Source organism: Cellvibrio polysaccharolyticus, assembly GCF_015182315.1.
Taxonomy (GTDB): domain Bacteria; phylum Pseudomonadota; class Gammaproteobacteria; order Pseudomonadales; family Cellvibrionaceae; genus Cellvibrio; species Cellvibrio polysaccharolyticus.
The window spans coordinates 4,146,201-4,258,256 of sequence record NZ_PRDL01000001.1; the positions used below are offsets into that span (position 1 = coordinate 4,146,201).

A 112,056-nucleotide genomic window follows, 5' to 3' on the forward strand; every position below is an offset into this window, starting at 1 on the left:
CCAAATGTATGATGGCCAGCCAGAGGAAAATGCGTTCCTGCCGCCACATCGAATAAAAAGGCCATAAAAATTACCGACTCTCACTTTGAGCCATGCCTCGGTTTCAGGATTTTTGCCGCTCATCAGTGATGAGTGACGCAAAAGCTACATTTAAACCGGCACGCATTATTAAGCGATGACACACTACATCAGTCTGCTAACACTGGACGCATGGGGTACTCAGCGCCGCTGTGATACTGACATGTAATTCTTTGTAATGGTCAAACACATCGTTTCGCCATAGATTGCCACAGGACGGCTTCCGTTTCATCCGTTAAGCGTTGCCGCCAGTATCTTTGATGAGAATTACTTCGATGATTTCTGCATTTGCGTCTCAGGCGAGCTCATCCTCTGCAACTTTTCTGCCACCGCACGTCCGTCCGGTAGCAAAAGCGATTCATACGCCTGATCGATCACTGACTGCGCGCTGGGTGCCAATTAACCGCAGCTTTATTGCGCTGACCAAAATTATTTTGCGCTCCGCCCAGGAAAAATTCGGCCTGGCCAATCTGGCGATCACCCTGCGCTGTGTTACCCAGCAGGGTTACAAACATTTGATCCTGGTGAATGACGATCAGGATGTGCAAATTACAGCAGCCGGATGCATCGAAGAAATCATTATATCAACCGACATGCCCATGTCGCCTGCTTGCGAACGTCTGGATGCGCGTAATGCCATTACCCTGCCGGTGGATCTCAATCAGCAACGCCTCGGTTATCTGGTAGCAACACTTTCGCCGGCCTCGGAAAACGGTGTGGAAGCCGGCGAGCTGGCGCAACAGCTGGCAGCGGTGACCGAGGAATTTATTGGCGTCATTAAACGTTACCAAACCCGTTACCGCGCCATCTATGTGTACGGCGACCAGTGCTACTGGATTGGCAACAGCCAGGCGTTGCGGCAACTGGATCAGCAAATCACCCGTCTGGCCGGCTATAGCAAACCGGTGCTGGTGAACGGCAATAAAGGCAGCGGCAAAATTATTGCCGCCCGGGCGTTACACTGCGAACGCCATAGCGACATGGTACCGTTTATCGAGTCCAATTGTGCTGAATGGCAAGCCGGGGCGGCGACCAGCATTCTGCAATCGCTGTATTACTACGCCAACAAAGGCACGCTGTTTTTACGCAATATTGATAAGTTACCCGAGTCGGAATATCCCGCTCTGCAAGCTTTTATCAACCATGCGGTTAATCAGGCGCTGGCCAATTTGCGTCGCCCTCCGGTTGACCTGATCATGAGCACCAGCGGGCGTGATACCAGTTTAACAATTCCGCACCAGCAATGGTTGAGCGAAATCAGCACACCATTGGATTTACCGGATCTGAACGACAGAACCGCTGATATCCGTGACCTGATCAACTTTTTTGCCCGCGTTCAGTCGCGCCAACAGGAAGTTCAGCTGTCAGAAAATATCTGGCAGTTATTGGAAAAAACCACCTGGCAGCAAAATGTTTACGACCTGAGACGCTTGATTGAACAGGCCGCCAGCACGACCGGCGGCAAATTGATTAACGATCCGGTTATTGAGCAATGTCTGGCGCAACATCACCACATTTGATTAACGCGCCACGGCTTTTCTGATTCGTGCCCTTCCCCTCTTTTCACCCCTCCCAGCTTCATGCGCCAAAAGTTATCCATGGCGCTATTTCACCATTGCAAACGCAAATAATTATCATTAATATCTCATCCACGCCAACCGTCAGCGGTTCAGGCATGGATACTCTGGATATAACAGCAAATCAGGGAATGAACTACTGCAGCCGTTTGAAGTGTTCCGACACCGGGCAACCGGTCCTGCGAATATTTTTAAACAGGACGACTCACTATGGATATTTCTTTACTCGACACCACTGATTGGTCACTCATCACGCTCGGATCAACCCTCTCCTTCGTAGCGCTGGGGGTTTTCTATTGTGGATTGAAGCGGCCGGAATACCGTTTCCGCCTGCTGATGGTAGCAGGTGCCCTGATGGCATTAGCCTACTGGCCGTGGATTTTATCTACCGAGGCTGACCGGGGTATTGCCTCGGCCATTGCTTTACTGATGATTGCGGTGCTGGCTTGCATTGGCTTTGCCAGCCAAATGCAGATTCGCACCCGGGTGATGAACAGCGCAATCAACTGGCCGGATCGCAGCCGCAGCGAAGCCATTCGTCAATACCGCTATTTGACCTCCATGCGCTGGATTATTGCCGGACCGGTGGCGCTGACAGCGGCCTGGGTGCTCAGTGCTACGTTATTTGAACTGCGCTACGCCAACGGCCCGTTTCCGGAAATGCCGTTGTTGTGGCTAACACCAATTTGCTGGATTCCGTTACTGATCTGGAGTTTGCGCAGTAATAATCCTGCCGGCACTGGCATTGTGTTCGCCAGCGCGGCCGTGTCAGGGTTACTCATGTCGGCGCTTTAAGCAGGCCTGCGTTTATTGCGGCAACAGGCTTTCTACTTGTTGACGGTATTTATCTTCATCGCCGGGGCGATAACCGCGGTTGGTAAAACGCAGCTCGCCCCCGGTATCAATCACCAGCGTCGTGGGCATGGCGTTAACGCCTGACAATTTCACCACCGCGCCATCCTTGTCCCACAAGATCGGGAACGTCAGGTTCATCTCCTGCAACAAGGCTTCGGCATCTGCAACATCGGTTTCGGTGTTGATCGCCAGCAACACAAAATCCCGGTCTTTCAAATCCTGATAGAGGGTTTCCAGCAGCGGCATTTCCTTACGACAGGGCGCACACCAGGCCGCCCAGAAATTCAGCATCACCACCTTGCCTCGCAACGCATCCAGCTGCCAGGTTTTTCCGTCAGTGTCGGTCAATGAAAAATCCGGCAAGGTGTCAGCACGGGAAACGTGCGCAGTTACGAGGGCAAGAACCAGCAGCAGAGGGCGAATAACAGACAAACGAAGCATGGTGCACTTTCTCCTGAACAAATCAGCAGCTGAACAAAATCATGGGTTATCAGAAGTAAATCCTGATGCTGCAGCCAATGTAACAGATCGCAGCGCCTGAAAAAGTGTCCGACTCCTGCCAGTACACTTTGTGCCATACCGCTGACAGAAGAAAATACCCCCGAGGTATTATCCCGCCCGTGCCAGGCTCCAGGCGCGCTGCCGGCTGAACTGGGGGCGTAAATACTCCATCTGATCTTCGCGGATGCGGTCGCTGTTTAACAGCGCCAGGTACTCCGCCGCATTAGGCGAGAAAGGCAGCGCCAGCAGCTCCATATCCAACTCACTGAGCAGGCGATCGCCTTTGTATTGGTTGCAGCGGCGACAAGCCGTCACCACATTGGCCCAGCAGTCACGCCCACCCCGACTCAGCGGATGAACATGGTCGCGGGAGAGCAGGCCGAAAGAAAGGTATTTACCGCAGTACAAACATTGGTAACTGTCGCGGGCAAATAATGTGCGGTTGGTTAGCGGTTGGATTTTTCGCAGCGGCCCGAGGCGCGAGCCGCCGCAGGCGATAATGGCCGGCAGCCCGGTCATGCTTTGTTTGCCGGTCATTCTGGAATAGCCGCCGTAGACTTCGCGCACCTGACCACCCAGACTCCATAACACCAGATCGCGGGAAAACAGACAAACAGCCGTTTGCCAGTGCAGCCATTCCAGCGGATGGCCCGCAGCGTTCAAACGCAGAATTCTTGCTTCCATCAACAGCCCTCGTTAAGGCATTTACCGGTTAACAGCCAGGATGTGCAGGAAAAACGTTCGTTAAACAGGATGTTCGGATTACGTACAAGCGGTATGATTTTTATACGACTTAACTATGACGCCAATATGTCAGCTTTACCATAGACCGGGAAACTTTTTATGCAGAAAAGAAGGACAAGGTCATAACAAAAACCCGTCATCGATCATTCGATAACACGGCAATTGGATAAATAAACAGGCGGGAGAGGTCAGAGAGCGGAGCCAAAACGTAAAAGCCCCGCTGCAGGGGGGTGCAGCAGGGCTCGCTTTACAGGATGGTAACTCAACCATGAGTCGGTATCAGCTTAATCCATTTCCTTGCTTCACATATCCTTGTGATGCGTCCGTAACAGGCGCCATTATTGTGGATAAGTGCGTCAGCCTCTAGTGGCTGTTGGCGGAAACACGTGTAGGATATGTCTCACAAGCGTGTGAGACATTGACCTTTTGCCGACGCTATTAACTGGTGAAGTAACGATCCGCATAAATACCCAAGCCTTTCGCTACGCTACCGAAGTAATCGCCGTCAATCAAGGGGAGTGAATCACCGACACGTTGTTGAATGGCGGCCCGAATCAGCGGAGAACGAGCGCTGCCCCCGGTCAAATAGACGCAGTCAGGCAAACTGCCGGCCTGATCAATGGCATCCTCCACCAGCGCGGCAATTTTTACACACAAAGGCTCGGTAACCCGGGCATAGACTTCACTCTCACAGGCAATGGTCAGATCCGGCTCAATAAAACCAAGATCCGCCTGATACAGCGGTTGCGACGACAAGCCGATTTTCCCTTGCTCCGCCTCACGCACCACCGCAAAATTTTGCCGGTGATGCCGCATGCCCACAAAGCGGTTTAACAGCGCCGGCTCGGTCGTATCGAGCAGCAGGCGATCCAGCAGCAGCGCTGTTTTTTGATCGTAGAAATCCGCTTGCGCACCCAGATCATTGATGGCCATGGCATTTACGAAAGGACTGACCGGCATCGGCAAGCCGGATTTCAAAAACGAGGACATACCAAACGACGGCATCAACAAACGGCTTGCCAGCGCAATATCAAAATCGTTACCACCAATACGTTCACCGCTGTGACCGAGAAAATCGCCGCTCCGGTCGCGATTGGGCAGGCGCTTTGGCCCCATGAGCACCATCGAGCAGTCGGTGGTACCACCGCCAACGTCAACCACCAGCACGCGGCGCTCTTCCGTCAAACGGGTTTCAAAATCAAACCCCGCCGCCAGCGGCTCATATAAAAAACCGATATCAGTAAAGCCACAGCGCTTGCCGGCGGCATCAAGAATAGCTTGCGCCTGGCGGTTGCTGGTTTCGGTATCAATACCCTGAAAATTAACCGGTCGGCCAATCATGACCTGGCGGATAGACTGCCCGAGAAACTGCTCGGCACGTTGCCTGACGTTGAGCATCATCGCCGCCACAACGTCTTCAAAAAAATCAATGGAGTTTTGCCGCAAGCCGCTGGCACCGAGGAAGGATTTGGGCGATTTAATAAAATACCCCTCGTCCGGTGCCGCAGTGTATTGGGCAATGGCGTCTTCGCCAAAGAACAAGCCCTGAGCCGCGTGGTCGAGGTCGTATTCGCGCATATCCTCGCGGGCTTTGGCGAGCAAGGTGCTGCGAGTACGCAAGAAATCCGCCTTGCCTGCATCATCGGGCAGCTGTTGCGCCAGCGCCGCCATGATCAGACTGCGCTGATAGGCATACAAGGTGGAAGGCACCAAAGTTTGCTCTGCATACAATGGCACCACTGTCACGCCATCGGCAGTAACTGCCGTAATGGCACAATTGGACGTACCGTAATCAAATCCCGCTATCATTCGCTAACACACCACAGTTAATGACTGCGTATGTTAGCAGCAGGACCCCGAATAGATAAAACCCATTGTGCAACAGCCCACCTCAAGGTTTGATTTTGTAACCGGTTTTAAAAATAAAACTGATGATCGCCAGGCACACCACCATAAAGACGGCGATCATCATCAGGCTGGTATAAATGGTGACATCCGCCGCGCCGTAAAAGCTCCAGCGAAAACCACTGATCAAATAAACCACCGGATTGAACAAGGCAATTTTTTGCCAGATTTCCGGCAACATGGTGATGGAATAAAAACTGCCTCCCAAAAATGCCAGCGGCGTTACGATCATCAGCGGGACGATTTGCAATTTTTCAAAACCATCGGCCCAGATGCCGATAATAAATCCGAACAAACTGAAGGTCAGCGCGGTTAACACCAGGAACAGCAACATCAATAACGGATGTTCAATCGAGAAATCTACAAACAGCCTGGCGGTAGCGAGAATAATCAACCCCAGCACCACCGACTTGGTTGCCGCAGCGCCCACATACCCAATGACAATTTCCATTGGTGATACCGGTGCTGAAAATAACTCATAAATCGTACCGGAGAATTTCGGCATATAAATGCCGAAAGACGCGTTGGAAATACTCTCGGTCATCAACGCCATCATGATTAAGCCCGGCACAATAAACGCCGCATAATGAACACCGTCGATGTCGGCCATGCGCGAGCCAATCGCCGCGCCGAACACGACAAAATACAGTGATGTAGAGATAACCGGGGAAGCAATGCTTTGCAACAGAGTGCGCAATGTGCGGCCGATTTCTGCGGCGTAAATTGCGCGAATAGCATAAAAATTCATGATTGTTGCTCCAGTAACTCGACAAAAATTTCTTCCAGCGAACTCTGACGGCTGTCGATATCCACAATGGTAATGCCGGCCTCGTGCAAGGCTTTCAATACGCGGGCAACGGTATCGGAAGGCTCAGCGGTACCCACACTCAGCAGCAAGCGTGAACCGCCATCCAATAACTCCAGAGATTCCCCGGCAAGCGAAGCGGGTAAGGTCGCGATGGGCAGGGCAAGATTCAGGGTTAATTGTTTTTTACCCAGTTTCTGCATCAGGCGGCTTTTTTCTTCCACCAGCATAATCTCGCCTTTATTGATCACACCAACCCGATCAGCCATATCTTCAGCTTCTTCGATGTAATGGGTGGTCAGAATAATGGTCACACCCTGCTCGCGGAGCAGACGAATTTGCTCCCACATATCGCGACGCAACTCCACATCCACACCGGCGGTAGGCTCATCAAGAAATAAAATTTCCGGATCGTGCGCCAGCGCTTTGGCGATCAATACCCGGCGCTTCATGCCGCCAGAAAGCGCCATAATTTTCTGATCGCGCTTTTCCCATAGCGAGAGGGATTTAAGAATGGATTCTACCCGCGCCTCATCGGGAGCTTTGCCAAATAACCCGCGACTGAAACGCACGGTATCAATCACTTTTTCAAAAATATTAAGTGACAGCTCCTGCGGCACCAGACCGATCAATTTACGGGCTTCGCGAAAATCCCGCACATGATCCAGCCCATTCACCAGCACCTGCCCGGACGAAGCGTTGACCATGCCACAGATGATGCTGATCAGCGTGGTCTTGCCAGCACCGTTCGGCCCCAGCAACGCAAAAATTTCCCCACGGCGAATGTCGAGATCAATATGATTGAGGGCTTTGAGGCCGGATGGCCAGGTTTTGGAAACCCCTTGCAACGTCAAGACCGGTTGCATTGATGATTCTCCTGTTAACAGTAATTTCAAAGAAATGCGATCAGCAAGGGTGCTGATCGCCTGAAAGACAAAGTGCGGCAAGCATAGCAGTCAACCCTGACAAGTGATGTCAGTGCATTCCACCTCGCGGAAATGAAAAAACACGGCTGACAAACCCTCTGCCGGCACAATACGAGCCTGGCGCCGGATGTTTGTTGCAAAACCGTCGAGTCACTCACCACGTTGCTGTGGCTCACCCTACGGACAGCTGCGCTGCCAACGAATCAGGAGCGTCCGGCTAGGCATCATTTGAGAAGAGATCAAGGGTTCATTGTCGGAGCCAGTATTTCACGCGCATGCGCCAGTGACTGTTCGGTGATATTTAAACCGCCAAGCATTCGGGCGATTTCTTCGATGCGCGCTTGCGAGGTTAAAGGAGTGAGTGTGGATTGCGCACGCTGTTTATTGGCGGTTTTGACGACCTGCAAATGATGATGGCCTTTGCTGGCAACCTGCGCCAGGTGGGTTACACAAATAACCTGACCCTTTTCGCCCAGCTGCCGCAACAAATTACCCACCACATCGCCGGTGGCACCGCCGATACCCACATCGACCTCATCAAACACCAGTGTCGGCGTCGCCGAGGTTTGTGCGGTGATGACCTGAATGGCGAGGCTGATACGGGACAATTCGCCGCCGGAGGCAACCTTACCCAGCGACCGGGGCGGTTGGCCGGGGTTGGTGCTGATCAGGAATTCGATATCTTCAAAACCATGGGCAGTGATTTTGTCTTTTTGTTCACTGAGACTGACGGTAAAGGCAGCGTTTTCCATGGCCAGCTGCTTGAGCTGGGCATTCACCGCTTTCGCCAGCTTGAGGGCTGTTTTCTGCCGCTTGGCCGACAGCTCGGTGGCTTGCTGGCGACAGACCTGCAAAGCGGCATCGCACTGCTCTTCCATCAGAGCAATATTGCCCTCGCCCTGCTGCAACTCGCTCAGTTCCGCCGCCAGGCGCTCCGCCAGCGCCGGTAATTCATTGGCATCAATACGGTGTTTGCGGGCCATGTCATAGAGTGCCGACAAGCGTTGTTCCACCTCAAACAAACGCTCCGGATCGGCATTGAAATGATCCAGATGATGATCAATTTCGTGTTGGGCTTCTTCTACCTGGATACGCGCGCTGGTCAGCAATTGCTCGGCTTCCTGCAACGCGTGGCTTTTTTCCGGCATATCGCGAAAGAGCTGCAGAGCGCGGTGCAGTGCCGTTAACAGCCCCTGCTCCTCATCGTTACACAAGGCCTGCAACTGATGGCTGTTGCGCAAAATATCATCGGCATTGGCGAGGCTGCGCTGTTCGCTTTCAAGGCGCTCTACCTCACCGGCCTGAATATCCAGCTGCTCCAGTTCATTGACCTGATAACTGAGTAACTGAAACTGCGCATCGCTCTCGGCGGTGCGCTGGCGCAAGCTGTCGAGCCGCTCCTGCAACTGATGCCACGCCCGCCAGGCCTGGCGTACCTGGCGCGCCAGGGGTTCATGGCCGCCAAATTCGTCCAGCAAACGGCGGTGAGTGTCCCGCTGTAGCAAGGATTGATGCTCATGCTGGCTGTGGATATCGATCAGCATGTCACCGAGGGCGCGCAGTTGTTGCAAGGTGGCGGGGCGGCCATTGATGTAACCGCGCGATTTGCCATCGCGACCCAGCACCCGGCGCAGCAAGCACTCGTCGGGATCTTCGGCTTGCAAGTCATGCTCGGCCAGCCACTGTCTGGCCGTTGGCTGGGCGGTGACATCAAAGCTGGCAGTGATATCGGCACGCTCGCTACCGGCGCGAATCCGGTCGGGGTCGGCGCGATCACCCAGGGTTTGGGCAAGCGCATCGAGCACGATGGATTTACCCGCACCTGTCTCGCCGGTAATGACCGTCATCCCGGTCTGCAAGTCCAGATCAAGATGCTCTACCAGCGTGAAGTTTTGGATCGTCAGATGCGTCAGCATAGCGGCCTCGGTGGCAAAATTTCTGTGTATTTATACAGTATTCATTTTCATCAGCAAAGTGGCCTGACACACGGAAAGAGAAAAAACTGCCGCTGCCTTGAATCACCATAAACCATCCCCATATAACCGGCACATTCTGTTTTCAGATGGGGTATGGCTCCGGCGCCTGCGCAACCCGCAAGGTGTCTGTCAGACCGGAGCGGTATTCCGCCAACTTATTAACTGACCCTTTATGACCGATTCAATGGAGGCCAACGTGGCAAACGAAGAATTTCAGGAAGCTTCCGCACAGGAAGCGGCAGAAAACGCAGCAACCGCGAACAACAGTTCCGATGTTGAAATCTCTATCGAGGCACTACAAGCCCAGCTGGCTGCACTGGCCGGTGAGCTGGTTTCCGCTAAAGAACAAGCCCTGCGCTCCCAGGCCGAGGCGCAAAATGCCCGTCGCCGTGCCGAGCAGGACGTAGAAAAAGCCCACAAATACAGCCTGGAAAAGATCATTAATGATCTGTTGCCGATCGTCGACAACCTGGAGCGTGCACTGGGCTCCATCGACACCGACAATGAAGCGCTGACCGCCACCGCCGAAGGTATCCAGCTCACCCTGAAATCCTTCACTGACGCGCTGGCGCGCCATCAGGTATTGGTAGTGAATCCGCAAGGTGAAGCCTTTGATCCGCAGTTCCACGAAGCGGTTTCTGCGGTGCCAAGCCCGGACGTAGCACCCAATACCGTTATCAATGTTTTCCAAAAAGGTTACACCCTGCACGGCCGTCTGGTGCGTCCGGCCATGGTGGTGGTCGCCAAAGGCGCCTGAGCCAGGCAAATTTTCGGCAGATGCCCTTGAAATCGCCGACATTGCGCCAATATAGCTATCAACTGTCGTAACCGGCCACTTGCCGCTGAACAGCAAACATTATTGATCAAGACTCGCCGAGGGCGAGTACAGAACATCTGGAGACATCAAATGGGTAAAATTATCGGTATCGACCTCGGCACCACCAACTCTTGCGTATCGGTGCTGGAAGGCGGCAAGCCACGTGTGATTGAAAATGCCGAGGGTGATCGCACTACCCCGTCTATTATCGCCTTCACCAACGATGACGAGATTCTGGTTGGCCAGAGCGCCAAGCGTCAGTCAGTCACCAACCCGCACAACACTCTGTATGCGGTCAAGCGTCTGATCGGCCGTAAGTTCAAAGACGATGTGGTACAAAAAGACATCTCCATGGTGCCTTACAAAATCGTTGCCGCCGATAACGGCGATGCATGGGTTGAAGTGAAAGGCGATAAAAAAGCACCGCCGCAAATTTCTGCCGAAGTGCTGAAAAAAATGAAGAAAACCGCCGAGGATTACCTGGGCGAGCCGGTTACCGAAGCGGTGATTACCGTTCCGGCCTACTTCAATGACTCCCAGCGTCAGGCCACCAAAGACGCCGGCCGCATTGCCGGTCTTGAAGTAAAACGTATCATCAACGAACCCACTGCTGCTGCGCTGGCCTACGGCCTCGACAAAGGCAAGGGCGACCACACCATCGCGGTATACGACCTGGGTGGCGGTACTTTCGATATCTCCATCATCGAAATTGCGGACGTCGATGGCGAGCACCAGTTTGAAGTACTGTCTACCAACGGTGACACCTTCCTCGGTGGTGAAGACTTTGACATGCGTCTGATCGAATTCCTGGCAGAGACCTTCAAGAAAGACAACGGCATTGACCTGCACAACGATCCGCTGGCCCTGCAGCGCCTGAAAGAAGCCGCTGAAAAAGCCAAGATTGAATTGTCTTCCAGCCAGCAAACCGAAGTGAATCTGCCGTACATCACGGCTGATGCGACCGGTCCAAAGCACCTTGTGGTAAAACTGACCCGCGCCAAGCTCGAGTCACTGGTTGAAGAACTGGTTACCCGTTCACTGGAGCCGCTCAGACAAGCACTGAAAGATTCCGGCAAATCACTGAGCGAAATCGATGACGTGATTCTGGTAGGCGGTCAAACCCGTATGCCGCTGGTACAAAAAGCGGTTGCCGATTTCTTCGGTAAAGAGCCACGTAAAGACGTTAACCCGGACGAAGCCGTAGCCATTGGTGCAGCAATTCAGGGCGCGGTACTGGCCGGTGACGTGAAAGACGTACTTTTGCTGGACGTAACCCCGCTGACCCTGGGTATCGAAACCATGGGTGGCGTGGCGACGCCGCTGATTGAGAAAAACACCACGATTCCAACCAAAAAATCGCAAGTGTTCTCAACCGCTGAAGACAACCAGACTGCAGTAACCATTCACGTGGTACAGGGCGAGCGCAAGCAAGCGGCACAGAACAAATCACTGGGTCGTTTTGACCTGGCTGATATTCCGCCGTCACAACGCGGTATGCCACAAATTGAAGTGACTTTCGACATCGACGCCAACGGTATTCTTAACGTAAGCGCGAAAGACAAAGCCACCGGTAAAGAGCAGTCCATCGTGATCAAGGCCTCCTCCGGTCTGTCTGACGATGAAATTGAAAAAATGGTAAAAGATGCGGAAGCCAACGCCGAAGCAGACCGCAAGTTTGCTGAAACCGTTGCCGCACGCAACACCCTGGAAGGGCTGATTCACGCCACGCAAAAAACCGTGAAAGAAGCGGGTGATAAAGCGACTGACGCCGAAAAAGCCGCCATCGACGCAGCGATTAAAGAAGCTGAAGACGTGGTGAAAGGCGAGGATCTGGAAAAAATCGAAGCAGCCACTACCAAGCTGACCGAAGCTTCCAGCTCACTGGCGCAAAAACTCTACGCCGAGCAGCAACAAGCTGGCGCAGCTGGAAATGCAGGCGGCAACGCCGGTGCTGACAGCAAGCCTGCCGATGACGGCGTGGTTGATGCCGAGTTTGAAGAAGTGAAAGACGACAAAAAATAAGGGCGAACCGCTGGCGATCAACCGGCGTTCTACCTTGAGCTGCACGATGAACACAATCCGGTAAGAGCGTTGGCTCCACGGGATTATGTCTTTCAGGTGGCTCCACTCAAATGCGGGCTGGTCCCGCATTTGTTGTGTTAAAACCCAACCCGTTCTGATCCTGTGCGGTGCAGGATAAACGCGGCGCCGACCAGGCGACGCAAACCCGACAGAAAGCGAAGACAGTATGGCAAAGCGTGACTACTACGAAATTCTCGGCGTCTCCAAAGACGTCTCGGCCGCCGACCTGAAAAAGGCCTACCGGCGTGTTGCGATGAAGTTTCACCCGGACCGCAACCCGGATGACAAATCTGCCGAAGAAAAATTCAAAGAGGCTAACGAAGCCTACGAAATTCTGTCTGACGAACAAAAACGTGCAGCTTACGATCAATACGGCCACGCCGGTGTCGATCAGCAAGCGGGCATGGGCGGCGGTGCCGGCTTCGGCAACTTCAGCGATATTTTCGGCGATGTGTTCGGTGATATTTTTGGCGGTGGCGGCGGTGGCGGCCGGGGTCGCGGCGGCCCAAGTCGCGGTGCCGATCTGCGTTACACCCTGGAAATGAGCCTTGAAGATGCGGTTAAAGGCAGCACCGTGCAAATCAAAGTACCCACACTGGTCTCCTGTAAAGTGTGCGACGGCTCCGGCGCCAAAGCAGGCAGCAAGCCGGTCACCTGTACCACGTGTGGCGGGCATGGCCAGGTGCGTATGCAACAGGGCTTTTTCTCGGTGCAGCAAACCTGCCCGACCTGTCGCGGTCGTGGCACCATTATTTCTGACCCGTGCAAATCCTGTCATGGCCAGGGTCGCGTAGAAGAAACCAAAACCCTGTCGGTTAAAGTACCGGCTGGCGTTGATACCGGTGATCGCATTCGTCTTAGCGGCGAAGGTGAAGGCGGTCTGGATGGCGGACCTTCGGGCGATCTGTATGTGCAGGTCAGCGTGCGCAAACACGACTTCTTCGAGCGTGATGGCGCCAATTTATATTGCGAAGTGCCCATTGATTTTGTCGATGCTGCACTCGGTGGCGAACTGGAAGTGCCGACGCTGGATGGCCGCGTCAAACTGAAAGTACCCTCGGAAACGCAAACCGGAAAATTGTTCAAGCTGCGCGGTAAAGGTGTTGCACCGGTACGCGGCGGCGGCGCTGGCGATCTGCTGGTGCGCGTGGTGGTGGAAACCCCGGTTAATCTTTCCAACAAACAGAAAGAATTGCTGCGCGAATTCCAAACGTCTACCAAGGGCGGAAAATATTCCCCCAAGCAATCCAACTGGTTTGAAGGGATGAAAAAATTCTTTAACGAGTAATGGATTGCTTTGCTACAAACCTTTGCTAAAAACAAATGGGCCGCTGCGTTGCAGCTGGCCCATTTTTTATAGGATCAAATCGACGGTGACAGAAGGGAAGGTTCAGTGACCAGTTCGTATACGCTGCCAAGCCTGGCTGTCGCCCCCCTGATACTGCTGGCGATCGCCCTCTGCGCAATAATTTTTGCCTTACCGCCGGGCATCACTGCCGCGCTGACAGCATTAACCGGCCTCACGCTGTTATATCGCAAGCCGTTGATAGCGCCCTGGCAAAAAACAATACTGTGGCTTTTGCTGGTGCCGCTAACGTTTTGGGTTGCCACCTGGCGGCCCGCCGGTTTTTCCTATCCGCTATTGTTGCAACTTCGTGATACGGCGGGCGATATGGTATTTTCGCTACACGCCAATATTGCCAAAGGGTTGGCCGGTTTTATTTTGCTGCTGTTGCTTTGGCCAAAAACCTACCCGTCTGATAACCGCACACCCGCCCGCTATTATTGGTTGTTATTCATTGTTGCGCCGCCCGCCATTCTCGCCGCGGGTGTGGCGCTATTGGATTTGCAATGGCAACCCAAACTGCTGCAACACATTGTCATTTTTGCCTTTGCCAATTTGTTTCTGACTTGCGTTGCCGAAGAGGTTTTTTTACGCCTATTGTTACAACAGCCTTTACTAAGAGTGGTGGCACAATGGACCGGCAAGCCCTGGCTGGGTGAAGCTCTGGCGGTGCTGTTACTCACCTTCATTTTTGTAGCAATTCATACCGGGCTATCCGGTGCTGCAATCCAGGTGTATGCGCTGGCCGGGTTTTGTTACGCATTAAGTTATAGTCTCAGCAAAAATATTTTAATGCCTGTTGCGCTGCATTTTTCTGTCAACCTCGGGCACTTTGCGCTGCTGACCTACCCTCTTTAATATTTTCACTTTATTGACAATTGAGCTCAGGAAATAACCTATGCGGATTCACGGAATATTGACCTCATGGAACGATGACAAAGGTTTTGGTTTTATTGAACACGCGCAGGGGAAATTTTTTGCGCATATCAGTCAGTTCCCCAAACACAGCCGCCGACCTGTTGCGGGCGATAAAGTCAGTTTTATTGCCGGAAAAGATCAGCAAGGCCGACCACAGGCACAACAGATTCAATTATCCGGTCAATGGTTACCTGCCAATAAATCCGGCAGAGCCTTATTGGCTGCGCTTGCTTTCATCACGTTGCTGGGTGCATTGGCGCTGGCTGGCTACATTCCCTGGCTGGTTCTCTATTGGTACGCGGGTATGAGCGCGCTGACTTACGGTGATTATGCGCTGGATAAAAGCGCCGCCCGACAAGGCCGCCGCCGCACACCGGAAAACCGTTTGCATCTGCTCGCTATCTCGGGTGGTTGGCCCGGAGCACTTTATGCACGGCAGGCGCTGCGCCATAAATCGGCGAAGACATCCTTCAGCGCTGTCTTTTATATAACCGTCATCGTTAATCTTGCCGCACTCGGTTACTGGCTCTACAGCAAGGACGCGCGACTTATGGAATGGCTAAGCCTTTTTATCAACCGCTGATAATTGCCAAATGCCGGGCGCATACTGCCTGGATGACTAAAAATGTGACGGGCAGCCCGGCTGCCCCTTGGCGGCTGCGGCCGGTTATGGCACATTGCCGCCTTGCCTGTCACTTTCCGCCTTTATCGGGTTGAAAGGGCGACTTTTATTAACGTCAGTCAAAACGATACCGATTATGTTAAGACCCCTTCTGCTCAGCGTTACCCTGTTATTTACTGCCCCGGCTTTTGCCAGCCTGGAAACCATGGGCACTGACTTCCGCACCATGCTGACCAATATCTACATTTTCGACGAGATGAAAAAGAAGTGTCCGGATGTAGCCATTCCCAAGCACGCGACGCGTCCGGTTATTGAGCAGCAGCTGCAACGGAAGCTGGGGATTGACAATTATCTGAATGCGATGCGCACTATCATGACTTCTGATCTCAAGAACAACGCGGTGGCCAGCTTTGAAAAGTTGTGGGCCTCGCTGGAGGGCTGCGAAGACCCGGGGCTTGATAGAGCCATTACTCGCATCATCAATGTGCACGAACAATCTTTCACCCGCTTTGAAAAAGAGCCGGGTTTGAAAGAAGTGCCGGTGCCCTTGCGCCGTTGATTGAGTCAGGCCGGCAGCGCAACTGCCGGCTTTTTTGTATCTGCCGCTATTAATGCTGTCGCAATAATTGCCGCGGTTGTTTTTTGAGCATTCCCGGCCACCATTCAGGCCTTTGATTTTCTTTGCGCAAGCTTACTGTTAACTTGTGTAAAACCGATGCAAAAGTCTGTAATCGATAACAATAAGATCGTCGCCCGTTAAAATTCTGCGTTAAGATTGCCGGCACTATGCACTGGCGACCGTGCAATTTCACAGATAAAAACACCACTCGGCAAACAATAACATTGATCCAAATCGGAGAATAACGATGAAGACCCTGAAAGGCCCTGCGCTGTTTCTGGCGCAATTTTGCAGTGACGAAGCACCCTTTAATTCTCTCGATTCCATCGCTGGATGGGCTGCCGGTCTCGGCTTCAAAGGCGTGCAAATCCCAACCTGGGACAGCCGCGTATTTGATCTTGAGCAGGCGGCCAACAGTGCAGAGTATTGCCAACAAATTACCGACACCCTGGCCAAACACGGCCTGGTGGTTACCGAACTGTCTACCCACCTGCAAGGTCAGCTGGTAGCCGTACACCCGGCTTACGACGAGATGTTCGACGGCTTTGCACCCGCCTCTGTGCATAAAAACCCCGAAGCCCGGCAGAAGTGGGCAGTAAACCAATTGTTGCTGGCCGCCAAGGCCAGTAAAAACCTCGGACTGAAAGCGCACGCGACCTTTTCCGGCTCGCTGTTGTGGCCTTTCCTTTACCCCTGGCCACAGCGCCCGGCTGGTCTGGTAGAAGCCGGTTTCCGCGAATTGGCCAGCCGCTGGTTGCCCATTCTCGATGCCTTTGACGCCGTTGGCGTTGACCTGTGCTACGAAATTCACCCGGGTGAAGACCTGCACGATGGCGCTACCTTTGAGCGCTTCCTGAAAGAGGTGAACAACCACCCGCGCTGTAACATCCTGTTTGACCCCAGCCACTTTGTGCTGCAACAACTCGACTACCTCGGCTTTATTGACCGTTACCGCGATCGCATCAAGATGTTCCACGTTAAAGACGCCGAGTTCAATTCCTCCCCGACTCAGGGCGTGTATGGCGGTTTTGAAAACTGGGTTGATCGCGCCGGTCGCTTCCGCTCGCTGGGTGATGGTCAGGTCGATTTCAAACAAATCTTCTCCAAACTCACCGCCTACGATTTTGACGGCTGGGCGGTTATCGAGTGGGAATGCTGCCTGAAACACCCGGAAGCCGGTGCTGCTGAAGGTGCCAAATTCGTTAAAGAGCACATCATCCGTGTTACCGAGAAAGCCTTCGATGACTTTGCCTCCGGTGGCACCGACGACGCTGCCAACCGCCGTATTCTCGGCCTGAAATAATTACCGTTAAGGAATGGATATGACTGCAGAAAGAATTCGTTACGGCATGGTGGGCGGTGGACGCGGTGCGTTTATCGGCGCCGTGCACCGCATCGCCGCACGTCTGGATGATCGCTACCAGCTGGTTGCTGGCGCCCTGTCTTCCAAGCCGGAACTGGCCAAGGCCTCGGCCGCTGACCTGCATATCGCCGAAGACCGCGCCTACGGTTCGTTTGAAGAAATGATCGCCGCTGAAAAACAGCGTCCCGATGGCATTCAGGCCATTGTGATTGTTACCCCCAACCATATGCATTTCCCGGTGGCCAAAGCCGCGCTGGAAGCCGGTCTCAACGTCATTTGTGACAAGCCGGTTACCCGCACCCTGGAAGAAGCACTGGAGCTGGAGCAGCTGGTGAAATCCAGCGGTTCTTTCTTTGGTCTGACCCATAACTACAGCGGCTACCCGCTGGTGCGTTTTGCCCGTGAACTGGTTGAGCAAGGCAAACTGGGCAAGATCCGCGTGGTTCAGGTGGAATACCCCCAGGAGTGGCTGACCGAAGCCGCTGATGCGGATAACAAGCAAGCCTCCTGGCGTACCGACCCGGCGCGCTCCGGCCTTGCCGGTTGTCTCGGTGACATTGGCACCCATGCTTATCAACTGGCCCGCTTTATCACCCAACTGCCGCTGGATGCGGTCAGCGCTGACCTCGCCAGTTTTGTGGAAGGTCGCCCGGTCGATGACAACGTGCACGTATTACTGCGTTTTGAAGGCGGTGCCAAAGGTATGTTGTGGAGCAGCCAGGTAGCACCGGGTTGTGAGAATGGTTTGCGCATTCGCGTGTTCGGCGAAAAGGCCAGCATCGAATGGGCGCAGGAAACCCCCAACGAATTGTGGTTCGGTGAGTTGAATCAGCCCCGTCAGCGCTTTACCCGTCGCGCTGACTGGCTGGGTGCTGCGGCTTCCGGTGTACGTACACCGGGCGGACACCCGGAAGGTTACCTCGAAGGTTTCGCCAATATCTATAAAGATATTGCCGACATCCTGGTAGCCCGTCAGCAAGGCGAAACCCACCAACTGACCAAATTGGTACCGGGTATTGAAACCGGCGTGGAAGGTATGAAATTTATTCAGGCGGTATTGAATTCGTCCAAAGCCGACAGCGCCTGGACCAAACTCTGATACCGGCTTGCCACTGATCAGCCAACCTGTCGCTGGTAATGTAGCGTTACCGGCGACAGGTTTGTTATGAGCAGTGAAATTTTCAACCTGTCAGACATTTCAATGCTACGCATTTCTGCGCGGCGACTTACGATCGGCAACAGGCAAGATTACCGCTGGCTGCTTTGACCCTTTGGTGTCAGCCACGGCTGACGTTTTACATAATGGGAAAACTCTATGAATCTCAATGTTCGATTGAAACTCTCTACGATGATGTTTCTCGAATTTTTTATCTGGGGCGCCTGGTTTGTCACCATGGGCACCTTTCTCGCCCAGGCATTCAGCGCTACCGGTGTGCAAACCGGCATGGCTTATAACACCCAGGCTTTCGGTGCGATTGTTGCGCCGTTTATTATTGGTTTGATTGCCGACCGTTATTTTGCCGCGCAAAAAATTCTCGGCGTACTGCATATTCTGGGCGGTGCGCTCTTGTGGTTTGCCGCCACCTCGGCCAGCTTTGAAGCGTTCTATCCCTATATTCTTATTTACATGCTGTTGTACATGCCGACGCTGGCGCTGGTTAATTCGGTAGCCTTCCGTCACCTGCCCGACCCGGCCGGTCAATTTGCGCAGATTCGCGTACTGGGTACTATCGGCTGGATTGTGGCCGGTCTGGTGATTGGTAACCTCGGCTGGGAATCGAAAAATACTCTGGCCTACACCTTCCAGATGGCCGCCGTTGCATCCATTTTGCTCGGCGTATTCAGTTTCTTTCTGCCGCACACCCCGCCGGTGGTGGACAGATCAGCCAAAGTCAGTGTGCGTGACATTCTCGGGCTGGACGCGCTGGCGCTGTTAAAAGACCGCCGCTATCTGATCTTTTTCATTGCCTCGATTCTGATTTGTATCCCGCTGGCGTTTTACTACCAGAATGCCAATCTGTTTATGAATGATGTTGGCGTTGCCAATGCCGCCACAAAAATGTCTTACGGCCAGGTGTCCGAGACATTGTTTATGCTGTTGCTGCCCATTTTTATTGTGCGCTTCGGTATCAAAGCAGCGTTGATTGCCGGTATGGCCGCCTGGGTGTTACGTTACGTTCTGTTTGCTTACGGCGATGCCGGTGACAAGGCGTGGATGTTGATTCTCGGTATTGTGCTGCACGGTATTTGCTATGACTTCTTTTTCGTTACCGGGCAAATCTATACCAATTACAAAGCCGGCGAAAAAATCAAAAGTTCTGCTCAGGGGCTGATCACACTCGCCACTTATGGTGTGGGTATGTTGATCGGTTTCAGCCTCGCCGGTGTTATTAGTGACGCCTACACTGTTGAAGGTGCTCGTAACTGGTTTACTATCTGGATTATTCCGGCAGGTATCGCACTGGCCGTATTGGTATTGTTTACGCTGACCTTCAAAAATGAAAAAGTCAGCCGTGAGAATCTCAAGCACTGACGTTTAACCGTTTTTAAAAAAGAAGGGCCACCGAAACATTCGGTCCGGTGGCCCGGTTTTATCGCCCGACTGTCTCATATTAAAAATAAACAGGACAACAACGTATGAACGCTTTAAACCTGCAACATCTTTTTAGTAATCTCGGCATTACCCTGAAAAAACAACCGGTACATGCCCGCTCTCCCTGAGACAGCCAGATTTTCGTTACCCCCGCAATTTCAATTGTTATAAAAATAAGTATGAGGTATTAACATGGCATCCAGCTCTATCAATATTGGCCCTGATGGCATCAACCGCAAAAAGTTATTTGCGGGCGCCTGTATGGCTTTGCTGCCTACAGCATTTGCTTTTGTAATCATCAGTAATATTCTCGGGCAACTCAAAGCCGAGTTCATTTTAACCAACGCCGACGTAGGTTATATCGGCGGCGCGGCGCTCTGGGGGATGGCCTTATCGCTGCTTTTCCTCGGCCCGTTGCTCGAACGTTTCGGTCTTAAAGTTGCGGCAGTTGGCGCGTTCATTTTCCACCTGATCGGCGTTACGCTATTTTTGGCCGCCGCCCCTTTTGCCGGCGAACCGATCGGTTTCTGGGTACTTCTCGCCGGTGCCATCGGCATGGGTATTGGTAACGGCCTGATTGAAGTGGCCGGTAACCCGCTCACTGCAGCGCTCTTCCCGGAAAACAAAACCACCAAGCTGAACCATTTCCACGCCTTCTTCCCGGGCGGTATGGTGCTGGGTGGTTTGCTGGGTTGGAGCATGGTGCAACTGGGCACACTCGGCCCGATTGCCATCGGCCACTGGACCATTCAGGTGGGTATGATTTATATCCCGATCCTGATTTACGGTGCCATGTTGCTGCCGGAAAAATTCCCCAAAACCGAACTGGCCGAAGCCGGCATTCCGATCCGTGAAATGTTCATTTACACCTTCACGCATCCGCTGGTGATCGCGCTGATTATCCTGAAGATGATCACCCTGTCATTGGAACTGGGCCCAATGCGCTGGATTTCTCCAGTGCTGGAATCAGCCGGTTTGCACGGTATGCTGGTGTTTGTCTGGATCACCGGTTTGATGTCGGTACTGCGCCTGTTTGCCGGCCCGGTGGTTGAGCGCCTGGCGCCTACCGGCATGCTGTTCTTCTCGGCCATCCTCACCGCTGCCGGTTTGATGATGTTCTCCATTTTTGAATCCGGTCTGGTGCCATTGATGTTTGCCGCTACCGTGTTTGCCTTTGGTGTGGCTTTCTTCTTCCCGACCATGGTGGGTTTGATGAGCGAACGTTTCCCGCGCTCCGGCTCGCTGGGCATCGTGTTGATGATTGGCGCCGGCATGGGTGCATCGGGCACGATTCAGGGCGTGATGGGCGGCATTGCCGACCGTAACTTGCCAGATGCGATGAATACCCAGCAAGTGGTTGTGGTACTTGAGCAGGTTGAGAACCGCTATCCGGGCTACATCAGCCAGGCAGCAGCTTTACCGGGTGAAGAAGCGCTCACCAATCTGGGTTATCAGGCACCGGATGCTACCAACGTGCTGAATCACACCGAAGCGGCACTGGCCTTCTACCGCAGTAACGGCACACTGGATGGCGGCCTGACCGGTAACGCTCTGCGTTCCATCTCTGCCGGTATTGTGCCGCAGGAATCTGCCCTGTCTGCTGAAGCCGCTGCGATTATTGCACCGGCCGATAACTACGGTGGCCGGGCGGCGTTCAAATGGATTGCCCCGATTGCCCTGATCGTGGCGCTGTTCTTTGCGCTGATGTACCTCTACGACCGCAAACGCGGTGGTTATCGCGCCGTGAAACTGACGGACAAAGCGCACTGATTACAGCTGACAAGCTGATATCCCTCTGCAAAAAAACCTTCGGTGGCTATGCCACCGAAGGTTTTTTTATACCACTTCCTTTCTCGCCCACAAGAAAACCTCTATCCGCACGTTGCGGTACACATCAATCCCCTTTCTCCGGCAACAACTACCAGGTTGGGCGACTCCACCAAACCCGATGCCGATCATTTGGAATGATGTGAAAATTTGATGACCAATTGGACACTGCCGCGTTAACGATCCGGCGATCTTGCCGCTTGTTCAAACCAGTCCGCGAGAAAGTCGATAAGCGCCCGCAACACCGGGCTCATTTGCCGCCGGGATTGGAAAACCGCGTGTATGCCCATGCGCTGTGGCTGGTGATCCGCCAGTAAGGCCACCAGTTTGCCTGCCGCCAGTAAATGCCGCACCGCATATAAAGGCTGCTGGGTTACACCGCCACCTTGCACCGCTGCAGCCAGTAAAACATGTGATTCGTTGGCGCTGAGGTTTCCTGTTACCGGCACGCTGAAGGGTTCACCCGCAACATGGGTAAAGGTCCATAAACTGCTACCAAACCAGGAATAGGTCAGGCAATTGTGCTCGGCCAGATCTTCAGGGCGCAGCGGTGTTCCTCGCCGGGCAAGATACGCCGGTGCGGCACAAACCACCGAGGGGCACTCGCCCAGTTGGCGGGCAATAAGATTGGGGTCGAGGTTGTTGCTGATGCGCACCGCAAGGTCGATACGCTCCTCCACCAGATTGACCGCGCGGGAATCGATGTGCAGGTCAATCCCGGCCAAAGGGTGCTGTCGTAAAAACTCCACCACTGCGGGCGCAAGTACTTCCTGGGCGAGGGATTGCGCACAAGCCAGCCGCACCAGCCCCTGCACGGGGGCGGTGTGCGGGCTGACCACCTCGGGTACCTCTTCAGCCACCGCCAGCAATTGGCGACACCGTGTCAGGGTTTGTTCACCCGCATGGGTGAGACTGAGTCGTCGGGTAGTCCGGTGTAACAAACGGGCACCGGCCCATTGTTCCATCTCGGCGAGGTAGCGGGTCACCATCGCCCGCGACATACCCAGCGACCCGGCAGCCGCGGCCAGGCTACCGCCCTCAACAATCCGGATGAAAACAGCAGCAGCGGTAATGCGGTCCATATTCGCTCGATTCATGCAATAAATCATTGCATTTTAGGTGGTTTTTCGACCGATTCAAGCAATATACCATGGCGTTTTCACTGACAAAGGTTATCGCAACATGGTCAAATCCTTCATTCGCCGTTTATTGATAGCGGGCGCCAGTCTGGTTTCTGTGACCTCGCTGGCGGCCGAGCCGCTAACACTCGACACTTACAACCCCGGTGCTGCAGCAATTTTTCCGGTGTCTTCTACGCTGGTGATTGGCACCAGTGAAGTGCTGTTAATTGATGCGCAATTCCAACGCAATGATGCCCGGGCACTGGTAGAAAAAATTCGCGCTACCGGTAAACCCTTAACCACGGTTTACATCAGCCACAGCGATCCGGATTTCTATTTCGGGCTTGATGTAGTGCAAGCCGCTTTCCCGGATGCCCGCATTCTGGCAACCGCCGAAACCGTGGCGGCCATCAAGGCCAAACGGGATAGAAAACTGGCACATTGGGGCCCGATTCTGCAAGACAACGCCCCCCAATCATTGGTATTGCCAGAGGCGCTGACAGAACCCCGCTTGCATATCGATGGCCATGTGCTGGAGATCACCGGCCCTGAAGCACAACGCAGCTTTGTCTGGATCCCGGCCTTGAAAACCGTTGTCGGTGGCATTCCGGTAATGGCCAATATTCATGTGTGGGTCGCCGATACCGCCACGGCAGACAAACGTCAACAGTGGTATAAAACCCTCGATGCCATTGAATCACTGGCGCCACAGCGGGTTATTCCCGGTCATTTTCTGTTGAACAAAGACGGCTCAACACCGGACAACCTGCAAGCGGTCGCCTTTACTCGCCAGTACCTGCAGCTTTTTGATAAAGAAGCGGCAGCGGCCGAAAACGCCGAAGCACTGATTAAGGCGATGCAAAAACATTACCCTGAACTCGGGGAAGAAGCGTCGCTGGAGCTAAGCGCAAAAGTTATTAAAGGGGAATTGCAATGGCACTAACCCCTACGCCGGCAATACTGCATTACATTTTTGACCCGCTGTGCGGCTGGTGCTATGCCGCCGCACCGCTGGTCACGGCAGCAAGTGCAATACCGCAGCTCAGTTTGCAGTTACACGCCGGTGGTATGTTAACCGGGCAGAATCGCAAAGCGATTACGCCCGCCTGGCGCGACTACGTGATCCCCCATGACCAGCGCATTCGCGAGCTGAGCGGCCAACCATTCGGCACTGCCTATTTTGACGGATTGCTGCGGGATAACAGCGCGGTGATGGATTCCGAGCCGCCGACTATTGCCATATTGGCCGCTGAAACGTTGGCGCAGCGTGGTGTGGAAATGTTACACCGGGTACAACAGGCACACTATGTTGAGGGGCAACGCGTCGCCGATCAGGCGGTGTTGTGGCAACTCGCTGGCGAAATCGGGCTGGATGTCAGCACCTTTACGCATCATTATCAGCAGCTGGCCGGCAATGCCGTTCAGTTGCATATCAAGGCGAGTCGCGACCTGCTCGGCAAAGTGGGCGGACGCGGCTTTCCAACGTTTGTATTGCAGATCAATGACAGGCTGAGGATACTCGATAGCAGCCGGTTTACCGGCAAGCCGGATGCCTGGCGAGAACACCTGCAGGCATGGCTGACAACAGAAATAGCCTCGACGGATCAGATACTTAACGCAACCGCCGAGAAGAGGAGCTAATATTGTTGCTGATCACCAGCTGGACGGAGTGCCCAACGCAGAAGTTATGAAGACGCTGATTCGCTATTTGTTGATGGCCTTCGCGGGTTTGTGTGTAATGCTGGGAGTCATCGGTATTTTTGTACCGGGGCTGCCCACCACGGTGTTTATTTTAATGGCCGGTTGGGCTGCCGCGCGCAGCTCGCCGCGTTTTCTTGCCTGGCTGGAAAACCATCGTTTGTTCGGCCCCATGTTACGCAATTGGCGGGAAACCCGCAGCGTCAGCCGCAAAGCCAAATGGTGTGCCGCCATCACAATGACGATCAGCGCCGTCATTCTTTTTATCGTACAACCCTTTCCCTGGCTGGCAGAAGGCGTAACGCTTTTTATGGCGCTGGTGCTTATCTGGTTGTGGCGCCGTCCCGAACCGACAGCCCCCTCCCCCGCTCCGCAAAGACAAGCCTGAAGAAAACTCATATGCATAAAGCCGGAAATTTCTCTCCGGCCAAGTTGAGAATAAAGCGTCTTATTTCCCAAGGCGAGACGTCAACCCCAGTCTGTCAGTTTGGCATTAGAGTGTTTGTTCCAAAAACGCATAAATACACTCCCTGTAGCTCTGACGAGTCATCCCTGACTCGACAGTTTTGGAACAAACACTCTAATGCCAAACTTGCATTGTGCCACTCCGAAGTCTGTAAGCTGCCTGACAGGAGATGTCCCTCCCGCTTTGTAAGCTCAGGATAAATACTGGGAATTAATGCCTGGTTCTCGACATCACTCGCTGCAAGGCGATAAAAGCAAACAACAACAAACCGATAACAATTTTTGTCCACCAACTGCTCAGCGTGCCTTCAAATGAAATATAAGTTTGTACAACGCCCATAATCAGCACGCCGATCAAAGTTCCTGCAACATAACCGTAACCACCGGTCAGCAAGGTTCCGCCAATTACCACCGCCGCAATCGCATCCAGCTCAACACCCACTGCCGCCAGGGAATAGCCAGAGAAGGTGTAAAAGGAATAAACGATACCGGCAAGTGCAGCGAGAAACGAACTCAATGCATAAATACGAATGGTGGTTTGTGCCTGGGGGATGCCCATCAAACCGGCCGAGTTGGGGTCGCCGCCCATAGCGTACACACGCACCCCAAAACGGGTGAAGTGAGCCAGCACAATTGCCGCGATCAATACCGCGATACAAATTAACGTTGATGACCCCACCCAGGCATCACCCGGCAACATAAAACCGAAACTGGCAACCTCGTTATAAAACTCATGATCAATCGGCAAAGACTCTTCACTGATAACACTCGCCAGACCGCGCGCCAGAAACATACCGGCAAGCGTAACGATGAACGGCTGCAATCGGTAGTAATGAATCAGTGCTCCCATGGTGGCACCGAACAAGGTGCCCAAGAGCAATACCACCGGGAACACCAGCAGTGGATGCCATCCGTATTGTGTAATCAGCACGCTGGCGATAACACCGGTTAACGCAATTACCGCGCCCACCGACAAGTCAATGCCGCCGGAAATAATCACGAAGGTCATACCGATAGCGGCAATAATCAAAAAGGCATTGTCACTGAGCAGGTTGAAAAAAACCCGAGAAGAACCAAAACCTTCAAATTGCGCGGCACCGATACCAAACAATAAAAAGAATAAACAGCAGGTAACAATGAGCGGAATAAATTTACGATTAACCATGACGCTTTCTCCAGAACATTAACCCGGAAAGCTGCTGCTGGAAGCGCGGGGATTGCAGTAACAAAATAATAATGATGGCCGAAGCTTTGATGAGCAAATTGTACTTGGGCGGAATGCCGCTCATGATAATCGTCACCAGCAGCGATTGAATAATTAGCGCGCCAATCACCGACAGGAATAGCGAGAAACGCCCGCCCATCAACGATGCACCGCCAATCACTACCGCGAGAATTGCATCCAGCTCCAGCCACAAGCCGGCGTTGTTGGCATCGGAACCTTTAATATCAGCGGCGGCAATCATACCCGCCAGCGCCGCACATAAACCGGCAATCGCATAAACACTGAATTTAATCGCACGGGCATTGATACCCAGGTAATGACTGGCAGACGCGTTGGCACCCACCGATTCAATATATAAACCCAGCGCGGTGCGACGCATCAATAATTGCACGGCAATAAAAGTGATGATGACCAGAATAATGGGAAACGGCAAACCGAGAAAATAACCGCTGCCGAGAAAGGCAAAGCTGTCGTGATTAAAGGTTACAATTTGTCCGGAGTTGATCAGCTGTGCAATACCGCGGCCGGCCACCATAAGAATAAGCGTCGCGACGATCGGCTGAATACCGAGGTAGCCTACCAGCGCGCCGTTAATCATACCGCCGATCAAACCGGCCAATAAACCACCACCAATAATCAACGGCAAACTTTCAACACCGGCAGCAATTAAACCGGCGGCAACGGCGCCGGCAATGGCCATAATGGAGCCCACCGACAAATCCACCCCACCGGTTGCTATCACCAGCGTCATACCAATCGCCAACAAGGCCACCGGTGCCGCACGCAGCATCACATCAATCAAACTGCCGTATACGCGGCCATCTTTGATTTCCAGATGAAAAAATTCCGGCGAAATAATCAGGTTGATGGAAAGCAGTAACAATAAACCGACAATGGGCCACACATAGCGCCAGCTTGCCGGATTGGATAATAGTGTTTTCATAATCTGTCTCGTCACAAAACCGGTCAGGCGGAAGCGATTGCTTGCATGATGCGCTGCGGATGAATATCGTCGCCGTGCAATTCGGCCACTTTGCGGTGATCACGCAGCACCACCACTTTATTACTGAAAGCAACCAACTCTTCCAGCTCGGAAGAAGCCACCACCAGCGATAAGCCTTGCGCGCATAGTTGGCGAATCAAACGGATAATTTCCGCGTGCGCACCAATGTCGATGCCACGCGTCGGCTCGTCGAGAATAAGCAGGGAAGGATTGGCGGCCAGCCAGCGGCCGAGAATAACTTTTTGCTGATTGCCACCGCTGAGTTGCTCAATCGGTTTTTCGATATCCGAGGTGGCGATCGATAAATCTTTCACCGCTTTTTCAGCCATGGCGACCTGCTGCGCATGGGGAATATATCGCCACCAGCCCTGCTTGATTTGCTGCGCCAGCATAATATTTTCACGAATCGACAAGGGGCCAAGAATGCCATCGTGTTTGCGGTCTTCCGGGCATAAACCAATGCCGAGCAACATCGCATCTTTGGGGGATTTCAAATGAACCACTTTGCCGTTGAAGGTGATGGTGCCGCTTTGCGCTTTATCAACGCCGAAAATCAACCGGCATAATTCGGTGCGACCCGAGCCGAGCAAACCGGCCAGCCCCACGACCTCGCCTTTCGCCACGCTAAGATGAACCGGTTCCAGCGAGCCGGGTTTGCCAACGCCATCCAGCGTCAAGGCAATGTCGCGCTGCTGACGATCCAATTCGGCCGGTTTATGCTGGCCCAATGCTGCCAGTTCCTTGCCAAGCATATGCCCGACCAGTTGCTGGCGCGTCAGCGTTGCGGCTTCAAATTCACCCACCAGTTCGGCATTGCGCAAGATCGTAATGCGATCGCAAACCGCGTACACCTGGTCGAGAAAATGGGTAACAAATACAATGCCGATACCACGCTCGCGCAAACTGCGCATAATGCGAAAAAGGGATTGCACTTCATCAGCATCCAGGCTGGCGGTAGGCTCGTCGAGAATTAATACTTTAGCGGAGATGTCCACGCCACGGGCAATTGCAATCAGCTGCTGCACAGCGATGGAGTAGCTCGACAGCGGCTGGGTGACATCAATATCCAGCTCGTAATCACGCAACAGGTCTTCGGCTTTCCGGTTGGCCGTGGCCCAATCAATAAAGCCCCAGCGTTTGGGTTCACGGCCCAAATAAATATTTTGCGCAACCGTCAGATTCGGCAGCAGGTTAACTTCCTGATACACAGTGCTGATGCCCAGCGCCTGGGCATCACCGGTGTTGGTCGGAAAAATTTCCTGACCGTCGAGGCGAATACTGCCGCCATCGCGACGATAAACACCGGTCATTACTTTAATCAGGGTGGATTTTCCGGCACCATTTTCTCCCAGCAGCGCGTGAATTTCTCCGGCGCGCAAACTGAAATCAACACCTTTGAGCGCATGCACGCCCGGGAATTTTTTGTGGATGCCCTGCAATTGCAAAACAGGATTGGAATGGGACATAAGTTCGTCTTTTTATGTAATTGCCCGGCGTACCAGGCACAGCCCTACCGCGTTATTACGCGAGCGGTGAGTGACGAAATCACCGCCCGCGCAACAACATGACGTTAAACATGCAATCAAATTATTTGGCCTGACGGGCAGCCAATTCCTGCGCAGCGTTTTCGCTGGTGTAAACCGCACCACCCATACGAATCCATTTATCAAATTCTTTTTTACCCTTGCGGTGTTCTTCAATCACGTCAAACGCCGGGCCACCAAGGTGCGGACTTAATTCAACGGATACGTTGATGCTGCCATCGGCAATGGCTTTCAAGGCATCGTCTACCGCATCGACAGAAACCACCAGAATATCTTCCCCGGGTTTTAAACCGGCTTCGCGAATGGCCTGAATAGCACCGAGCGCCATTTCATCGTTGTGCGACCAGAGTGCACACACATTTTTGCCACCGCCTTCGGCTTTCAACAAACTTTCCATCACTTCCTTGCCTTTGGCACGGGTGAATTCAGCGGTCTGGCTGCGCACAATTTTTACGCCGGGGTTTTGTTTCAGTACATCGTTAAAGCCTTTCATACGGCCAATCGCGGCGCTGGAACCTACGGTGCCCTGCAACTCCAGGACATTGCACTGCCCTTCGGTTTTTTCGACCAGCCAGTTAGCGGCTTTTTGACCTTCCAGTTCAAAGTCGGGCGCGATGCGGGTGAGGTATAAGGATTGGTCGGAAACCGACACATTGCGATCAACAATGACCACCGGAATACGAGCGCGTTTGGCTTCCATCAATACCGGCTGCCAACCGGTTTCTACCACCGGGGCAATCACAATGGCATCAACACGCTGGGCAATAAAACTGCGCACCGCTTTAATCTGGTTTTCCTGCTTTTGCTGCGCGTCGGAAAATTTCAGGGTGATGCCGCGTTTTTCTGCCTCGGCTTTTACCGATTCGGAAAAGCTGGTACGCCAGCCACTTTCGGAACCCACCTGGGAAAAGCCGACGGTGATAGCCTGTGCGCTGAGACTGCCGGCCAGTAACGTAGTAGCAACCAGTGTGCTGAGAATTTTTTTCATCGTTATGTCCTCGTTGATAGCATGATCGAAATTTTTTATTCGCTATTCTGATCCGCACAGCAACCGGCGTTGCTATACGTTGAAAATACTATGACTGCCCACGCTTAAATCCAGCCGCCGTCCACAATAAAATGTTGCGCGGTACAAAGACGGCTGTCATCCGATGCCAGAAACAAGGCCATTGCGCTGATGTCTTCCGGCATCACGGATTTTTTCAGACACTGATTATCAAGAATCGTGGCTGCACTTTTATCATTGGCCAGCATCGCCAGCTGTCGTTCGGTCATGACCCAGCCTGGCACCAGCGTATTAACGCGAATATTATCGCCGCCCATGTCACGCGCCAGACCGCGCGTCAGCCCTTCAATGGCTGCCTTGGAGCTGGTGTAGCCCGGCATGCCGCCCTGGGTTGCGTACCAGCTCATGGAGCCCAAATTAATGATTGAGCCACCACCCAAATGTTGCATGTGCGGATAAACCGCCTGCGCCGCAAAAAAATGATGGCGCAAATTGACCGCCAGTCGCTCGTCCCAATAATCCACCGTGACGGTGCGAAAATCGTGGCGGGTATCGTTAGCGGCGTTGTTGATCAACACACTGACAGGCCCGGAAGTTTTACGCACTTTTTCAATGGTTTCCTGCAACAGCGGAATATTCAGCAGGTTGCAATGATAAAAAACCGGAGCGGTACAATTTTCTATTTGGCTTAGCGATCTCACCAGTTTTTCGGCGGCAGCATCGCGGATATCAATAAACGAAACCCTGGCCTGCTGCCGGCAAAACGCTTCTACCAGATTGGCACCTATTCCGGACGCGCCGCCGGTAATCAACACGGTTTTTCCCAACAAACTGGGATAGCGGTTACTAATGTTCATAGCAAGGTGGCTCTTATATTTATAAGTTTCTTAATCGCAGCCGACCATGAAAGTGTGATTAATGAGAGTGCGCCGGTACCTCGGCACCGCGACAACCTTTCAGAAATTCAAAATCACATCCTTCATCAGCCTGGAGTACATGATCAATGTACAGCTGCAGATAACCACCCGTTTTTTTTGTTACCTGTACGGCTTTCAGTTGTGCCAATCTTGCTTGCAATACCTCGTCTGCAACGTCCAGTTGCAGCACACCGGCGTGAGCGTCCAGAAAGATCAGGTCTCCGTTCTGCACCGCCGCCAGCGGGCCCAATTCCATGGCCTCCGGAGCAACATGTAAAACAACCGTACCGAAAGCGGTGCCACTCATGCGCGCATCGGAAATACGCACCATGTCAGTAACGCCCTGCTTCAGTAATTTGGGTGGCAGCCCCATATTGCCCACTTCGGCCATCCCGGGATAGCCTTTCGGTCCACAATTTTTCATAACCAGAACCGAAGTAGCATCTACCTCCAGGTCCGGGTCCATAATGCGCGTCTTATAGTCGTCAAAACTTTCAAACACTACCGCTTTGCCACGGTGTTGCATCAACGCCGGTGTTGCCGCCGAAGGCTTGAGTACGGCACCGCGTGGCGCGAGGTTACCGCGCAAAATACAAATGCCCCCGTTGTGACACAGCGGCTGCGCCAAGGGACAAATAACCTCGTCGTTATGGCAAGGCGCATCGCGGTTGTTTTGCCACAGGCTTTGGCCGTTGGCGGTCAGGGTTTCTTTAAATAACAAACCCGCTTCGCCCAAGCGGCGTAACACCGCTGGCAAACCGCCGGCGTAATAAAAATCTTCCATTAAATACTGGCCGGATGGCTGCAAGTTCACCAGCGTGGGTACGGCCTGCCCATAGCGCTGCCAGTCATCCAACGATAGCTCCACCCCGATGCGCCCGGCAATTGCCTTCAGGTGAATTACCGCATTGGTTGAACCACCAATGGCAGCATTTACGCGAATGGCATTCAAAAAAGCCTCACGCGTGAGCAGTTCCGATAACTTCAGGTTTTCCCGCACCATGTCGACAATGCGCATACCGGACAGATACGCCAGCGCGTTTCGCCGCGAATCCACCGCCGGAATTGCCGCGTTGTGCGGTAGCGACACGCCCAATGCCTCAGCCATACAGGCCATGGTGGATGCCGTGCCCATGGTGTTGCAGGTACCTGTTGAGCGTGACATGTCAGACTCGGCATCCATAAATTCATGGATGGAAATCAGCCCGGCTTTGTATTCCTCGCTCAAACGCCACACCAGGGTGCCGGAGCCAACATCGCGGCCTTTATGTTTGCCATTCAACATCGGCCCGCCACTGACCAGCAGCGTTGGCAAATTACAACTCGCCGCCCCCATCAATAGCGCCGGCGTGGTTTTGTCACAACCCGTCAGCAGCACCACACCGTCAATCGGATTACCACGGATGGACTCTTCAACATCCATGGAGACCAGGTTGCGCGTTAACATCGCGGTGGGGCGCAAATTCGATTCACCACTGGAAAACACCGGAAACTCTACCGGCACACCGCCCGCCTCCAGCACACCGCGCCGGACCCGTTCGGCCAGTTCGCGAAAATGCCCGTTGCAAGGCGTTAACTCTGACCAGGTGTTGCAGATGCCGATAACCGGCCTGCCATCAAAATGGTGATCCGGGATGCCCTGGTTCTTCATCCAGCTGCGATACATGAAGCCATTCTTATCCTGGCTGCCAAACCACATGGCGGATCGCAGTGGCTTTTTTTCATTGTTATTGTCAGACATCGGGTCTCACTTAAATTGACCGCTGAGCGATGCCCGCACGCCTTATCCGGGATTGCGCGCCTGAACCACGGCGCGGCAAGGCCTTGTATCGGTACCGGATGGCATCATGACGACCAATTAATCATATAATATAATCTTTGCCAAAGATTACCGCAAAAGAGCGGAGCCGGGCAAGCACGCCACCGGCGCTTTGCCAGGAAATACCGTAAAGAATGGGTAAACTTGCCGGCAATGTTGACTCAAAGGTTTCCTCTGCCCACCAAACCCCTGCCGCCTGCGGGATAACCGAGCGAACGAAAACCGCAGCGCGCCAAACTGTAACCGTTTACATGTTTTGACCGATTAACTTTTCCCGCGCTGGATCAGCATCGCCAATTAATATCAGACAATTCGCTATCTTCTTCAAAATGCACACTAAATTATCCCCCATGCGGCAACTTATGCTGTAACTTGTCGCCCTGGCTTTTTTGCAAACGTTTTCATAAGGCCTTGCACAAGGGAAGGCTGGCCTGAATCCTGCTTAAAAACTCCTTTTCGGGGCTTGCAGGCTTTTTTTTATTCGTCATACACTGCTGTCTTTGCCGATGACAGCACTCACCTGCCGACGCCCCTTCTGCCGACTGCCATCTGACGCACATCGTTCCGTTTACCCACTTGCTGCCGCCTCACACCACGGGTCAGTGATGTACAACCTGGAGGAAATCTATGCCGCATGATATTTCCCTGATTACCACCATTGCCGCCGGCCTTGGTTTGTCACTGATTTTCGGCTTTATCGCCGCCCGTCTTAAACTTCCGGTATTGCTGGGCTATTTGTTGGCGGGTATCGTCATCGGGCCATCCACCCCCGGCTTCGTCGCTGACCTGGAACTGGCAGGTCAGCTGGCAGAAATCGGCGTTATGCTGCTGATGTTCGGGGTCGGCCTGCACTTCTCATTGAACGATCTGCTATCCGTAAAACGCATCGCCCTGCCCGGCGCGGTGGTGCAAATCACCGTCGCCACCCTGCTCGGCGCCGCCGTTGCACACCTGTGGGGCTGGAGTCTTGGTTCCGGCCTGGTATTTGGCCTCGCCTTGTCGTGCGCCAGTACCGTGGTACTGCTCAAAGCCCTGGAATCACGCGGCATTCTCGACACGGTTAACGGCCGCATCGCGGTAGGCTGGCTGGTGGTGGAAGATCTGGTGATGGTACTGGTGCTGGTGTTACTACCGCCCATGGCTGGCCTGCTAAAAGACGATGGCACCGGCGTATCCGGCAACCTGTGGATGACGCTGGTGTATACCCTCGCCCAGGTTTCCATTTTCATCGCGCTGATGCTGGTGGTAGGCCGTCGCTTTTTCCCCTGGCTGTTGTGGCAGGTTGCCCGCACCGGTTCCCGCGAACTCTTTACGCTTTGCGTTATCGCCGCGGCGGTAGGTATTGCTTACGGCTCTACCTCGTTGTTCGGCGTTTCATTTGCACTGGGCGCCTTCTTCGCCGGCATGGTGTTGCGCGAATCCAAACTCAGCCATCGTGCCGCCGAGGAATCGCTGCCATTACGCGACGCCTTCGCGGTGCTGTTCTTTGTTTCCGTGGGAATGCTGTTTGACCCGCAAGTGCTGGTAGAAGAGCCGCTGCATGTGTTGGCGGTGGTTGGCATTATTGTGTTCGGTAAATCCATCGCCGCCTTTGGCCTGGTGTTGCTGTTCCGCTACCCGCTTAATACTGCCATTACCGTTTCCGTGAGTCTGGCGCAGATCGGCGAATTCTCTTTTATTCTGGCCAGCCTTGGCGCCTCGCTGGGGTTGTTACCCATGGAAGGACAAAGCCTGATTCTCGCCGGTGCGATTATTTCCATCGCGCTCAATCCGTTAATGTTCAAGCTGTCTGACCCGGCACAAAAATGGATTCGCTCACGCTCGCGCCTTGCCCGTATGCTGGAGCGCCCGGATGACCCGCTCGCCGAGCTGCCCAATAACGTGCAAACCCATCACGTAACCCACCACATTGTGCTGGCCGGTTACGGTCGTGTTGGCCGTCGCATTGGTCAGATTCTGTTGGATAAAGGTATTCCGTTTGTCGTTGCTGATCAGAATCGTGAGATTGTGGAGAGCTTGCGAGCCAAAGGCATTCACGCGGTGGTGGGCGATTGCTCCGATCCGGCTACGCTGATTCAGGCGCATATCGCCCGCGCCGAGATGTTGATTATCGGTTTGGCTGATACCTTTGCCGCGCGCAAGATGCTGGAGTTTTCCTACACACTCAACCCGCATATTCGCTCGGTGGCACGCTGTTACAGTGAAGAAGAGGGGCAGTTGTTGCTGAAGGAAAAAGCCGGCCAGGTATTTATCGGCGAGCTTGAGCTGGCTCATAGCATGGCGAATCATGTTATTGCAGTGCACGATGAATTGCAGGAGTTGCATAAAACACCTGCTTGATTGTTCGGTAATTAACGATTGATAAAAGCCGCGATAGGAGAGGTTCTATCGCGGCTTTTTGTTTTCGGTTCTGGCAAAAAGAATGGAGTTAGTCTGTCCGTTTGGCATCCACCTGACCATTTCGAAAACGCATAAATCCTTCCCTGGAGCTCCCGCAAGCCATCCCTGGCTTGCAAGGTTTCGAAATGGTCAGGCGGACACCAAACTTGCATGGTGCCAAATTAAAGATTGAAAACAAAAAGTGCTAAAGCAGAAAGCAGAAAGCAGAAAGCAGAAAGCAGAAAGCAGAAAGCAGAAAGCAGAAAGCAGAAAGCAGAAAGCAGAAAGCAGAAAGCAGAAAGCAGAAAGCAGAAAGCAGAAAGCAGAAAGCAGAAAAGTATTGCCGAAATAACGATACAAAAACGTCGGCGAAAAAACTCTACTGCTGTGTTTTATTCAGTAGGTTTTAAAGCCTGGCCAGAGGATCATTGCGAGTTTGGTGTCCGTTTAACTGCTTCGAAACCTTGCAAGCCATGGACGACCTCCAGGGATGGAGGGAGTTAGAGCAACGTAGGAACAGTTGCCGTTGGCTTGCGGGAGCTCCAGGGAAGGATTTATGCGTTTTCGAAGCAGTTAAACGGGCACCAAACGGATGGCGGAGTACTATCTCTCCGGAGGCATGCCAAAAAAACCTTAAACCTTAAACCTTAAACCTTAAACCTTAAACCTTAAACCTTAAACCTTAAACCTTAAACCTTAAACAAATGCTCCGCGTGATAACGCAAATGCTCTTCGATAAAAGTCGCAATAAAATAATAACTGTGGTCATAACCCGGCTGACGGCGCAATGTCAGCGGGTAATTATGCTCACGGCATACCTGCTCCAGCAACTCCGGTTTTAATTGCTCAACCAGAAAATTATCCGCCTCGCCCTGGTCAACCAGCAGCGGTTGTTTGGCGGTGTCTTTGGCAATCAGTTCGCAAGCGTCATAAGCCTTCCAACTTTCACGATCATCACCGAGATACCCGCTAAACGCTTTTTCGCCCCATGGACATTGGCCGGGATGAACAATCGGTGCAAACGCCGACACAGAGGCAAACCGACCGGGGTTGCGCAACGCCAACACCAGCGCGCCGTGCCCGCCCATGGAATGGCCACTGATAGATTCGCGACCATTCAATGGAAAATGCGCGCGTACCAGCTGCGGCAATTCTTCATTGATGTAGTCGTACATGCGGTAATGTTTGCTCCATGGCTCGCGGGTGGCGTTTACATAAAACCCGGCGCCGCTACCAAAATCGTAACTGTCATGTTCACCTGGAAAGTCCGAACCGCGCGGGCTGGTGTCCGGGCAAATAATCGCCATGCCCAGCTCTGCCGCAACGCGATGCGCGCCGGCTTTTTGCGAAAAATTTTCATCGTTACAGGTAAGGCCGGACAACCACCACAATAAAGGTACGCTGGCAGTTTCTGCCTGCGGCGGCAAATAGATGGCAAAGATCATCTCGCAGTTGAGCGTGCGCGATTGATGTTTGTAACGTTTCAGCCAGCCACCAAAGGTGCGCACAGCAGAAATTAAAGTCAGAGAACTGTCTGTGGACATATCGCTGTCTCCTTAAATAAAAAGGGCGGGTCAATTACGAGCCCGCCAAAGGTACAAATCAAATTAACAAGCGTACACCGGCATCAGAAGTGCAATACGGTGCGGATACTTTTACCTTCGTGCAACAAATCAAAAGCATGATTGATTTGGTCAAACGGCATATCGTGGGTAATGAATTCATCAATTTTGATTTCACCACGCATGTATTGCTCCACATAACCTGGCAATTGGCTGCGGCCTTTTACACCACCGAATGCAGAACCTTTCCATACGCGACCGGTGACCAGCTGGAACGGACGGGTAGAAATTTCCTGGCCGGCACCGGCAACGCCGATGATGATCGACTCGCCCCAACCTTTATGGCAGCACTCAAGCGCCGAGCGCATAACGTTTACGTTGCCAATACATTCAAAGGAGTAATCCACACCGCCATCGGTCATGTCCACAATCACTTGTTGAATCGGTGCGCCGTGGTCTTTCGGGTTTACAAAATCGGTAGCGCCAAACTGGCGAGCCAATTCAAACTTATCCGGGTTTACATCAATGGCGATGATGCGCGCCGCTTTCGCCATCAACGCGCCCTGAATGACTGCCAGACCAATGGCGCCCAGACCAAACACGGCAACGGTAGAACCGGGGGTGACTTTGGCGGTGTTCAACACCGCACCAATGCCGGTGGTAACACCACAACCCAGCAGGCAGATTTTATCCAGCGGGGCTTCTTTGGAAACTTTGGCCAGCGATACTTCCGGCAAGACGGTGTATTCAGAAAACGTCGAGGTGCCCATGTAATGGAACAGTGGCTTGCCTTCCAGCGAGAAGCGGCTGGTAGAGTCCGGCATCAGGCCTTTGCCCTGGGTGGCGCGCACCGAACCGCAAAGGTTGGTTTTGCCCGACAGACAGAATTTACATTTGCCACACTCGGCGGTGTAAAGCGGAATAACATGATCGCCCGGCTTCAGGCTGGTAACGCCCGGGCCGACTTCTTCCACAATACCGGCACCTTCGTGGCCGAGTACCGCCGGGAATACGCCTTCCGGGTCAGCACCGGACAAGGTGTAAGCATCGGTATGACAAACGCTGGTAGCAACAATGCGCACCAGCACTTCGCCGGCTTTGGGGCCTTGCACGTCAATTTCAGCAAGTTCGAGGGGTTTTCCTGCGGCCAGGGCCACGGCGGCGCGTGATTTCATAGCGCATCTCTCCAAAGTTTGTGGTTAACGGGCAAGCACCAGGCCTGCAGCGATTACATGCTGAGCAGTGTAGACTATTCCATAATGATGAATAAATAGGCTTTCAGGAACAAGATTATTGCTGAGGAGCAACAATGAAGCGCTGGGAACGAATTGAAGCGTTTGTCGAGGTGGTGCGTCTGGGTGGCTTTACCGCTGCCGCGCAACATTTACAGGTATCCGCCTCGCATATTAGCCGCCTGGTCAGCCAACTGGAACAACAGCTCGGCAGCCAGTTGCTGTATCGCACTACGCGGCAGATTCGCCTGACCGATAGCGGCACCTTGTATTACGAACGCTGCCGCCAGCTATTTGAAGGTTTTCGCGAGGCTGAACAATTACTGGATCACCAGCAAAGCAGCCCTACCGGCCTGCTGCGCATCACCGCGGCCACTACCTTTGGTGAACGTTATATCGCCCCGCTGGTGAATGATTTCCACACCCGTTATCCGCGGCTGCGCGTCAGTATGAATTTTACCAACCGCCAGGTGGAATTGATTGAGGAAGGATTTGACGTAGCCATTCGTATGGGCGTTCTGAAAGAATCAACGCTGGTGGCACGCCGCCTCTGTGACCGGCGCGAATATGTGGTGGGTTCACCGGCCTACTTCGCCCGCAAACCGCAACCGCACACGCTGGCAGAATTACAGCAACATAATTGCCTGATAGGTTCTCGGGAGCATTGGCTATTTCAGGATAAAGGCCAGCGTCGTGAACTGGTGGTTGCCGGCAACTGGCAAGCCAACGCCGGCCCGGCCATTCTCGATGCGGCACTGAAAGGCATTGGCCTTGCACAGTTGCCGGACTATTACGTGAATGAATATCTCGCCACCGGGCAACTGCAATCGGTGCTGGATCACTACCAATTACCGGATACCGGTGTCTGGGCGGTTTACCCGCAACAGCGTTACCTCGCAGCGAAGGTGCGGCTGTTTATTGATTTTTTAGTAGAACGTTTTTCCGAAAGGCCGAATTAAAAAATCTTCCTGCAAGTCAGGCGGCAATGGATAAACGCAACGCCAGCGCAACCAGTGTGACGAGCAATACCGGCAGGGTTAACACGATACCAACACGGAAATAATACCCCCAGCCGACCAGAATATTTTTACGGGCCAGCACATGCAGCCATATCAAGGTAGCAAGACTGCCGATGGGGGTTATTTTCGGGCCGAGGTCGCAACCGATAACGTTGGCATAGACCATGGCGTCGCGCACCAGCCCGGTTGCCTGGCTGGAGTCAATCGCCAGAGCGCCGGTCAGCACCGCCGGTAAATTATTCATGATGGAAGACAGGAAGGCTGCCATAAAACCGGTCACCAGGGCAGCGCCCCAAATACCGCCCTGCGCTGACCAATCCAGCACACGGGTTACATAATCCGTTACACCCACGTTGCGTAAACCGTAAACCACCAGATACATGCCCAGCGAAAAAATAATAATTTGCCAGGGCGTGTGCGCAATAATTTTTCGCGGCGAGATGATGCGATTTTTTGCAGCAATCGCCAGCAATACCAATGCGCCAATGGCGGCAACGGCACTGACCGGAATACCGGTTGGCTCCACCAGAAAAAAACCTGCCAGCAGCAAAGCAAGCACGTACCAGCCGGCAATAAAAGTACCGCGATCACGAATCACGCTGGACGCCTGCGGCACCCGCTCCAGTTGGTAAACCGCCGGTAAATCCTTGCGAAAAAACCAGTAGAGCATGCCCCAGCTTGCCAGCACACTGACCAGATTGACCGGCACCATAACCGCGGCGTATTCACTGAAGCTGATGGCAAAAAAGTCTGCAGAAATAATATTAACGAGGTTGGAAATAATCAGCGGCAAGCTACCGGTATCCGCCACAAACCCGGCCGCCATCACAAAAGCCAGCGTGGTTGCCGCTGAAAAGCGCAAAGCGATAAGCACCGCAATAACAATAGGCGTGAGAATCAAAGCCGCACCGTCATTATTAAAAAAGGCAGAAACCACCGCGCCCAGTAAAATAACAAAGGTAAATAATTTGCGGCCGCCACCGCCTGCCCAGCGCACAACATGCAGCGCAATCCATTCAAAAAAACCGGCTTCGTCGAGCAGTAAACTGATGATGATAATGGCAATAAAGGTGGCGGTCGCATTCCACACAATGTGCCACACCGCCGGAATATCCTGCCAGGAAACCACCCCGGCCAACATCGCCAGCGCCGCCCCCAAACCGGCACTCCAGCCAATACCGAGCCCTTTGGGTTGCCAGATCACCAGCGTTAAAGTAAGAACAAAAATGGCTAGCGCAAGGATCATGCAGGCGAACTCGGCAATAATAAAAAATTACAACGTTACAAAATCTGGCAGCGATTGCGGCCGGCATTTTTCGCCTGATAAAGCGCAACGTCGGCACGGCCCATCGCGGTTTCGGTGCGGTCGCCTTCAATCAGCTGGGTGATGCCAATTGACAGGGTGATCGGCATGGGTTCGTTCTTGTAGTTGAATTCGGTTGCGGCAATGGATGAGCGTATTTTTTCAAGCACCACAAAGGCCTGATCGCGGGTGGTGTCCGGCATAATAAAAACAAATTCCTCGCCGCCAATCCGGCCAAAGAAATCAATTTCGCGCAACCGCTTTGAAATGGAACGGCTGATAAATCGCAACACCCGGTCACCGGCCTGATGGCCAAAATTATCGTTAATTTTTTTGAAATGATCGAGGTCGCAAATCGCTACGGTTAACGGGTGGCGATAACGCAACCAGCGCTGATATTCGTTGCTGATACGTTCGTTATAAGCTTCGCGGTTGGGCAAACCGGTTAACGGATCATGTAACGCTTTGTGGCGATGCTTTTCCAATGCGGTGCGATTTTTTTCTGCCTCTACTTCCATGGCGCGAATGCGCTTGGCCAGTTCCTGTAACTGGCCGGACATTTTTTTCTGCTGCTGTTCACTTTGCTGATAATTTTTCAAGGCCTGACGGATGTTGCCCAGACGGGAATTCACCAACGATTTCAATTGGTTTAAATCCGAAGCATCCTGGCTGTTTTTTTCCAGATCCGACATGTCATTCAGCATGGATTCCTGCCACTGCTGCGCGGCGGCTTCGAGCGATTGTTGCCGTTCTGCTTCACCGCCAATCACCGCATAAATATCTGTCAGTTCCTGGTTAACCGAGGTGAGGTAGGTGGTAAAGGCTTCGTTGGCCGCCAGCGAGGCCTCACTGATCAACTGGCCGGTGGTTTCAATCGTGGCCAGCAAAGCTTCTTCGGATTCGCCACCCGTCAAGCGCAAGCGCAATTCCTGCGAGCGGGGTTGCAGGTTGTCCGGCACATACAAGGTGTCGAGTAGCCGGGTCAGAATGCGGTGGATTTTTTCGGCCAGTACAGTCAGCGTGGGCGCCGGTACCGCGATCACCGGCGCGTCGGCAGGTTCATCAATGGAAACGGTTGCTATCTCAACGGAAGGTTCATCTTTCTCAACCAAAGACTCATCTTTGCTGGCGCTGGCAGCCGATGCCGGGCGTCCGAATATTTTCCCGATCAAGCCGGTATCCGGCGTGCGCAACTGCTCAACCACTTCGTCATAAATTAATGACAGGGCTTTGAGTAATGCCGGGTAGGCATGAAATTGTTTAACGTCTTCAGGAATGCGGGCGGAGAACTGTTGAATGCGGTCGTTGATCGAGCGCGACAGTGACAGGGTTTGCAGCGGTTTAATGGTGTCATTCAAACCGGCGGCAATCGCTGTCCAGTGCTGGTTGCGCTGTTCTTCAAATCCCAGCAAGGCATTATCGACACGCTCCAGCAATGCCGGTAAATCGGCAAGGTCGCCGCGGCGCAAGTTATCCCGCAGGCGCTCCAGCGCGGCATCCAGATCCTGATCCTGGCCATCGGCAGAAATACTGACGCGCACCAATGCACGGGTGAGCAAATACAGCTGCTCGCTGCTGCGGTGCTCCAGCACTTCGTGCTCGTCCAGCAAGTCGAGGTATTTTTCCCGCCAACCGCCGGTGCCTTCGTCCGATACTCTGTCAACCATGGTGCTACCTATCCCTTTTACAGATGGCCAAACCCGGGTGGCCAACACAGGCGTGTATCTTGCCAGTTATTGCCAGGACCTTGAACAAATCCTGAAAAAAAAGCCGCCGTGCCCTCGCCTCGACCAGGCTATTTTTCTCCCCCGGTCAGCGGGCCTTGAGATTGATGGCCGCGCCCTTTTCCGCACTTTTAAAGTTGACACATATGCCACAGCGTAAGCGATTGCATAGCGGCGTTAAGATAGATGAGGCGGGGGTAAAGTTTCGTCTTTTTATGCCGGGAGTGACGCGGTGAAAGCGCTATCATCAGCCCCGGTCCGAGCTGTATAAAAACATAACGCGTCCAATAAAGAGGGAGTATTCAACGGCTTACACTTTGACGTGGGCAATAATCCTGCGTGAGTGGAATATAAAAACAGCCGTTTTGAAGAGGCGCCTCGTGGCACCGCCCGCGAGAATTTACAGTCAGCTCAAGCCGCACTGGTGTTTACGGCAGGGAAACCCGGCGCCAGTATTTGAATCGGCCAGCTCGTTAACAGCGTTGGCCTGAACGCCACTGCAAACCTGTTTCAGGGTGCACCTATAATCATTAGAAAGGCCTTGTTATGAATTTAGTTCGTTCTGCATTTACCTCTGCCTGCATCGCCGGTTTATTACTGGGTTGCACGGCACCTGCTTCTGACAAGTCGACATCATCTGCCAACCCGGCGGCAAGCGGAGATCGCTTCGTGCTTAACGAGCGCGACTATTTCCAACAGCGCGGCGTTGGCGTGATGGCATTTTCCGACACTTACCCCGAGAGCCGGCAAAGCGGCCTGATCATGGTCAGCCATGGCACCCGTATTGCCAGCAACGGTGATTTGCGTCTTGAGCCGTCGCCCGGCCAGTGGTCGCCAACCCCGGCATTGATTTCCCGCGAGGTGGATCACGAGCGCGGTGAAATTCGCGCACGCCTGGCCTACCCGGATGAAAAACAAAATCAGGTCGGCTTTAACCCGATTCTTTATCCCGACCTGAAACTCACCTACACCATGCGCGTGAATACCGATGGCGAACAGATCCATGTGTATATCGATCTGGACCAGCCGCTGCCGGATGCCTTTGTTGGCGATGTCGGTTTTAACCTTGAGCTTTACCCGGCCGATCTGTTTGGCAAAAGCTGGTATATGGATAACAGCAACGGCATCTTCCCGCGCCAGCCTTACGGCGTTGCCGTCGATAGCCGTAAACCGCTGGATCCGCAAATAGTACAAACCGGTGATGCCAAAGGTCTGGTGCCGCTGGACAATCACCGCACCTTGCCAGCGCCTATCGCCCAGGGCAAACGCCTGGCGGTGGCGCCGGAGTCGGAAGAACTGCGGGTCGTTATTGAAAGCCACACCGGCGATTTGCAATTGCTCGATGGCCGTGTGCAACATCAGAACGGCTGGTTTGTGGTGCGCAGCCAGGTGGCTGCCGGTGCTACTAAAAATGCCATCCATTGGACGATCAAACCCAACGTCATTAAAAACTGGGTCGCACCACCGGTGATCCAGCATTCCATGGTGGGTTATCACCCGAGCCAGCAAAAAGTCGCGGTGATTGAAACCGACCCGCTGGACAAGGTGCCAACCAGAATGCAATTGCAACGCCTGGATAGCAGCGGCAAGCATCAAACCGTGCTCGACAAACCGCTCGCCAGCTACGGCGATTTTTTACGTTTTCACTATTACCATTTTGATTTTTCTGAAATCAACAACGAAGGGCTGTACCAACTGGTGCTGGGTGACACCCGCAGCAAACCTTTCCGCATCGCCGCCAATGTTTACGATCAGAATGTCTGGCAACCCACACTGGAATATTTCCTGCCGGTGCAGATGGGACACATGCGGGTGAAAGAAAAGTACAAGCTCTGGCACGACGACAGCCACCGCGATGATGCCTTGATGGCGCCGGTTAACATCAATCATTTTGATGGTTATGTGCAAGGCCCATCTACGTTAACCCGATTCAAATCCGGTGAGCATGTGCCCGGCCTGACCCGTGGCGGCTGGTACGATGCCGGTGATGAAGATTTCCGGATTGAGTCGCAGGCGGGTGAAATTTTTATCCTCAGTGCCGTCTATGATGAATTCGGTATTCAGCATGACAACACTCTGATTGACCAGAATATGCGTCTGGTGGAATTGCGCGAGCCGGACGGCAAGCCGGACGTGCTGCAACAAATCGAACACGGTTTGCTGACCGTGGTTGGCGGTTATCAGGCGCTGGGGCGTTTGTATCGCGGCATTATCGTACCCACGCTGAGCCAGTATGTAATGGGCGGTGATTTTTCCGGCCAGACCGACAACCTGATTTATGACGCAACGCTGCAACCGAATGAACGCACCGCAACCCATTCCGGCGTACCGGATGACCGCTGGCTATTTACCGAAAATAACCCCACCCGGGAATACCGCGTGATTGGCGACATCGCCGCGAGCGTTGGCCCAATGCGTAACTTCAACCCCAAAATGGCTGATGATGCCCTCAAGGCGGCCACCGAACTCTGGCGTGTTGAGCGCACTGTGGATAACAACAACGCGCGCAGCAACCGCATTCGTGCCGCAGTAGAGTTGTACCGCACCACCAATCAGCAGGAGTACAAGGATTTTCTGCTATCAGAGCGCGCCTATATCGAACAGGAGTTCCGCACGGTCGGGTGGGTGGTAGCGCGGATTGTACATCAGCTGAACGACACTGACTTTACCGCCACCATGCGCACCCAGGCGGCCAGTTTTTATAACGACATTGAAACCGGCATGAAAGACACGCCTTACGGCTTGTCGTTTGAGATGCAGCTGTGGGGTCGTGGCTGGACATTGCAACATCAGGGCGTGGCTCACTACTTCCTGCACAAAGCCTTCCCGGAAGAGTTCGGCAAGGAATACCTGCTGAATATTGTCCATTACGTATTGGGCACCAACCCGGGCAATAACAACCAGTCTTATGCATCCGGCGTGGGGGCCAAATCCAAAACCTCTGCCTACGGTATCAACCGGATGGATTATGGTTACATACCGGGCGGTGTGGTGGTGGGTACGGCGCTTATCTCACCGGACTTTCCGGAACTGAAAGACTTCCCGTTCCTCTGGCAGCAGTCTGAATATGTATTGGGCGGAGGAGCGAGCAACTTTATGTTCCTGGCCCTGGCTGCCGACAGATTGCTTAACGAGTAATAAAAAAACCCGCCGATCTTTTCAGATGGGCGGGTTTTGATCGACGATTACGCAGCGATTATTTTTTGGCAGCGCGTTCTTTTTCTACCAGGAAGTCGACCACTTTCAGCATTTCTGTCTGACCGCCAGACTGACGGGCACTGACGCGGTACTTGCCGTTTACCACCATTTCCGGCGTACCGGTAATGCCGTAACCACGGGCGCGTGCATCAGCCTGGGATACCTGGCTGGAAACACCGAAGGAATTGTAAGTCTTCAGAATAGTTTCCTTGTCCGAACCGAAGGTCGCCAGAAACTCGGCCCACTCTTCCGGATTTTTGAAAACCTTACGCTCCATTTGAATGGCATTGAAAATGCCCATGTGCGCCTTATCTTCCAGCTTCAGGGTTTTCACGGTGTAAAACGCTTGCGCCATGGATTTCATACCGGCATTCCAGATGGCGTGCATTTGCACAAAGGCCACATCTTCCGGTAACTGCTTTTTCCAGGCTTGCAACATCGGCTCAAAACTCAGGCAATGGTTACAGTGGTAAGAAAACACTTCAGTAACTTCGATCTTTGAGGGATCGGCCGTTCTGACCGGCTGCTCAATCTCGGTGTAATGCGTACCTGCCACAAAGGCGGGCTTGTCGTTCGCCTGCGCAACCAGCGCAGACACGGAAACTAACAGGGCGCACAAGGCGAGCATTAAACGCATAAACAACTCCATTATTAATAAAATCGGGCTATAGATCGCAAAACTGTCACCGGGTTCCTCAATAGCCAACAACAAACCCGTTTTTTACACACAAATAACAAAGGCGACCGAAGTCGCCTTTTATATACGTCCCAGCACCTTAACTCAAACTGAATATCAGTTTAAACCGGCGATGAAATTTGCAACGGCCTTGATCTCGGCATCACTCATTTTTTCAGCAACCAGACGCATGGTCATTTGCTCGCCGTCGTTAACACGGTTTCCGGCGCGGAAGGCCAGCAATTGCTTTTCAATGTATTCCGGGTATTGGCCGCTCAAACGCGGATAACCTGCCGGCGCATTGCCGTGAGCATCCGGCGCGTGACAACCGGAACAAGCCGGGACACCGGTGCCGAGGTTACCAGCACGGAAAATCTTTTCACCCAATTCCAGCGCATCAACATCCAGACCGGCGTTAACACGAACTTTCAGCTCTTTGGAACCGGATAACTGAATAGACTGGGAGGCAAAATAAGCAGCGATATCTTGCAGATCCTGGTCGTTATAACCGGCCAACATGCCAGTCATTTCCAATACTACACGACCCGCCTGTTCTTTCAGGGCAGGATCGGTTTCGAGATCCCATGCCTGAATGTCACGCAATTGCTTCAACAGATAACGCTCACCCAAACCTGCAATTTTGGGGAAGTTAGGTGCCGGGCTATTACCATCGGTGCTATGGCAAGCGGCACACACCGCAACTTTTTCCGCCCCCGCCGTCGCATCTCCGGCTGCCATGGCCATAGGAGCCACTCCAACAATACCGAGCAAAAAAAGCGCATACTTAACTGGATTTTTCATTGGCTAACCTGTTTTCGATTCTATTTCGATTGTCGTTGTGAGTGCCACCCGAATACCTGGACAGATGAATTTCGACAGCTTCATTAGCCTGGCCTGCAATGCTCAGGCTACAATCACCTCCCTGGCGCAGGTATTGCCTCCTTAAAGGCAGGCCGCATTATATACCAACAGTGGAATAACACACCATTTTGAAGGGCTTTATGTACAGCGAGATTAATTTTAATAAGGCGCACTTCACTCAAAGCGCGCCCAGCATCCGCGAATGCCCCCCGGAATACGGCGTGGAAGTCGCTTTTGCCGGACGCTCCAATGCTGGAAAATCCAGTGCAATCAATGCCTTGACCAACAACGGCAAATTGGCGCGCACCAGTAAAACGCCTGGCCGCACCCAGCTGATCAACTTTTTCAGTTTGTCCGATACCCAACGTTTGGTCGATCTACCTGGTTATGGGTACGCCAAAGTTTCCAGAGACATGAAGGAGCTGTGGCAACGTCATTTGTCAGAATACCTGCAAAATCGCCAATCCCTGTATGGTCTGGTGCTGCTGATGGATATCCGCCATCCCTTGCAGGAATTTGATACCACCATGCTGCGCTGGGCGCGCAAAGCCGATATGCCGGTGCATATTTTGTTAACCAAGGCCGATAAACTGAGCCGTGGCGCAGCAGCAAGCACCCTGGCGCAGGTATTAAAAGAAATACGTCAGGCCGGGGTTGGCCAACAGGTCACCGCACAGTGCTTTTCGTCACTGAAACGCCAGGGAATTGATGAGCTGAAAACGGTTTTACAACAATGGCTGAATCCGGTGACCCAGGAAGAAGCGGCAGCAGTGCCACCCGTCGCCGAGTAATCCCAAATACTCCCGGCGACCAACGCCTTTTTCGGAAGTGCGCCGTATAGCGAAAAGCTGACAAGGTAAGTAATGTTGAAGGGCTCGTACGGGAAGGTATTGGTCAGAAAAAAATAACCGCACAAAATAAAAGACCCGGTGATCAAGAGGGTAATCACCGGGCCAAAATCTGGCACTCTTGGGGTAATGCCAGTAAGCGGTCGCACACACATCAGGGAATAACTGATACTGTGAGTCGGCCGCCAGAAAAAAGTTCACATCGTCTGCAAAAATCGCCAATTTCCTGAAAAAAAGACAAAAAAAACCCCGATCTCTGGATCGGGGTGCTTTGCGTCTATCTTGTGCTCAGCTGGCAAAAAGCCATCAGGGGAGAGGAGTTAGCTCATGAAGTAAAACACACATAACTGGGACTCCCCTGGTTATCAATTAGTTCAACGGGATTGCAAATTATTTTTTAATGGGCCTCATCCCAGTTAGCGCCGACGCCTGCTTCAACCAGCAAAGGCACTTTTAATTCGCCAGCGGCCGACATTCTGGCAATAACTTCCTTACGCGTTGCTTCAAGATCTTTTTCCGCCACTTCAAACACCAGCTCATCGTGCACCTGCATAATAATGCGGGCATCCAACCCTGAACCGGGCAACCAGGCATCGACGTTAATCATCGCCTTTTTAATAATATCTGCCGCGGTGCCCTGCATGGGCGCATTGATGGCGGTGCGCTCGGCGCCCATCTGCAAGTTTTTATTACGGGCATTGATCTCCGGCAAATACAAGCGGCGGCCAGACAGGGTTTCTACATAACCCTGCTCGTGCGCCAGCGCGCGGATGCGGTTCATATAATTTTGAACGCCAGGGTAGCGCTCAAAATAACGGTCAATATATTGCTGCGCCTCATTGCGCCCCACGCGTAATTGCTTTGCCAGACCAAACGCCGACATGCCGTAAATAAGGCCGAAGTTAATGGCCTTGGCGCTACGACGCATCTCGCCGGTCACCGACTCCAGATCCACTCCGAAAACCTCGGCGGCGGTCGCCTTGTGCACATCAAGCCCTTTTTCAAAGGCATTGAGCAGGCCTTCATCGTCAGAGAGGTGCGCCATGATGCGCAGCTCGATCTGGGAATAGTCCGCTGCCAGAATGCGATAACCCTCGGGCGCAATAAACGCCTGACGAATGCGCCGTCCTTCTTCGGTGCGAATAGGAATATTCTGCAAATTGGGATCGGAAGATGACAAGCGCCCGGTGGCGGTAACCGCCTGATGATAGGAGGTGTGAATACGGCCGGTGGCCGGGTTGATCATCTGCGGCAGCTTGTCGGTGTAGGTAGACTTCAACTTCGCCAGGCCGCGATACTCCATTAATACTTTGGGCAGCGGATAATCCAGCGCCAGCTCCTGCAAGACTTCTTCGGCGGTTGACGGCGTGCCGGTCGGGGTCTTTTTGATCACCGGCAATTTTTGCTGCTCAAACAAAATCACCCCCAGCTGCTTTGGCGAGCTGAGGTTAAATTCCTGGCCGGCCAACTCAAAGGCTTTGCGCTGCAACGCTTCCAACCGCTCACCCAACTCCAGACTTTGCTGCCCCAGCAAATTGGCACTGACCAGCGCACCCGTGCGCTCGATGCGCGACAGCACGGGTAATAAAGGCATTTCCAGCGTTTCAAACACCGACTGCAACGAAGGCGTTTGCTCCAGGCCGGGCCATAAATGCTGGTGCAAACGCAAGGTGATGTCTGCGTCTTCTGCGGCGTAAGGCCCGGCCTGCTCGATACTGATTTGATTGAAAGTCAGCTGCTTGGCACCTTTGCCGGCGATATCCTCGAAGCGGATGGTGGTGTGATCAAGATGCCGCTGCGCCAGATCGTCCATATTATGGCGACTGGCGACCGAGTTCAGCACGTAGGATTCCAGCATGGTATCAAAGCGAATACCTTTTAATTCCACGCCGTGATTCAACAACACACTGCGATCGTATTTGAGATTTTGCCCCACCTTGTAACGCTGTTCGTCTTCCAGCCAGGGCTTGAGCACCTGCAACACCTCGTCCAGCGGCAGCTGATCCGGCACGCCCATATAGTCATGGCCACAGGGGATATAAACCGCCTGACCAGCAACAAAAGAGAAGGAAAGACCGACGATACGCGCCTGCATGGCATCAAGATGGGTAGTCTCGGTATCAAACGCCACCAAATCGGCGGCCAGCAAGGAGGGCAACCAGGCATCAAAACTTTGACGATCCAGCAGCACCTGGTAGTCCACGTCAATGGCCGGGCGAGCAACAACCGGAGCCACGGGAGCATCAGCTGCGGCCTCACTACTGGCGGCAAAAGGTGCTGATGGCGCAGGCTGCCCTTCCAGCTCATTAACCCAACCTTTAAATTCCAGATCTTCAAACAAGACACGCAAGGCGGCCAGATCCGCCGCTTCATTGGTGAGATCTTTCGGGCCTACCTCCAAAGGCACATCGGTTTTAATGGTCGCCAGCTGATAAGACAAAAACGCCATATCGCGGTGTTCCTGCAGCTTTTCCGGCATTTTTTTCGCACCGCGAAAGCTCAACTCACGCACCGCTTCCAGGTTGTCGTAAATGGCTTGCAAACTGCCGATCCCCTGAATCAGCGCCTGGGCGGTTTTTTCTCCCACACCCGGCACACCGGGGATGTTGTCAACCTTGTCACCCATCAGCGCCAGGTAATCAATCATCAGCTCGGGACCAAACCCGTATTTGTCTTTAACGCCCTGCTCATCCAGATAGCTGTCGGTCATGGTGTTAACCAGATGAATGTAAGGATTGACCAACTGCGCCATGTCCTTATCACCGGTTGACACAATGACCCGCAGGGCCTCACGGGTGGCTTCAAAGGCCAGTGTGCCAATCACATCGTCGGCCTCAACGCCTTCCACTACCAGCAACGGCAAGCCCATGGCTCGCACTATGTCAAAAATAGGCTGAACCTGCGGACGCAGCTCGTCCGGCATGGGCGGCCGGTTGGCCTTGTAGTCGGCAAACATGTCATCGCGGAAGGTTTTACCTTTAGCGTCGAATACCACCGCAATGCGACTCTCCGGGTAGTCCTTGCGCAGCCGGCGCAGCATGTTGATAACGCCTTTCACCGCACCGGTGGGCTGGCCTTTGGAGTTGTTCAGCGGCGGCAGGGCGTGAAAGGCCCGGTACAAGTAGGACGAGCCATCCACCAGAATCAGTGGCGCCGTTGCAGAAGAAGCAGTGTTATCAATCATGAAGGGGTCCGGAATCTGTAAAGCCGGGATGCCTGGGCAGCATCGGCTATAAAAGGCAGCAGGATACAAAAAAAAGCCGGCTACCGACATCGAAACGGCTCGACTTTGCGCAACAGTCAGCCAACCCGAAAAAGCGAGGTGACTCACATTATTCAACACACGCCTTGAATATGCGTGTTACTCCACTAGAGTGTTACCTCAAGTTACCAACCGGGGTTTTTGCGCCAAAAGGAGATATTTGACGCAAGTCACTATTTTTCATAACAAAAGATCAAAAAATTCTTAATCAAATTGAAATACCACTGGTGTAACCTTGCGATTGTGTTACCATGCGTAACATCAAGTAACAGAAATCAAATCCGACCAGCGGATATCTTCAAATCAACAACCCCCATGGAGGACGAATTATGAAGAAACTGGGTTTATTAATCGCAATAGCAGGTTTAAGTGTAAACGTAGCAGCCAACGAAGCCGCGAGCACACTCTCCCATTTAACGATTGCAGCAGCAGAAACCGGTTCAACCATTGGTTGGACAATTGAGAAAGCAGAAGCATCTTTTGATAGCCGCCTGGAACAAGCGATTGAAGAAAGAGCCGAAGCGCTGAATGAAAAAATCAACGCAAGTCTTGAAAAGTCATTGGAAGAAAAATTTCGTAATTCGCTGAATTTCCAATGAGTTGTGTGATGCAAGGACAGGCAATACTGTCCACCGAACCAGATTGTTTCTTTCCTCGAGTTGAGTCGCCGACCGGTCTATGTAATATACGACCGAATCAGGCGGCTCTTTTTTATGTCCGCGCTATTCATCGCAGCCATTGTTCGGGCAAATAACCACCGCCCCTCTTTGATCTGCGCTTTCCGTCACCTGTTCAGACAACCGCGATAGCGGTCCGGCGTGTTACTCCAGACACGCAGAAAAATCCTTCGCCATATTCTCTATCAGTTGCTGATAGCTCACCACATTATCGTCGCCAATCGGATCAAGAACGCCGATTTTCAAACTCAATTCCTGCCCCAGCTCACGGGCAATACGCTGATCGTAGTAAGGTTCGGTGAACAAACACACCGCCTCACCTTGCAGCTTTTGACGTAGCTGATAAAGGTGTTTTGCGCCCGGGCGCTGCTCCGGGGAATAAGTGACATAACCCACCTGCAACAACTGGTAGCGATCCACAAAGTGTTGGTAACCCTCATGGTAAACCGCGAAACCTTTATTACGCACCGGCTGTAACTGCTTTTGCAGCGCGCTATCGATTTTCTCAATTTTGGCAGCAAACCGGCGGGCATTTTCGGCGAAAACGCTGGCATTTTGCGGATCAATAACCGCTAGCCGGGCAGCCAGTTCGGTAGCAATCACGCCAGCGTTGCGCGGGTCGAGCCACAGGTGCGGGTCTTTGCCATCGTGATGGTGGTGATGGTCGTGCCCGTGATCATGGTGATGATGATCGTCGTGGTCATGATCATCACCTTCTACCGCCTTGGGCCAGTAAAGGCTTTTCAGATCAAACACCGCCATTTGTTTGTTGCGATCAACGTTGGCAAGCGGGCGATAAAGAAACCCTTCCAACTCCTTGCCTACCCAAAGCACCAGGTCAGCTTCGCGCAAACGGCGAATGTCCGATACTTTTAACGGGTAATCGTGAGGTGATGCCGCTACTGGCAAGAGTGTTACTGCTTCGCCTTTATCTCCCACAACCTCGGCCGCAATCAGCGCCAGGGGCTTGATGCTGGACAAAACCTGAATATCGGCCTGAGCCATAGCGCTGGTAAATAGCAGCGAAAAGGTAAGTGCCAACGAAGAGCGACCGGCGGGGAAAGAGAACATGAGCAAGGGCAGCCTGTAAAAATGGGAAAAGGTTTGAGCGGAAACAGCTCGTGCCTGACAAGAGGTTATAGAGTAACATATCCGCCTGCCATTCGATAAATTCAGGATCTCTTCTTGTATGAGCACAACGCCGCTCGCCTGTAGCGACCACAACCACAGCCATTGCGTCAGCGACGCGCTGGGTGCGGCACGCGAAATTTGCGCCACTCGCGGCGTACGGCTCACACCCTTGCGCGAGCAGGTGCTTGAACTGATCTGGCAAAACCACAAGCCGCTGGGCGCCTATCTGTTGATGGATATGCTGGCGGAAGCCTCCACTCGCCGGGTAGCACCCCCGACGGTTTATCGGGCGCTGGACTTTTTGCTGGAACAGGGTTTTATTCACCGGATTAATGGCCTGAATGCCTTTATTGGTTGCCCGTCGCCCGGCAAAAAACACCAGAGTCATTTTCTGATTTGCCGTCTCTGCGGTGTTGCCGTGGAAATGGCGGCAACCGCCGTTACCCATGCGATTCAGGTAGCGGCGCGCGATGCCGGCTTCTCGGTAGATACCCACTCGGTTGAAGTGATGGGAGTTTGCCCCGGCTGCGCCCCCAACGCGCCGGTGCTGGACCTGACCGCAGGCCGGAAAGCGCCATGAACACCGCCCTGCTGGAGGCTCGAAATATCAGTGTTCGCCGCGGTGGGCGCGACATTCTGCAAAATGCCAGCCTGACGCTGAACGCGGGCAAAATTGTCACCCTCATTGGCCCGAACGGCGCCGGCAAAACCACGCTGGTGCGCAGTGTTCTTGGCCTTATCAAGGTCGATGCCGGCGAGATTGAACGCATACCGGATTTACGCATCGGTTACATGCCGCAGAAACTCCACCTCGACAGCAGCCTGCCGCTCACCGTTACCCGGTTTCTGGCGCTGGGCGGCAAGCCCCGCCTGGCGCTCGACGATGTGCTGGCAATGACCGGTATTGAAAAGCTGGCCAACGCTTCCATGCAATCCCTGTCTGGCGGTGAAACCCAACGGGTGCTACTGGCGCGCGCCCTGCTGCGCGATCCGCAATTGCTGGTGCTGGATGAGCCGGTACAAGGTGTGGATGTAACCGGGCAAACCCGTCTCTATGCGCTGATCAACGATATTCGCAAACAACGTAACTGCGCCGTACTGCTGGTGTCCCACGATTTGCATCTGGTGATGGCAACAACCGATACGGTGGTTTGCCTTAACCAGCATATTTGCTGCCACGGGCATCCGGAAACCGTTACCAACGACCCGGCTTACCTGGCGCTGTTTGGCTCATCCCCCAAACCGGCCATGGCCATTTACACCCACCATCACGATCACCACCACGATAACCACGGCAATATCATCGGCACTCCGCACGGTGATAATTGCGCTTGCGACCACGACCATGCCTGATTTTATTCTTTACGCCCTGCTCTGCGGCCTTGGGGTTGCACTGGTAGCCGGCCCGCTGGGTTCTTTTGCCGTCTGGCGCCGGATGGCTTATTTTGGCGACACCCTCGCCCACTCGGCGCTGCTGGGCGTGACTTTCGGGCTGCTGCTGAATATCAACCTTAACCTCGCGGTGGCGGTGGGCTGTCTGTTGCTGGCGCTGCTATTGGTGGCCATGCAGCAAAATCGGTTTCTCGCCACCGATACTCTGCTGGGTATTTTGTCGCACTCCACCCTTGCGCTGGGGCTGGTCACCGTCAGCTTGTTCAGTGATTCCCGGGTCGATTTGCTGGCTTACCTGTTCGGCGACATTCTCTCCGCCAACCGGCAGGATGTACTGGCAATCTGGGTTATTTCGCTGGCGGTGCTGGTGGTGGTAATCCTGCTCTGGCGCCCGCTGCTGTCGATCACCGTGCACGAAGAGCTGGCGCAAGTAGAAGGCGTGCCGGTAACGCGCATCCGCACCATTTTAATGCTGTTAATGGCGCTTATCATCGCCATCGCCATGAAAGTCGTCGGGGTGCTGCTAATTACCGCATTACTGATTATTCCCGCCGCCGCCAGCCGCCGCCTGGCAACCACGCCGGAGCAGATGGCCGTGATCGCCAGTGTGCTGGGCTGCCTGTCGGTAGGTGCCGGGTTATTAATGTCTTTTCATTGGGATACCCCCGCCGGGCCTTCTATCGTGCTCTCTGCTACCAGCTGCTTTATCCTGACACTTTTCAAAAAACAGGCGTCCTGACGGCGATGCGCCATCGTCGAATGCTTACAAGAGTTAACGGCAAGAGCGACTGGTCGGCGTAACACGCATCACTCAGAATAGCCAGGAAGCCTTGCTTGCAAGGCGTTTGCGAAAGGCATCAGGGAGAATGCATATGACCAGACTTTATATCGGCAACGACGGCTTTGACAGCGAGCTTTTTGCCGCCCGCCTGCAACAGGAAATTCAACAGCTCGACAATCGCCTTCAGGTACTGGAGCGCGAAAATACCACCGCCACCATCGGACGTATCCGGGAATGCCGCGACCAACTGCAAAATCGCCGCGCCGTGCTCTCCTGGTTAAGAACCGGCACCGGCAAAACTCCTGCCATGCGTCAGGCTTCAGCGTTTCTGTAATAGAGACGATACGCCACCTTGCCGGCGCGCTTGTCACGGTGCAGTGACCAGTCTGCCGGCGCCATCAACGGGTAATCAATGGGCGCCTCAATGTAGATGGTGGCATTGGCAGCCAGCCATTGCCCTTGCACCAGGCTGTCAATCACCTTCGGCCAGGCACTCAGGGAAAAAGGCGGATCAATAAAAACCACATCATAGGCTGGCTCGGAATTACCCTTGGCAATAAATGCCAGCGCATCATCATCCCGCACCGCGGCCCGCGAGCAATTCAACAGCGCCAAATTATTACGCAAGGCGCTCGTCGCCTGGCGGTCGCGTTCCACCATCAGGCAATAGTCCGCACCGCGCGATAAAGCTTCGATGCCCAACGCACCCGAACCGGCAAAAATATCCAGACAGCGCGCACCGACAATTTCCGGTGCCAGCCAGTTAAAGAGGGTTTCGCGGATACGATCCCCGGTGGGACGCAGCCCTTCCACATCGGGAAAGGCAAGTTTGCGCCCTCGCCATTGACCACCAATAATACGTAAACGGTTGTCTCCGGCTTTTTGTAAGGACGGGGATTTTGCTGGCTGTTTCAACAGTGATCACTCTTTTATAATGGGCAGAAGTGATAGGATAGCGCCTTTCGCTGCCGGTCTCGACTGCCAGACCAACACCGGACCCGATCCCAGCATCAAGACGACACCTTATGTTTTTCAATCTCTTTAAAAAATCCGACAAAAAAGCGACCTCGCCCGAGCCTGAAAAAGCACCCGAGCTAATCCCGCAGCCCCAGGAAACCCAGGAAACCCAGGAAACCCAGGAAACCCAGGAAATAATATCGTCGGCACCGGAAGTCGCAACGGAGCCAGCCGCAAGCCTTGCTGCCACACCTCTTGCCCCGGTCGTAGAACCACCTGCACCTGCACCTGCACCTGCACCTGCACCTGCACCTGCACCTGCACCTGCACCTGCACCTGCACCTGCAAACAAGCCTGGTTTTTTTGCCCGCATCAAGCAAGGCTTAAGTCGCACCAGCAGCAACTTTGCCCAGGGACTTGGCAACCTGATTCTTGGCCGCAAAACCATTGATGATGATTTGCTGGAAGAAATTGAAACCCAACTGCTGATTGCCGACGTGGGCGTGGAAGCCACCACGGAAATCATTGAAAACCTTACCCAACGGGTGGCACGCAAGCAGCTGGCGGATGCCGATGCCCTTTATCAGGCGTTGCGCGAACTGCTCGCCAACTACCTGCGCCCGGTAGAAAAACCGCTGGTTATCGACGCACAACACCAGCCTTACGTGATTCTGGTTGTCGGCGTGAATGGCGTGGGCAAAACCACCACCATCGGCAAGCTGGCCAAGCGTCTGCAAAATGAAGGCAAAAAAGTCATGCTGGCCGCAGGCGATACCTTCCGTGCCGCGGCGGTTGAGCAACTCCAGGTGTGGGGTGATCGCAACAAAGTACCGGTTATTGCCCAGCACACCGGCGCCGATTCTGCCTCGGTGATTTTTGATGCACTGCAGGCAGCGCGCTCCCGCGGTTGCGATGTGGTTATTGCCGATACTGCTGGCCGTTTGCACAACAAGGGTCATTTGATGGATGAGCTATCAAAGATCAAACGCGTGATGGGCAAGGTAGACGGTTCTGCCCCGCACGAAGTCTTATTGGTACTGGATGCCGGTACCGGTCAAAACGCCGTCAACCAGGCGAAGGAATTTATTGAAGCCGCCAAAGTCACAGGTCTGGCGCTGACCAAACTGGACGGCACCGCCAAAGGCGGCGTTATTTTTGCGCTCAGCAAAAACTTTGGTTTGCCGGTGCGCTTTATCGGCGTTGGTGAAGCCATTGATGACCTGCAACCTTTTGAAGCCGAACCTTTTATTGAGGCATTGTTTTCACGGTGATTCGTTTCGACGCAGTCAGTAAAGATTATAGCGATGGTTTTGCGGCCCTGAATCGGGTCGATTTCAATATCGACCCGGGCGAGATGGTATTTCTTACCGGCCATTCCGGCGCCGGAAAAAGTACCCTGCTGAAGCTGATTATGCTGATGGAGCGGCCCAGCTCCGGACAAATCACTGTTGATGGCAAAGCGCTGGATCAGCTGTCTTCCGGCCAGATTCCTTACTATCGCCGCAATGTTGGTGTGGTTTTTCAAAACCACCAACTGCTCAATGACCGCAGCGTTTTTGACAACGTGGCGTTACCGCTGCAAGTGGCCGGCAGCTCGCCTTACGAAATTGGCCGCCGTGTGCGCGCCGCACTGGACAAAGTCGGTTTGCTGCACAAGGAACACCAGTTACCCATTACGCTGTCGGGCGGTGAACAACAGCGCGTAGGCATCGCCCGCGCCGTCGTCAATAAACCCGCCCTGCTGCTGGCGGATGAGCCAACCGGTAACCTTGACCCGGAACTATCCACCGAGATTATGTCGCTGTTTCGCGAATTCAATGATGTTGGTGTTACGGTGCTCATCGCCAGCCACGACCTTGAATTACTCAAGCAAATGAATAAGCGGGTACTGGCCTTGTCCCACGGCAAAATTATTCATGATGGAGTGCTGTGGTGATACGGCGTAAAAGCGAAAAATCGTCCATTCCTCTGCGCAGTGCCGGCGCGGTGCAAAGCAAAACCAGCCTCGCTACCAAAGCCGATGCCTGGATGGCGCACCACAGCACCAACGCGGTCGGCAGCCTGCTGCGCCTGCTGGAAACCCCGATCCAGAGCCTGATGACCTGGCTGGTGGTCGCCATTGCGACAACCCTGCCGGCAACACTTTTTGTGGTGCTGCTGAACCTGCAACAACTGGGCGACCACTGGCACAGTTCCAGCCAGATTTCGGTATTTCTGAAACAGGGCGCGCGCGCCGACGCGGTAGAAGCGCTACAGAAAAAGTGGCAAGCGAGAAAAGATATTGGTCAATTGAGCTATATCTCGCCCGATGCGGCACTGAAAGAATTTCGCGATCAATCCGGCCTGGGCAGAGTGGTAGACAGCCTGGATAACAACCCACTGCCCGGCGTTTTTCTGGTGCGCCCGGCCGATACCGATATCTCCCCTGACGAACTTGAAACGCTGCGTAAAAGTCTCGCCGACGAACCAGTGGTGGAAGAAGCGGCGGTGGATATGCAATGGGTTAAACGGCTGCATCAGATTATGCAGCTGGCGGAGCGGATGACCATTGCCCTGTCCGTGTTGCTGGCGCTCGGGGTCATTCTTATTATTGGCAACACCATCCGCCTGACCATTGAAAACCGCCGCGATGAAATTCTGGTAACCCGTCTGGTCGGTGGCACCAACGCCTGGCTGCGCCGGCCATTCCTGTATACCGGCCTTTGGTATGGGCTGGGTGGCGGCATAGTGACCACTCTGCTGCTGGCAACCGGTATCGCCTGGTTGAATCAACCGGTTTCGTCACTGGCAGATCTCTACCAAAGCAGCTATCGTCTGCAAGGGCTGGGCTTTATTGGCAGCCTGCAATTGATACTGCTGGCCGGCCTTACCGGTGTCATCGGCGCATGGATTGCTGTAAGTAGACATTTGCGCCAAAGCGAGGCCCATTGACAAGCCTCTCAAGCGAGCGCATATTAAAAGTTATCAAGGGTTTGAAATAACCTTAAGCAACTGATTTTTAAAGCCTTTGCTGTTATTTCAGGAACTTATACGGGACGCAGCACTCCAACTTTGCAAGTGCTTTCCCCGAAAGTATTTATACGGAGGACTATACATGAGCTCAAATCTGCAACCGGTTGGTGTTCTTGCGCCAGGTGCAAATCTGAATGCCTATGTTCAGGCTGTCAGCAGCTTCTCCATCCTGACAGTTGAGCAGGAACAGGAATTGGCCAAAGACCTTCACCAGAACGGCAATCTTGATGCCGCTCGTAAACTGGTTATGGCTCACCTGCGCTTTGTGGTGCACATTGCACGCTCTTACAACGGTTACGGCCTGCCACTGGGTGATCTGGTACAGGAAGGTAACGTCGGGTTGATGAAGGCGGTTAAACGCTTTAACCCCGAAAAAGGCGTTCGTCTGGTGTCGTTTGCAGTGCACTGGATCAAAGCCGAGATTCACGAATACATCCTGCGCAACTGGCGCATCGTTAAAATCGCCACTACCAAAGCCCAGCGTAAACTTTTCTTTAACCTGCGCGGCGCCAAAAAACGCCTTGCCTGGTTAAGCAATGACGAAGCTGAAGCGGTAGCAAATGATCTGGGTGTAGATATCAAACACGTTCGCGAGATGGAAGGCCGACTGGCCTCTTACGACGCTGCGTTTGATGCGGGTGAAGACGACGATGACGAGAGTTACGTTGCACCGGCCAATTACCTGGAAGACAAACGCTACGACCCGGCTACCCAGCTGGAAAATGCCAACTGGGAAGAAACCAGCGTTTCCGGCCTTGAAGTGGCCATGGAAAAACTGGATGACCGCAGCCGCGCTATTTTGCAACGTCGCTGGTTGAACGATGACAAAGCTACGCTGCATGATCTGGCCGCTGAATACGGTGTTTCCGCCGAGCGCATTCGTCAGCTGGAAAAAAATGCCATGAACAAAGTAAAAAATATGATGCTGGAAGCCTGACGGTTTCGCATCTACGCCGAAAAGCCGCGATCATCGCGGCTTTTTTATGCCTGTACCATCCGTGGCTGCCAGCGTTCAGACTGTCGCTACAGAATGCTTGAAATAGTTTGCAGCCATTTTTTATAAGCAATAATTTTCACCCGTCAATTCAGAGATGCCCGCCATTATGAGCCGATTCTTTTTACTGATTGCCGCCACCTCCGGATTTCTGGCTGTCATGTTGGGTGCTTTTGCCGCGCACGCACTTAAAAACAAACTCGACAGCTATGCGCTGGGGATTTTTCAAACCGGCGTCACCTACCAGATGTATCACGCATTGGCGTTGTTCGGCGTGGCCATTTTGCTGTCCCTTTACCCCGGCAAGCTGTTGCAGTGGGCCGGTTACAGCTTTATTGTCGGCACGCTGCTGTTTTGCGGCAGTCTTTACTGGCTGGCATTTGGCGCACCCCGCTGGGTTGGCCCTATCACGCCTCTGGGCGGAACCGGTTTTTTAATTGGCTGGTTGTGTCTGGCGATCGCCGCGCTGCAATGGAAGGGTATTAACCCCGCCTGACGGCTCCGGATTTCCTGCCGGCGATCAATACTATGGGTCGCGCTATCGGCATCCGGGGCAAGCTGAGGTAAAATATTCGCAACAGGCGCAGTTCGCAGGAATTGCGCCGTTTTTCTTAATGGATAATGCGTTTTCATGACCAGCGATACCGATACACTTCACTCACTTGCCGTCGAAACCGATGATCAGGGCGAATTTCTGATCAAACCGGAGTTCAAGCCCAAATCGATTCGCAGTTTTGTTATCCGCGCCGGGCGTATTACCGTCGGCCAAAAACATGCGTTTGAACAATGGTGGCCGCAATTGGGTCTCAGCTTGCATAATGGCAAACTCGACCCGGAACAACTCTTCGGCCGCAAGGCACCGCTGGTCATAGAGATAGGCTTCGGGATGGGCGACTCCCTGCTGGAAATGGCCCGGCAACAACCGGATCATGACTTTATCGGCATCGAGGTGCATCCGCCAGGTGTGGGAAGGCTGATCAACGTAGCGGGACAGGAAAACCTCACCAATCTGCGGGTGTTTATGGCCGATGCCATGGACGTGCTGGAAGATTGCATTCCCGAGGGCAGCGTAGATCGGCTGCAACTCTACTTTCCTGATCCCTGGCATAAGAAAAAACACCATAAGCGCCGTATCGTGCAGTTGCCTTTTGTGGAGCGCATTCGCACGCGTCTGCGACCTGGCGGCGTGTTCCATATGGCAACTGACTGGCAAAATTATGCCGAGCACATGCTGGAAACCCTGCAACAGGCACCCGGTTTCAGCAACTGCCGCACGGATAACGGGTATGCGCCACGCCCGGATTACCGCCCGGTTACCAAGTTTGAAAAACGTGGTGAACGGCTTGGCCACGGTGTTTGGGATTTATTATTCCAACGCGATGCCTGAGGCCGTTGCCGATCAACGACCAAGCTAATATGGTTATTAACATTTACTTTTTATAGAGGGTCTTTACCGTGAAAAAACTGCTCCCCCTGATCGCTCTTGTCACCCTGACATCCGCCTGTACCTGGGTGAAAGTTAACGACGACGGCAAGCATGTAGCCGTTACCAACCAAACCAACGTTGCCAACTGCGAACAACTGCGCACCGTGAGCGTAAAAGTCACCGCCAGTGTTGGCCCTCTTGATCGTGGTACCGAAAAAGTAGCCACCGAACTGGCCACCATGGCCCGTAACGAAGCCATGAATTTCGGCGGTGATACCGTTGCTGCGCTGGGCCCGGTTAAAGATGGCGCCCAGGACTTTGGCGTTTATCGCTGCAAATAAGTCGCCCGCGCAGGGTTGATCCCCATCAACCCTGCGCGCGTTTTACCCCCCGCTTTTGTTCTGCCCCCAACGAAAAATCCGACGCTGTCTTCAAATTGTCATAAACTGAAATTAGTCTGTCAGGCAAGGCTGTTTGGCTAGTTTCGGAGCGCAAGGTGTCCACCACGTATTTCAACCGCGAATTGAGTTTGCTGGAATTTAATAAACGAGTGCTGTATCAGGCTTATGATGAATCATTGCCGATTATGGAACGGCTGCGTTTTCTCTGTATTTTTTCTACCAACCTTGATGAATTTTTTGAAGTCCGGGTAGGCGGTCTGGTGGAGATGGTTGAACTCAGCGCCCCGGCACCGGTAGGCCCGGATGGGCTGGCACCCGTCCAGGCACTGCTCGAAATTGCCGAACGTGCGCATCATCTGGTCGATGAACAGTACCAGCTACTGAATCAGCAAATTCTGCCCCTGCTGCGCGAGCATGGCATTCATGTGTTACGTCGCGATGAATGGCAGGAACATCACACGCAATACCTGAAAGCCTATTTTTCCTCCGATATTTTGCCGGTACTCAGCCCTATCGGCCTCGACCCTGCTCACCCCTTTCCGCGTATTCTGAATAAAAGCCTGAGCTTTATCGTCAAGCTGGACGGTAAGGACGCCTTCGGGCGCAACTCGGGCAAGGCTATCGTCCAGGTTCCACGTTCCTTGCCACATCTTATCGAGCTGCCGCCTGGCGTGGCAGGCAAAGAACGTGCCTTTGTTTTTATCTCGTCGATTGTGCATTACTTTATGGCCGAATTATTTGTCGGCATGACGGTAATAGACAGCTATCAGTTCCGCCTGACCCGCAACTCGGATATTTTTCTCGATGAGGAAGAAACCGAAGACTTGCTGCGTGCGGTTCAGGGTGAACTGGCTTATCGCCAATATGGCGATGAGATTCGCCTGGAAATTGCAGATACCTGCCCGAAAGATCTCGAACAATTTTTATTGCAGCGCTGCAACTTGAACGAAAACGCCGTTTACCGTTTGAACGGCCCGGTCAACCTCAACCGCTTCAGCGATTTGTTTGATCTGGTAAAAACGCCCGCGTTTTATTTCACGCCGTTTATTCAGGCAATGCCAAAATTGCCGAAACGTTCCAACAGCTATTTTGATGCGCTGCAAAAGCAGGACATATTGCTGCACCATCCGTTTGATTCTTTTCAGGCGGTGGTGGATTTTCTTCGCGAAGCCGCAGCAGATCCCAACGTACTCGCCATCAAACAAACGCTTTACCGCTCCGGCTCCAACTCACCGCTGGTGGACGCGCTTGTCACTGCCGCCAAAGCCGGAAAGGAAGTGACCGCGATTATTGAATTGCGCGCGCGCTTTGATGAAGAACAAAACGTCGCGCTTGCCGAACGTTTGCAGCGCTACGGCATTCACGTTATTTACGGTGTGGTGGGTTACAAAACCCACGCCAAAATGTTGCTGGTCGCCCGCCGTGAACAAGGCAAGGTGCGTTACTACGTGCACCTGGGTACCGGCAATTACCACCTGCGCACCAGTATGCTCTACACCGATTACGGCCTCATCACCAGCGACAAGGAAATTGGTGATGATGTGTACCGGATTTTTTTACAGCTGAGCAGCATGGGCAAAGCCTCACGGATGGACGCTTTGATGTACGCGCCCTTTACGCTCCATAAAGGCATTGTTAAACGCATTCGTATTGAAAAAGAAAATGCCGAGCAAGGCAAAGCTGCGCGCATTATTGCCAAGATGAATTCGCTCTACGATGAAGAGCTGGTGAACGAGTTATATGCCGCCTCGCAAGCCGGGGTAGAAATTCATTTGATTGTGCGTGGTATTTGTCAGCTGCGCCCGGGTGTGCCGGGCCTTTCTGAAAATATTTATGTGCGCTCGATTATCGGGCGTTTTCTCGAACACAGCCGGGTTTTTTATTTTGAAAATGCCGGCACCCCGGAGTTATGGTGCTCCAGTGCCGACTGGATGAGTCGTAACATGTTCCACCGGGTAGAAACCTGTTTCCCTATTCGCCATAAAAAAATTCGCGACCGCATCGTCGAAGATATGGGCATTTATCTGGCGGATAACACCCATGCCTGGCTGTTACAGGAAGATGGCCAATACCAGCGTATTCGCCCTGAAGAAGGCGAAGCGGCAATTGATGCGCAGGCTATTTTGCTGGAGCGGTGGTCAGCGAGGCAGTTGCCCGGCGCGGTCTGATTTTCGGAACAGACCGGCTGATGACGAACGGACAACATGCCACCACTGCAAGATTTTTCAAACAGCGGCAATCGTCAGTGTGTAATCAATATCGGCCAGGTGATGCGCTTCAGTTTCGAGATCCGCACTGGCCAGCGGATTTTCTTCCAGCCAGCGCGCACTCAGCGATAACTTCAATGCATTTTCATGGGCCTTCAGGGTAATTTCCGGAATGCCCTTTTTACTGTTGCGGCCGCGGTGAAAAACCAACGCAAGACGTAACAGAATGGCGATACGCACCAGTGCCTTATTGTCCATAGGAAATACTTTGACCGGAAAGCGTTTGCGATGCGCCAGCACCAGATGCGATAGCTGTTGCTGTTCAACGCGGGAATAACCGGCCAGATCAACATGCTCAACAATGTACGCGCTGTGTTTGTGGTAATCGTTATGGGAAATGCCCAGACCAACGCCGTAAAGTCTTATCGCCCAACCTAATAATTTTTCCGAATCTTTAGGGTTGAGGTTCCAGCCCTTATCCACCTGCGCCAATAATTTCAGGGCAGTGGCTTCCACAGCTTCTACTTTTTCAAAGCTGACATGAAAGCGACGCGCCAATGCATCTACACTGGCCTGACGAATATCGTGATTTTCCAGACGGCCTTTCAGGTCATAGAGCAAACCCTCGCGTAACGCCCATTCTGCCGCTTGCATGGTTTTTAATTGCAAACTTTCAAACAGCACCTGCAACACAATCACGCCGCCAATAAAAACCGGCTGGCGGTCTTCTGACAAGCCGTTGAGTTTCAGCTGGGTATCGCCCTTCTCCCGGTAGAGATCAATAATCCGCTGCAAGGAACTGGCCTCAATAGTGCCATTACTCCAGCCGGATGCTTCGCACACGCGTGCCACCGCTTTAATGGTGCCGGAAGCGCCCAGCACCTCCTGCCAGCCTTGCTCCAGAAAGGTTTCTACCACCGGTTCCAGTTCTTGCAAACAGGCAATGCGTGCGCGTTTGATGTGCTTGTCGTTGACTTTACCATCCGGAAAATAATGCTTGGTAATACTGACGCAACCCATATTCAAGCTTTCCTTGAATTGCGGCTGCATGCCTTCACCGAGAATAATTTCTGTACTGCCACCGCCGATGTCCATCACGATGCGCTTGCCTTTGGCCGGTGCAATATCGTGTGCTACGCCGAGGTACACCAGACGCGCCTCTTCATCACCGGAAATAATTTCTACCGGGTGACCGAGGCGGGTTTGTGCTTCCGCAAGAAATGCTCGCGAGTCGCTAATACTACGCAGGGTTTTGGTGCCGACAATGCGCACGCTGCGCGAGGGATATTCGCGCAAATACTCACCGAATTTTTGCAGGCAATTCATTGCGCGTTCGCGAGCGCTCTCATTCAAGGTGCCATCCGCCTCCAAACCCCAACCAAGACGCACCGGCTCACGCAAGCGATCCAGCAGCAATAATTGGCCATCTTGCCAACGGGCAATAATCATATGAAAACTGTTGGAGCCGAGATCAATCGCGGCGATATGACTGGAGACAGGGGAATTATTATGAGAGAGATCGAACATGCGACAGCGCCAGGGTCAATGATTGCAGAATACACATCCGGCAATCCGGAAATGCTTTTCGGAAACACTTTAACCTGACAGATTACTGCATGTCACTGCCATTCAATATGACAGCGCAATGAAATTGCTGCGATACCTGCCAATAACGCAGGTATCGCAGAGGTAAAGCAGATCAGTTGATGGTGGCAGCAGCCGGCGCTTCAGCAGCGGGTGCAGCGTCTGACTGTTGACGAGCCTGCTCCATTGCCTGAACAAATACTGCATCAAAATTGATCGGTGCCAGCATTAACGGAGGGAAGCTGCCACGGTTCAGGATGCTGTCGATGGCTTCACGCGCATAAGGGAACAAAATTTGCGGGCAAGCGGTGTTGATCAGCTGGGTAACCTGACGCTTGTCAAAACCGGCAATGGTGAACAGACCGGCTTGTTTTACTTCAACCAGGAACAAAGTACGCGCTTCAACCTTGGCGGTGATGGTGAGCAGCAGTACCACTTCCATGGTGTCATCATTCAACTGGTTAACCTGAATATTCAGGTCTTGTTGAATAGCCGGCTTGGCGGGCTGCAGAAAAGCTTCAACACCCATCGGAGTTTCGAAAGAAATGTCTTTCAGGTAAACGCGCTGAATAGCGAAATTGGGGGCCGCTTGTGACTGTTCTTCGCCTGCAGCTACAGTGTTATTTTCTTCGGTCATAACTTAACTCTTTCATCAGTGTATTTAGAGAACAAGACAATGCCCGACTGTCGAAGCAGCGGACACCCATGAGGGCAGAAAACTAGCGGCCCAGTAACCCATCCAGCTTCCCGCTTTTATCCAGTGCCCAGAGATCGGTAAAACCACCTACGTGGTAATCATCAATCCAGATTTGCGGCACCGTACGCTGGCGACTCTTTTCCATCATCTCCTGACGCAGATGCGGCTCACGGTCAACGCGAATTTCTTCAACGGTTACCCCTTTCTCTGCCAGCAATTTTTTGGCATTGACGCAATAAGGACAAACCGCTGTGGTGTACATAACAACACGAGCCATATTTACCTCGTTATTTCACCAGGGGCAGGCTCTGCGCCTGCCATTCAGCAATACCACCGGCCAGACGACGCACATCGTGCCCCTGCTTGCCCAGAGTGCGGCCAACCAGGCCGGCATGCTGGCCCAGTTTATCGGCAACAATAATGACCTTGCCCTTGTGCACTTCAAGATTGGCGATCTCGGCAGTAATTTTGCCGTAAGGCACATTGATAGCACCGACGATATGACCGGCTTTAAATTCGGCGCTGTCGCGCACATCAAGCAACACCGCACCGTTATTCAGCAGGCGGGTCACTTCGTTGATCGGGATAGGACGACCGCTTTTAATACGTTCGCGCCAGGAATAGACGAAAATCAAAACGATCAGGGTGCCAACCAGCAGCCATTCCTGGCCCATAAAATTAAAAAAATTCACCACGTGCGTATTTCCTGAAAAAACGATGCCAAACCATGAGCAGAAACTGCCCGCCAACCAACAGGACAGGCCTGCGAAATTGCCTGGCAGTATACACGATCAACCCGGATTGCTCAGCAACGGGGCTTGTGATCCACCCTTGTCGGCATGAAACGGTCATATGGGGGCACAATCCACAATAATCAAGCGGATTTCATAGAGATCACGCGCGCAACCGGTTAGAATGGTGAAACACATAAGGCAGGTAATTGCTGCGCTGAATGCTATTGCCCGCCACTTATCTTCCGTTGTTGATCAAAGAGCGACTAGCACGTATGACCGCCCCGAAAAAACCCGTTGTATTAATTGTTCTGGATGGCATCGGCCACTCTGAAAAAACCGAACATAACGCCGTATACAGTGCCAACACCCCGGTGCTGGACCGCATCGCCTCCAACCCGAAAAGCTTTATTGCCACCTCCGGCCTCTCTGTCGGCTTGCCGGACGGACAAATGGGCAACAGTGAAGTAGGCCATATGTCATTGGGCGCGGGACGCGTTGTTTACCAGAGCCTTACCCGCATCAACAAATCCATCGCTGACGGCGACTTCTTTACCAACCCGGTTTACCTCGAAGCCATCGATGGCGCTATCAATACCGGTAAAGCGGTACATATCATCGGCCTGTTATCTGACGGTGGTGTCCATGCCCATCAGGATCACATCTGCGCCATGATTCGCCTGGCTGCCCAGCGCGGCGCCAAAGAAATTTACCTGCATGCCTTCCTCGACGGTCGCGACACCCCGCCACGCAGCGCCGAAGGCTCTCTGCAACAAGCCGAAGACACCTTCCGTGAAGTCGGCACCGGCCGTGTAGCTTCCATTGTCGGCCGCTACTTCGCACTGGATCGCGACAACCGTTGGGATCGCGTTAAAGTCGCTTACGACGTTATGGTAACCGGCGATGCCGAGTACGATGCGCTGACCGCTGTTGACGGCCTGAAAGCCGCTTACGCCCGCGATGAAAACGATGAATTCGTTAAAGCGACCGTAATTGTTGGCGAAGGCGAAGAAGTCGCTACCATCAATGATGGCGATTCCGTGATCTTCATGAACTTCCGCCCGGACCGCGCCCGTGAAATTACCCGCGCGCTGCTTGAGCCGGAATTTGACGGTTTCGAGCGTGAACTGACGCCGAAAATTGCTCATTTTGTACAGACCACCGAATATGCCTCTGACATCAAAGCGCCCGTTGCCTTCAAACCGGAAAACCTCGCCAACTCCTTCGGTGAATACATTGCCAGCCTGGGTAAAACCCAGCTGCGTATCGCTGAAACCGAGAAATATGCGCACGTAACCTTCTTTTTCAACAGCGGTAACGAAGTCGTTTACCCGGGCGAAGACCGTATTCTGGTACCGTCACCCAAGGTAGCCACTTACGACTTGCAGCCGGAGATGAGCGCGCCGGAAGTGACTGAAAAGTTGATTGCTGCGATTGAGTCTGGCAAATACGACGCTATTATTTGTAACTACGCCAACGGCGACATGGTTGGCCACTCCGGCATTTTCTCTGCCGCGGTTGCCTCGGTTGAAGCGGTTGATGCCTGCCTGGGTCGTGTGCTCGAAGCCGTTGAGAAAGCCGGTGGTGAAGCCCTGGTCACTGCCGACCATGGTAACGTTGAAGAAATGTTTGACCCCGAGTCAGGCCAGGTGAGCACCCAGCACACTACCCTGCCGGTGCCGTTCATTTTCTGCAGCGCGCGTAAAGGTAAAGTTGCCGATGGCGGTTCGCTAGCTGACGTAGCACCGACTATGCTGCACCTGATGGGCTTGCCACAACCGGTAGAAATGACCGGTCGCAACCTGATCACCCTGGAAGAGTAATTGCCGCATCTGCCGGGTTCAGCCTGAGGGTTGTTCCCGGCGTCGCCCGACGGATCCGCTGAATGATTACACCTCGCCCGCTGTTTCCATCCATCGTTAAATTGCCAGGCCGATTGATTCGCCTGGCTTTTTGCGTTGTTGCCCTGACGTTACCGACGATTCAGGCACAGGCGGATCAGCAGGCCGAGCTGAAGCAACTGCAACAAAACATTCAGAAGTTGCAGCAGGAGCTGAAAACCATTCAGGGCAACCGCTCGGCATTGCAGCAGGAGTTGCAGAAATCCGAATCCGAAATGGGTCAATTGCAGAAAAAAATTGACGGCATCCGACAGGATATTAACGAACAAAACAAAGAGCTGGAAAACCTCAATAAAGAGCGTGAACAGCTTCAGGAAGCGCGCCGGAAACAGCAGGGCGATATCGCCGAACAAATTCGGGTAGCCCACCGCGCCGGTGAACAAAGTGCGGTGCGCCTGTTATTGAATCAGGAGTCGCCGGAAACCGTTACTCGCATTCTGGGTTATCACGAGCGCATTTTTGCCGCGCACCACATCAAGCTGGATAATTATCTGGCAACGCTGGAAAAGCTCGACGCCATTGAGCCGCAAATTCTCGACCAGCAAGCCGTGCTGCAAACCAACGCGCAGCAACTGGAAGAACAAGCCGGTCGCCTGAAACAGGAACAGGCTCGCCGCCAGCAAGTGCTGGCCTCGATGAATACCTCGCTCAAGACCGGTGACAGCGAACTGCGTCAAATGGAAGAAGACCGCAAGCGGCTGGTTACCTTAATCCAGCAGGTAGAGCGCACCGTCGGCAGCGTACCCATGCCGGCATCGGGCGAAGCTTTCAGCAAACGCCAGGGCAAGATGCCCTGGCCAACGAAGGGCCAACTCACCACACGATTTGGCGCTGTGCGGCCAAACACCCGTTTGCAGTCTGAAGGCATTGTTATCACCGCCAACGCTGGCCAACCGGTAATTGCCGTACACCACGGGCGAGTGGTATTTGCCGATTATTTTCGCGGCCACGGGCTGCTGGTAATTGTGGATCATGGCGAAGGCTACCTCAGCCTCTACGCCCACAACCAGAGTTTGTCGCGCGCTACCGGTGAATGGGTCAATGCCGGTGACGTGATTGCCAAAGTTGGCAACAGCGGCGGCCAGGAAAAAAATGGTTTGTATTTTGAAATTCGCCGCCAGGGCAAGACGGTTAATCCCGTTAACTGGCTCGCGCGTGTATGATGTGTGAAAACAGCGGTTATTTTTTCAGGCAATGCCAACGCTTGTGATCCAGCCGATGTTTAAATACTGTATTGACTGTGAAAATCGAATGGCAGCTATGATGAAACTGTTCGAGCACAGAAAGGACCCAACGTTTTAACCTTTGCCCGTCGTTAGCCGGAAGTGTGCGGAACCCGGATTCCGCTGGAGAAACCCATGCTGTACGCGTCACTCAATCGCCTGTTGCTCATTGCCGGTGTACTGGCATTGCCTCTTGGAGTTTTTGCAGCTGCTCCGAAAAGCGATGAGTCCGGCGAAGGGTTGTTGCCGTTGGAAGACCTGCGCATGTTTACGCGGGTGTACGACCATATCCGCAGTGGCTACGTTGAAGAAATCAGCGATAGCAAATTGCTGGAGTACGCCATCAAGGGCATGCTGTCCGAACTGGATCCGCACTCCGCCTACCTCGATAAAAAAGCCTTTGAAGATTTGCAGGTCAATACCACCGGCGAGTTCGGCGGCGTTGGCATTGAAATCGGCCAGGAAAACGGCTTTATCAAAGTTATCTCTCCGATTGACGGCACCCCGGCGCAAAAAGCCGGTATCGAAACCGGTGACCTGATTATTCGTCTCGACGACAAACCGGTTAAAAGCATGTCGTTGAATGAAGCCATTCAGATGATGCGCGGCCCCAAAGGCAGCGAGCTGATACTGACCATTATGCGCAGCGGCGTGGAAAAGCCGTTTGATGTGGTTATTCTGCGCGACACCATCAAAGTGCAAAGCGTTCGCACCCGCATCATGGACGACGATTTTCTTTATATTCGTATTGCCCAATTCCAGATCGACAGCGGCCGCGACACCGCTCGCCGTGTGCGCGAACAACTGGAAAAAACGCCGAATTTAAAAGGCATTATTCTCGACCTGCGCAATAACCCAGGCGGCGTGTTGCAAGCCTCGGTTGAAGTGGTTGACGCCTTCCTCGATACCGGTCTGGTGGTTTACACCGAAGGCCGGTTGGAAAACAGTGATATCAATTACACTGCCAGCTCCGGTGACGCCTCCAACGGCTTGCCGATTGTAGTGCTGATCAATGAAGGCTCGGCTTCCGCGTCGGAAATTGTCGCCGGCGCGCTGCAAGATCATAAACGTGCGGTCATTATGGGCACCCGCAGCTTCGGTAAAGGTTCGGTACAAACCGTGATTCCTATCAGCGAAAGCCGCGCTATTAAACTGACCACCGCACTTTATTACACGCCGGGCGGTCGCTCTATTCAGGCGCAAGGCATCGAACCTGACGTGATTGTTGAGCGCGCTGAAGTTACCGCACTGAAAGCGGCGGGGCCGGTACCTACCGAAGCAGATCTGGCCGGTCATCTGCAAAATAAAAAAGGCGGTGAAGAAGTGGGTTCGAAGAGCCGCGAACAAACACGCACGGTTTCCATTGCCGACCCCAGCCGCAAAGACAATCAGCTACAGGAAGCGCTGAATCTGCTGAAAGGCTTGCACATTTTCCGTAAACAGCAGGAAGGTGGTGACGCAAAACCGCTGCAAACGGCCGAAGTGAAACGCGATGCCGGGGACATTCTGCCTGAAGAGCTGCCCGAATCGCTGGATTGATGTGACCCGATATTGTCTGCTGGCCGCGTTACTGTGGAGCTTTTCTTCTCTCATTAACGCGGCGGAACTTGCCATTATTATTGATGACGTTGGCTACAACGCCACTGCGGGTCAGCAGCTGGTCGAGCTGAACCACGCCGTCACCCTCGCGGTACTGCCTTTTACGCCCCACGGAAAAAAACTCGCCAATAGCGGCGCCCGCTACGGCAAGGAAATTATGCTGCACGCGCCCATGAGCGCTACCCGCCCGGACTACGCTGACAAACACATGTTGACCGGCAGTATGAGCAACAGCCAACTGCAAGCCCTGTTAAAACGCATGCTGGCGGAGGTGCCTCATGCGCGCGGCATTAACAATCACATGGGCAGCCAGCTGACGCGGGAAACCGGTGCCATGCACGCGCTGATGCATGTACTGGCTGATCGGCAACTTTATTTTATCGACAGCCGCACCACGGATAAAACCGTCGCGCTGGACACGGCACGGGAAAATGGCCTGCCTGCCATGAAGCGGGATGTTTTTCTGGATAACCGGCGCGAAAAAACCGCCATTACCCGGCAAGTGCAACAAGCCATCCAATTGGCGCAACGCCAGGGTTATGCGGTAGCCATTGGCCATCCCTACCCTGAAACCATCGCGGTGCTCAAACAACTGGATGCGCTGCTCGCGGATACCGGCGTAACCGTGGTACCGGCCTCGCAATTGATTGCACAACACGCCCCGGCGGCAACCTACCTGCCCAAACCTTTGCCGTTGGCGTTGTGTGCTGCGCCACCGCTGCTGTTATGGCGAACCGATGCCGAACTGAACCGACTGTGGCAGGATCAGCAGCACCGCAGCCGCCTGAAAAAACTCTTCTACCCGGATATTGTGACGCAATTCGAACGCTGAATGCCCGAGACAATAACCACTCGATATATCCGTTTTCCCAAATAGCTTCTTATAATGATTAAAAGTTGAATAACTGATTCGGCAGGCTTATGCTTTACACATTCTCATATAATGCGTCAGCAGGTATAAATCATGGCTCACAGAAACGGTGAAGATGGCGTTATCCCTCCGCGTAGCGGGCGTTTTCTGCAAAAAGACGGCTACTGGTATTACAGCACCCGTGAAGGTGTGGATATCGGCCCATTTGATTCAGCCAGCGACGCGCAGAACGGCGCTGTGGCTTTTATCGACTATATTCGCTCGTCCGATCCGGGCACCTCTGAAATGCTAAAGAGGTACAGGGCAGCGTAACCCCGGCTGCCCGCAGGTCCCGCTAGTTATTACTACCCGATCTGTCATCGACGGTAAAAAAAATGCCTGAGCCGTGTTAACGACTCAGGCATTTTTTTTATAGCACTCGCACGAGAGCTATAAAGCGGGCCGGTTACAACCGAACTTCAACACCCTGCTCGCGCATAAAGGCTTTGGCTTCGGGAATGGTGTATTCGCGGAAGTGGAAAATACTGGCCGCCAGCACTGCATCGGCGCGGCCTTCTTTTACACCGTCCACCAAATGCTGCAAATTACCCACGCCGCCAGAGGCAATAACAGGCACTCGCACCGCATCGCTGATCGCACGAGTGACGCCCAGATCGTAACCTTTTTTGGTGCCGTCGCCGTCCATACTGGTCAGCAGAATCTCACCTGCGCCGTACTCAGCCATGCGCACCGCCCACTCCACCGCGTCCAGCCCGGTTGGCTTGCGGCCGCCGTGGGTGAAGATTTCCCAGCGCGGGGTTTCACCGGGGCCACTTACTTTCTTGGCATCAATGGCAACCACAATGCACTGGGCGCCGAAACGATCGGAAGCCGCTTTTACAAAATCCGGATTAAACACCGCCGCCGAGTTGATACTGACTTTGTCAGCACCGGCATTCAGCATAATGCGAATGTCGTCCACGGTGCGAATACCGCCGCCCACGGTGAGCGGAATAAACACTTCGCTGGCGATTTTCTCAACCGTATGCACGGTGGTATCACGGCCTTCGTGGGTGGCGGTAATATCCAGAAAAGTGACTTCGTCAGCGCCTTCATCATTGTAGCGTTTGGCAATTTCTACCGGATCACCGGCATCGCGAATGCCGACGAAATTCACGCCTTTTACCACACGGCCATTATCAACATCCAGGCAGGGAATAATACGTTTTGCGAGCGCCATAATTAACCTGTTATTTGAAGCTGTCGCAGAAGCCCTGGGCTTCGGCCATGTTGAGAGTGCCTTCGTAAATAGCGCGACCGGTAATTGCACCAACAATGCCGTGATGCTCTTGCGCCTTCAGTCGAACAATATCATCCATATTGGTAATACCACCGGAGGCGATCACCGGAATGCTGGAGGCTTGCGCCATAGCAACGGTGGCTTCCACATTCACACCCTGCATCATGCCGTCGCGGGCGATATCGGTGTAAACGATGCTGGAAACGCCATCCTGCTCGAAGCGCTTGGCCAATTCGCTGGCCTGCACATTGGATACTTCCGCCCAACCATCCGTAGCCACCCAGCCATCTTTGGCATCGAGGCCAACAATGATGCGATTGGGGAAGAGTTTGCACATATCGGTGACAAATTGCGGTTCTTTTACCGCTTTGGTGCCGATAATAACGTAGCTGACGCCCGCGTTCAGGTAGTACTCAATAGTTTCTGCGCTGCGAATACCGCCACCGATTTGAATGGGCAGTTTCGGGTAGGCTTTGGCGATAGCCGTCACCACGCCGCCGTTAACCGGCTTGCCTTCGAAAGCGCCATTGAGGTCAACCAGGTGCAGACGGCGGCAGCCTTGCTCAACCCATTGGGCGGCCATGGCTACCGGGTCATCGGAAAATACCGTGGAGTCGTCCATCAAACCCTGACGCAGGCGCACGCACTGGCCATCTTTCAAATCAATTGCGGGGATAATCAGCATAACGTTTCTTCTCTTAATACTTGCACATTTTCGTAGAGAGGATCGGGTAGAAGTGTCCGGAACTCTGCCGCAGGGATGCGGCAGTCGAGCCCCCATGGACGCCCCACAGGGAAGTGGGAAGTGTACCGAAGCTCCAGGAGAGCGCAGGTACCGGGTTCACGGCGTGTTCCGGAGGCTTCTGCCCGATCCTCTGAGCGATTGGCGGGTAATCAGGACCGACCATCCCACTGTAAAAAATTCTTCAATAACTGCAAACCGGCGGTGTGGCTTTTCTCCGGGTGGAATTGCACCGCAAACAAATTGTTGCGAGCCAGCGCAGCATCAATGGAAACGCCATATTGCGTAGTTGCTGCCACCAGTTTGCGGTCTTCGGCCTGCACGTAGTAACTGTGCACAAAATAAAACCGGCTATCGCGAGCGATCTGCTGCCACAAGGGGTGGTCAATGGCCTGGTTAACCTGATTCCAGCCCATGTGCGGTACTTTTAACGGCTCGCCCGCTTCATCGCGCAGGTGTTCACCGAAAAATTTGACCTGACCTGGCACCAGGTTGATGCAATCAACACCGTCGTTTTCTTCGCTGTGCTGCATCAACGCCTGCATGCCGACACAAATACTCAATACCGGTTTGCCGCTGGCAACCTGTTCACGCAACAGGTTATCGAAACCGAGGCGGCGAATTTCGCCCATGCAATCCCGGATCGCGCCAACGCCGGGAAAGACCACCCGGTCAGCAGCCGCAACCACGGCAGGATCGGCAGTGATAACAATCGATTCACCAGTGGCAACATGACCCAGCGCGCTGGCGACCGAGTGCAAATTGCCCATGCCGTAATCAATCACTGCGACTGTTTGTGTACTCATAAAAACCTGCAACGGCGACGAAAAAAAGAAAAATAATCAGAGCGAACCTTTGGTGGAGGGCATCATGCCTTCCATGCGCGGGTCGAGTTCCAGCGCCATACGCAAGGCGCGGCCAAAGGCTTTGAACACGGTCTCGGCCTGGTGGTGCGAGTTATGACCACGCAGGTTGTCGATGTGCAAAGTCACACCGGCATGGTTGACGAAGCCCTGAAAAAACTCCCAAAACAATTCGGTATCAAACGTACCAATGCGCTTTTGGGTAAACGGAATATCCAGAAACAGACCCGGACGGCCGGAGAAATCAATCACTACGCGGGACAGCGCTTCATCGAGCGGCACGTAGGCGTGGCCATAGCGACGCAAGCCTTTTTTGTCGCCTACCGCTTTGGCAATCGCCTGGCCCAGGGTGATACCAATGTCTTCTACCGAATGGTGATCATCAATGTGGGTGTCGCCATCACAAACGATGTCCAGATCAATCATGCCGTGACGGGCGATCTGATCCATCATGTGCTCCAGAAAAGGAACACCGGTGTTGAATACGCCAGTTCCTTTACCATCGAGGTCGAGGCTGACTTTAATTTTGGTTTCCAGGGTGTTGCGTTCTACCTGGGCTACACGGTTGGACATAACAAAAGCTCCATCGACGCCGGGGCGCAAAGTGGATGATGCGCAGCGCGCAAGGACAAATGAGGCGCGATTATATAGGGAACCTCTGAAAAATGCTTTAAACCACCATCACGCCATCCGCTTCGATCAGCGAATCTTTCGGCAGCTGGTTGATGCCGATAGCCGCGCGCGCCGGGTAAGGCTGCACAAAATATTCCGCCATCACTTCGTTAACGATGGGGAAATTGGCCAGGTCGGTCAGATAGATATTGAGTTTGACGATATCCGCCAGGCTGCCATTGGCCGCTTCACAGACCGCTCTCAGGTTTTTAAACACCTGATGCGCCTGGGCAGCAAAGTCGCCGTCAACCAGCGTCATGGTTTCCGGGTCCAGCGGAATCTGGCCCGATAAATACGTGGTGCTATTAACCTTGATGGCCTGGGAATAAGTGCCGATAGCGGCAGGTGCCTGATGGGTGTGAATAACCGCTTTATTGCTCATAAATATCCTTGAAAACTCATCAATACAGGTAAAAGTTCATCGAAACGGGAAAGAACCGACAAAAACACGGGAGTATAAACAGGGTGAAGGCGATGAACCAGCTACCGCCAATCAGTTCTTGCTGCGGGCAATACGAATAACAAAGCTCATATTGCGAATGCGGCGCATGATATTGGCCAGATGCACGCGATTATGTACGCCAATACAGAGGTTGATCACGCTGTTGTGCGCGTCGCGCTCCTGCACGTTGATATGTTCAATACTGCCACCTTGCTCGGTAATCCGGGTGGCCAGGGTCGCAATAATGCCACGTTCGGATTCTACTTCAACACGCACATCCACAAGGAATTCACCGGTCACCGTAGGCGCCCAGTTTACCATGCTGATTTTCTCGGGATTGTGGCGAATTTCGGCGATGTTACGGCAGGTTTCCTGGTGAACGACCAAGCCTTTACCGGAGCTGATATGGCCGATAATCGGGTCGCCAGGAATCGGGCGGCAGCAGCGGGCGAAGGTAATCAACATGCCTTCGGAGGAGTCGATGGTCAGCGGCGAATAAATACTGCTGCCACGACTTTTGGCTTCGGTTTCCGGTGCCAGCAAACGGGCAACGGCGTAGGCAATGCGGTTGCCCAGGCCAATGTCTTCCAGCAAATCATCCATGGTTTCGAGCTGGGTGGTTTGCAATAACTTTTCCAGCTGCGCGGGCAACAGGTGGTCGATGTCCAGTTGAATATCGCTTAACGCGCGCGCCAGCATACGACGACCCAGCGCAACCGACTGGTGATGACGCTGATTTTTCAGGTAGTGGCGAATCGCACTGCGCGCCTTGCCGGACACGGTGAAATTCAGCCAATTGGGATTGGGCTGCGCGCCCTGGGCTGTGATAATGGTCACCTTTTGACCGCTTTGCAGCGGCTGCGACAAGGGCGCCAAACGGCCATTGACCCGGCAGGCAACACAGGCATGGCCAATATCCGTATGCACCGCGTAGGCAAAATCCACCGCCGTTGCGCCGTGCGGCAACTCGACAATTTTGCCTTTCGGCGTAAAAACATACACCTCATCGGGGAAGAGATCGATTTTAACGTTTTCGATAAATTCCAGAGAGTCACCAGCGCGACGCTGCATTTCCAGCAACCCTTGCACCCATTCACGGGCACGGTTGTGGCTGGCATTCAGGTCATCGGTATTGGATTTATACAGGAAATGCGCAGCGATGCCGTTGTTGGCCATCTCGTCCATTTCTTTAGTGCGAATTTGCACTTCAATCGGTACCCCGTGCATGCCTACCAATACGGTATGCAGCGACTGATAGCCGTTGGCTTTGGGAATAGCGATGTAATCCTTGAACTCGCCGGCAACCGGCTTGTACAGGTTGTGCACCACACCCAGCACCCGGTAACAGGTATCAACACTGTCGACCACGATGCGGAAGGCATAGACATCCATAATCTCCTTGAAGAATTTCTTCTTCAGGCGCATTTTTTCATAGATGCTGAAGAGATGCTTTTCGCGGCCAAGCACGTCGGCCTGCAGGTTTTCCCGGGAAAGCCGCTTCTCGATAGACGTCTGGATTTGCTCTACCAGTTCTTTGCGATTACCGCGCGCGGTTTTCAGCGCAGCTTGCAAACGGGTGGCACGCAGCGGGTACATCGCGTAAAAGCCGCGATCTTCGAACTCCATGCGCATATCGTTCATGCCCAGACGATGGGCGATGGGCGCATAAATCTCGAGGGTTTCCTTGGCGATGCGGCGTTTTTTATCGGGCGGCATGGCGCCGAGAGTACGCATGTTGTGCAAGCGGTCAGCGAGTTTGACCAGAATAACCCGCAAGTCATTGGCCATGGCCAGCGCCATTTTCTGGAAGTTTTCGGCCTGCTTGGCCGCCTGGGATTCAAACTCGAACTGGGTGAGCTTGCTGACACCGTCGACCAGATCGGCAACCGAGCCGCCAAATTGGCTGGCAATGGCCTTTTTACTGATGCCGGTATCTTCAATCACGTCGTGCAGCATGGCTGCCATCAGGCTTTGATGGTCCATGTGCATTTGCGCAAGGATGTCTGCTACGGCGAGCGGATGGGTAATGTAGGGTTCGCCACTACGGCGCTTTTGGCCGTCGTGTGCCTGTTCGGCATAAAAATACGCGCGCTTCACCAGATTGATCTGGCTGACATCCAGGTAGGACGAAAGTCGGTGACTTAAGGCCTCTATGGTTTGCAACGCGATTCTCCCCCGGAAACACATGACCGCACTGGCGTGCGGTCATCACGATCAGATTTCGTTATCGTAAGTGCGCTCGGGCTTGGGCTGCGGCAAGGTATCTTTTTCCAGCAGGATGCTGGCATCAATAAAGCCTTCTTCAATTTCCCGTAACGCAATAACGGTCGGCTTGTCGTTCTCTTCAGGAACATGCGGTTCCTTACCACCGATAGCCAACTGGCGCGCACGTTTGCTGCTTACCATCACCAGCTCAAAACGGTTATCTACATGTGCCAAACAATCTTCAACAGTAATACGTGCCATAAAATTTCCGTGCCTGTGTGTACATTGCAGCTGGAGGCTGCGTTTTCAAGGGGTCATTATGCGTCAGATGGCCGCAAGTCGCCAGCTGCAACCGCGTTAAGCTGTGCCAAACACCTCGTTTTTGCTGCATTTAGCCTAATAATTCACTCAATAACGCCTGATGTTTTACCGCCTGACGCGATAGACGCAAATGCTGGCTGGTAATCAGTGACTGCAATTGCGCCAGGGCTATGGTGAAATCGTCGTTGATAATCAGGTAATCCGCTTCTATGTAGTGGGAAATTTCGCTGATGGCTTCCTGCATACGCGCTTCAATCACTGCTTCATCATCCTGACCGCGACCGGTCAAACGCTGACGCAAGGCTGCCAGCGACGGAGGCAAGATAAACAGGCTGACAGTTTCCGGCATTAACTTGCGTACTTGCTCAGCACCTTGCCAGTCAATTTCCAGAATAACGTCAATACCCTGCGACAGGCGCTCTACCACCCATTGCTGCGAAGTGCCGTATAAATTACTGAAAACCCGCGCATGTTCGAGGAAATCACCGCTTTCGAGCATGGTTTCGAAAGTCGCGTGATTAACAAAATGGTAGTTCACACCATCTTCTTCGCCAGGGCGCATGGCACGTGTGGTGTGGGAGATGGATACACACACTTCAGGATTGGACTTTACCAGCGCGGCAACCAGACTGGTTTTTCCGGCGCCGGACGGAGCAGAAACGGTGTAGAGAGTGCCATGACTGTTCATGTAACATACCTTGATTGCGCGAAGACGGTGGCAGAAAAAAAGGGCGATTATGGCACAGCCCGATCACTGCGGTCACCGCCGGATGCCGCCCGTCCTGTTCAATAATGCAGCCTGATTTTTTTGGAGCCCCGCCCGATGTCCGAGTTACTGATTTCTATTGAAGAAGCTGCCATCCGTTTGCGCGTGCGCCCGGCTTATGTAGAAGAGTTGGTGAAAAAGGGGCGATTGAAGTTTGCTGATAATCGACAGCTGGTGGCGAGTGAGGTTGATAAGCTGGCGGAACTGATGAACAAATTGCGTAATCAGGGAATTGCGACTTTGGTTAATATCACCGCGCAAAATGCGGCGAAAAAGCATTGAATGGTTTTTAAAAGCGATTACTCGGATTATTGCTCCGCCTGTTTTCCAAGCTTTTTTAACAGGTGCCATTCTATACGTTTGGCGTCAGACCACTTGTTCCAGAAACGCATGACAAATTGGCAGGATTGCTAATTTGCACAGCGAAGCTGCCCGGAGGGTGAGCCACACGGATGTGGCGAATGCATCTTTCTCGGTAGCTCTGACGAGTCAACGGCGATTGCTCCTGCATTGTTCTAACTTCCGCCATCCATGGCGGGCGTCCATAGCTCGATAGTTTTGTAATAAGTGGTCTGACGCCAAACTCACATCATGCTGATATGAAGCTTGTGCAGCCTGAACGGTCGGTTTTTACTCAAGCGTTTCTCTTACCGGTTTCAAGCCGCTTCACAAGCCTTTGCCAGCACCTTCAAAACATCTGCCGATTCCGCAACCGCACCAAAAATACCGCCTTCATTGAGGGTGATATCCACCGTCGCCTGATGCAAATGTGCTTCTCCCGCTGCGCAGCAATCTGACAGAAGCACACAATCGTAGCCCTTGTCGTTGGCTTCGCGCATGGTGGAATGGACGCAGACATCGGTCGTAACGCCGGTAAGAATCAACTGGCGGATGCCTTTGCTGCGCAGAATCTGATCCAGATCGGTGGCATGAAAGGCGCTGTTGCCAGGTTTATCGAGCAGAATGTCACCGGGTTGCGGCTCCAGCTCCGGCACTATGTCCCAGCCCTTTTCACCGCGAACCAGAAACTTCCCCAAGGGCCCTTGGGCGCCAATCGGCGTCCCCTTTAACTCTCCACGCAATCGTTTGGTCGGGTTGAGATCGCTGAGATCCGGGCGATGCCCTTCGCGGGTGTAAATCACGGTGACACCGATTGCACGCATGTATTCCAGCAAGGTCGCTGTGGGTTCGATGGCAGCGCGCCCCGCCGCCACCGAATAACCCATGGAGGCAAAGTAACCTTCCGGGTGGAGAAAATCTGACTGCATGTCGATCACGATCAGCGCGGTGTCCTGCCTGGACCACTGACCGGACAGCGGCCAGGCGTAAGGTATTGCGTTAACAAATCCCATGGAGGACATGATCACTTCTCCATGTAGGTGGCGGGGAAGCGCAGGTTAACCCGTTGCACATTGCCGACCACTTTACCGGGATATTCGATGCCGATATCACCGGGGTTGCGAATGCCTTCGCCGAGCAGATCATTGTCAAAGCTGAATTGCTGGATCAATGTCAGCTTGTCCTGAAATTCCTGACTGGCAACAAAGGACGCGCCCTCGCCTCGCGCATAAAAATGGGTGGTTTTCAGCTGCGCTTCAAAACCGGCAGCATCGGTGCCGGATGCAGCGGCCATCTGCGCGATGGCTTCATCGCGTTTTGCGCCGGGTGTAGCGAGAATATCCATCACTTCAAACCAGGCACCGGCCAGCGCTTTGCCGAGGTCCGGATGTTGTTGCAGCAATTCGGTGCGCAGCAGCAAACCATCGTTGATCTCACCGGGTATGTCCGCCGAACTGAAGGCCAAATGTGCGTCCGGATAGCTGGAAAGAATCGCTCCCAGTTGCGGTTGCCAGGTCACTACGGCATTCACTTTGCCATTGGGAAACATGGCGATCATGTCGGCATCAGAGGTGTTGACCACGGTTAAATCGCGCTCGGTCAAACCGGCTTTGGCCAGCGCCCGACCCAGCAGATAGTGGGAACCGGAGAACTGTACCAGGTTGACCGATTTGCCTTTGAGGCTGGTTAAATCCTTGCCGCCTTTGAGGATCAAACCATCATTGCCCAGCGAATTGTTCAGCAATAGCGCCACGCTGGTGTCCACGCCAGATGCCGCCGGGATGGTCAGTGCATCCAGCAACATAGCGATGGTGCCGTCAAACTGACCGGCAGTGAATTGATTGATGCCTTCAACGTAGTCGTTGATCTGCACCGCCTGCAAATCAATACCGTATTGCTCGCCCCAGCGCTTGAGAATGCCCGTCTCTTCTGCGTAACCCAGCGGCATGGAACCGACATACACCGACCAGGCAATGCGCACCTGCGGCAATTTTTCGGCAGCAAATGCGCTGAGAGAAAAGCAGCTGGTTGCTGCCAGTATCAATCCTGCAAACCATTGACGTTTCATAGTGATGCCTCTTTCAGAAAATCCCGAATACGACCCGATTCTGTCAGCCGGGAAAACGCCGTCCAATGGTAAGCATTGCAGGTATACCGGCAGTTAATTGCAGGTAACGCAGGTTTGTTGCAGATCGTCCAGAAAAGCTTGCAGCACCGGCCGCGGTCGGCGTTTGTTTTTACGGGTAATGGCCTGAATGGATGACACTCGCTGAAATTGCTGCGGATCAAGTGCCACCAGCTCACCCCGCTCTACCCAGCGGTTGGCGAAATGGCCGGGCAAAAAGCCGACATGACTGCCGGCCAGAATCAGCATGGCAGCGGCTTCGATATTACTGACCCAGGCATGCGGCACCTCACTTTGCTCGCCCATCAATAACAGATCCGCCTGTTCAAGAAATTCCCGAGCCACTTTGCGTTCTTGAATCAGTGCCTGTTGCAGTTGCTCACCAACCAAACCGGCGAGTCGATGACCGCTGGCCACGTAGAGATAGTCGCGCTCTTCATAGAGCGGCAGATATTCCAGTTCCTGCAAACCATGCATAAAGATGCCGATGCCGATATCCGCCTGATTATCCAGCACCGCCTGCTCGATTTTTGCCGGGGCGGTGATGTCGATAAAAAATTCCACATCGTTTTGTTCGCGGCGGGAGAAGCGTTGCAAGGTGGGCATTAACGGGCAGGTAGCATCGGTAATCAGGTTGTCGATCATGGCGATGCGAATGGGGCCGCTGAGCTGGCGTTGCATCGCCAGCGCATCCTGCTCAAAACGGCGGGTGGCATTGAACAATTCGGTAGCGCGGCGGTAAATCGTGGCGCCCTCTTCCGTTAACGCAAAACCCGAACGGCCACGCTCGCACAAACGAAAGCCGAGGCGGCTTTCCAGTTGGCCAATATGTTTGCTGATGGTGGAGGCATCACGCCCGAGCAGTGCCTGGGCATTACTGATGCCATTGGCATCGGCCACCGCCAGAAAAACCCGCAGCAGCCGTAAATCGATATCACCGAGTTGCATCAACTTTCACCATCGGAGCCTGCATCGGCTCGTCAATCAGGATTCAGACTCGCCGTAAACCCGTCCATGGGGGCTCGACTGCCGCATCCCTGCGGCAGACGGTCTGATTCCTGATTGACGAGCCACTGCCTGTAGAACTGTGCAAAATTAACGCACCAGATTGGATAAGAGTGCCTTGTGGAAACGGTCCGGTGCCTGAATATGGGGGGAGTGGCCGAGGTCTTCGAAAACCACCAATTTGGCATCGGGAATCTGCTCGGCCGCAGTCTTGCCCAGCACTTTGTAATTGCCCAGCTGTGCTTGCAACTCTGGCGCGGCGGCGTCTTTGCCGAGTGCGGTGTTATCCAGCTCGCCAATCAGCAACAGTACCGGCATTTTCAACAGCGGAAATTCATAAAGCACCGGCTGCGACATAATCATGTCGGCGGTCAGCGCCGAATTCCAGGCCACCGCGTGTTTGCCGCGACCACGAAACATGCCCGCCTGCATTTCTACCCAGCGATCAAATTCCGGGCGCCATTCACCGGCGTAGTAGGTGTTCAGCTGATACTGGCGAATACCTTCAGCCGAGGTTTTCATCTCGCGCTCAAACCATTGGTCAACGCTGCGATAAGGAACGCCCAGCGCTTTCCAGTCTTCCAGACCAATCGGGTTTACCATCACCAGCTGACGGGTTTGTTGCGGGTATTGCAGCGCAAACCGGGTCGCCAGCATGCCGCCCATGGAGTGCCCCATGACGGTCACGTCTTTAATATCGAGCGAGTCCAGCAGCGCGCGGGTGTTGGCGGCGAGTTGTTGAAATGTGAATTGATAGGCATCCGGTTTGCTGGATTTGCAAAAGCCGACCTGATCCGGTGCGATTACCCGAAAACCGGCGCGGTGCAGTTCAGCAATACTGCCTTCCCAAGTGGCGGCGCAGAAGTTTTTGCCATGAAACAGCACCACCGTGGCCCCGTTGGGCTTTTCCGGCTGAATGTCCATGTAGGCCATTTCCAGCGCCTGTTGCTGAGATTCAAAGGCAAAGGTTTTTACCTCGAACGGGTAATCAAACCCCTCAAGACGGGAACCATAGGTAACCGGCTCCTCCTGGGCGAAAGCCCGACAGCACAAGCTCAGCAACAACAAACAACCAACACGGAACAACATATTCTCCTCCCAGGTAAATGATCGGTTTACATCATAAATAAAAATAGTCGGTTTGCGGCGACCACACGACAAACAAAGATAAGGGCGACACCAATTATCAGATTTGCTGATGATCAGAATAAAAATACTGGATTGGACTTATTTCTACTGCCTCATCATCATGCACCCATTCGAAACGGCTCACCGCTTTCGAACCGAGCAAATTTCCCCACGCGAGCCGGCAAATCAGCCTGGTGCATCGCGACCACTTAAGGAATTTCCATGTCTGCTTTATTTACCCCTTTCACCCTGAAAGACGTCACCCTGCGCAACCGCATCGCTGTACCGCCCATGTGCCAGTACAAAGCGGTAGATGGTTTTACCAACGAATGGCATCAGGTGCACTATCCGTCTATCGCTCGTGGCGGTGCCGGGCTGGTGATTGTAGAAGCTACCGCGGTTTCCCCCGAAGGTCGCATCACCCCGGATTGCACCGGCTTGTGGAATGACCAGCAAGCAGAAGGCATGGCGACGATTGCAGCCGGTATCAAAGCAGCAGGTTCTGTACCAGGTATTCAAATCGCCCACGCCGGCCGCAAAGCCAGCGCCAATAATCCCTGGGAAGGTGACGACCATATTGCCGAAGGCGATGCCCGCGGCTGGCAAACCATCGCGCCTTCTGCCATCGCCTTTGGTAACGATCTGGGCAAAGTGCCCACCGCCATGACGCTGGATGATATTGCCCGCGTTCAGGCAGATTTTGTGGCCGCCGCCCGCCGCGCCCGCGACGCCGGTTTTGAATGGCTGGAATTGCATTTTGCTCACGGCTATCTGGCGCAAAGTTTCTTTTCACCACACAGCAACCAACGTGATGATCAGTATGGCGGCAGCTTCGAAAATCGCAGCCGCTTTTTGCTGGAAACTCTTGCTGCTGTGCGCGAAGTTTGGCCGGAAAATCTGCCACTGACCGCCCGCTTTGGTGTTATTGAATACGATGGTCGCGATGAAGAAACACTGAGTGAGTCCATCGCGCTGGTGCGCAAGATGCGCGAAGCGGGTTTGGATATGCTGAACGTGAGTGTGAACTTTGTGATTCCGGATGTGAATATTCCCTGGGCAACACCGGCGTTTCTGGCGCCGATTGCCGAGCGTGTCAGCCGCGAAGCCGGTTTGCCCGTCGCTGCATCATGGGGCATTGATGATCCACAGCTTGCCGAACGTGTGGTGGCAGATGGCCAAATGGATCTGGTGATGATCGGCCGCGCCAACCTCGCCAACCCACATTACGTGTACCATCTGGCGCAAGTACTCGGCGTGAACCGCCCCGACTGGGTACTGCCTTCATCCTACGCCCATTGGCTGGAACGCTATCGCGGTGCTGCACGTTCAACGAAATAACCATTTCACAAGTACGGCCAAACCTGCACGCCGGATAAGTGAAGCATCTTTCTGTCCAAGCTATTTATATTTAAGAGGTGCCATTCTGTCCGTTTGTCATCAGGATGTTTGTTCCAAAAACGCATGACAAATTGGCAGGATAGCCAATTTGCACAGCGAAGCTGCCCGCAGGGTGAGCCACATGGAAGTGGCGAATGCATCTTCCCTGTAGCTCCGACGAGTCATCCCTCGCCGGGCGCCCCTGACTGACGGTTTTGAAACACAGACCCTAACGCCAACTCGTATTGTGCCTTTCTTATAAGCAGGGCCGCAGGCAAATTTGAAATAGCAAATCACGCAACCAGCGATGTGCACTGTCGCGGTGCGTGCGTTCATGCCAAACGGCACTGTTGGTGAAACCGGGAATCGGGATGGGTGGCTCAAGTACTGCCAGCCCCTGAATACCCTTGACCAGCCGCGAGGGCAATACCGCAATCATATCGCTTGCGCGCAAGATGTCTGGCAGCACGGCAAAACTCTGCACTGAAAGCGTTACCTGCCGCTGCAAACCGAAAGGTTGCAGCGCTTCATCCGTCACACCGTAAAAACCGCCACCGGTATAGGAACCGAGTGCATGGTCCATCGCGCAAAATTGTTCAGGCGTGATCGGCCATTGTTGCACCACCGGATGCGTCTCCCGCACCACGCATACATAGCGCTCTTCGTATAAAGAACGGGCGTGCATTTCCGGTGGCGAATTTTCCGGAGAGATCAACGCAAGGTCTATTTCGCCGCGCTCCAGTTGTTGTTGCAACGAGCTATCACGAATCGCCACCAGCGATACCCGGATTTGCGGTGCATGTTGTTTTAGCAGCGCAATAAAAGGAACGGCTACCGCGCGAAAAGCATAATCCGTTGCAGCGATGGTATAAGTAAGCCGCGCTGAAGCAGGATCGAAAATAGCAGGTTGAATCAATTCTGAAATTTCACAAATAACCTGACGCACCGGTGCAGTTAATGCCTCTGCACGCGGGGTGGGAATCATGCCGTGGCGGGAGCGTACAAATAACGGGTCATCGAAGGTTTCGCGCAATCTTGTTAACATGCCACTCATCGCCGGCTGGGTAACCCCCAACTTTGCCGCTGCCCGTGTTACATTGCGCTCGTCCAGCAATGCCTCAAGCGCTTTTAACAAATTGAGATCCAGACTTTTAATATCTTTCATGGTGATAATCTTTAGTGGCAGCGCCAACAAAAATGGATATCGTTTATTCTATACCGATACCGGTTATAGCGTGAGAGAACGGAACAGAAAGACAGATGCGTGATAAAAAATTGAACAAGGGCTCTTCAGGCCAAAATCGTAAAGCCAGTGGCGACTACCTGGAAAAATTCCGGCAAAAGCCGGGCGTGGAAGAAACCGCATCCGGTTTGTTATATCGGGTGGTTGAAGAAGGTGATGGTTTATCACCGCTGCCAGGCGATACGGTAGTGGTGCATCAGCGGATTTCCAGTGTGAATGGCAAGATGATTGCCGACACCTACAAGACCGGCTTCCCTGACGAATTTACTATGAAGGAAGCCATCCCCGGCATTCGCGAAGGTTTGCAACTCGCCCGCCAGGGCGGCCGTTATGAATTTGTCATACCGCCAGAACTGGCTTGGGGAAAGCGCGGCGTGGGCGATAAAATTGGCCCCAATGCCGTGCTGGTTTTTGATGTGCGGCTGGTGAATGTGAAGCCGGGTTAAGAGATATCAACCGAATAAAGTCCGGCAGCCTGTTGTTTATCTACTTCGCCGCCGGCAATGAAAATAACCGCCGTCAATATAAATTGGCGGCGGTTATTTTTTATATTCTCTGCAAGGTTTTTTCCAGGTCAGCGGTTTTGCGCCGCGCCAGCGCGAGGTTGGAATTTTTCTTGTCCAGTACCAGATAAATAAATAAACCATCGTTGGAGACACTGGGGCGAATAATGTGCAACTGTTCACTGAGCGTGATTAATATATCTTCAATACCACCGTTAATATTTAATGTCTTCATGGTTTTCAATTTTGCTTTCACAACTTCACTGTTGCCGGCAGCAGCCAGTTCCAGATCCACCCCGGAACCGGCCGACGACAACAACATGCCGGTGGTGTAATCCACAATAGCGCACCCCAGGGCGCCATCAATTTCCATCAAACTTTTGGTAACTTCATCCAGACTGCTCATAGCACGCTCCCTAACATTAAAGTAACCGGCGTTGCGAGCCGGCAGTGATTATTAACCCATTTCCTTCGCCAGGCGGTTAATCAATAATCGCAGGCTGGCGATATTGAGCGATTCCCGCGCTGACATGACCAGGACATAATCGCGGCCCGACAGCGTCAGTGCGACAAAAGCAACATTGCCCTGCTCCGCTTCAATAAAGGTAATTTTGAAACCTTTGCCCAATATTTGCCGCGTTACCGCGTTGCTAACCGAGTGCAAGGTGCTGGCGGCGGCAGATAGTGTGTCCTCGGCAAAATGTTCAGCGCCCTGATTGATGCTATACACAGGAAAGCCATCGGTTGTGGCCAGCGCAATCACTTCTATCGCATCGTTTTCTGCATAACGGGCAAACAGCGGCTGCAATCGGTTACGAAGATCAGCATCAGATGACATGTAATTTTTCCTCAAAATCTTCAGCCGGGTTTTGCAACGAATCGAACAGAGATAACAACATCAATGACGATTCCACATCTCGCGGATCAACCGGCACAACCGGCGCCTGTAACTGATGGTCATCCAGCGTGTATTGAATGGAATCCAGCAAAAGATTGATATCGTCATCACTGGCCGCCTCGTCACAGTGGGTCAGCCCGATAACCAGCGGTAAATCTTTTTTCGTGGCGAAAAAGTAATCCAGAATTTCATGCAAAACATGAATTTTGGCATCATCGTTAAACCGGACCAGCACCAATAACCCCCACAGACCGCGGCGCACCATCTCCCACAGCATTTGAAAACGCTGCTGCCCAGGCAAACCATAGATGCCCAGCGCAATATGATCCGCCAACATCAGCCGGCCGTAATCAATTCCTACGGTGGTGTATTCCTTGCCGATATCGACACTGGATTTAGCCTCGGTGGCGAAGGGAGAAATTTCGCTGATCGTATGGATAAATTGCGTTTTACCGGCACCCACCTCGCCAACCACCGCCAGTTTTTGATAGATCATTTCCATGATTCAATGCATTCCCCGGTCTGTTCTTGCATGAATAAATTTACGCAATGCCTGGCTGAATAATGATCCGGTAGACACGGGGGTGGGCGCTGTATGTTCTTGCAGAGTCGGCAGAGACGCAGGCTGCTGAGCCGGGGAAATTTCCAGTACATGAATATGGTCAAGCAGTTGCAATTGCTCAACCAGTTTTTCTTCACTGCTAAACAGTTCCATGTCCAGTAACCGCTGGTAGCCAATTTTTCGGCCAATAAGACGAGGGCAGAGTTTGATAAGGTCGGCGGTTAACCGCAGTTGCGTGGGGCGCGGCCAGGCTTTCATTGACAAAGCCATTTTCCGGTAACGCGTGCCGTCATCAGCAATCGCTACCGGAACCGCGATGTGGATATTTTCCTGGTTGCGGGAGGGGAAAAACTCTGCCAGTCGGCTTTTATCTTTTTCCTGTTGAATCAACCATTGGCTTTTCAGCGCATCATGTAATTTTTCAAGAAAACCGGCGTGGTCGCCGTGCCCTTCATTTAATAATTTGATCGTCCAACGGTTGAAGAGAGGCCGGGCAATTTCGCGATTGAGAATAACACTGACCGATGAAAGGCGCGGATCGCGGCTCATACGGTAAACATATTTAGCCAACTCCCCCGACTCGCCTTCCAGCACCTGGAACGAGGTATTGTGATGCACAAGAAATGCACCATGAATACGGTGTTCCTTATTGTAGATGCGCGCCGAGTCAAACAGATGATAAATACGCTCGGCGTATTCACTGTCATCCATGTTACCGGGCAAGGTTGCCAGAAAAGCAATTCTCCTGGTCAAAATGAAATCCTTCTTCATACAAACGCGGATGAAGCAAGGCAAAGGGCCATGCGTATTACGCAAGATTAAGCCCGGTTTCGTATAACTGCAAATTGCTCTTATGCGAGTTTTTTATAAAAAAGGGGAAGGTGCAAACTACCACTACGGAAAAGGATTGTTTTAGTCACATATCGACCGATTTATGCAATTTGGGGAAATTTCGACGCCACAATTTTTGTAAAGACTTTATTTGTAAAACGCATTTATAAAATCACCCGACGCAGACTTTGCATCGGGTGATCAGGTTTACGGCAATATTTTTATTCAAAGCGGATTTTTTTTCTGGCTCCGTCGTTAAAAGCAACATCAATATGTTTAGCTTCAACGTTTACAGACTTGACCGGCATCAACTCTTCATCCGACCAGGTTTCACCGGATTTTTTCCACAGCATCAAGGTGGCATAGGTTACCGGGCTTTCAGCAGATTTTTTCAAACGATGCTGCACATTAATAACAGCGCTTTTTTCACTGGCGGGGTGCAAGCCGATAGTATTCAACGTTTCTATTTTATCCCAGCCGGATAGCGACACTAACGCCAACTGATACTCGCCATTATCAATCAACTGTACCTCATGGTTATTGACCTTGCGGCTGGACTTGCGAATGCCCTGCCCGTTATCCGGCAAGGCGTAATGCCCCAAACGAAAGTCGGTCTCTGTTTTACTGATATTTTGATCAATACGCAAAATTCCATTGGCCAGCGGAATATCCGCCAGATTGAAAGCAACCTGCTCATCGGTTTCCAACACCGCGCTACGGTAATAAATGCCGTTGTCGAACTTTTTGAAATCGAATAAACGTAGCGCCTCCCAGACTCCCTGTTTATTTTTAACCAGGTAATTCATCGCGACTTCGCCGTTGCTGCCATCGGCCTGCCAGGGAAAAGCACTGTTGTAGGAAAGACGGTTATAGTTTTCGCTGCCGCGGAAGGCTTCCCAATTATCAATCACCTTCACATGGCACCAGGCGCGAACTTCCGATGCGCCGATATTCGGATAGTTGGTAATCAGAATTTCCGAGCCAGGTTGAAATTTATTATGCACAGTGTTTTCCGCCAGTGACGTTTCCCATGCACCTTCGCTTTCTTTGACTGTCCAGAAGGCGTGATCAGCCGGAACCAGCAACGCGAGGAAAGCTTTCAAAGACCAGTAAGAACTGCCACGCACACTGTATTGTTGTACCGCAGGCGCAAAGCTGCCATAAAAACCCAGTGTGGGTACGCGGTCCTGAAGGAATTCAGGATGCTGCAGAAACTGCAACAGGTTGCCGGAAGAAATGCGACGCATCCAGCCGTAATCAACCGGGTTTTTATCAACCAGCGCCATTAACGGGAAAGGTGTAATACTGGCAAAGCGATAGGCAATGCTGCGCCCCCACATAATCATCTCGCCATCACGCGCAAACAGATAAGGATAGTTGTCGTTAATCTCGCGAAAGTTGGCAACCAGTTTTTCGGCAATTTTCGGGTAGTGTTCATTCCCAAAAAAGTCAGCCCACATAACACCGTACATTTGAAACGCCCACATGCTGTAATAATCGTACGCGGGGTTATCGTTATACCAGCCTTCGCCACGGTAGTGATCCAGTGACAGATTCAGATATTCTACCAGCAGGGTTTCATTAACCGGATAGCCCTGTTGTTTAAAAAAACTCAAAATATAAATATTAAAAAATTTCCAGTTGGACGGCACGGTCGGGCCATCGCCCCAGCTGAGCATCACCGCCGCCAGCGCATCGCGCTCCTCTTTGCTGAGCGGTTGCCAGAGAATTTCCGGTGCAACAAATAGCGAGATGGCTACCGCACCAAATTCCACCAGGTTTTGGTGAGTACCGGCATCTTTCTTGCGATGAGGAATAAAGGTATTGCTATCCGCCTGCGTCAACTTGACCAGATGGTGACGATAGTAATCGGCCACCTTGATATTGTTAATGGTCAGATCCGGGTTCTCACGCATCAACACGCTGGCAGCAAACAACGTGCGCGAAAGCCCCTCAAGCTTTTCGGTTACCGACGCAGGTTTGTCGGCTGGCCGCACTTCACCGGGAAATCGCGGGAACACCATTGAGTCATCAATAGATTGAATATGGCTGAACGCACCTTCCAGCAAATACAAGGCAGCATCTTTCCAATGCTCGCGGGTCATGCCCGTGTGCGGGCTCAACTCATAGTCCGGCTTCTCAATCACAAAAATATTATTGTTGGTTGTTGCGGAGGATTTTTGTTGGGCGCTAACAGAAATTGCACTGCATAAAACACCGGCAAGCACGACTCCGGCGATACGACGAATATAAGGAAGGCGATTAGTCATTATTCTTTCCTGAATATAGCCCGGCCATTGCCGGGCTGAACAAGCATTACTTAACCAGACGATACATTTCCGATGCGGCTAATAGAAAAGCGCCAACACCAAAATTGGCTGTCGAATTGGCATCCACCACCTGACCGGGAATGGCGCGCTCACCAATCGGCTGGATATAACCCAGTTTGCCATCTTCCTGCAAAGCAACACCGGTCAAATATTCCCAGGCATTCAACGCCACCGGTAAATAGCGCTCGCGCTCCAGGTAACCGTTGTTAATCCCCCAGAGATAACCGTAAGTAAAGAAAGCTGTACCGCTGGTTTCGTAACCCGGTGCGTGTTCCGGGTCGAGCAAGCTGCGCGTCCAATAACCGCCAGGCTGTTGTAAACCAACCAGGGTTTCTGCCATACGCAGGTAAACCTTGAGGTATTCATCGCGGTGCTTGTGATCTTTCGGCAAGTCAGCCAACACTTTTGCCAGACCGGCAAACACCCAGCCATCACCACGCGCCCAGAAATCTTTATGACCATTCAGACTTTTATGTTGCGGGTACACGTACTTGGCATCGCGAAAGAAAAGACCGGTTTCCTCATCGTACATAATGCTTTTGGCGTAGATGAAATAGTCGTGCAGTTTTTCCAGATACAACTCGTTACCGGTGACGTGATAAAGTTTGGTCATCACCGGCATAACCATATACAAGCCATCCGCCCACCACCAGTAATCCACCGCGTCGGTAGACATCTGGTATTCCATCACTTCGATGGCACGAGCAATTTTTTTCTCGTCATCGGTAATTTTGTAAAGATCTATGTAGATTTGAAAAGCAATCTGCCAATCACCAAATAAAACGAAATCATCCGTCTCGCCGTAGCTGTATTTCCAGTTGGCACGATCGTCAGACTTAGCGCCCTTCCATTCATTTTTTTCACCCCAACGCATCGAGTAATCGAGATAAGGCTGATGGTTGGTAACATAGTAGGCTTCCATATTACCGGTGTGGTAAGCCGCATGTTCCCAGAATGCCCAACCTGGCTCAGAGTTCTCGCGCTGCCAGTAATCATTGGCTTTGGTAAGGGTTTGCAAAACATTTTTTGCCTCCGGAAGCACTTGCTCCGGAGCCGATGACTGCTTTGAACAAGCACTGAGAGTAAAAGCCAGAGACAGCGCAACAAGCGCCTTTGGAAAAGAAAAACGTATCATCATGATATAGGTCTGCCGATGCCGGTTTATTATGCTGTAAGCGGTTCGGGGTCGACATTAATCTATCAGCGAAAAAATGTAAAATCGTCAGGCCTGACGAATGGAGTTACCGGCATTTCAATAGAGCAGATCTTTACTTAACAGGCGCCAGCATTGCATAGCAGACGTTTTCCAATCGTGTTTAGCATCTGGCTACAGGCTTCCGTCGTCAAAATAAACTTTTATCCATCTAATATGCTCAGTGATCTGCGCCCACTCGCCGGAGAGAAAAGCCGGCTGCTATCAGTGCCACAAAAACTCCGCTAAGTAGCCCTAATAAAAAGCTCACCGTAACGATAAACTCCGACTGCTGCAAAATCACATGATTGATAGCTTGTGCATAGCCAATAAAATATCGGATAAAGAAAATGGCCATAATCAACACAAGCGACCACCAACTACCTTTTACCTCAAATTTTCCGGATGGTAGCTTTTTTACTTTTTCTATAGAAAGCTGCCTAAAAAAAATAATAGAAACAATAAACCCGGACAGCCAGCAGATAACAGAAAGCCAATTAAAACCAAAAGATGCCACGAGCCCATAAAAGGAAAAACCGGACATGGACAAGGGCAGAATGAGAAGTCTCGTGTGACTTACTATCCTGCTTCTGCGCTGATAAAAACCCAGCAACACAAGAGCAAAAAATAAAAAATACACCCACCCGGGTGTTTGAAAAAGGATAGTGTATATAAAATTTTCATCCATGATTCTTTTCTCAGGATAGATTGGCCAATAAAACCATGAAAAAATAGTTATTTTATTATGAAGGTTCTATTATGCAACATATAGTAGTAGAACCAATTATAGTTTTTGGATAACCCATCAAAACCAGGGAAGTAATATGCAAGCTCATCAATACCTTGCCATCGGATTAAGACTGCTGGCAATCGGGATTTTTATTTATTCACTAAAACAATTAACCACCGTCCTTACTATTCTCTTCATGGATGGATACGAGGACATGAAGGCTTCTCCTTTCTTTTTTTTCGCTTTATGGGCAATTCCTTCGCTGGCGGCAGCAATACTGTGGTTTTTCCCCACCCAAATTTCTAAACATGTTATTCCTCCGGACTTGGATAATACCGTATTACCCGAGAAGACATTCAGCATTCTGGTTTCGCTGATTCTTACCGTTGGGTTAATTGCCTTATTTTATGCCTTGGTAGATGTAGTCTATTGGAGTATCTATCTACATCTGTTCTTTAATAATCCGGGGTTATATGCTTCGGCATTTGATCATCAAGCAAGTATTATAGCGACTGGCTTTGAGACGGTAGCTGCGCTGGTAATTCTTCTACGAGCCAGAACTATTGCGAAATTTTTATATAATGTTGCCAGATGAAAACACAGCCAGTTTAAAATTCTACTGGCTGTGTTTTCAGTCTCTTAAACTGACCGGGCTTACTATTTAAAGAATCACGCCTCTGCCGCTTCAAGCACCAGCAAAGTTTGCCCGGCCTGCACACGGGCGCCTTCGCCTTTTAGTACTTGCAGTACTTTGCCGGCTACCGGGGCGGTGACGGCGATTTCCATTTTCATGGATTCCAGGATCAGCACCACTTCACCGGCTTTTACTTGCTGGCCGGGTTTTACCAGGCTTTGCCAGACACTGCCGGATACTGAACTGTCGATGAGGGTTGCGCCTTCGGGGAAGGTTTCTTCTTCATCGCTGGCTTCAACTTCCGGCGCTTCGTAATGGAATTGACCGGTAGCGTGCCATTGGGCGAGTTCTTCTTCGAAGGCGGCTTCACGATGCCGGGTAAACGCGGCGATATCTGCGCTTTCATCGGCAATAAATTGCTGGTATTCGCCGAGGCTGAATTCTCCCTCTTCAATTTTGATCGGGTAGTTACCCAACGGGAAATCTTTACGGATTTTTTGCAGTTCGTCGTGACTGACCTCGTAGAAACGAATCTGATCAAAAAATTGCAGCAGCCACGGGCGTTCAAAAACATCGGTGCGGCGGTAGCGATTCCACATTTGCAAAGTACGACCCACAAACTGATAACCACCCGGCCCTTCCATGCCGTAAACACACATATAAGAGCCACCAATACCCACCGAGTTTTCAGCAGTCCAGGTACGCGCCGGGTTGTATTTGGTGGTGACGAGGCGATGACGTGGGTCAACCGGTGTAGCGACAGGCGCACCGAGATAAACATCACCCAGCCCCATGACCAGATAGGACGCCGAGAAAACGATGTCTTTCACCGCCTGAATATCTGCCAGGCCATTAATGCGACGAATAAATTCCAGATTGCTGGGGCACCAGGGCGCGTTGGGACGTACGGATTGCTGATATTTTTGAATAGCAAGGCGACAGGCTTCATCGTCCCAGCTGAGTGGTAGCCAAACAGTACGTGACGGTACATGCAATGCATCCAGACGCGTGCTTAACCAGCGTTCGCCTTGTTGCAAATGGGTAATTAAATCCTGAACGGAAAGCGTTTGGCTGTCGTAATGCACTTGCAGCGAACGAATACCCGGCGTCAGTTCACGCAAACCCGGCAGCGGATTTTTTTCAAGCCATTGCATAAGCGCGTGAGCACGAAAGCGCAAGCGAATATCCAATTCAAGCGGGCCGTATTCAACCAGCAGGAAATGATCACCGGCACAACGGTAAACCACTTTTTCGCCGACCTCGTTAGCCGACAATTCAGCCACAATGGGATTGGGCAAAGCATCAGTGGCGACAGAAACATTGTGAATCAACGTACTGCCATCGAGATCGGCAATGGCTTGCAGTTGTGCTTCTTCAATGGCTACCGCCTGATCAATAGATACCGGAATAAATTGAATTTTATCACCAGCACGGACCTGGCCAAGCTTCCATAAATCTGCCGAGATAACCGTGGCAGGGCAAACGAAACCACCGAGTGAAGGGCCATCCGGCCCGAGGATTACCGGCATGTCGCCGGTAAAATCTACCGTACCAAATGCGTAGGCGTTATCGTGAATATTCGACGGATGCATACCCGCTTCACCACCGGAGCTACGCGCCCAGGCAGGTTTGGGGCCGATCAGACGCACACCGGTGCGGCTGGAGTTGTAATGCACTTCCCAGGCGTGGGCAAAAAAGGTAGTGATGTCTTCGTTGGTGAAAAAATCCGGCGCACCATGCGGGCCGTAAATAACCCGCAGTTGCCAGTTGTTGCTGATTGTTGGCAACAAAGACGGCGGCAACTGTTTCAATACACTGGTAGCAAGCGGTTGCTCCTGCAATGCGAGCACATCGCCAGCGCGCAAGCCGCGACCATTATGTCCACCGAATTGGCCGAGCGTAAATGTGGATTTGGCACCGAGGTAGTCCGGACATTGCAAACCGCCAGCCACTGTTAAATAGGCACGCGCACCGGCATCGGTAATGCGCCCCAGTTGTAATTGCTGACCGGCTTTGATGCGTATAATTTGCTGCAAAGCGCAGGGTTCACCATCCAGCAAGGCATTAATGGCGGCACCGGTGATAACAACATCGGTATCGCCGGTAAATTTCAGCGTGGGGCCTTGCAGGGTAATTTCCAGACCGGCAGCGGTGTGCACATTACCCAGCAAGCGATTACCCAATTGAAAAGCGTAACTGTCAAACGGGCCTGATGTTGGCACACCCACATGCCAGTAACCCTGACGACCGGGATAATCCTGAATAGTGGTTTGCGTTCCGCCTTGCAGCACTTCAATACGTGCCGGGCTATAACGTAAATGGTTCAAATAACGGGTGGTCATTTTCGCTTGTACGAAAGTTTCATCGTGTAGCAAAAATTGTAAATAAGCCAGATTGGTTTCAATACCGTACAAACGGGAATTGGCCAGCGTTTGCGATAAACGCGCTAATGCCTCCTCGCGGGTATCACCATGCACAATCACTTTTGCCAGCATGGGATCAAAAAAAGCCGGCACTTCAATGCCACTTTCAATCCAGTGGTCAATACGCACACCGGCTTGTGCCTCAGGCCATTGCACATGGCTGAGCAAACCGGCGCAAGGTTGAAAATCTTTGGCCGGGTCTTCGGCGTACACGCGAACCTGAATGGCATGACCTTGCGGTTTCAGGTCTGCACGTAAACTTTCCAGCGAAGGCAAATCACCCGCTGCCAGACGGATCATCCAGGAAACCAGATCTACGCCCCATACTTCCTCGGTAACACCGTGCTCTACCTGCAAGCGGGTGTTTACTTCCAGAAAATAAAAGTGCTGCTCTTTGGCATCGTAAATAAATTCCACGGTACCGGCATTGCGGTAGCTGACAGACGCGAGCAATTTTTCTGCGGTGCGCTGCATGGCCTCGCGTTGCGACTGCGGCAAGTCCGGTGCCGGACATTCTTCAATGACTTTTTGGTTACGGCGTTGGCTGGAACAATCGCGCTCACCCAAAGCAATGGCATTGCCCTGCCCGTCACCAAATACCTGCACTTCAATATGGCGCGCGGCAGCAATGAATTTTTCCAGAAAAACGCCATCGTCGGAAAAGTTGTTGGCACCCAAACGTTTTACGCTATCAAATGCCTGACGCAGCTCTTCATCGGTATTGCACAACTGCATACCGATACCACCACCGCCAGCCGTGCTTTTCAGCATCACCGGATAGCCGATGCGATTAGCGGATTCCAATGCTTCATCCACACTGACCAACAAATCCGTACCTGGACACAAAGGTACATCGGCAGCCAGCGCCAGCTCACGAGCTTTGTGTTTCAAACCAAAGGTGAGCATTTGCTCTGCGGTCGGGCCAATAAAAGCGATACCGGCTTTTTCACACTCCGCAACAAAGCTGGCATTTTCACTGAGAAAACCATAACCCGGATGAATCGCCTCGGCGCCGGTTTGTTTGGCAATAGCAATTATTTTTTCGCGGTCGAGATAGGTCTTCGCCGCAGCGCCCTCTCCCAGACTCCAGGCTTCATCGGCGAGGCGAACGTGCAATGACTCGGCATCCGCTTCGGAATACACCGCCACCGAGCGGATATTCATTTTTTTGAGCGTACGAATAATGCGTGTTGCAATGGCACCACGGTTGGCAATTAAAACTTTGGTGAACATGTGTGGCTCCGGCAGGCCGTCCTGCGCTGGCTTACGACAGTGGTCGTCCACTGAAGACAGGAAATTAAATCAGTGTTCCCACACCAGTAATTCGATAGGTGTCGGGTTGTATCCGTTGCAGGGGTTGTTCAATTGCGGGCAGTTGGAAACCAGCACCAGAATGTCCATGTGCGCTTTCAGCTCCACATATTTACCCGGCGCGGAAATACCATCGGCAAACGTCAGGCCGCCGTCAGCGGTTACCGGCACGTTCATAAAGAAATTGATGTTGTGCGTAATATCGCGTTTGTCGATGCCAAACTCGGGATGTTCTGCAACAGCGAGCATCCAGCTGTCACGGCAGGCGTGCATACAGCGTTTTTCCAGCGAGTAGCGCACGGTATTGCTTTCCGTTGCACAGGCGCCGCCCAGTGTGTCATGGCGTCCGCAGGTGTCGGCAACGATGTCGAGCATGGGGTTGTTAAAGTTGGAGCGCAGCTGTGTGCCTGCACTGAGATAAACCTGTGCTTGTGAGCGAATGGTATCCATGGCGCTGTAGCGTTCTTCAGGATTTTTTGCGTTGTAGAACAATACATCGGCGGCCTGGTTGCCTTCAAGATCGACAATTCGCAATGTGCTACCTGCCGGAATAATTCCGAAAAAATAGTCACCGGCTTTTACATGGTGCCGGGTGTTGGCCGTTTCGGGTTTTAGTGTGCTTTCTTTGAGTGTCATCGTATTTTTTCCTCACGATAGTCGCGGGGTTGCGTGAGCAGTGAAAGAAGTTCGAGGGACTGTTCTCTTGCCGAAAAGACCGTGCTTTATTTAGTCATCAGATAATAGAGTGCGTTGTTCTGGAAACCGCGTTGGTTTTCCGGGCGGAAATTTTTGCAGTAATCATCATCTGCAACTGCTGCGGATTTTCCGATTTCAATACTCACCGGCTTGAAAGGATATTGCGTTGCAAAATTAAAAGGATGCGGGCAGGTGTGCAGCACCACCAGCGTATCCATTTCAAAACGCAAAGTGACTGAACTGCCAGCGGAACTGACATCCGTATCAAGCTGAACTTTGCCGCTATCATCACTGCTGACTTTGCTGAACCAATTGATATTGGCCGCCATATCGCGATGCCCCAAACCGTATTTGGCCAGTTCAACCAAAAAAGCGTCGTAGCCATTTTGCAGCCAGTCGTTACGGTCATTTTGATAATCGCGAATACCCCAGCGAGCGGCTACATCATTGCGGTGCAAATTGCCGCACACGGTATCGTGCCAGCCGAAACTGTCTTCAATAACCGAAGCAAAGATGCGGCCCATATCGGAATAGAGGCAATTGCCTTTTTGCAATTTAAAGGTGTGCTGGCATTTCAGCGTGTCCGGTGCGTTGTAGCGCTCCAGCAAATTGCGCGGGTTGTAAAACAACATTCCTACGTTGGCGCCGCCTTCAAGGTCTGTGAGTTTCAATACGCTGCCGCGCGGTAATTCCATAGACCAATGGGCGTTGCCTGGCAAAGTGGTTTGGTAAAGGTAATCTGTCATGGTAAAGCTACCTGTAATGCTTCCAGTGCGGGTAAGTTTTCACGGTTACGTTTGTCGATAGGCAGATCGTAAGTAATGTGCGCGCCGTAAGCCTGTGGGGCTTGCGGGTCATGCCGGGTTTTATCAAACACCCATAAGCGGGTGCCGAGATAAAAACCTTCTTTTAAATCGTGGGTCACCATAAACACGGTGAGATTGTGTTCACGCCACAGTGACAGCACCAGTTGATGCATATCGGCACGGATGCCCGGGTCGAGTGCGCCGAAAGGTTCGTCGAGCAATAAGATGCGCGGCTGGCGAATCAATGCCTGGGCGATGGCGAGCCGTTGTTTCATACCGCCCGACAATTGATGCGGGTAGCGGTGCAGCGCCTGGCTTAAACCCACATTGTCAATCAGCGCTTTGGCTTCTTCTTCCACGCGACGGCGTGCGCCGCCCCATAATTTTCCTAACAGCGGCGACTTTTCAAATTCGCGAGCAACGATGACATTTTGCAAAACGGTTAGATGGGGAAAAACCGAATATTGCTGAAAGACGATGCCACGGGATTGGTCAGGCTCTTGCGGAATGACCTTGCCGTCCAGCAGTAATTCACCGCGGCTTACGGTTTCCATACCGAGCAACATTTTCAAAAATGTACTTTTACCGCAGCCGGAGGTGCCCACCATGGTAACGAACTCACCGGCGTTGACTTTAATGTTCATGCTTTCCAGCACGACATTGTCACCGTAGCTTTTCCAAACATTTCTGGCTTCAATCATCGGCGATTTACTCATTTTTCAGTCTCCTGATGATGCCAGGGAAAGCAGCGGCGGCTTATTTGAGCCAACACATAGTCGATAACAAATGCCAGCAGCGTGATCCACGCAACGTAGGGCAAAATAATATCCATGGACATGTAACGGCGAACCAGAAAGATGCGGTAACCAAGGCCGTCGGTAGAAGCAATCGCTTCTGCGGCGATTAAAAACAACCAGGCTGAGCCGAGTGATAAACGCACGGCGTTAATTAATTGCGGCATCATTTGCGGCACCAGCACCCGCCAGATGAGCTGCCAGCTGGACGCGCCCAGTGTTTGCGCTTTTACCCGTAGTTCAAGAGGAATAGCGGCTGTTCCGCGTTGAATGTCCCGCGCAATAAAAGGCGCAACCCCGATCACAATCAAAGCGACTTTGGATAATTCATCCAGACCGAAAACAATAAAAAGTACCGGCAATATTGCCATCGGCGGAATTAATGAAATAACCGTAAGCAGTGGCGAAAAGGCAGAACGAATCAGCGGCAAAGCACCGTTGACGATACCGATAAAAAAACCGATGAAAGCAGAGATAGCAACACCCAGCCCCAAACGTTGCAGGCTACTCAGGGTGTCTTGCCAGAAAACATAATCACCGGTTCTTTTATTAGGTTCAAACGCCAATGCTTTTATGGAATCGCCCATTTGACCAAAACCAGGCAGCAGCTTGTCGTTGGGATTTTCCGCCAACCGTGCATCCGAGGCGATCATATAAATCACCAGCAGGATGACAAAAGGCAACAGCCCCAACAGCCACTTGGCCGGTTTATTCGGTGTGATGTTAATCAATCTTTTCATAGCCACTTGCTCAGGAGAATTTCAGTACCGCAGGTTACAACTCGCCATCCGCGGCCATTTGCATAAAGCGCGGATCGAAACGTAATTTGATATTGGATTTATTACCGAAAACACCGCTGGGGCCTTCAACACCGATGTAGCCGGCATCCGGTGCACCATCACCCAATAAGCCATGATCAAAAGAAAAGGAGGCAACTTTTTCCATGGTGGTGAGCAAGGCGTCGCTGTTTACCAGCGCCAGCGCATCCTCAGGTTTGTAAAACATGCGTGTGCTGGCCAGCTGGGCTTCGTAACCGGTAAGGTCAGTACCGGACGCAACCGCCATCGCCGTGCGCGCTGCAACGCCGTCGGCAGAACTCGCGCTCATGCGCGCCATGATTTCGTACCAGGCACCAGTAAGGGCTTTACCAAGATCGGGGTTTTCGTTGAGGGTTTTGGTGTTGACTACCAACAAGTCCATGATCTCGCCCGGGATTTTCGATGAGTCAAACACCAGTGAGGTGTCCGGCTGCGTAAGAATTTCACCCAGCAGCGGGTTCCAGGTGGTTACCGCTGAAACGCTTTTGGTTCCAAACACCGCCACCATATCGGCGTCTGCGGTATTAACCACGCGCACATCGCTTTCACGCAGGTTGACGGTTTCCAGCGCACGTGCCAACAAGTAGTGAGAAACGCTCAGCTCTACCAGATTGATGCGCTGGCCTTTGATGTCTTTCAGGGTTTTGTCTTTGCCTTTCAGTACCACGCCGTCATTACCGTTGGAAAAGTCACCAACAATTAATGCGGTGGAATCCACGCCGCCAGCGGCAGGAATGGTGAGCGCGTCCATGTTGGTCATGGCGCAGGCATCGAATTGACCGGTGGTGTATTGATTGATGGATTCGATGTAATCGTTGATTTGTACAACATCGATTTCGATATTGTATTTTTTGGCCCACTTATCAACGATTTGCTGTTCTTCGCCGTAGCCCCAGGGCATCCAGCCTACATAAATTGACCAGCAAACTTTGAAAGGCTCGGCAGCCACCGTGCAAGACAGCAACAAACCTGAAAGCAATGCGGAAACACGTGATGCAGACAATAGTGACATGGTTATCTCCGGTGGTTACAACGGTCATAAGAGCACTCCGGCTGTTGGTTAACAGCGTCGTCTCCCGGGCTTTTATCCCGCCGTGTAACCTCCGCATAACCTGGGAGGTCGAGTGCTCTCGGACCAGACATTTGTGAAATCACAAACCGGAACCCTAGCGCTCTATTGCAAATTGTAATGTTGTCCCTGACACCCGGAGCGCGGGCAATTCAATGTTTCATCAACAACACCGGGGGTTTTGCAATTTGGATACCAGAATGGTGCAAGACAATGAAATCAACGCTTGCACGGCTTTTCAGGCAGATGGGTGTCGCCGCCTTCGTATGCTCGTGGTGCAGCGCAATTCATCACTGCACCGAAAAGGCGCAATTACTAGCAAGAGCGAAGATGACGCGTTGACAATCACACCGGGGATGGCAATTGCGCCTTTTCGGCACACAGGGTATGCGCCAACCAGAGAGAAAATAGACAGAGGAAGATCTGCGCCGGCCTGCCAGCAGTGTCGGCAGGCCGCTAGCGGTGACTTCAGCGTTCGCGCAAGGCTTCGCTGGCCCGGTTGATGGGCTTGATCAGATAATCCATGATGGTTTTCTGCCCGGTTTTGATATCTACCGTTGCAATCATGCCGGGCGTTATCGCGAATTGCGTACCGGCTTTATTTTCCAGCGCATCGGAGGCGGTGCGAATAAAGACGCGGTAATAATAGTTTTCCGGTTTTACTTCATCCTGAATGGTGTCCGGCGAAATAGTTACCACCTTGCCTTCGAGGCCGCCGTAAATACTGTAATCGTAAGCGGTGATTTTTACTTTCGCGTCCTGATCCGGGTGAATGAAAGCGATATCACGCGGGGATATTCTGGCTTCAATTAGTAGGTGCTCATCCAGCGGCACTATTTGCATCAAACGCCCGTTGGGCGGTATGACGCCACCGATGGTGGTCACCTCAATGTCTTTTACAATGCCGCGCACCGGTGAGCGATGGGTAAGTCGTGTCAGGCTGTCCGAACGGCCTTTAACAACCGACTCCAGCGATTCGACATCGGAACGGGCTCGTGCAAGTTCTTCGCGTGCCTGCACCAGATATTCAGAACGGAACTCAATGGCTTTCAGTTCCAGCTCAACTTGTTGCCGCTGCAAGCGTAATACTTCAACGCTGCTTGCCGCGCCATTTTTTGCCAGCGCTTCGGTAATTTTCAATTCCTGCCGCACCAGCTGCAAGGAATTTTCAATACCGTTCAGTGATTCATCGAGACGTTTTTTTCGCGACTCAAACAAACGGGTTTCTGCTTTTATTAAATCCGGATAGTCGCTTAGAATTTCCGGAAACTCCAACACCGTTTGATTCACTTCGGCCTGTAAACGCACCGAGCTTGCCAATGCCGCCCGGTATTTTGCTGCGCTTTCACCCAGGTTGGATTCGGTTTTGGTGGGGTCAAGCCGTGCCAGTATTTGCCCCCGCTCAACCAGGTCCCCTTCTGCTACCAGCAGCTCGGTGACGATACCGCCTTCCAGCGACTGAATAATTTGCTCACGCGAACTGGGAACTACTTTTCCGCTGCCGGTGGAAACTTCATCCAGCGTACCAAAATAAGCCCAGACACCCAGACAGGCCAGTAGCGCAAAGGTGATTAATATAATGCGGGAAGAACCGGTTACCCGCGCATCGTCATAACCGTCGCGAAAGGCGGCCTCTTCGGGCTCCAGATCACGGGATAATAAAGCCGGTGGATGGGGTTCCTTTGCTTTAACCGGTTGCACTACCGGCGCGTCATGCTGGCTCATCGATTCATCCTCCGCTAATCAGCTGGCGACGGCAGCAACGTCTGCGGCTGCCGGTTTTACACGAGCGAGACGTGCCAGAGCAGCATCGCGTGCATCATCGAGTACAATTTTTCCGTTATCGACCACAATAATGCGCTGCACAATACGCAGCACACTCATACGGTGCGTCGCAATAACCAGGGTGCGCTGTTCTGCCCATTCATCAAGGGCGTTAAGAAATTGTTTTTCGGTAGCTTCATCCATGGCCGCGGTGGGTTCATCCAGCAGCAGTACATTGGGCTGACGAATCAGCAACCGTGCCAGCAGTAATGACTGACGCTGCCCGCCGGATAAACCATGGCCGCCTTCCTGAATTAAATAATCCAGCCCTTTGGGTGTTTTGCGAATAAAGTCAATGGCGCCGGAGAGGGTCAGCGCACTGATAATTTCTTCATCGGATGCATCGGCAGCACCGAGCGTAATATTGTCGTAGATGGTGCCGTGAAACAGCCGCGAGTTTTGCGATAGCAGCGCAACATCGCGTCGCACATCGGCAGGGTCGAGATGCCCCAAAGCAATACCATCCAGCGAGATGCCGCCACGTTTTGCCTCCAGCGTACCGGCCAGTGCCTGTAATAGCGTGGACTTTCCGGCACCGTTTTTACCCAGCACCGCGATACGTTCGCCAGGGTCAATATGCAACTGGTCAATATGCAAAGCAGTGGTCGGGTCTTCGTTGGAATACTTGAAACTGGCATCCCGCAATTCATAGTCGCCGCGAATCAAGGCGCGATGCACGCGCTTGCTGCCTTCGGGATGATCCACCGGCAGTTGCATCAGTTGATTCAAACCTTCAAGCCCCACTTTGGCTTGTTGCCACCGTGTCAGTAGCTGGGTTACTTGCGACATGGGCGAAAGCATCCGCGAGGAAAGAATGGAAGCCGCCACCAGAGAGCCGGTACTCATATCGCCAGCCATGACCATAGGCGCACCGAATAAAACGACCAGAGCAAATACCAGCGTCTGCACGTTTTGCGTCCAGGTGGTGAGTTTGCTGACCAGGGCGCGCATACTCAAGGATGCTTCACCCGATACGCTGGTGTAATGATTCCATTTTTGCTGAAAGCGTTGTTCAGCCTGCAAGGTTTTAATATCTTCTATACCTTGCACGGTTTCTACCAGCATGGCGTTACGCAAAGAGGATTCGCGCTGCGCGGCTCTGGCCAAACGGGATAATTTTTTCTGGGCAAGAAAACCCGGCAATAACATAAAAACAACCGCGGCAGCGGGCACCCACACCAGAGGCCCGGCAATTATCCAGAAAATAAACAGAAAGAATAAAAAGAACGGCAAGTCGGCAATAACGGCAACGGTGCTTGAGGTGATCATGTCGCGAACGGATTCAAGTTCACGTAACTGCGAAATAAACGTACCGGTGGATTTTGGGCGGGCAGAATTTTTTAACCGGATAGCATGCCCGAAGACGCGATCGGAAATACGCAGGTCGGCACGTTTGCCTAACAGATCAATTACTTTGACTCGCATCAAGCGCATGATGAAATCAAAAATTACCGCAATTAATACCCCGATAAATAACACATATAAGGTAGCGATAGATTCCGACGGCACCACGCGATCATAAACCTGCATGGAAAACAACACGCCTGACAGTGCCATGGTGTTGGCAACCAGTGAAGCCAACATCACGTGTCCATAAGGTTTCATGTCACGCAATACAATTTGACGAAACCAATGACGCTCGTAAGGTTTTATATAATCGTCTACCCGCTCATCGGCCACCGCTTCGGCAGGACGCAAGATCACCGATTTGATAACGCGGTTAAGCAGCTCCTGACGCGGTACCGAACTGAGTAAACCTTCATCCCCGGTAAAGCGCACACCGGCGTTGCCTTTTTTATCCAGCGTTTCAACAACACCCAGCTGGCCATCATCAAACTGCACCACTATCGGCAGCCGCCAGGCGGTTAAACCGGCATCGGTCAGTTGCGAAAAGCGAATACTCAGCCCGGCCATTCTCGCCATACGCCGAACGATATCTTCCAGCGATAAATTGCCGGTTTCGATAGAAGCCAGCCGAATATTTTCGGCCGAACAGGAGAGCCGATAATGTTGGGCAACACTAATGATTGCTTCCAGCCAGTTTTCATGGCCCTTGCTGGAAAAGTGCGCGTGCGCCAGCGGTTCTTCTGCAAATGCTGAAGTATTCATGGTGTTATTTCCACTCCCTGAACCGGGGCTCGCGTCAATGCAAAGGCATCGCGCAGTTCACCGGTGTTATAGAGACAATCAATTTGCAGGCGACGTAAATCAGAAATGGTATTTTGCCGATCAAACCGCGATTGATGAATTTCCTGCTCGGCATTGAGCAGGTCGAGCAATGAACGTGTACCTAAATCCAGATACTGTTGCCGGTAGAGATCGCGCGTTTCGGAAATACTGATATCACGACGAGCCAGGGATTCGAGACTGCGTTCCAGACTTGCCGTTTGCGTGAAGGCTTCAAACAAACCTTGCTTGACAATCAATTTGGCCGATTCGAGCGCAGCCTCGGCAGAGCGCAACGCAAAATCGGCCGAGCGCACCCGCGCACGATTACTGCCACCCTGATAAAAAGGCATATTTACATTCAGAAAAACGCCCCACTGGGTGCGATCCTGATTGGGGCCCACCTGGTAGTTGTTATCGAGATAATGCGTGACAGAGGGGTCGATAGAAATGGTGGGGCGATTTTCGGAGCGGGCCAGGTCGCGCCTTGCTATCGCTTCAGCTTGCCGGGCTTGTGCAATTAAAAACTCCGGCACTTTAAGCGGATCACTTTCCGATTGATCACAACTGCTGAGAAGTTGCGCCGGAAAATCATCGGTTGCGGTACGTGAACCACTCTCACCAATCAGCGATGCCAGGTGTGCCTGCCACCGTTGCAGTCGGGCGATGTGTTGCAACAGAGTAACCCGTGCACCTTCAAGACGGGATTGTGCTTGCACCGCATCGGAACGGGTACTGGCACCGCTTCTGCTGCGTTGTTCGGCCAAATCCAAAATTCGGGTTACGCCCTCAATTTGGTCTTCGGCAATGTTGAATAAATTTTGATAGCGTTGAATTTCAATAACCGCATAAGCGGTATCGCGAATTATTTGATCAATCGTATAAAGCAGATTGGCCTGCCCCAATGCAACCCCGGCGCGGGCGGCCTTCACATCATTGGCAACCTTGCCAAAGTCATACAACATTTGCGACACCGACAGCACCAGTGCCTGGCTGCTTTTACTTTCGTCATAAGTATTATCGTAACCGCTGCGCAAACCGCCCTGAATTCTCGGATAGTAACCGGCGCGGGCAATGGCTATTTGCTCTTCGCGTTGAGACAAAATAGCTACAGCTTCGCCAATAGCAGGATGCCACTGCACGGACTGACCAATAGCTTGTTCAATAGCCAAGGGCGGCGTGGATAGGGAAGGCGCTGATGAATAAAACGCAGAATTTCCCGCAGTATTAACGACTGCATTCGCAGAGACTGTTTCAGTTTCCAACGCTGTTACCTGAGCAAAGATAACCGTGCTGCAACCGTACAAAACCATACCCGGCAGCAGTGAGCCGACATTCCGGGTCAGGTTTAACCACCTGATCATAACAATCATCCTTTTGTAACGCTTCTGTCAGCGTTTTATCTGCTACAGGTCGTGCAGATATTTTATAAGAGAGGTAACGACACCCGCAGGTGCCGTTACCTGTCACAAACATCAACCCAGATAATTGTCAGGCTGATTCCAGAGGTCGTCGTTTTGCGCCACCGGCTCTGTCAGTACAATTTCACTGGCATCGCTAGTGAGCGTGTTATCAACCGGTGGTTCGTCAGTAGCCAGCGATGCCGTTTCCTCCTCGAACGACAGGGCTATTTCTTCCGATGATTCATGAACCAGCTCTTCGAGCGAGACATCAAGTTCGGCATCCTCTGCAGCCACCGATTCATCGTTTGAGGCAAGATCAAGATCCAGGTCAGGAATATCGTCAAAGAAAGCCAGCGGCGAAGGACCGGTGTTAACCACACCCGCACCGGACACATCAACGGTAATTTCCAGCGAGGCTTGCGATGTCTCACCGTTAGGAGCGACTACCTGATATTGGAAAATATCAACAACGTCTGCGGTGTGATGAACAGGATTACCGGTTGGGCTGTAGTGATAGCTACCATCTTGCTGAATGAGCAAATTGCCGTATGACCCCACCACGGTTAAACCACTCGTTGGAATATCCTGATAAGAACCTCCGGACTGAACCATTAGTTTGGTAGCCGGTGAGCCCAAATCGTCATCAGCCAACACGTTGCCGCTAACACCCGGATTGCTGTTAACTTCGTACTGATTCAAATGGGTATCGGTGCGGGTGAGGTAAACCGCTGAGCTGAAATTGGACAGAGCGACCGTACTGATGGTGGCTTTAACCTGGTAACTGCCCGCACTCAGGTCGCCCGGCACCTGGAGCTGAAGACCGGACAAACCATTCAGCAGGGGTAGTGATGCCAACGCCGTACCACTGGCATTGCCGCCTGGCACAGGAACCCACGTGGATGTTCCTTCATTCCATTTGAGCAGTTGCAGCGTATAGGTTGGCAATACCGATAATGAACCGAGGCTGGCGTCAGTACCCACGATTAACACGACATTCGATTTATCGTTGGCGTTAACGGTGAAAGAAACCGTGGTCTGCCCGGTTTTGACAAGCCCGCCACTGAGGCCAAAATCGGCGCCCAGCTTGGCGGTCGCTGTGGGCGAAACAACATTTCTGTAACTGAGTGCTGCCGTTGCCTGATCATCCCTCGCTTCCAGAGCAAATTGCGCATCGTCGCCGGGCGCGCTCCATTCCAGATCCACACTTTCACTGTCGATACGGATATGCAGGTTTGCGGTGCTCTCACTTTGGGTGACAGTATCCCGAATCGTGTAGCTGAAACTGTCAACCTTGCCAATACCGGCCAACGAGTCGTTGGGTACATAGGTATAGGTGCCATCCTGGAAGATCGTCAGTTGACCGTATGTGCCATCAATAGTGGCGCCTTCCAGAGGTACAGGTGTGCCTTGGACACTGAATACAATCGTGTCGTCGGTAATAACATCCACACCACTATTGACCCCGGCATCGGTCAGTACGTTACCCGAGACATTGACAGCATCTGTTCCCAGGATGTTGTTGTAGTCATAATCGGTACGTACACCCGTGAGATTCGCTATTACCGACAGGTTAACCACACCATTGGCTGCCATAAATGCACGGTATTCACCGGCAGGCAAACCACTGACACTTACTCCGGCGGCACCGCCACTCAGAAGGTTGAGCGAAAGGAAAGACGCCTGCCCTTCGCCATTCAAGCCAACCCAGCTGCCACTCTCATCACGAACCTGAACTACAGCCCTCAAGTCACTCAGCGCACCGACACCCAGTAGCGAATTGAATTCCAGCTGGAGGTCTGAACGGTGCCCGTGAGCCACGTTAAAATTAATCATATTGACAGAGAGCACCTGCAGATCGACAACATTCAGCAAGTTAAGCAAGGCAAGGTAACCTGCACTGCCGGCGCTCACATTGGCAGTCACCGTAGGTTCAAGGTTTATAAATGCTGAAGCGACGTTATCAAATGCCAGCACTTCTTCTACCAGCGGAGCAGACACAGTAGCGGGGCCGGAATCGCCATTGGCATTACTCAACACCACCGTGAGGGTTTCACCCGCGGTTTGTGGGGGTATCAAGGTGACGGTAAAGGTTCCGTCCGGCTGAACGGTACCGGTACCAATTTCATCACCATCGGGATTGGTAATACGGATACCAGCACCTGGCTCGCCATTGCCGGTAAGGGTAGTACCGTCCGGACTAACGAGCAGATTGATAGCCGCCTCGGGCACCTCATCATTAACCACCGGCGCAACAACCGTAGCGGGTCCTGAATCGCCATTGGCATTGCTGAGTACCACCGTTAGAGTTTCGCCATCGGTTTGCGGCGGGGTGAGACTGACCGTGAAGCTGCCATCCGGTTGTACCGTACCGGTACCTATCTCATTACCGTCCGGGTCAGTGATGGTGATTGCCGCACCAGCCTCACCGTTACCGGTCAGGCTGGTGCCATCGGCACTGACCAGCAGGTTGATCGCGATATCAGGAACATCATCATTAATTACCGGGGCAAGCACCGTGGCCGGGTCGGAATCGCCGTTGGCGTTGCCGAGTACCACGGTGAGGGTTTCGCCATTGATTTGTGGCGGCGCGATGGCGACGGTGAAGCTGCCATCCGGTTGCACCGTGCCGCTGCCGATTTCATTACCGTCCGGGTCGGTGATGGTGACGGTGGCACCGGCTTCGCCGGTCCCACTGACACTGCTGCCGTCCGGGCTAACCACCAGATTGGTGGCCGGGTCGGGCAGTTCAACCTCTATCACTGGCGCAGCAATAGCAGCCGGATCCGAGTCACCGAAGGCGTTGGTAAGCACCACTATCAGGATTTCACCATTGGTTTGCGGCGGGGCGATGGCGACGGTGAAGCTGCCATCCAGTTGTACCGTGCCGCTGCCGATTTCATTGCCGTCCGGGTCGGTGATGGTGACGGTGGTACCGGCTTCACCGTTACCACTGACACTGGCACCGTCCGGACCGACAACCAAATTGGTGGCCGGTGCAGGCACGTCATCATCCGTATCCACATTCGGCGCGAGGACGGTAGCCGGGTCGGAATTACCGTTAGCGTTGCCCAGAACAACGGTCAGAATCTGTCCGTCAATTTGTGGCGGTGTCAGACCAACCGTGAAGGAACCATCCGGCAATACTGTTCCGGTACCAATTTCATTACCCCCTGCGTCAGTCACCGTGACGGTGGCGCCCGCCTCGCCGTTACCGGTCAGGCTGGTGCCATCGGCACTAACCAGCAGGTTGGTCGCGATATCAGGAACATCATCATTAACTACCGGCGCGACCACGGTAGCCGGGTCGGAATCGCCGTTGGCGTTGCCGAGTACCACGGTGAGGGTTTCACCGTTGATTTGCGGTGGCGCGATGGCGACGGTGAAGCTGCCATCCGGTTGCACCGTGCCGCTGCCGATCTCGTTGCCGTCCGGGTCGGTGATGGTGACACTGGCACCGGCTTCACCGTTACCACTGACACTGCTGCCGTCCGGGCTGACCACCAGGCCAGTGGCCGGTGCCGGTACGTCATCGCCGGCATCCACGTTGGGCGCGACCACGGTGGCCGGGTCGGAATCGCCGTTGGCGTTGCCGAGGACGACGGTGAGGGTTTCACCATTGATTTGCGGTGGCGCGATGGCGACAGTGAAGCTGCCATCCGGTTGCACCGTGCCGCTGCCGATCTCATTACCGTCCGGGTCGGTGATGGTGACACTGGCACCGGCTTCACCGTTACCACTGACACTGCTGCCGTCCGGGCTGACCACCAGATTGGTGGCCGGTGCCGGGACGTCATCACCGGCATCCACGTTCGGCGCGACCACGGTGGCCGGGTCGGAATCGCCATTGGCATTGCCGAGGACTACGGTGAGGGTTTCGCCGTTGATTTGCGGTGGCGCGATGGCGACGGTGAAGCTGCCATCCGGTTGCACCGTGCCGCTGCCGATCTCGTTGCCGTCCGGGTCGGTGATGGTGACGCTGGCACCGGCTTCGCCGTTACCACTGACACTGCTGCCGTCCGGGCTGACCACGAGGCCGGTGGCCGGTGCCGGTACGTCATCACCGGCATCCACGTTCGGCGCGACCACGGTGGCCGGGTCGGAATCGCCGTTGGCGTTGCCCAGTACCACGGTGAGGGTTTCGCCGTTGATTTGCGGTGGCGCGATGGCGACGGTGAAGCTGCCATCCGGTTGCACCGTGCCGCTGCCGATTTCATTACCGTCCGGGTCGGTGATGGTGACACTGGCACCGGCTTCGCCGTTACCACTGACACTGCTGCCGTCCGGGCTGACCACGAGGCCGGTGGCCGGTGCCGGCACGTCATCGCCGGTATCCACGTTCGGTGCCACCACGGTAGCCGGGTCGGAATCGCCGTTGGCGTTGCCGAGGACGACGGTGAGGGTTTCACCATTGATTTGCGGTGGCGCGATGGCGACGGTGAAGCTGCCATCCGGTTGCACCGTGCCGCTGCCGATTTCATTACCGTCCGGGTCGGTGATGGTGACACTGGCACCGGCTTCGCCGTTACCACTGACACTGCTGCCGTCCGGGCTGACCACGAG

Annotated in this window: 99 protein-coding genes and 1 riboswitch (1 of these 100 cut by a window edge); of the genes, 42 read left to right on the forward strand and 57 right to left on the reverse strand. The window is 52.9% G+C overall.

The features are described from left to right. Positions 1-65, reverse strand: partial view of an FHA domain-containing protein gene (locus C4F51_RS17500; protein WP_193912038.1) — the start only. Its footprint begins 943 nt before the window's first position; only the first 65 of its 1,008 coding nucleotides appear in the window; its start codon is at positions 63-65; the stop codon falls past the left edge of the window. A gap of 288 nt (positions 66-353) precedes the next feature. Here C4F51_RS17500 and C4F51_RS17505 point away from each other — a divergent pair, with 288 nt between their 5' ends. Both C4F51_RS17505 and C4F51_RS17510 read left to right on the forward strand, forming a co-directional pair. After that, entirely contained in the window at positions 354-1,598 is a 1,245-nt protein-coding gene (locus tag C4F51_RS17505; protein WP_193912040.1) for a sigma 54-interacting transcriptional regulator, read from the forward strand. 267 nt (positions 1,599-1,865) lie between these two features. Next, positions 1,866-2,450 carry a hypothetical protein gene (locus C4F51_RS17510; protein WP_193912042.1) on the forward strand — a complete coding sequence of 195 codons (585 nt, stop codon included), beginning with the start codon at positions 1,866-1,868 and terminating at the stop codon, positions 2,448-2,450. 12 nt (positions 2,451-2,462) lie between these two features. Here C4F51_RS17510 and C4F51_RS17515 read toward each other — a convergent pair whose 3' ends face one another. The 6 genes from C4F51_RS17515 to recN all read right to left on the reverse strand — a co-directional run bounded on the left by C4F51_RS17515 (position 2,463) and on the right by recN (position 9,307). Then, on the reverse strand, positions 2,463-2,951 hold the full coding sequence (locus tag C4F51_RS17515; protein ID WP_193912044.1) for a peroxiredoxin family protein: 489 nt from the start codon (positions 2,949-2,951) through the stop codon (positions 2,463-2,465). 168 nt (positions 2,952-3,119) lie between these two features. Beyond that, positions 3,120-3,695 carry an HNH endonuclease gene (locus C4F51_RS17520; protein ID WP_193912046.1) on the reverse strand — a complete coding sequence of 192 codons (576 nt, stop codon included), beginning with the start codon at positions 3,693-3,695 and terminating at the stop codon, positions 3,120-3,122. A 498-nt stretch (positions 3,696-4,193) separates the two neighbouring features. Then, on the reverse strand, positions 4,194-5,564 hold the full coding sequence (gene yegD / locus C4F51_RS17525) for a molecular chaperone (RefSeq protein ID WP_193912048.1): 1,371 nt from the start codon (positions 5,562-5,564) through the stop codon (positions 4,194-4,196). Between the two features lie 82 nt (positions 5,565-5,646). Beyond that, positions 5,647-6,408: an ABC transporter permease gene (locus tag C4F51_RS17530; protein ID WP_193912050.1), complete on the reverse strand. Its 762-nt coding sequence runs from the start codon at positions 6,406-6,408 to the stop codon at positions 5,647-5,649. Next, positions 6,405-7,331 carry an ABC transporter ATP-binding protein gene (locus tag C4F51_RS17535; RefSeq protein ID WP_193912052.1) on the reverse strand — a complete coding sequence of 309 codons (927 nt, stop codon included), beginning with the start codon at positions 7,329-7,331 and terminating at the stop codon, positions 6,405-6,407. Before C4F51_RS17535 ends, C4F51_RS17530 begins: the two co-directional genes overlap by 4 nt. A gap of 299 nt (positions 7,332-7,630) precedes the next feature. Next, positions 7,631-9,307, reverse strand: a complete 1,677-nt coding sequence (gene recN, locus C4F51_RS17540) for a DNA repair protein RecN (RefSeq protein WP_193912054.1) — start codon at positions 9,305-9,307, stop codon at positions 7,631-7,633. A gap of 232 nt (positions 9,308-9,539) precedes the next feature. Here recN and grpE point away from each other — a divergent pair, with 232 nt between their 5' ends. From grpE to C4F51_RS17590, 10 genes are all read left to right on the forward strand, one after another. Next, positions 9,540-10,124, forward strand: coding sequence for a nucleotide exchange factor GrpE (gene grpE / locus C4F51_RS17545; RefSeq protein ID WP_235992363.1), 585 nt, complete (start codon positions 9,540-9,542; stop codon positions 10,122-10,124). 150 nt (positions 10,125-10,274) lie between these two features. Next, the gene (dnaK, locus tag C4F51_RS17550; protein ID WP_193912056.1) at positions 10,275-12,206 is read left to right on the forward strand and encodes a molecular chaperone DnaK; all 1,932 of its coding nucleotides are present in this window, start codon (positions 10,275-10,277) and stop codon (positions 12,204-12,206) included. A gap of 226 nt (positions 12,207-12,432) precedes the next feature. Beyond that, positions 12,433-13,554, forward strand: coding sequence for a molecular chaperone DnaJ (gene dnaJ, locus C4F51_RS17555; RefSeq protein ID WP_193912058.1), 1,122 nt, complete (start codon positions 12,433-12,435; stop codon positions 13,552-13,554). A 105-nt stretch (positions 13,555-13,659) separates the two neighbouring features. Then, positions 13,660-14,469, forward strand: a complete 810-nt coding sequence (locus C4F51_RS17560) for a CPBP family intramembrane glutamic endopeptidase (protein ID WP_328701416.1) — start codon at positions 13,660-13,662, stop codon at positions 14,467-14,469. Between the two features lie 40 nt (positions 14,470-14,509). Continuing rightward, entirely contained in the window at positions 14,510-15,112 is a 603-nt protein-coding gene (locus C4F51_RS17565) for a DUF1294 domain-containing protein (RefSeq protein ID WP_193912060.1), read from the forward strand. 175 nt (positions 15,113-15,287) lie between these two features. After that, a complete protein-coding gene (locus C4F51_RS17570) occupies positions 15,288-15,710 on the forward strand; it encodes a hypothetical protein (protein WP_193912062.1) in 423 nt (140 codons plus the stop codon). Between the two features lie 307 nt (positions 15,711-16,017). Next, positions 16,018-17,073, forward strand: a complete 1,056-nt coding sequence (locus C4F51_RS17575) for a sugar phosphate isomerase/epimerase family protein (RefSeq protein WP_193912063.1) — start codon at positions 16,018-16,020, stop codon at positions 17,071-17,073. 19 nt (positions 17,074-17,092) lie between these two features. Further along, a complete protein-coding gene (locus C4F51_RS17580) occupies positions 17,093-18,232 on the forward strand; it encodes a Gfo/Idh/MocA family protein (protein ID WP_193912065.1) in 1,140 nt (379 codons plus the stop codon). A 216-nt stretch (positions 18,233-18,448) separates the two neighbouring features. Beyond that, positions 18,449-19,666: a nucleoside permease gene (locus tag C4F51_RS17585; RefSeq protein ID WP_193912067.1), complete on the forward strand. Its 1,218-nt coding sequence runs from the start codon at positions 18,449-18,451 to the stop codon at positions 19,664-19,666. Between the two features lie 252 nt (positions 19,667-19,918). Further along, complete coding sequence (locus tag C4F51_RS17590) at positions 19,919-21,496, forward strand: MFS transporter (RefSeq protein ID WP_193912069.1); 1,578 nt, start codon at positions 19,919-19,921, stop codon at positions 21,494-21,496. A gap of 233 nt (positions 21,497-21,729) precedes the next feature. On the opposite strand, the gene C4F51_RS17595 is transcribed toward C4F51_RS17590, so the two are convergent. After that, positions 21,730-22,650, reverse strand: a complete 921-nt coding sequence (locus C4F51_RS17595) for a LysR family transcriptional regulator (RefSeq protein ID WP_328701417.1) — start codon at positions 22,648-22,650, stop codon at positions 21,730-21,732. Between the two features lie 85 nt (positions 22,651-22,735). Between C4F51_RS17595 and C4F51_RS17600 the strand changes: the two genes are divergently transcribed. From C4F51_RS17600 to C4F51_RS17610, 3 genes are read left to right on the forward strand one after another with little or no spacing between them, the layout of a single operon-like run. Beyond that, positions 22,736-23,617: an MBL fold metallo-hydrolase gene (locus C4F51_RS17600; RefSeq protein WP_193912071.1), complete on the forward strand. Its 882-nt coding sequence runs from the start codon at positions 22,736-22,738 to the stop codon at positions 23,615-23,617. Continuing rightward, positions 23,608-24,315, forward strand: coding sequence for a DsbA family protein (locus C4F51_RS17605; RefSeq protein ID WP_193912073.1), 708 nt, complete (start codon positions 23,608-23,610; stop codon positions 24,313-24,315). Before C4F51_RS17600 ends, C4F51_RS17605 begins: the two co-directional genes overlap by 10 nt. A 46-nt stretch (positions 24,316-24,361) precedes the next feature. Continuing rightward, entirely contained in the window at positions 24,362-24,760 is a 399-nt protein-coding gene (locus C4F51_RS17610; protein ID WP_193912075.1) for a YbaN family protein, read from the forward strand. A 288-nt stretch (positions 24,761-25,048) separates the two neighbouring features. Here C4F51_RS17610 and yjfF read toward each other — a convergent pair whose 3' ends face one another. The 6 genes from yjfF to C4F51_RS17640 all read right to left on the reverse strand — a co-directional run bounded on the left by yjfF (position 25,049) and on the right by C4F51_RS17640 (position 32,273). Further along, positions 25,049-26,002: a galactofuranose ABC transporter, permease protein YjfF gene (gene yjfF / locus C4F51_RS17615; RefSeq protein WP_193912077.1), complete on the reverse strand. Its 954-nt coding sequence runs from the start codon at positions 26,000-26,002 to the stop codon at positions 25,049-25,051. After that, a complete protein-coding gene (locus C4F51_RS17620; protein WP_193912079.1) occupies positions 25,995-27,005 on the reverse strand; it encodes an ABC transporter permease in 1,011 nt (336 codons plus the stop codon). Before C4F51_RS17620 ends, yjfF begins: the two co-directional genes overlap by 8 nt. Before the next feature lie 23 nt (positions 27,006-27,028). Then, positions 27,029-28,531: a sugar ABC transporter ATP-binding protein gene (locus C4F51_RS17625; protein ID WP_193912080.1), complete on the reverse strand. Its 1,503-nt coding sequence runs from the start codon at positions 28,529-28,531 to the stop codon at positions 27,029-27,031. Positions 28,532-28,652: 121 nt separating this feature from the next. Continuing rightward, positions 28,653-29,597 (reverse strand): ABC transporter substrate-binding protein, encoded by a 945-nt coding sequence (locus C4F51_RS17630; RefSeq protein ID WP_193912082.1) that lies wholly within the window; start codon positions 29,595-29,597, stop codon positions 28,653-28,655. Positions 29,598-29,701: 104 nt separating this feature from the next. Further along, a complete protein-coding gene (locus tag C4F51_RS17635; protein WP_193912085.1) occupies positions 29,702-30,472 on the reverse strand; it encodes an SDR family NAD(P)-dependent oxidoreductase in 771 nt (256 codons plus the stop codon). A 58-nt stretch (positions 30,473-30,530) separates the two neighbouring features. Continuing rightward, positions 30,531-32,273 carry an IlvD/Edd family dehydratase gene (locus C4F51_RS17640; RefSeq protein ID WP_193912087.1) on the reverse strand — a complete coding sequence of 581 codons (1,743 nt, stop codon included), beginning with the start codon at positions 32,271-32,273 and terminating at the stop codon, positions 30,531-30,533. A 705-nt stretch (positions 32,274-32,978) separates the two neighbouring features. Between C4F51_RS17640 and ybaL the strand changes: the two genes are divergently transcribed. Then, complete coding sequence (ybaL, locus tag C4F51_RS17645) at positions 32,979-34,691, forward strand: YbaL family putative K(+) efflux transporter (protein ID WP_193912089.1); 1,713 nt, start codon at positions 32,979-32,981, stop codon at positions 34,689-34,691. Between the two features lie 228 nt (positions 34,692-34,919). Further along, on the forward strand, positions 34,920-35,234 hold the full coding sequence (locus tag C4F51_RS17650) for a hypothetical protein (protein WP_193912091.1): 315 nt from the start codon (positions 34,920-34,922) through the stop codon (positions 35,232-35,234). A 185-nt stretch (positions 35,235-35,419) separates the two neighbouring features. Here C4F51_RS17650 and fghA read toward each other — a convergent pair whose 3' ends face one another. Continuing rightward, on the reverse strand, positions 35,420-36,274 hold the full coding sequence (gene fghA, locus C4F51_RS17655; protein WP_193912093.1) for an S-formylglutathione hydrolase: 855 nt from the start codon (positions 36,272-36,274) through the stop codon (positions 35,420-35,422). An 83-nt stretch (positions 36,275-36,357) separates the two neighbouring features. After that, on the reverse strand, positions 36,358-37,467 hold the full coding sequence (locus C4F51_RS17660; RefSeq protein ID WP_193912095.1) for an S-(hydroxymethyl)glutathione dehydrogenase/class III alcohol dehydrogenase: 1,110 nt from the start codon (positions 37,465-37,467) through the stop codon (positions 36,358-36,360). A 134-nt stretch (positions 37,468-37,601) separates the two neighbouring features. Here C4F51_RS17660 and C4F51_RS17665 point away from each other — a divergent pair, with 134 nt between their 5' ends. After that, on the forward strand, positions 37,602-38,483 hold the full coding sequence (locus C4F51_RS17665; RefSeq protein WP_193912097.1) for a LysR family transcriptional regulator: 882 nt from the start codon (positions 37,602-37,604) through the stop codon (positions 38,481-38,483). A gap of 16 nt (positions 38,484-38,499) precedes the next feature. On the opposite strand, the gene C4F51_RS17670 is transcribed toward C4F51_RS17665, so the two are convergent. Both C4F51_RS17670 and C4F51_RS17675 read right to left on the reverse strand, forming a co-directional pair. Further along, positions 38,500-39,789 carry an arsenic transporter gene (locus C4F51_RS17670; protein WP_193912099.1) on the reverse strand — a complete coding sequence of 430 codons (1,290 nt, stop codon included), beginning with the start codon at positions 39,787-39,789 and terminating at the stop codon, positions 38,500-38,502. Positions 39,790-39,824: 35 nt separating this feature from the next. Further along, on the reverse strand, positions 39,825-41,513 hold the full coding sequence (locus C4F51_RS17675) for a sensor domain-containing diguanylate cyclase (protein ID WP_193912101.1): 1,689 nt from the start codon (positions 41,511-41,513) through the stop codon (positions 39,825-39,827). Between the two features lie 603 nt (positions 41,514-42,116). Between C4F51_RS17675 and C4F51_RS17680 the strand changes: the two genes are divergently transcribed. Continuing rightward, positions 42,117-44,708 (forward strand): glycoside hydrolase family 9 protein, encoded by a 2,592-nt coding sequence (locus tag C4F51_RS17680; RefSeq protein WP_193912103.1) that lies wholly within the window; start codon positions 42,117-42,119, stop codon positions 44,706-44,708. A gap of 58 nt (positions 44,709-44,766) precedes the next feature. On the opposite strand, the gene C4F51_RS17685 is transcribed toward C4F51_RS17680, so the two are convergent. Further along, positions 44,767-45,405: a thiol:disulfide interchange protein DsbA/DsbL gene (locus tag C4F51_RS17685; RefSeq protein WP_235992364.1), complete on the reverse strand. Its 639-nt coding sequence runs from the start codon at positions 45,403-45,405 to the stop codon at positions 44,767-44,769. A 156-nt stretch (positions 45,406-45,561) separates the two neighbouring features. Next, positions 45,562-46,245, reverse strand: coding sequence for a c-type cytochrome (locus tag C4F51_RS17690; RefSeq protein WP_193912105.1), 684 nt, complete (start codon positions 46,243-46,245; stop codon positions 45,562-45,564). Positions 46,246-46,445: 200 nt separating this feature from the next. Here C4F51_RS17690 and yihA point away from each other — a divergent pair, with 200 nt between their 5' ends. Beyond that, complete coding sequence (gene yihA / locus C4F51_RS17695; RefSeq protein ID WP_193912107.1) at positions 46,446-47,096, forward strand: ribosome biogenesis GTP-binding protein YihA/YsxC; 651 nt, start codon at positions 46,446-46,448, stop codon at positions 47,094-47,096. A gap of 454 nt (positions 47,097-47,550) precedes the next feature. Here yihA and polA read toward each other — a convergent pair whose 3' ends face one another. Continuing rightward, complete coding sequence (gene polA, locus C4F51_RS17700) at positions 47,551-50,337, reverse strand: DNA polymerase I (RefSeq protein WP_193912109.1); 2,787 nt, start codon at positions 50,335-50,337, stop codon at positions 47,551-47,553. Positions 50,338-50,744: 407 nt separating this feature from the next. Between polA and C4F51_RS17705 the strand changes: the two genes are divergently transcribed. Further along, positions 50,745-51,014 (forward strand): hypothetical protein, encoded by a 270-nt coding sequence (locus C4F51_RS17705; RefSeq protein WP_193912111.1) that lies wholly within the window; start codon positions 50,745-50,747, stop codon positions 51,012-51,014. Between the two features lie 222 nt (positions 51,015-51,236). On the opposite strand, the gene C4F51_RS17710 is transcribed toward C4F51_RS17705, so the two are convergent. After that, the gene (locus tag C4F51_RS17710) at positions 51,237-52,163 is read right to left on the reverse strand and encodes a zinc ABC transporter substrate-binding protein (RefSeq protein WP_193912113.1); all 927 of its coding nucleotides are present in this window, start codon (positions 52,161-52,163) and stop codon (positions 51,237-51,239) included. 118 nt (positions 52,164-52,281) lie between these two features. Between C4F51_RS17710 and C4F51_RS17715 the strand changes: the two genes are divergently transcribed. The 4 genes from C4F51_RS17715 (at position 52,282) to C4F51_RS17730 (ending at position 54,730) form a co-directional block, all read left to right on the forward strand. Next, positions 52,282-52,803 carry a transcriptional repressor gene (locus C4F51_RS17715; RefSeq protein ID WP_193912115.1) on the forward strand — a complete coding sequence of 174 codons (522 nt, stop codon included), beginning with the start codon at positions 52,282-52,284 and terminating at the stop codon, positions 52,801-52,803. Continuing rightward, positions 52,800-53,576, forward strand: coding sequence for a zinc ABC transporter ATP-binding protein ZnuC (znuC, locus tag C4F51_RS17720; protein ID WP_193912117.1), 777 nt, complete (start codon positions 52,800-52,802; stop codon positions 53,574-53,576). Before C4F51_RS17715 ends, znuC begins: the two co-directional genes overlap by 4 nt. After that, the gene (gene znuB, locus C4F51_RS17725) at positions 53,569-54,354 is read left to right on the forward strand and encodes a zinc ABC transporter permease subunit ZnuB (RefSeq protein WP_193912119.1); all 786 of its coding nucleotides are present in this window, start codon (positions 53,569-53,571) and stop codon (positions 54,352-54,354) included. The genes znuC and znuB overlap by 8 nt, the downstream gene beginning before the upstream one ends. 133 nt (positions 54,355-54,487) lie before the next feature. Further along, the gene (locus C4F51_RS17730) at positions 54,488-54,730 is read left to right on the forward strand and encodes a hypothetical protein (protein WP_193912121.1); all 243 of its coding nucleotides are present in this window, start codon (positions 54,488-54,490) and stop codon (positions 54,728-54,730) included. On the opposite strand, the gene rsmD is transcribed toward C4F51_RS17730, so the two are convergent. Further along, positions 54,709-55,311 (reverse strand): 16S rRNA (guanine(966)-N(2))-methyltransferase RsmD, encoded by a 603-nt coding sequence (rsmD, locus tag C4F51_RS17735; protein ID WP_193912123.1) that lies wholly within the window; start codon positions 55,309-55,311, stop codon positions 54,709-54,711. The two genes, C4F51_RS17730 and rsmD, sit on opposite strands and share 22 nt — an antisense overlap. Positions 55,312-55,421: 110 nt before the next feature. On the opposite strand from rsmD, the gene ftsY reads away from it, so the two are divergent. The 8 genes from ftsY to ppk1 all read left to right on the forward strand — a co-directional run bounded on the left by ftsY (position 55,422) and on the right by ppk1 (position 63,354). Next, on the forward strand, positions 55,422-56,624 hold the full coding sequence (ftsY, locus tag C4F51_RS17740; RefSeq protein WP_193912125.1) for a signal recognition particle-docking protein FtsY: 1,203 nt from the start codon (positions 55,422-55,424) through the stop codon (positions 56,622-56,624). Next, positions 56,621-57,289: a cell division ATP-binding protein FtsE gene (gene ftsE, locus C4F51_RS17745; RefSeq protein ID WP_193912127.1), complete on the forward strand. Its 669-nt coding sequence runs from the start codon at positions 56,621-56,623 to the stop codon at positions 57,287-57,289. The genes ftsY and ftsE overlap by 4 nt, the downstream gene beginning before the upstream one ends. Next, complete coding sequence (ftsX, locus tag C4F51_RS17750) at positions 57,286-58,284, forward strand: permease-like cell division protein FtsX (RefSeq protein ID WP_328701419.1); 999 nt, start codon at positions 57,286-57,288, stop codon at positions 58,282-58,284. Before ftsE ends, ftsX begins: the two co-directional genes overlap by 4 nt. A 163-nt stretch (positions 58,285-58,447) precedes the next feature. Further along, positions 58,448-59,302 carry an RNA polymerase sigma factor RpoH gene (rpoH, locus tag C4F51_RS17755; protein WP_193912129.1) on the forward strand — a complete coding sequence of 285 codons (855 nt, stop codon included), beginning with the start codon at positions 58,448-58,450 and terminating at the stop codon, positions 59,300-59,302. Between the two features lie 166 nt (positions 59,303-59,468). Continuing rightward, the gene (locus C4F51_RS17760; protein WP_193912131.1) at positions 59,469-59,855 is read left to right on the forward strand and encodes a DUF423 domain-containing protein; all 387 of its coding nucleotides are present in this window, start codon (positions 59,469-59,471) and stop codon (positions 59,853-59,855) included. A gap of 201 nt (positions 59,856-60,056) precedes the next feature. After that, positions 60,057-60,746 (forward strand): tRNA (guanosine(46)-N7)-methyltransferase TrmB, encoded by a 690-nt coding sequence (gene trmB / locus C4F51_RS17765; protein WP_193912663.1) that lies wholly within the window; start codon positions 60,057-60,059, stop codon positions 60,744-60,746. A 68-nt stretch (positions 60,747-60,814) separates the two neighbouring features. Next, positions 60,815-61,126 carry a DUF4156 domain-containing protein gene (locus tag C4F51_RS17770; RefSeq protein WP_193912133.1) on the forward strand — a complete coding sequence of 104 codons (312 nt, stop codon included), beginning with the start codon at positions 60,815-60,817 and terminating at the stop codon, positions 61,124-61,126. A 155-nt stretch (positions 61,127-61,281) separates the two neighbouring features. Next, a complete protein-coding gene (gene ppk1 / locus C4F51_RS17775) occupies positions 61,282-63,354 on the forward strand; it encodes a polyphosphate kinase 1 (protein ID WP_193912134.1) in 2,073 nt (690 codons plus the stop codon). Positions 63,355-63,411: 57 nt separating this feature from the next. Here the strand turns inward: ppk1 and ppx are convergent, their stop codons facing one another. The 4 genes from ppx to C4F51_RS17795 all read right to left on the reverse strand — a co-directional run bounded on the left by ppx (position 63,412) and on the right by C4F51_RS17795 (position 66,369). Then, positions 63,412-64,920 (reverse strand): exopolyphosphatase, encoded by a 1,509-nt coding sequence (gene ppx, locus C4F51_RS17780; RefSeq protein ID WP_193912136.1) that lies wholly within the window; start codon positions 64,918-64,920, stop codon positions 63,412-63,414. A 172-nt stretch (positions 64,921-65,092) separates the two neighbouring features. After that, on the reverse strand, positions 65,093-65,614 hold the full coding sequence (secB, locus tag C4F51_RS17785) for a protein-export chaperone SecB (protein WP_193912138.1): 522 nt from the start codon (positions 65,612-65,614) through the stop codon (positions 65,093-65,095). An 82-nt stretch (positions 65,615-65,696) separates the two neighbouring features. Beyond that, on the reverse strand, positions 65,697-65,951 hold the full coding sequence (gene grxC, locus C4F51_RS17790; RefSeq protein WP_193912140.1) for a glutaredoxin 3: 255 nt from the start codon (positions 65,949-65,951) through the stop codon (positions 65,697-65,699). 10 nt (positions 65,952-65,961) lie between these two features. Next, on the reverse strand, positions 65,962-66,369 hold the full coding sequence (locus C4F51_RS17795) for a rhodanese-like domain-containing protein (protein WP_328701420.1): 408 nt from the start codon (positions 66,367-66,369) through the stop codon (positions 65,962-65,964). Positions 66,370-66,680: 311 nt separating this feature from the next. Between C4F51_RS17795 and gpmI the strand changes: the two genes are divergently transcribed. From gpmI to C4F51_RS17820, 5 genes are all read left to right on the forward strand, one after another. Further along, complete coding sequence (gene gpmI, locus C4F51_RS17800) at positions 66,681-68,228, forward strand: 2,3-bisphosphoglycerate-independent phosphoglycerate mutase (protein ID WP_193912142.1); 1,548 nt, start codon at positions 66,681-66,683, stop codon at positions 68,226-68,228. Positions 68,229-68,290: 62 nt separating this feature from the next. Further along, positions 68,291-69,469 carry a murein hydrolase activator EnvC family protein gene (locus tag C4F51_RS17805; RefSeq protein WP_193912143.1) on the forward strand — a complete coding sequence of 393 codons (1,179 nt, stop codon included), beginning with the start codon at positions 68,291-68,293 and terminating at the stop codon, positions 69,467-69,469. Between the two features lie 195 nt (positions 69,470-69,664). After that, on the forward strand, positions 69,665-71,068 hold the full coding sequence (locus C4F51_RS17810; RefSeq protein WP_193912145.1) for a S41 family peptidase: 1,404 nt from the start codon (positions 69,665-69,667) through the stop codon (positions 71,066-71,068). Between the two features lies 1 nt (position 71,069). Further along, positions 71,070-71,960 (forward strand): divergent polysaccharide deacetylase family protein, encoded by an 891-nt coding sequence (locus C4F51_RS17815; RefSeq protein WP_193912147.1) that lies wholly within the window; start codon positions 71,070-71,072, stop codon positions 71,958-71,960. A gap of 132 nt (positions 71,961-72,092) precedes the next feature. Further along, complete coding sequence (locus tag C4F51_RS17820) at positions 72,093-72,311, forward strand: DUF6316 family protein (protein ID WP_193912149.1); 219 nt, start codon at positions 72,093-72,095, stop codon at positions 72,309-72,311. A 133-nt stretch (positions 72,312-72,444) separates the two neighbouring features. Here C4F51_RS17820 and hisF read toward each other — a convergent pair whose 3' ends face one another. The 8 genes from hisF to gmk all read right to left on the reverse strand — a co-directional run bounded on the left by hisF (position 72,445) and on the right by gmk (position 79,211). Next, a complete protein-coding gene (gene hisF, locus C4F51_RS17825; RefSeq protein WP_193912151.1) occupies positions 72,445-73,218 on the reverse strand; it encodes an imidazole glycerol phosphate synthase subunit HisF in 774 nt (257 codons plus the stop codon). 10 nt (positions 73,219-73,228) lie between these two features. Then, the gene (hisA, locus tag C4F51_RS17830; protein WP_193912153.1) at positions 73,229-73,963 is read right to left on the reverse strand and encodes a 1-(5-phosphoribosyl)-5-[(5-phosphoribosylamino)methylideneamino]imidazole-4-carboxamide isomerase; all 735 of its coding nucleotides are present in this window, start codon (positions 73,961-73,963) and stop codon (positions 73,229-73,231) included. Positions 73,964-74,172: 209 nt separating this feature from the next. Next, positions 74,173-74,826 carry an imidazole glycerol phosphate synthase subunit HisH gene (gene hisH / locus C4F51_RS17835; RefSeq protein ID WP_193912155.1) on the reverse strand — a complete coding sequence of 218 codons (654 nt, stop codon included), beginning with the start codon at positions 74,824-74,826 and terminating at the stop codon, positions 74,173-74,175. A 36-nt stretch (positions 74,827-74,862) separates the two neighbouring features. After that, positions 74,863-75,456, reverse strand: a complete 594-nt coding sequence (gene hisB, locus C4F51_RS17840) for an imidazoleglycerol-phosphate dehydratase HisB (RefSeq protein ID WP_193912157.1) — start codon at positions 75,454-75,456, stop codon at positions 74,863-74,865. Between the two features lie 97 nt (positions 75,457-75,553). Then, positions 75,554-75,937: a RidA family protein gene (locus C4F51_RS17845; protein WP_193912159.1), complete on the reverse strand. Its 384-nt coding sequence runs from the start codon at positions 75,935-75,937 to the stop codon at positions 75,554-75,556. Positions 75,938-76,048: 111 nt separating this feature from the next. After that, positions 76,049-78,160, reverse strand: coding sequence for a bifunctional GTP diphosphokinase/guanosine-3',5'-bis pyrophosphate 3'-pyrophosphohydrolase (gene spoT / locus C4F51_RS17850; RefSeq protein ID WP_193912162.1), 2,112 nt, complete (start codon positions 78,158-78,160; stop codon positions 76,049-76,051). A gap of 51 nt (positions 78,161-78,211) precedes the next feature. Next, a complete protein-coding gene (gene rpoZ / locus C4F51_RS17855) occupies positions 78,212-78,463 on the reverse strand; it encodes a DNA-directed RNA polymerase subunit omega (RefSeq protein ID WP_193912164.1) in 252 nt (83 codons plus the stop codon). A 130-nt stretch (positions 78,464-78,593) separates the two neighbouring features. Further along, positions 78,594-79,211, reverse strand: a complete 618-nt coding sequence (gene gmk, locus C4F51_RS17860; protein WP_193912166.1) for a guanylate kinase — start codon at positions 79,209-79,211, stop codon at positions 78,594-78,596. 135 nt (positions 79,212-79,346) lie between these two features. On the opposite strand from gmk, the gene C4F51_RS17865 reads away from it, so the two are divergent. Then, positions 79,347-79,571, forward strand: coding sequence for a hypothetical protein (locus C4F51_RS17865; protein WP_193912168.1), 225 nt, complete (start codon positions 79,347-79,349; stop codon positions 79,569-79,571). A 374-nt stretch (positions 79,572-79,945) separates the two neighbouring features. On the opposite strand, the gene C4F51_RS17870 is transcribed toward C4F51_RS17865, so the two are convergent. The 4 genes from C4F51_RS17870 to C4F51_RS17885 all read right to left on the reverse strand — a co-directional run bounded on the left by C4F51_RS17870 (position 79,946) and on the right by C4F51_RS17885 (position 83,847). After that, the gene (locus C4F51_RS17870) at positions 79,946-80,650 is read right to left on the reverse strand and encodes a cysteine hydrolase family protein (protein ID WP_193912170.1); all 705 of its coding nucleotides are present in this window, start codon (positions 80,648-80,650) and stop codon (positions 79,946-79,948) included. A 2-nt stretch (positions 80,651-80,652) separates the two neighbouring features. Next, positions 80,653-81,696 carry a putative urea ABC transporter substrate-binding protein gene (locus C4F51_RS17875; protein WP_193912172.1) on the reverse strand — a complete coding sequence of 348 codons (1,044 nt, stop codon included), beginning with the start codon at positions 81,694-81,696 and terminating at the stop codon, positions 80,653-80,655. 93 nt (positions 81,697-81,789) lie between these two features. Beyond that, positions 81,790-82,701: a LysR family transcriptional regulator gene (locus C4F51_RS17880; protein ID WP_193912174.1), complete on the reverse strand. Its 912-nt coding sequence runs from the start codon at positions 82,699-82,701 to the stop codon at positions 81,790-81,792. Between the two features lie 147 nt (positions 82,702-82,848). Then, on the reverse strand, positions 82,849-83,847 hold the full coding sequence (locus C4F51_RS17885; protein ID WP_193912176.1) for an alpha/beta fold hydrolase: 999 nt from the start codon (positions 83,845-83,847) through the stop codon (positions 82,849-82,851). A gap of 261 nt (positions 83,848-84,108) precedes the next feature. Here C4F51_RS17885 and C4F51_RS17890 point away from each other — a divergent pair, with 261 nt between their 5' ends. Beyond that, complete coding sequence (locus C4F51_RS17890) at positions 84,109-85,224, forward strand: NADH:flavin oxidoreductase/NADH oxidase (RefSeq protein ID WP_193912178.1); 1,116 nt, start codon at positions 84,109-84,111, stop codon at positions 85,222-85,224. A 295-nt stretch (positions 85,225-85,519) separates the two neighbouring features. Here the strand turns inward: C4F51_RS17890 and C4F51_RS17895 are convergent, their stop codons facing one another. Then, entirely contained in the window at positions 85,520-86,428 is a 909-nt protein-coding gene (locus C4F51_RS17895; RefSeq protein ID WP_193912180.1) for a LysR family transcriptional regulator, read from the reverse strand. Between the two features lie 95 nt (positions 86,429-86,523). Here C4F51_RS17895 and C4F51_RS17900 point away from each other — a divergent pair, with 95 nt between their 5' ends. Further along, on the forward strand, positions 86,524-86,952 hold the full coding sequence (locus C4F51_RS17900) for an FKBP-type peptidyl-prolyl cis-trans isomerase (protein WP_193912182.1): 429 nt from the start codon (positions 86,524-86,526) through the stop codon (positions 86,950-86,952). A 100-nt stretch (positions 86,953-87,052) separates the two neighbouring features. Here C4F51_RS17900 and C4F51_RS17905 read toward each other — a convergent pair whose 3' ends face one another. From C4F51_RS17905 to C4F51_RS17935, 7 genes are all read right to left on the reverse strand, one after another. After that, positions 87,053-87,415 carry a hypothetical protein gene (locus tag C4F51_RS17905; RefSeq protein WP_193912184.1) on the reverse strand — a complete coding sequence of 121 codons (363 nt, stop codon included), beginning with the start codon at positions 87,413-87,415 and terminating at the stop codon, positions 87,053-87,055. 51 nt (positions 87,416-87,466) lie between these two features. Further along, entirely contained in the window at positions 87,467-87,847 is a 381-nt protein-coding gene (locus C4F51_RS17910) for a roadblock/LC7 domain-containing protein (protein WP_193912186.1), read from the reverse strand. Further along, positions 87,837-88,409, reverse strand: coding sequence for a GTP-binding protein (locus tag C4F51_RS17915; protein WP_193912188.1), 573 nt, complete (start codon positions 88,407-88,409; stop codon positions 87,837-87,839). The genes C4F51_RS17910 and C4F51_RS17915 overlap by 11 nt, the downstream gene beginning before the upstream one ends. Positions 88,410-88,412: 3 nt before the next feature. Further along, a complete protein-coding gene (locus C4F51_RS17920; RefSeq protein ID WP_193912190.1) occupies positions 88,413-89,222 on the reverse strand; it encodes a BLUF domain-containing protein in 810 nt (269 codons plus the stop codon). Between the two features lie 299 nt (positions 89,223-89,521). Beyond that, the gene (locus tag C4F51_RS17925) at positions 89,522-91,570 is read right to left on the reverse strand and encodes a DUF2264 domain-containing protein (protein ID WP_193912192.1); all 2,049 of its coding nucleotides are present in this window, start codon (positions 91,568-91,570) and stop codon (positions 89,522-89,524) included. A 46-nt stretch (positions 91,571-91,616) separates the two neighbouring features. Then, positions 91,617-92,768 (reverse strand): glycoside hydrolase family 88/105 protein, encoded by a 1,152-nt coding sequence (locus C4F51_RS17930; protein WP_202987721.1) that lies wholly within the window; start codon positions 92,766-92,768, stop codon positions 91,617-91,619. Between the two features lie 235 nt (positions 92,769-93,003). Next, entirely contained in the window at positions 93,004-93,510 is a 507-nt protein-coding gene (locus C4F51_RS17935) for a DUF6622 family protein (RefSeq protein WP_193912194.1), read from the reverse strand. 136 nt (positions 93,511-93,646) lie between these two features. Here C4F51_RS17935 and C4F51_RS17940 point away from each other — a divergent pair, with 136 nt between their 5' ends. Next, positions 93,647-94,147: a hypothetical protein gene (locus C4F51_RS17940; protein ID WP_193912196.1), complete on the forward strand. Its 501-nt coding sequence runs from the start codon at positions 93,647-93,649 to the stop codon at positions 94,145-94,147. A 74-nt stretch (positions 94,148-94,221) separates the two neighbouring features. Here the strand turns inward: C4F51_RS17940 and uca are convergent, their stop codons facing one another. The 10 genes from uca to C4F51_RS17990 form a co-directional block, all read right to left on the reverse strand. Beyond that, on the reverse strand, positions 94,222-97,842 hold the full coding sequence (uca, locus tag C4F51_RS17945) for an urea carboxylase (protein WP_193912198.1): 3,621 nt from the start codon (positions 97,840-97,842) through the stop codon (positions 94,222-94,224). A 69-nt stretch (positions 97,843-97,911) separates the two neighbouring features. After that, the gene (locus C4F51_RS17950) at positions 97,912-98,556 is read right to left on the reverse strand and encodes an urea amidolyase associated protein UAAP2 (protein ID WP_193912200.1); all 645 of its coding nucleotides are present in this window, start codon (positions 98,554-98,556) and stop codon (positions 97,912-97,914) included. An 86-nt stretch (positions 98,557-98,642) separates the two neighbouring features. Further along, entirely contained in the window at positions 98,643-99,362 is a 720-nt protein-coding gene (locus C4F51_RS17955; protein WP_193912202.1) for an urea amidolyase associated protein UAAP1, read from the reverse strand. Continuing rightward, positions 99,359-100,138, reverse strand: coding sequence for an ABC transporter ATP-binding protein (locus tag C4F51_RS17960; protein ID WP_235992366.1), 780 nt, complete (start codon positions 100,136-100,138; stop codon positions 99,359-99,361). The genes C4F51_RS17955 and C4F51_RS17960 overlap by 4 nt, the downstream gene beginning before the upstream one ends. After that, positions 100,135-100,956 carry an ABC transporter permease gene (locus tag C4F51_RS17965; RefSeq protein WP_193912204.1) on the reverse strand — a complete coding sequence of 274 codons (822 nt, stop codon included), beginning with the start codon at positions 100,954-100,956 and terminating at the stop codon, positions 100,135-100,137. The genes C4F51_RS17960 and C4F51_RS17965 overlap by 4 nt, the downstream gene beginning before the upstream one ends. Before the next feature lie 34 nt (positions 100,957-100,990). Then, on the reverse strand, positions 100,991-102,046 hold the full coding sequence (locus tag C4F51_RS17970) for a putative urea ABC transporter substrate-binding protein (RefSeq protein WP_193912206.1): 1,056 nt from the start codon (positions 102,044-102,046) through the stop codon (positions 100,991-100,993). A gap of 59 nt (positions 102,047-102,105) precedes the next feature. Next, a riboswitch (guanidine-I (ykkC/yxkD leader) is annotated at positions 102,106-102,215 on the reverse strand. 356 nt (positions 102,216-102,571) lie between these two features. Continuing rightward, positions 102,572-103,828, reverse strand: a complete 1,257-nt coding sequence (locus C4F51_RS17975) for an HlyD family type I secretion periplasmic adaptor subunit (RefSeq protein WP_193912209.1) — start codon at positions 103,826-103,828, stop codon at positions 102,572-102,574. Positions 103,829-103,846: 18 nt separating this feature from the next. Next, on the reverse strand, positions 103,847-106,036 hold the full coding sequence (locus C4F51_RS17980; RefSeq protein WP_193912211.1) for a type I secretion system permease/ATPase: 2,190 nt from the start codon (positions 106,034-106,036) through the stop codon (positions 103,847-103,849). Further along, positions 106,033-107,457: a TolC family outer membrane protein gene (locus tag C4F51_RS17985; RefSeq protein WP_193912213.1), complete on the reverse strand. Its 1,425-nt coding sequence runs from the start codon at positions 107,455-107,457 to the stop codon at positions 106,033-106,035. The genes C4F51_RS17980 and C4F51_RS17985 overlap by 4 nt, the downstream gene beginning before the upstream one ends. A 111-nt stretch (positions 107,458-107,568) precedes the next feature. Continuing rightward, on the reverse strand, positions 107,569-112,056 hold a 4,488-nt coding region (locus C4F51_RS17990), incomplete at its 5' end, for a BapA/Bap/LapF family large adhesin (RefSeq protein ID WP_235992367.1).

Bases quoted from the DNA above. Each gene is read 5' to 3' on its own strand.
- C4F51_RS17505 (WP_193912040.1), top strand. From the start codon at position 354: ATGATTTCTGCATTTGCGTCTCAGGCGAGCTCATCCTCTGCAACTTTT.
- C4F51_RS17510 (WP_193912042.1), top strand. From the start codon at position 1,866: ATGGATATTTCTTTACTCGACACCACTGATTGGTCACTCATCACGCTC.
- C4F51_RS17515 (WP_193912044.1), bottom strand. From the start codon at position 2,951: ATGCTTCGTTTGTCTGTTATTCGCCCTCTGCTGCTGGTTCTTGCCCTC.
- C4F51_RS17520 (WP_193912046.1), bottom strand. From the start codon at position 3,695: ATGGAAGCAAGAATTCTGCGTTTGAACGCTGCGGGCCATCCGCTGGAA.
- yegD (WP_193912048.1), bottom strand. From the start codon at position 5,564: ATGATAGCGGGATTTGATTACGGTACGTCCAATTGTGCCATTACGGCA.
- C4F51_RS17530 (WP_193912050.1), bottom strand. From the start codon at position 6,408: ATGAATTTTTATGCTATTCGCGCAATTTACGCCGCAGAAATCGGCCGC.
- C4F51_RS17535 (WP_193912052.1), bottom strand. From the start codon at position 7,331: ATGCAACCGGTCTTGACGTTGCAAGGGGTTTCCAAAACCTGGCCATCC.
- recN (WP_193912054.1), bottom strand. From the start codon at position 9,307: ATGCTGACGCATCTGACGATCCAAAACTTCACGCTGGTAGAGCATCTT.
- grpE (WP_235992363.1), top strand. From the start codon at position 9,540: ATGACCGATTCAATGGAGGCCAACGTGGCAAACGAAGAATTTCAGGAA.
- dnaK (WP_193912056.1), top strand. From the start codon at position 10,275: ATGGGTAAAATTATCGGTATCGACCTCGGCACCACCAACTCTTGCGTA.
- dnaJ (WP_193912058.1), top strand. From the start codon at position 12,433: ATGGCAAAGCGTGACTACTACGAAATTCTCGGCGTCTCCAAAGACGTC.
- C4F51_RS17565 (WP_193912060.1), top strand. From the start codon at position 14,510: ATGCGGATTCACGGAATATTGACCTCATGGAACGATGACAAAGGTTTT.
- C4F51_RS17570 (WP_193912062.1), top strand. From the start codon at position 15,288: ATGTTAAGACCCCTTCTGCTCAGCGTTACCCTGTTATTTACTGCCCCG.
- C4F51_RS17575 (WP_193912063.1), top strand. From the start codon at position 16,018: ATGAAGACCCTGAAAGGCCCTGCGCTGTTTCTGGCGCAATTTTGCAGT.
- C4F51_RS17580 (WP_193912065.1), top strand. From the start codon at position 17,093: ATGACTGCAGAAAGAATTCGTTACGGCATGGTGGGCGGTGGACGCGGT.
- C4F51_RS17585 (WP_193912067.1), top strand. From the start codon at position 18,449: ATGAATCTCAATGTTCGATTGAAACTCTCTACGATGATGTTTCTCGAA.
- C4F51_RS17590 (WP_193912069.1), top strand. From the start codon at position 19,919: ATGGCATCCAGCTCTATCAATATTGGCCCTGATGGCATCAACCGCAAA.
- C4F51_RS17595 (WP_328701417.1), bottom strand. From the start codon at position 22,650: ATGAATCGAGCGAATATGGACCGCATTACCGCTGCTGCTGTTTTCATC.
- C4F51_RS17600 (WP_193912071.1), top strand. From the start codon at position 22,736: ATGGTCAAATCCTTCATTCGCCGTTTATTGATAGCGGGCGCCAGTCTG.
- C4F51_RS17605 (WP_193912073.1), top strand. From the start codon at position 23,608: ATGGCACTAACCCCTACGCCGGCAATACTGCATTACATTTTTGACCCG.
- C4F51_RS17610 (WP_193912075.1), top strand. From the start codon at position 24,362: ATGAAGACGCTGATTCGCTATTTGTTGATGGCCTTCGCGGGTTTGTGT.
- yjfF (WP_193912077.1), bottom strand. From the start codon at position 26,002: ATGGTTAATCGTAAATTTATTCCGCTCATTGTTACCTGCTGTTTATTC.
- C4F51_RS17620 (WP_193912079.1), bottom strand. From the start codon at position 27,005: ATGAAAACACTATTATCCAATCCGGCAAGCTGGCGCTATGTGTGGCCC.
- C4F51_RS17625 (WP_193912080.1), bottom strand. From the start codon at position 28,531: ATGTCCCATTCCAATCCTGTTTTGCAATTGCAGGGCATCCACAAAAAA.
- C4F51_RS17630 (WP_193912082.1), bottom strand. From the start codon at position 29,597: ATGAAAAAAATTCTCAGCACACTGGTTGCTACTACGTTACTGGCCGGC.
- C4F51_RS17635 (WP_193912085.1), bottom strand. From the start codon at position 30,472: ATGAACATTAGTAACCGCTATCCCAGTTTGTTGGGAAAAACCGTGTTG.
- C4F51_RS17640 (WP_193912087.1), bottom strand. From the start codon at position 32,273: ATGTCTGACAATAACAATGAAAAAAAGCCACTGCGATCCGCCATGTGG.
- ybaL (WP_193912089.1), top strand. From the start codon at position 32,979: ATGCCGCATGATATTTCCCTGATTACCACCATTGCCGCCGGCCTTGGT.
- fghA (WP_193912093.1), bottom strand. From the start codon at position 36,274: ATGTCCACAGACAGTTCTCTGACTTTAATTTCTGCTGTGCGCACCTTT.
- C4F51_RS17660 (WP_193912095.1), bottom strand. From the start codon at position 37,467: ATGAAATCACGCGCCGCCGTGGCCCTGGCCGCAGGAAAACCCCTCGAA.
- C4F51_RS17665 (WP_193912097.1), top strand. From the start codon at position 37,602: ATGAAGCGCTGGGAACGAATTGAAGCGTTTGTCGAGGTGGTGCGTCTG.
- C4F51_RS17670 (WP_193912099.1), bottom strand. From the start codon at position 39,789: ATGATCCTTGCGCTAGCCATTTTTGTTCTTACTTTAACGCTGGTGATC.
- C4F51_RS17675 (WP_193912101.1), bottom strand. From the start codon at position 41,513: ATGGTTGACAGAGTATCGGACGAAGGCACCGGCGGTTGGCGGGAAAAA.
- C4F51_RS17680 (WP_193912103.1), top strand. From the start codon at position 42,117: ATGAATTTAGTTCGTTCTGCATTTACCTCTGCCTGCATCGCCGGTTTA.
- C4F51_RS17685 (WP_235992364.1), bottom strand. From the start codon at position 45,405: ATGCGTTTAATGCTCGCCTTGTGCGCCCTGTTAGTTTCCGTGTCTGCG.
- C4F51_RS17690 (WP_193912105.1), bottom strand. From the start codon at position 46,245: ATGAAAAATCCAGTTAAGTATGCGCTTTTTTTGCTCGGTATTGTTGGA.
- yihA (WP_193912107.1), top strand. From the start codon at position 46,446: ATGTACAGCGAGATTAATTTTAATAAGGCGCACTTCACTCAAAGCGCG.
- polA (WP_193912109.1), bottom strand. From the start codon at position 50,337: ATGATTGATAACACTGCTTCTTCTGCAACGGCGCCACTGATTCTGGTG.
- C4F51_RS17705 (WP_193912111.1), top strand. From the start codon at position 50,745: ATGAAGAAACTGGGTTTATTAATCGCAATAGCAGGTTTAAGTGTAAAC.
- C4F51_RS17710 (WP_193912113.1), bottom strand. From the start codon at position 52,163: ATGTTCTCTTTCCCCGCCGGTCGCTCTTCGTTGGCACTTACCTTTTCG.
- C4F51_RS17715 (WP_193912115.1), top strand. From the start codon at position 52,282: ATGAGCACAACGCCGCTCGCCTGTAGCGACCACAACCACAGCCATTGC.
- znuC (WP_193912117.1), top strand. From the start codon at position 52,800: ATGAACACCGCCCTGCTGGAGGCTCGAAATATCAGTGTTCGCCGCGGT.
- znuB (WP_193912119.1), top strand. From the start codon at position 53,569: ATGCCTGATTTTATTCTTTACGCCCTGCTCTGCGGCCTTGGGGTTGCA.
- C4F51_RS17730 (WP_193912121.1), top strand. From the start codon at position 54,488: ATGACCAGACTTTATATCGGCAACGACGGCTTTGACAGCGAGCTTTTT.
- ftsY (WP_193912125.1), top strand. From the start codon at position 55,422: ATGTTTTTCAATCTCTTTAAAAAATCCGACAAAAAAGCGACCTCGCCC.
- rpoH (WP_193912129.1), top strand. From the start codon at position 58,448: ATGAGCTCAAATCTGCAACCGGTTGGTGTTCTTGCGCCAGGTGCAAAT.
- C4F51_RS17760 (WP_193912131.1), top strand. From the start codon at position 59,469: ATGAGCCGATTCTTTTTACTGATTGCCGCCACCTCCGGATTTCTGGCT.
- ppx (WP_193912136.1), bottom strand. From the start codon at position 64,920: ATGTTCGATCTCTCTCATAATAATTCCCCTGTCTCCAGTCATATCGCC.
- secB (WP_193912138.1), bottom strand. From the start codon at position 65,614: ATGACCGAAGAAAATAACACTGTAGCTGCAGGCGAAGAACAGTCACAA.
- grxC (WP_193912140.1), bottom strand. From the start codon at position 65,951: ATGGCTCGTGTTGTTATGTACACCACAGCGGTTTGTCCTTATTGCGTC.
- gpmI (WP_193912142.1), top strand. From the start codon at position 66,681: ATGACCGCCCCGAAAAAACCCGTTGTATTAATTGTTCTGGATGGCATC.
- C4F51_RS17805 (WP_193912143.1), top strand. From the start codon at position 68,291: ATGATTACACCTCGCCCGCTGTTTCCATCCATCGTTAAATTGCCAGGC.
- C4F51_RS17810 (WP_193912145.1), top strand. From the start codon at position 69,665: ATGCTGTACGCGTCACTCAATCGCCTGTTGCTCATTGCCGGTGTACTG.
- C4F51_RS17820 (WP_193912149.1), top strand. From the start codon at position 72,093: ATGGCTCACAGAAACGGTGAAGATGGCGTTATCCCTCCGCGTAGCGGG.
- hisF (WP_193912151.1), bottom strand. From the start codon at position 73,218: ATGGCGCTCGCAAAACGTATTATTCCCTGCCTGGATGTTGATAATGGC.
- hisA (WP_193912153.1), bottom strand. From the start codon at position 73,963: ATGCTGATTATCCCCGCAATTGATTTGAAAGATGGCCAGTGCGTGCGC.
- hisH (WP_193912155.1), bottom strand. From the start codon at position 74,826: ATGAGTACACAAACAGTCGCAGTGATTGATTACGGCATGGGCAATTTG.
- hisB (WP_193912157.1), bottom strand. From the start codon at position 75,456: ATGTCCAACCGTGTAGCCCAGGTAGAACGCAACACCCTGGAAACCAAA.
- C4F51_RS17845 (WP_193912159.1), bottom strand. From the start codon at position 75,937: ATGAGCAATAAAGCGGTTATTCACACCCATCAGGCACCTGCCGCTATC.
- rpoZ (WP_193912164.1), bottom strand. From the start codon at position 78,463: ATGGCACGTATTACTGTTGAAGATTGTTTGGCACATGTAGATAACCGT.
- gmk (WP_193912166.1), bottom strand. From the start codon at position 79,211: ATGAACAGTCATGGCACTCTCTACACCGTTTCTGCTCCGTCCGGCGCC.
- C4F51_RS17865 (WP_193912168.1), top strand. From the start codon at position 79,347: ATGTCCGAGTTACTGATTTCTATTGAAGAAGCTGCCATCCGTTTGCGC.
- C4F51_RS17870 (WP_193912170.1), bottom strand. From the start codon at position 80,650: ATGTCCTCCATGGGATTTGTTAACGCAATACCTTACGCCTGGCCGCTG.
- C4F51_RS17875 (WP_193912172.1), bottom strand. From the start codon at position 81,696: ATGAAACGTCAATGGTTTGCAGGATTGATACTGGCAGCAACCAGCTGC.
- C4F51_RS17880 (WP_193912174.1), bottom strand. From the start codon at position 82,701: ATGCAACTCGGTGATATCGATTTACGGCTGCTGCGGGTTTTTCTGGCG.
- C4F51_RS17885 (WP_193912176.1), bottom strand. From the start codon at position 83,847: ATGTTGTTCCGTGTTGGTTGTTTGTTGTTGCTGAGCTTGTGCTGTCGG.
- C4F51_RS17890 (WP_193912178.1), top strand. From the start codon at position 84,109: ATGTCTGCTTTATTTACCCCTTTCACCCTGAAAGACGTCACCCTGCGC.
- C4F51_RS17895 (WP_193912180.1), bottom strand. From the start codon at position 86,428: ATGAAAGATATTAAAAGTCTGGATCTCAATTTGTTAAAAGCGCTTGAG.
- C4F51_RS17900 (WP_193912182.1), top strand. From the start codon at position 86,524: ATGCGTGATAAAAAATTGAACAAGGGCTCTTCAGGCCAAAATCGTAAA.
- C4F51_RS17905 (WP_193912184.1), bottom strand. From the start codon at position 87,415: ATGAGCAGTCTGGATGAAGTTACCAAAAGTTTGATGGAAATTGATGGC.
- C4F51_RS17910 (WP_193912186.1), bottom strand. From the start codon at position 87,847: ATGTCATCTGATGCTGATCTTCGTAACCGATTGCAGCCGCTGTTTGCC.
- C4F51_RS17915 (WP_193912188.1), bottom strand. From the start codon at position 88,409: ATGGAAATGATCTATCAAAAACTGGCGGTGGTTGGCGAGGTGGGTGCC.
- C4F51_RS17925 (WP_193912192.1), bottom strand. From the start codon at position 91,570: ATGACTAATCGCCTTCCTTATATTCGTCGTATCGCCGGAGTCGTGCTT.
- C4F51_RS17930 (WP_202987721.1), bottom strand. From the start codon at position 92,768: ATGATGATACGTTTTTCTTTTCCAAAGGCGCTTGTTGCGCTGTCTCTG.
- C4F51_RS17935 (WP_193912194.1), bottom strand. From the start codon at position 93,510: ATGGATGAAAATTTTATATACACTATCCTTTTTCAAACACCCGGGTGG.
- C4F51_RS17940 (WP_193912196.1), top strand. From the start codon at position 93,647: ATGCAAGCTCATCAATACCTTGCCATCGGATTAAGACTGCTGGCAATC.
- uca (WP_193912198.1), bottom strand. From the start codon at position 97,842: ATGTTCACCAAAGTTTTAATTGCCAACCGTGGTGCCATTGCAACACGC.
- C4F51_RS17950 (WP_193912200.1), bottom strand. From the start codon at position 98,556: ATGACACTCAAAGAAAGCACACTAAAACCCGAAACGGCCAACACCCGG.
- C4F51_RS17955 (WP_193912202.1), bottom strand. From the start codon at position 99,362: ATGACAGATTACCTTTACCAAACCACTTTGCCAGGCAACGCCCATTGG.
- C4F51_RS17960 (WP_235992366.1), bottom strand. From the start codon at position 100,138: ATGAGTAAATCGCCGATGATTGAAGCCAGAAATGTTTGGAAAAGCTAC.
- C4F51_RS17965 (WP_193912204.1), bottom strand. From the start codon at position 100,956: ATGAAAAGATTGATTAACATCACACCGAATAAACCGGCCAAGTGGCTG.
- C4F51_RS17970 (WP_193912206.1), bottom strand. From the start codon at position 102,046: ATGTCACTATTGTCTGCATCACGTGTTTCCGCATTGCTTTCAGGTTTG.
- C4F51_RS17975 (WP_193912209.1), bottom strand. From the start codon at position 103,828: ATGAGCCAGCATGACGCGCCGGTAGTGCAACCGGTTAAAGCAAAGGAA.
- C4F51_RS17980 (WP_193912211.1), bottom strand. From the start codon at position 106,036: ATGAATACTTCAGCATTTGCAGAAGAACCGCTGGCGCACGCGCACTTT.
- C4F51_RS17985 (WP_193912213.1), bottom strand. From the start codon at position 107,457: ATGATCAGGTGGTTAAACCTGACCCGGAATGTCGGCTCACTGCTGCCG.